Raw genomic sequence first — 115,343 nt, 5'->3', positions numbered from 1 at the left:
AGCAGGTTGCAGGCGCGACGGCCAAGGTCACATGTTGACCGGCAATGCGCAGTTGCTGATACCCCACAGGTGCCACGGCGGGCAGATGGGCTGTATCCGTCAGCGTTGCAGTGACGGTGGTGCCGTCTTCGAGGTTTAACACGAAAGGTGTTTTTGGCGCGAACCATGTCGACAAATCCAGCAGGCTGCCATGATCCAGCGTCAGCAGCGGCGGGACCGCGCTTGGCGTACTGGACTTGTGCAGGCGTTGCAGGCTGATGCAAATATCCTCGGCACTTTCGGCGGGGTAGCCCAGGCCGTCGAGTACCTTGCGTAGCGCCTCAGGGCTGACAGTTTGCAGCCGCCCGTTGGCATCGATCCAATCCACAGACAGCCCGGCCCGGGCAGCCAAAATATGCAGTTGCTCATTACTCATCCTGTTCCTCCAAAACATCAGTCGTTATCAGGCTGACAATGGCCGTGTAGGGGTTGAGGGTTCCCCGCCGGGAAAGTTCGGCCGCCCCAGGCAGGGTTTCATACAAAAGAGTGTCCCGATGAACTGCGGCCAGCTTGACCGGGCGCTCGCCGAGGTTTAGGTCGATGCGCAAGACACTGCCGTCACCCATACGCCAGCGAGCCGTAAGGGCTCCTTCGTCCAGCACGTGAGTGTCCAGCGCCTGCGCACCTGACAGGCGTGGAATGATTTCGCGATGGCGAATGCTCAACAATTGTTGGTATAGCGCTAGCCAGCGTTGATGATCAATGCCTTTGTCCGTGTTCAGGTGCATTGTCTCGTAGGCGGGGCGCGATGCCTCGAACGTGCTGTGGGCATTTGGGTCGGGGATGCACTCACGCTGCTCTTCATCGGCAAATGCCGGGAAGTCGGCAAACTCGGCGCGACGGCCCTCACGCACGGCATCGGCCAACTCGTCATGGTGGCTGGTGAAAAAAAGGAAGGGTTCACTTGCGGCCCATTCATCGCCCATGAACATCAACGGAATCATGGGCGAGAGCAGGAGCAATACCGTGGCGGCCCGCAATGCGGGACCGGCGCTCAGTTGCGGCAGACGCTCGCCGAAGGCACGGTTGCCAACCTGATCGTGATTCTGCAGGAACAGCACGAAGGCGCTAGGGGGTAAATGCCCACTGGAGTGCCCTCTGCTATTGCCGTGGCGATTACTCTCGCCCTGGTAAACGAAGCCCTGGCTCAAGCAGCGGGCCAGCTTTTGGGTAGGTTCATGGGCGAAGTCGGCGTAGTAGGCATCGCTTTCTCCTGTCAGCAGAACGTGTAAGGCGTTATGACCGTCATCGTTCCACTGCGCATCGAAGGCTTGTTCCAGCAAGCTGGCTTCGTTGAATTCATTTTCCAGTGTCAACCAGACCTGTCGGGACGGGGCAATCTGCTCGCGAACTCGTCGGGCGAAGTCCTGTAGGAAGGTGGGATCATTGATTGCGTGTGCCGCGTCCAGACGCAGACCATCGAAGCGATAGTCGAGTAACCACATCAAGGCGTTATCAATGAAAAAGTCGCGCACTTCCTCGCGGAGGAAGTCGATGGCTGGGCCCCAAGGGGTTTTCACATCATCGCGGAAAAAGCCTTTGGCATACTGGCCCAGGTAATTGCCATCCGGCCCGAAGTGGTTGTAGACCACGTCGAGTATCACCATCAGGCCATAACCGTGCGCGGCGTCGATCAAGTGTTTGAGCTGGTCGGGTTTGCCGTAGGTCGATTGCGGTGCATAAGGCAACACACCGTCGTAGCCCCAGTTACGCCCGCCAGGAAACTGTGCCAGGGGCATCAACTCAATCGCGGTAACACCCAGTGCCGCCAAACGGGGTAAATGTTTTTCGACTTCGGCGTAGCCACCCAGTACCCCCACGTGCAGTTCATAAATAACAGCTTCCCGCCACGGCCGTCCTAGCCAATCAGTGTGCAACCAGCAATAGGCCAAAGGATCGACGACAACGCTGGCGGAATGCACATCGGACACCTGGGCACGGGAAGCTGGATCAGGGACTTTCATTTCTCCATCGATGTTGTAGTAATAGCGACTGCCCGCAGAGCAGCGAGTCTCCAACACAAACCAGCCATTGTCCTGCGGCAACATGGTCAGCGACTGCCCGCTTTCGAACTCGACACTGACGTAATAGGCATCCGGTGCCCAGAGGGCAAACCGGGTGTGTTCAGGGTCCAGTAATACGGCGCCGTGGCGCCAGTTTTTATCCGTGCGCAGAGGCATCCGTTAACCCCTTTAATAGTGAACAGAAGCACCTACATTTTTTTTCAGCAGGTCTTGGTACAGATCGGCGTAAGGCTCCACGGCCTTATGCCAATTGAACGGAGCGGCCATGGCGCGGCAACGCATGGCATTGAGCAGCTCAGGATTGGCGAAGACCTTGATCGCCCGCGTCAGCGCTTCGGCGTAGCTTTCCACAGTCGATTCTTCGAACAGAAAACCAGTCACGCCATCTTCAATGGTGTCGGCCAACCCCCCTGTTTTACGGGCCACCGGCAAGGAGCCAAAACGCTGGGCGTACATCTGGCTCAAGCCACAAGGCTCATAACGCGAAGGCATCAGCAAGAAATCGCTGCCGGCAAACATGCGTCGGGCATCCGTTTCGTTGAACCCGATGCGCACCCCGATCTGGCCCGGGAAACGCAGGGCCAGTGCGCGCATGGCGTCCTCTTCCTCCGGTTCGCCGCGACCGATGATCGCAATTTGCCCGCCTTGATTGACGATATGCTCGGCAACACCGATGGTCAGGTCCAGGCCTTTCTGGAAGACCAGGCGCGATACCACAGCGAACAAAGGACCCGTGGAAGGCTCAAGCTCGAACAACTCACGTACATGGTCGGCGTTGATTTCCTTGCGCTGCCATTCGTTTGGGGCAAACCGGCAAATCAAGTGTTCATCGGTTTCCGAATCCCAACTGGCGTCGATGCCATTTGGAATCCCGCTGAGCAGTCCTTGCCTGGCCTTGCTTTGCAGAAAGCCTTCCAGACCACAGCCAAAGGCCGGCGTGGTGATTTCCTTGGCGTAAGTCGCACTCACGGTGGTAATGTGGCTGGCATAAGCCATGCCTGCCTTGATGAATGAGAGCTTGCCGTAGAACTCCATGCCGTCGGCGCCCAACGCCTGGTCAGGAATACCCAGTTCGCGGCTGGAGCCGGTGCTGACCGTGCCTTGATACGCCAGGTTGTGGATGGTGAAGATGCTCGGTGTGGCCTGACCCCGCCAGCGCATATACGCCGGCGCCAATCCGGCAGGCCAATCGTGGGCATGCACCAGTTCCGGGCACCACTGGGTTTTTACCGCGCCGGCGGCGAAGTCGGCTGCGGCCAGGCCGAGGCGGGCAAAGCGGATATGGTTGTCAGGCCAGTCACGGCCGTTGTTATCACCGTATGGCGTGCCTTCACGTTCGTACAGTTCGGGGCAGATCAGCACATAAATGACCAGACCGTCTTTCATGTCCATGCGCCCGATCTTGCACGGTGGCAGGGCTGCATGACCGCCCAGCTCGCTGATGACATGGATCGGGTTACCACTGTTGAGCACTTGCGGGTAGCCGGGAATCAGCACGCGTACATCGTGCAGGTGGCGCATGGCTCGCGGCAGTGCGGCAGACACATCGCCCAAACCTCCGGTTTTCACCAGATCAGCCAACTCTGAGGTCACGAACAGAACTTTTCTTCTGTGGGTCAGGGTAATACTTGGCTGTGAAGTCGGCAGTTGCAGCAGTGGAACGCTAGTCGAAGCGAAGACCGGCAGATGGGTCAGCTCGCTGGCCGGCTGGTTAAAACTCTCTCCCTTCTGGGTTTTGGCAGCGGCGCTAATCATCTTTTTCTCCCATTCAATTCAGTGTTGGTGCAGCACTTGAGTTGTTATGGGCCATGTCCTATGGCCGGGCACACAAGCACTACGCAAGATCGGTACCTATTTACCGGTTGCGTGGTAGTAGGACGGGTGGTAATGCCCAAACTCGGGTTACGCCAATAGCTTAGGCTCTCTTTAATGATGACCCCATGGCAGAGGGCAAAGTTTCGACTTTTTTTTACGCAGGTGTCTGGATTGCGGATCAGCGGCATTTGATTAACCACTCAAAGTGGCAGATAACAACGCATTTAACCGTCGAATCGCGCTTTTATGGGGCACGCAAACGTACAAAATCGACGCCATACCGTCCGTCTGATTGTTCGACAATCTATCCACGCGGTTCGGTTTCCAGACAAAATCACTCGATTTCAAGGACATTTAACCCAGGAAAATAGAAGTGCCTGCGCCATTTCTCGGTGCGCCGTGGGTGCTTATTGGGGCGGATATGGTTTGTTTTTTGAGCGCGGAAGATTATTTCGCTCGTGACTCAGGTCGAGCCGGCAAGGAAATGAGCGTGTATGGGGAATATAGAATTGCCTGCCGGATTGGCAGGCCTTTGGACAGTATTACTGCTGGACCACTTTAGGTACGATCGACGCAGGGGGATTGCCCCGCATCAGGCTGAAATCGTTCAAGCCTTTTAGGGGGCGCCGATGAGCCGAGGGCGCTCTTTGAAATCGAAACTGACCAGGCTTTTAGTGCCGTACAACTCATCGAAGCTCTGACCTGCCAGGTGAGTATCAAACCAGCGCTTCAATCGGGTGGTGCGTGGCTTACGGCGAGCCTGCAAAGTGATGTCATTTGCAGGCTTGCAGACCGTGAGTGGGTCCAGCCAGCAGAGGCTGAGACTCTTGCAGCAGCAAGATCAAATGGGCGACTTTATTCTGCAGTTGATCGCGTTCATCTTTCAGCTGCTTGAGCTCATCACGACGGATGCTGACATACAGGGTCTGGGGTGGACGTGCTGCTAGTAATGTACCCATTGCTCACCTCGCAAATGGTGTGTTTCAACAACGTTAGCGGGAGGGGGGCGGTAATCATCCAAGCCTTAGCCACCTTTGCCAACCACTCTCGCTGCCGATTCTGATTTCTTTTTCGCAAGAATGGAACTTTTTTATTTTTTATTGTCATGAGTGTTTCCTGATCGCGGAAGCGCGCGTTATCAGGCAGGCTCATCCCGACACCCCAGCCTGTTGCGAACTATGTCCGAGCCCTCTGGACTAACCTTTTATGTACTGCCGGGTTATCAGGTGAGGCATTCCCTTTTCTTTGCATTAAGGAGCACCACCACATGCAACTTGGAATTATTGGACTGGGCCGCATGGGCGGCAATATTGCTAGACGGTTGATGCTCAAGGGCCATTCAACCGTGGTTTACGACTGGGATGAAGCCTCCCGCACCACCCTTGCCAAAGAAGGCGCTACCGCTGTTGCAGATATTGCCGCGCTGGTGGCCGCTCTGGAGAAACCGCGCGCAGTGTGGGTCATGCTGCCAGCCGGCGAGCCGACGGAAGAGACCATCGACGTCCTCAGCCAACTGCTCGAAGCGGGTGATGTGATTATTGATGGCGGTAACACGTTCTATAAAGACGATATTCGCCGGGCCCAGGCCCTCACGCAAAAGCATTTGCACTATATCGACGTGGGTACGTCCGGCGGCGTCTGGGGCCTCGATCGTGGTTACTGCATGATGATCGGCGGCGACAGTGCGGTGGTCCAACGTCTCGATCCATTATTCGACAGCCTCGCCCCTGGCTATGGCTCGGTGGCGCGGACCAAAGGCCGCGACGCTCCCGATGATCGGGCTGAACGTGGCTACATTCACGCCGGCCCCGCAGGCTCCGGGCATTTTGTGAAGATGATTCACAATGGCATCGAGTACGGGATGATGCAGGCGTTTGCCGAAGGTTTTGACATTCTCAAAACGAAAGGCTCCGACAACCTTGCGCCTGAACAGCGCTTTGATCTGAATGTGGCTGATATCGCCGAAGTCTGGCGCCGCGGCAGCGTTGTATCCTCCTGGTTGCTGGACCTGACCGCCGATGCGCTGGTTAGCGATCCGCAACTCGAGGCCTATTCCGGTTCAGTGGCTGATAGCGGCGAAGGACGCTGGACCATTGATGCGGCCATGGAGCAGTCGGTGCCTGTGCCCGTATTGTCCGGCGCGCTGTTTGCACGTTTCCGCTCACGCCAGCAGAGTACCTATGGTGACAAACTGCTTTCTGCCATGCGCTTTGGTTTTGGCGGACATAAAGAAGGACCAAAATAATGGGGCTGCTGCACTCCAAGTCAAAACAAAAGCCTGAGGTTGCACCACCTACGACCTTGTTTCTGTTGGGCGCTCACGGTGATCTTGTCAAGCGTTTATTGATGCCCGCGCTCTACAATTTGAGCCGGGACGGGTTGCTGGGCAGTGGCATTCACATCGTCGGCGTGGACCACAACGCAATCAGTGACATCGACTTCGCCAAAAAACTCGAAGACTTTATCCGCCAGGAAGCATCGGGCAAGGTCGCCGAGGGTGGGGCTGAGCCACTGGACCCGGAACTGTGGCGTCAACTCGCCTCGCGGATCAGCTACGTGCAGGGAGACTTCCTCGACGACTCCACCTATAGCGATATGGCCGAGAAGATCAAAGACACTAACACAGGGAATGCGGTGTTCTACCTGGCCACGGCACCCCGTTTTTTCAGCGAAGTCGCCAAGCGCCTGGGCTCGTCCGGGTTGCTGGAGGAGCCCGATGGTTATTTCAGGCGTGTGGTGATTGAAAAGCCATTTGGCTCCGATCTGCGTAGCGCTGAATCCCTGAACGCCTGCCTGCTCAAGGTCATGACGGAAAAACAGATTTATCGAATCGATCACTACCTTGGCAAGGAAACGGTGCAGAACATTCTGGTCAGCCGTTTCTCCAACGGCTTATTCGAAGCCTTCTGGAATAACCACTACATCGACCACGTACAGATCACCGCTGCGGAAACCGTAGGCGTGGAAACCCGGGGCAGTTTTTACGAACATACCGGGGCGCTGCGGGACATGGTGCCCAATCACTTGTTCCAACTGTTGGCGATGATCGCCATGGAGCCACCGGCCGCCTTTGGTGCTGACGCGGTGCGTGGGGAAAAGGCCAAGGTCATCGGTGCGATTCGCCCATGGTCCGAGGAGGAGGCATTGGCTAACTCGGTGCGCGGTCAGTACACCGAAAGCACGATCGGCGACAAAAGCATTGCTGGCTACCGGGAAGAGCCCAACGTGGCAGCTGACAGCACTACGGAAACCTTTGTTGCCTTAAAAGTCATGATCGACAATTGGCGCTGGGTTGGCGTGCCATTCTATCTGCGTACAGGCAAACGCATGAGCGTCCGCGACACCGAAATAGCCATCTGCTTCAAGCCGGCGCCTTACGCACAATTTCGCGACACCGACATCGAAAGGCTCAAACCCAATTATCTGAAAATCCAGATTCAGCCTAACGAAGGCATGGGTTTCGATTTACTGGCGAAACGCCCGGGTCCGACGCTAGAACTGGAAAGCATCCGGCTTGGCTTTGCCTACAAGGATTTCTTCGAAATGCTGCCCTCCACAGGTTATGAAACGCTGATCTTTGATTGCCTTGCGGGGGATCAAACCTTGTTCCAGCGCGCCGACAACATTGAAAATGGCTGGCGTGCGGTGCAGCCGTTTCTGGATGCATGGAGCAAAAACAGCAACGTCGAGCTGTACAAGGCCGGTGAGGATGGGCCCTCTGGTGCCGATGACTTGTTGACCCGCGACGGACGTGAATGGCACAGCATCGGATGAACAGTCAACGACGACCCCTCATCCAGTTTGTGTTGTGCGATATCGACGGCACCTTGTTGCGCCCCGATCACAGTTTGAGCCCGGCAAATATCGAGGCCATCGGGCAATTACGAGCGGCTGGTATCCAGTTCACCCTGGCCAGCAGCCGTCCGCCCAGGGCGATGCGTCAGCAGGTTGAAGCATTGGGTATCGATCTGCCGACCGTGGCGTTCAACGGAGGTTTGATTACCCACCCCGATGGCCGTGTGATGTCGGCCCACCGCATTCCGCAGGCGGCAGCTATCGCCAGCCTGGCAATGTTTGCCGATCACGCGTGTGCAGTTTGGGTATTCGCCGACGATGAGTGGTTATTGCTCGATCCGAATGGCGCTTACGTTGATCACGAACGTCGTACGCTGGGCTACGACCCAATCCTCGTGCCCAGTTTCGAACCCTACCTGGACCGGATAGACAAAATCGTCGCCGCCAGTGCCGATCACGCGTTACTCAAACGTCTCGAAGCACAAGTGAATCCACACATCGCCGGGCTCGCGCTGGCCTCGCGCTCACAAGTGTATTACCTGGATGTCAACGCCGTGGCGGCGAACAAAGGCGCGGCGCTGGTGACATTGGCTGAGTATGTGGGTGTATCGCTGGCACACACGGCCGCCATCGGAGACGGGGGCAACGATGTCGCGATGTTTCATAAGGCGGGACTGTCGATTGCCATGGGCCAGGGCGAGGAAAGCGTGCGCAGCCAAGCTGACTACGTCACCGGCAGCAACCTGGAGGACGGCGTGGCGACGGCAATCAAACGCTACATTCTGCCAGCCTGAATTTTTGGATACCTACTATGGCCGCACTGATTGAAGACTATGCATTGCTCGGCAATTGCAGGACTGCTGCGCTAGTCACAAAGGACGGTTCGCTGGACTGGCTGTGCTTCCCTCGATTCGATGCGCCAGCCTGTTTCGCCGCTTTGCTGGGTGATAGCGATAACGGCCGCTGGAAAATCAGCCCGAAAGATCCGATCAAGCACACCGAAAGGCACTACCGCGAGGGTACGTTGATTCTCGAAACCTTGTTCGAGACCGACACCGGGCGCGCCATGCTGATCGACTTCATGCCCACGGAAACCGCCAGCAGCGTGGTACGCATCGTGGTGGGACTGGAAGGGTGCGTGGGGTTCGAGCTGGACCTGTCCATACGTTTTGATTACGGCAGCAGTGTGCCGTGGGTTGAAATGCGCGATCCGCATACCCTGACGGCTGTTGCCGGGCCTGAAATGTTGGTGCTGCGCACGCCGACAGCATTGCATGCGCTGGATCACCGCACTGGCAGCGACTTTCTGGTCGAGGCTGGACAGCGCAAGGTGTTCGTCCTCAGTCATCAAGCGTCGAATCATCCAGTCCATACCGTTATCGACGGCGAAAAAGCGCTGAAAACAACTGAGCAATTCTGGCGGAAGTTTTCTGATCGATGCCCGGAGGTCGGCCAGTGGTCAGCTCAGGTCAAGCGTTCGCTGATCACCCTCAAAGCACTCACGTATGAGCCTACCGGCGGCATCGTCGCGGCGGTGACAACGTCACTGCCAGAGCAGTTGGGCGGAGAACGGAATTGGGATTACCGTTATTGCTGGCTGCGAGACGCAACAATGACCCTCCTGGCATTCATGAACCTGGGTTATTACGAAGAGGCCAGCGCATGGCGGGAATGGCTGTTGCGCTCCGTGGCCGGCAATCCGGAACAGATACAGATTATGTACGGCCTGGGCGGCGAACGGCGTCTGCCGGAATACGAGCTGCCTTGGCTCGGAGGCTACGAAAACTCACGTCCGGTGCGAATCGGCAACGCTGCGGCGACGCAAATGCAACTGGATGTGTATGGCGAGGTCGCCGATGCCATGACTCAGGCCAGTAAAGGTGGTTTGCCAAGGCCGCCACGAAGCACGGCCATCATCAAGGTGATCATGCCGTTTCTGGAAAATGTCTGGCACCTGCCTGACAAGGGCATATGGGAAATTCGTTCTGAGCCAAGGCACTTCACCCATTCCAAGGTCATGGCCTGGGTTGCCTTCGACCGCAACGCGCACTTCGCTGCCCAAGTGGCTGAAACCGAAGAGGACCACGCATTGGCGCGCCATTGCCGTGCGGTTGCCGATGAAATTCATGCGGACGTGTGCCTCAATGGCTTCGATCCGCAACTGGGCAGTTTTGTACAGACCTATGGTTCGACAGCGCTGGATGCCAGCCTGTTGCAGATCGCCTTGACCGGATTTTTGCCGGCAAATGACCCTCGGGTAATCGGCACCGTTGCCGCGATAGAAAAGGCCCTGATGCAAGAGGGGCTGCTGCTGCGCTACGACAGTGATCGGACGCAGGATGGGGTCTCCGGTAGCGAGGGGACCTTCCTGGTGTGTTCGTTCTGGCTTGCCGATGTATATGTGCTGCTGGGCCGTCATGCTGAGGCCCGCGCGTTGTTTGATCGATTGTGCGGCTTGTGCAATGACGTTGGGTTGCTGGCTGAGCAATATGACGTCTTGGGGAAGCGCATGCTCGGCAACTTCCCTCAGGCGTTCAGTCACATCGGCATTATCAACACGGCGCTGAACCTGCACCGCACGGCGTGCCCGGCCAAGGCACGAGCCAGCGGTTGTGCTGCTACAACCAATAGCTGACCGCGTACCAACCCAAAAGGCCCATGACCACGGTGTAGGGCAGGGCCATCCAGACCATGCGCCCGTAGGACAGGCGTATCAGGGGGGCAATCGCCGAAGTCAGCAGAAACAAAAACGCTGCCTGACCATTCGGTGTGGCAACGCTGGGCAGGTTGGTCCCGGTGTTGATTGCAATAGCCAGTGCCTCGAAGTGTTCACGGCTCATGTGCCCGGAAATAAACGCCTGCTTCACTTCGGTGATGTAAATGGTGGCAACGAACACGTTATCGCTGATAGCCGACAGCAGGCCATTGGCAATGAATAGCATGCCTGGCTGTTGCTCGGGCGGCAGGCTCAGCACCCAGTGGATCAGCGGCGTGAACAGTTGCTGATCGTGAATCATCGCGACGACAGCAAAGAACGTGACGAGCAGGGCAGTGAAGGGCATTGCATCCTTGAATGCCTCGCCGATGCGGCTGTCTTCGGTGATCCCGGTAAACGCAGTGATCAGCACAATTACCAGCAGGCCGATCAGTCCCACTTCGGCGATATGGAACGCCAGCCCGCCAATCAGAATCAGCGCTGACAGCCCCTGCACGATCAAGGCTGCGCGTTGGTCGTTGGTTCGTTCGGCATTATCTTGAGCTGCGTAGTCAGCCAGCACCTTGCGCACGCTGACGGGCAACAAGGCGCCGTAGCCGAACCAGCCCAGTTTTTCCAGCAACACACAGGTCACGAGTCCGGCCACCAACACTGGCAGTGAAACAGGTGCGACATACAGGAAAAACTGGCTGAAATTCCAGCCCATTTCATGCCCGATCAATAGATTCTGTGGCTCGCCAACCAGGGTGCAGACACCGCCGAGTGCCGTACCGACTGCGCCGTGCATTAACAAACTGCGCAGGAACGAGCGGAATTGGTCCAAGTCGGCATGGTGATCGGTGTGCAGGCTCTGATCATCGTTGAATGCAATCGGTTCGCGTGGATTGTTGCCCGAGGCGACCCGGTGATAGACCGAATAGAAGCCAACCCCAGCGCTGATGATGACTGCCGTCACGGTCAGCGCATCCAGAAATGCCGAGAGAAACGCTGACAAGAAGCAAAACATCAACGCGAGGATGCTTTTCGAGCGCACACCGAGCAAGAGACGGGAAAATAGGAACAACAACAGGTCTTTCATGAAGTAGATGCCTGCGACCATGAACATCAACAGCAGGATCACCGGGAAATTGTGCAGCAGTTCGTCATACAGTGCCTGCGGGCTGGTCATCTTCATCAGCAAGGCTTCGATCATCAATAACCCGCCGGGCAGCAGCGGGTAACACTTGAGCGCCATCGCCAAGGTGAAAATAAACTCACCCACCAGAAGCCATCCTGCTGCAACCGGGCCAGCCACCCACAGTAACAGTGGGTTGACGACCAAAAACAGCAGCAGACAAAGCTTGTACCAGCGCGGTGAATGTCCGAGAAAATTGTGCGCGAAGGCGCTGGCCAAAGAGCGGAGCATGGAAAGTCCTTGAGGTAAGACGTGCCGGCAAAGTGCCGTATGCGATGGTCAAGATCAAGCGCGGGGTTTAGTTACAGTCTTTCGGGGGCGGCGCGCTTTACCCGGCCTTGCGAAAGGTAAAGTTGATACGCTGTTCACCCAGCAGCGGATGCTCAGCGTGTTTGAGTGGCAAGACGCCATGGTAGCGCAGTCGGTCTTCTCCGCCCCACACCACCACGTCGCCATGAAACAGCGGGACGCGTTGGGCTTTGTCGCTACGCGCCATGCCGCCAAACAAGAACATGGCCGGGATGCCCAAGGACACCGAGACGACCGGCCACTCATAGTCGAGTTCGTTTTTGTCCTGATGCAAGGACATTTTTGCCCCAGGTGCATAGCGGTTGATCAGGCAGACATCGGGCACGAAGCCTGCAAATCCGGTCTTGCTCGCCGCCGCCTGGGCCAGTTGCATGAACACATCAGGCAAGCCTGGCCATGGGTTGCCGGAGCCTGGATCGATTGGGGTATAGCGGTAGCCGCTGCGGTCAGTGACCCAGCCGAGACTGCCGCAATTGCTCAAGGCCGCCGACATAGTGAAACCACCAGGGGTGACCATATGCCTGAAAGGGGCCTCGCTGAGAACACGCTCCAGCGCAGGCAATAGGTGTTCGCCCCGCGACAGAGCGAATCCCCTGAGGACAAACGAGCGCGGGCCGATGTGTTCAATGCAGGGCGCCGGCAGAGTGTCATCGGCGAACAAGTCAAGGGTGGCAGGCACCGAACGCTCACGTCGAATCATGGGAAGTCTCTGCTGATTCGTCTGTGTGCCCGTCGCTCAAGCGCGACTCAGATCGCCTTACTGACTTTGACGTCGGTCACTTTATCGTCGCTGCCGTTGTGCATTTTTTCGAGAGTCGCCTTAGCTTCCTCGGAGGAGGCTGATTGCAGCTGAGCAAACTCAAACCGGCGTTCGCCGTTGAGTTTGTAGCTGATAGCGTATTTGGTGGTAGCGGTGGGAGTGCTCACAAGGGATTCCTTTTCTGACACGATTCAAGCGTTATCAGCTCAGCCGGGTTGCCGAACGACGAACAATCTTGATGGTGTGAGTGAACGACGGCTTGCGGCCACCGCCCGTATCGACTTTTCGCCCCGCGGTATCAATGGTGATGTTCCAGAAACCGGTGCTGGGTGCCACAATCTTCGCCGGGAATCTGTCGAAAGCACCGCCGTGGTAAGTGTGGCGGCCGCCGTTCTTGAAACTGCGGAAATTCGCGTCATTCATCAAGCGGATATTGCAGAGCTGGGAACACTCAATGACGACGATGTCGTCTTCGTTGAGATGCTCGCGCTGGTGTACAAATTTCATGGTGTCTCCGAAAAAGGCTTTTTCTGCAAAATCAAAACGATAGCATGAGCGCGCAGGCATTTAATCGCCGATACCCATTTTATTACGTTAATACTCGATAAAAAGTGCCTAAACCCGGATCTAATCGTTCTCAGGCTTGTCGTAGGATTCTAACTGGAGGGATTGTATGAAATTGGCAGTAGTTTTTTTGGCTCTCGCGATGACCGGCTGCGCGACTCTTGAAGAGATTGAGCATACCCCACCTACCATGAGCGTAATTTCCGGCAAGAGCCCGAAAGCCTATGCCGATTGCTTGGTGGGTAAGCTAGCCAATAGCCGCAAGCCGCCGTTGATCGAGGCAAACAATGATGGCTTGCGCGTCATCATTGCGCAAAAATTCAGCTCGGACCCCGCAGCAGTGGTGATGATCGAAAACCGTTCCAGTGGCAGCTCAATCAAGGTCTACGAACGTATCGCGAACATGCCGCTGCGGCCCATGGATGTCCAGAAAGCCGCCACAGATTGCATCTCCGGCTGAAGCCGGAAGCAGGTCTGACGGGGTGGAGAGTTTCGATTGTTTGAGGGATGTATGAAGCGAGAGTTGGTGACGCTGCGGCATGCAGAAGGGAATATTTCGACCACTCACATCATTCAGAATCCGGCCACTGCGGGGGAGTGGATCGTATTTTTCAAGACAAGCGCGGGCACAAGCTTTTTTCTGGTAGATGATGACGACGAAGTCGAGTCTTTCTACCAGTTGGACGAGTTGGTGGTAACCATCCGCGGGCTGGGTATCAAGTTTGCGGAAATTCACCTGTAAAAGCCCTGTCAGTTCAAAAAAACAGTCGACGGGGCATTTTCTGGTGGACGTGAAGTCAGTGCTACTTACAGGTCACGATTACGTTGCGGCTTTTGTAGTTGCCTACCTCGACGCCTAGCGTTTTGTCGCTTTCTTTAGGTTGCGCCGTCCCATTAGTCGCAACAATGTTGTAGCCCGTGCCTGCGCAGGAGGCGTCCGCTTTCTCGTAGCAACTGCTCCAAGACATGGCTTCTCCTGAGCAGTCGATGCTCAGGCCCTGCTGGCCGTTGTTCAAGTAGGTATTAGACGCGGTCGCACAGCCGGTGAGCCCCAGTAAAGCGATAACTGCTAAAAGTTTGTTCATGGTTTCATGCTTCGTGATGAGCGCTATCGGGGAGTGTCTGCCATTTTTTCGACCGACTGATGGCGTAATAGTTGCACGCGAATCATGCGAGATTTACGTCCCGCACACATCGGCATCGCGACCATCGACGATCAGGGTTTAGGGTTGGAGCGGCGGCGCGGGGCTTTGGGTTGGTCTTGCAGGACTGCGGCGACTTCGATGGCTGCGCTTTCCGAGGCGAACGGACCCGCAATAGCTTCGCCAAGGGCATCAGACACCCACCATTGGCCGTCCTGCAATTTGTTGATCAGGTATCCATTAACGCTTTTCACTTCCGACATCATCAATCTCTTTGGATGTTCCAGGCCGTGCATGATAAAGCGCATGTCCACACGCTGCACTTTATTCCCGCACAACCAAGCGGGGTCAACTACGCTTGAGCGAGTCACGGCGCACCGTGTTCAAGGTGTAGGGGCCTTGGCTCAAGTGATTGAATGTGCGCCGTCCGGCAGACAGATTTCGATCATATATGTGATTTGAAGCGTGGACCAACAGTCTTTGAAGCGTGCAATATCTACGATGTTGCGGAACTATATGTGCTGAAATTCCTCTACCAAAGCAGCGGACGGCCAGTGACGGGGCATTGTAAGGTTGTCGCCGCCTGATTAGACTGCGCCGCAAACAGCCACAGCCTTTTTTATTAGGGACTTATATGATCAAGAAATGCTTGTTCCCAGCAGCCGGTTACGGCACTCGCTTTCTGCCAGCGACAAAAGCCATGCCCAAGGAAATGCTGCCGGTGGTCAACAAGCCACTGATCCAATACGGCGTGGAAGAAGCACTTGATGCAGGTCTGAATGAAATCTCCATCGTCACGGGTCGTGGCAAACGAGCTCTGGAAGACCACTTTGACATCAGCTATGAGCTGGAAAACCAGATCAAGGGTACCGACAAGGAAAAATACCTGGTCGGTATTCGTCGCCTGATCGACGAATGCAGCTTCTCCTACACGCGCCAGACCGAAATGAAAGGCCTGGGCCACGCAATCCTCAGTGGTCGCCCTTTGATCGGCAACGAAGCGTTTGCTGTCGTACTGGCCGATGACCTGTGTGTGAACCTTGAAGGTGAGGGCGTTCTGGCTCAGATGGTCAAGCTGCATAAGCACTATGGCTGCTCGATCATTGCGATTCAGGAAGTCGATCCACAGGAAACCAACAAGTATGGTGTGATCGCTGGTGATGAAATCAAGGACGGTCTCTACCGCGTCACTAACATGGTAGAAAAGCCGGCTCCTGAGGACGCACCGTCCAATCTCGCGATTATCGGCCGCTATATCCTGACCCCTGACATCTTCAAATTGATCGAAGAGACTCCGCCGGGCAAAGGCGGTGAAATCCAGATCACCGACGCCCTGATGAAACAGGCCGAGCAAGGCAACGTGCTGGCCTACAAGTTCAAGGGCAAGCGTTTTGACTGCGGTGGCGCTGAAGGCTACATCGAAGCGACCAACTTCTGCTTCGAGCACTTCTACAAGAAGGGCAGCTAAGCATCTGAGTTTCTTTCAGGCTTGCTTATAGGACAAAGCCACCTTCGGGTGGCTTTGTCGTTTCTGGCCAACAGCGCTGACCGACAATGCCGAAGCGGTTATGCTGTTGGCCTGCTAAGGAGACAGCAATGGCCTACGACTTCGACCTTTTTGTGATTGGTGCCGGTTCCGGCGGTGTACGAGCGGCACGTTTTGCCGCCGGTTTTGGTGCGCGCGTAGCGGTTGCGGAAAGCCGATACCTGGGTGGTACCTGTGTCAACGTGGGTTGTGTGCCGAAAAAATTGCTGGTCTACGGCGCTCACTATTCTGAAGATTTTGAGCAAGCCAAAGGCTTTGGCTGGTCGGTCGGTGAGGCCAGGTTCGATTGGCCGACCTTGATTGCCAACAAAGACCGTGAAATCCACCGCCTTAATGACATCTATCGCAACCTGCTGGTTAACAGTGGCGTGACTCTGCTTGAGGGGCACGCCAAGCTGCGCGATCCGCATCAGGTTGAAATCGGCGGTCAGATTTACAGCGCCGAACACATTTTGATCGCGACCGGCGGCTGGCCACAGGTCCCGGAATTCCCTGGAAGCGAACTCGCGATTACCTCCCAGGAGGCTTTTTTCCTCAAACAACTGCCCAAACGTATCGTAGTGGTTGGCGGTGGCTATATCGCTGTGGAATTCGCGTCGATCTTCAACGGTCTTGGCGCTGAGGTCACTCAGCTGTATCGCGGCGAATTATTCCTGCGCGGTTTCGATGGTGCTGTTCGGACGCATCTGCAGCAAGAACTGACCAAGCGCGGCATTGATCTGCAATTCAATTCCGATATCGCGCGAATCGACAAACAAGACGACGGTAGTTTGCAGTTGTCGCTCAAGGACGGTCGTCAATTGACCGCCGACTGCGTGTTTTACGCCACCGGGCGGCGGCCGATGCTGGATAATCTGGGGCTGGAAAATACCCGGATCAAGCTCGACAAGGCTGGCTATATCGAAGTCGACGAGCGCTATCAAAGCAGCGAACCGTCGATTCTGGCGATTGGCGACGTCATCGGTGGGGTGCAGCTGACGCCAGTCGCGCTGGCCGAAGGCATGGCGGTTGCTCGGCGCCTGTTTAAGCCTGAGCAGTATCGTCCGGTTGACTACACTCATATTCCAACGGCGGTTTTCAGTCTGCCGAACATTGGTACCGTGGGCCTGAGCGAGGAAGATGCCAGGAAAGCAGGGCACGAGGTTCAGATTTTTGAAAGCCGTTTCCGCCCAATGAAGCTGTCGCTCACCGACAATCAGGAGCGCACGCTGATGAAGCTGGTGGTCGACGTCAAAACGGATAAGGTGCTCGGTTGCCACATGGTCGGGCCAGATGCCGGCGAAATCATCCAGGGCTTGGCCATCGCGTTGAAAGCCGGCGCCACCAAACAGATATTCGATGAAACCATTGGTGTACACCCGACGGCAGCCGAGGAATTTGTCACGTTGCGTACGCCCGTCGCCAGCTAAGCTGGTTAAATATCGCCAGTCATCACTCGAGCTGCAGGATGAGGATTGAGCCATGCAGAAGAAATTTTCAGGACGTGGGTCAGTTTCTTGAGTAGCCACAACCTTTGGGGCGCTGTGCCCTGGAGCGAGGAGGCGCGGTTAGCTGCGCTTGCTCACTTCAACATCCTCGACACGTTACCAGAGCAGGCATTCGACGATATTGCCTGTCTCGCGGCCCAACTGTGCGAGGTGCCGATGGCGCAGATCAATCTGATCGATGCCGGGCGCCAGTGGCCAAAGGCTCAGGCCGGGCTGGCGTTGCCGGAGGTGCTCTTCGCAGATTCCATTTGCGTTCAGACGATTCGTCAGCCCGGCGTGATGATGGTCGCCGATCTGCGAGTGGATCCACGTTTCGCCGATAACCCTCTGGTCGCCAATGCCCCAAACCTGCGTTTTTATGCCGGGACCGCGCTACTCACCGCTGAAGGGCTGCCGCTGGGTACGCTCTGTGTCTACGATGTAGAGCCTCGACATCTTTCCGAGTCGAAGCTTGCCGCTCTGGTCGCCTTGGCACGACAGGTGGTCAGCCAGTTGGAGTTGCGTCGGGCTTTGTACGATCAGCAGGAAGCGCTGCGTGATCTCAATGAGGGTCTGGAGCGGCGGGTGGCAGAGCGCACCCTGGAAATGCTTCGGATCAACGAATTGCTTCAAGTCGAAATGAGAGAGCGTGAAAACGCTGAAGAGGCGTTGCGCCATGCACAAAAAATGGACGCTATCGGGCAACTGACTGGCGGTATTGCCCACGACTTCAACAACATGCTGACGGGCGTACTTGGCGCGCTTGAGTTGATTCAGCGACGCGTCGCCGCCGGGCGCGTAGGGGAAATCGGTCGCTATATTGATGCGGCGATGACCTCGGCCAACCGTGCGGCCTCGTTGACGCACCGACTACTGGCGTTTGCCCGGCGTCAGTCGCTGAACCCGAAGGCGGTGGACGTGAATCGGATGGTGATCTCCATGGAGGAGTTGCTGCGGCGCACGCTTGGCGAAAGTATCGTATTGCGCACTGACCTTCAGGCTCGCTTGTGGCAAGCCAATACCGACGAACATCAGTTGGAAAACGCCTTGTTGAACCTGGTGATCAATGCCCGCGACGCGATGCCTGGCGGTGGACAGCTGACGATCAGAACAGCCGTCGCGCGCATCGATATCCAGCAGGACACGCTGGCGCCCGGTGAGTACGTGCTGCTGAGCGTTGAGGACAGCGGTAGCGGAATGTCGGCCGAGGTGCTCGGTCGTGCCTTCGATCCCTTTTTTACCACCAAGCCGATCGGGCAGGGCACCGGGCTAGGGTTGTCCATGGTTTACGGGTTCATCAAGCAAACCGGTGGTCATGTGCACATCGACAGCGCCGAGGGGCAGGGTGCGCGTATTCATTTGTATTTGCCTTGCCATCTGGAGCGGGGTGAGCGGCATATCGCCGAACACGAAAACCCGAGCCCGCCGCGGGCGCTAAAGGGCGAGCGAGTACTGGTGGTCGAGGGCGAGGTGGCAGTGCGCACGCTGGTGATCGATGAATTGCGTGAGCTAGGTTACGCGACGCTTGAGGCTGGCGACGGTGAAGCCGCACTCATTGTGTTGCAAGGCCAGGAGCGTGTTGATCTGCTGGTCAGTGATGTCGTGCTGCCAGGGCTTGACGGGCAACAACTGGCAGACACTGCCCGACAGCATCGTCCTGATCTGAGTGTGTTGTTCATGACGGGTTATGCGAGTAGTGCTGAAATGTGCGCGGGGTTTCTTGATCAAGGCATGGATATGTTGATCAAACCATTCAGCATCGATGAGCTGGCACTCAAAGTGCGCAAAATGATCGAGCGCGCACGACCTTGAGCGCGAGGGCCTGAGTGTTGATTACAGTTGCGGTGTTGGTGTTTCGGACACTTCGTTGATAGCTGAATGAGATGTGCGCAGGTTTTCCAGGGCTAACTCAGCCTTGATCAACTCGAGCTGAAGTGTTTGGTTTGACTGTTGTTGCTCGGTCAGAACCTGTTTTAGCAGATCACTTTCGCTCTGTGCTGCACTCAGGCGTTCTTGCAGTAATGCGCATTGGGTGTGCGTGTGTTGGTACTGCTCGCTCAGACGTGCCGATTGGTTCGTCGCCTTATTCAATTGCTCTTGCCGCGCGCTCAGCTCGCGCAGGGTGCTGCGGGTTTCGGCCAGCAAGCGCTCATTGTCACGGTTCAGTTGGGTGATCTCATCCTGGCGCATCATCGCGCTTTGTTGTGCCTGACGCAGCTCCATCTGCACCTGTTGCAACTGCCCCTCGTGACGACGCTGTTCCTGCTCACGCTGTTCCTTGACTGAGTTGCGATAGTGCTCAAGAGCGTCACGCGCATGCAGGTGTTTTTCCTCCAGCGACCGTATTTGTCCCTCCTTGTCCTGCACGCGAAGCTCAAGATCCTGATGGGCTTGAAAGAGGCGGGCGGTAGTTGTTTGCTCGGTATGCAGCAACTGGCGAGTGGCGTCCAGCGCTGCGTTTTGTACGCGAAGATCATCGCTTTGGGCGGTGAACTGGATTTGTAGCTCGCTCAGCTGGTGCTGTGCTGCCATCAATTCCTGTCGCAGTTCATCCTGTTTAGCTGTAAAGGCGTTTTGCGCCTGGTCGACAAGCGCTTGCGCCTGTTCCTGTAATCGCTGCGCCAGTCGACTCACCAGCTCAGTCAACTCGTCCCCGATCTCGGCCTGTGGCGCATTGCTGCGGGCATCAGTTTCGTCCAATTCCTTCAAATAACGGTGAATGGTCGTCTTCGAGCCGGTGTTACCCATTTCGATACGTACTGCGTCGATGCTCGGGTGCTCGCCGCGGGCAAGCAGCGCGGTGCGTGCCATTTGAACGACTGCCTTGTTTACACCGCCGCGTGCCATGTCGAACTCCTACGATTTCGTACTGTGGTATGTACACTGTAATTACATACTATATGAATGTTAATTATGCTGCTGTATTTCTAAAAATACACATGGGATATTAAGGTATTATCCAATCCGATCCGCAAAAAACGCGTTTCAACCGCGCTTTTCAGTACACAAACGGAATCTCCAACCATGAATGATCTCGATCGCTACTTATCAGCTGCGATCCGTGACAACACGCGGCGCAGCTACCGGGCGGCCATCGAGCATTTCGAAGTGACGTGGGGCGGGTTTCTGCCCGCGACCAGCGACAGCGTGGCGCGCTACCTGGTGGCGTATGCCGGCGTGCTGTCGATCAACACGCTGAAGTTGCGCTTGTCTGCATTGGCGCAATGGCACAACAGCCAAGGATTTGTAGACCCGACCAAAGCGCCCGTCGTACGAAAGGTGTTCAAGGGTATTCGCGCCCTGCATCCCGCTCAGGAGAAACAGGCTGAGCCACTGCAACTGCAACAGCTGGAACACGTGGTGGCGTGGCTCGATCAAGAAGCCGTACAGGCGCTGGCCGATAACAATCAGCCTGAGCTTTTGCGTTGTCGTCGCGATGCGGCGCTGATCCTGCTGGGATTCTGGCGAGGTTTTCGCAGCGACGAACTGTGTCGCCTGGACATCGAACATGTTCAAGCCGTCGCGGGCTCGGGGATCAGTCTGTACCTGCCACGCAGCAAAAGTGATCGGGACAATCTGGGCAAAACCTACCAGACTCCGGCACTTCAGCGTTTATGCCCGGTACAGGCCTACATCGAGTGGATCAATTGCGCAGCTCTGGTGCGCGGCCCGGTATTCAGAGCCATTGATCGCTGGGGCAATCTGGGCGAAGAGGGCTTGCACGCCAACAGCATCATTCCGTTGCTGCGTCAGGCGTTGGAGCGTGCGGGCATTCCCGCCGAGCAGTACACCAGTCACTCATTACGCCGGGGTTTTGCCACGTGGGCGCACCGCAGCGGTTGGGACCTGAAGTCGCTGATGAGCTATGTCGGCTGGAAAGACATGAAGTCGGCTTTGCGCTACATCGAAGCCACGCCATTCATGTCAATGAGTGGCGGCGCAGAGGCTCCAGTGATTTCTTCTATTAATAAACATCTCTTATAGTGAAAACCAATCAGCGACATGAGGTTTGCCAATGAGCCCATGCAGCCGGTTGTGCGTAAGATCCGTCTCATAGATTTTTCCAACCACCAGGAGATTCATCGATGCCTATCATCAACAGCCAAGTCAAGCCATTCAAAGCCACTGCGTTCGCCAACAACGCATTCGTCGACGTCTCTGAAGCCGACCTGAAAGGCAAATGGTCTGTCGTATTCTTCTACCCAGCTGACTTCACCTTCGTTTGCCCTACCGAACTGGGCGATCTGGCTGATAACTATGCTGAGTTCAAGAAACTGGGCGTTGAAATCTACGGCGTGTCGACTGACACCCATTTCGCTCACAAAGCTTGGCATGACACTTCCGAGGTGATCAGCAAAGTCCAGTTCCCATTGATCGGCGACCCGACTCACGTGATCTCGCGTAACTTTGATGTGCTGATCGAAGAAGCAGGTCTGGCTGACCGTGGCACCTTCGTGATCAACCCTGAAGGTCAGATCAAAATCGTTGAACTCAACGATGGTGGCGTAGGCCGTGATGCTTCCGAGCTGCTGCGCAAGGTCAAAGCTGCTCAGTACGTTGCTGCTCACCCAGGCGAAGTTTGCCCTGCCAAATGGAAAGAAGGCGAAGCCACTCTGGCCCCGTCTCTTGATCTGGTCGGCAAGATCTAAGTCGACATGCATCGGCTGGGGGCCATGAGCTCTTAAGCACGTAATCCGCATCGCCCCCAAAAACGCCCGGGCGACCATCGCCTGGGCGTTGTTTTTTCTAGCGTACAAAAAAAGGAAATCGCCCTCATGTTGGACGCCACTCTTAAAGCCCAGCTGAAGTCATACCTGGAGCGGGTTACCCTGCCGTTCGAGATCGTTGCATCCCTTGATGACGGCGCGAAATCCGAAGAAATGCTCGCGCTGCTCAAAGACGTCGTCAGTCTGACGCCGCACATCACCTTGCTCGACAGCGGGACTGATGCGCGCACGCCGTCGTTCTCGTTGAACCGCCCGGGAGCCGATATCAGCCTGCGCTTTGCCGGCATCCCAATGGGCCACGAATTCACCTCGCTGGTGTTGGCGCTGTTGCAAGTTGGCGGCCATCCGTCCAAAGCCAGCGCAGACGTTATCGAACAGATTCGCTCGCTCAAGGGCGAATTCAATTTTGAAACCTATTTTTCCCAGTCTTGCCAGAACTGCCCGGACGTCGTTCAAGCCTTGAACTTGATGGCCGTACTCAACCCTGGCATCCGTCACGTCGCCATCGACGGTGCATTGTTCCAGGCTGAAGTCACTGACCGGCAGATCATGTCCGTGCCGAGCGTTTACCTGAACGGTGAATTGTTTGGTCAGGGTCGCATGGGGCTGGAGGAAATTCTGGCCAAGATCGACACAAGCGCAGGTGATAGGCAAGCTGAAAAGCTCAATGCCAAAGACGCCTTTGATGTGCTGATAGTCGGTGGTGGCCCTGCCGGTGCGGCGGCTGCGGTCTACGCGGCACGCAAAGGTATTCGGACCGGTGTTGCGGCTGAGCGTTTTGGCGGTCAGGTGCTTGATACCATGGCCATCGAGAACTTCATCTCTGTTCAGCACACCGAGGGCCCTAAACTGGCCGTTGCGCTGGAAGAGCACGTCAAGCAATACGACGTCGACATTATGAACCTGCAGCGCGCGGATCAGCTGATTCCGGGCAAGGCCGGAGCGTTGCACGAAGTGAAGTTCGCCAGCGGCGCCTCGCTCAAATCCAGGACCGTTATTCTCGCGACTGGCGCAAGGTGGCGCGAAATGAACGTCCCCGGCGAGCAGCAATACCGCAACCGTGGCGTGGCGTACTGCCCACACTGCGATGGCCCGCTGTTCAAGGGTAAACGTGTCGCCGTGATTGGTGGTGGCAACTCGGGTGTAGAAGCAGCTATCGACCTGGCGGGTGTCGTCAGTCATGTCACCTTGCTGGAGTTTGATGTCCAGCTGCGCGCCGACGCAGTGTTGCAGCGCAAGCTCAACAGCCTGCCGAACGTCACGGTGATCACCAGCGCGCAGACCACGGAAGTGACGGGCGACGGCCAAAAGGTCAACGGCTTGCTCTACAAAAATCGCCAATCCGGCGAAACATTGACCATCGAGCTAGAAGGGATCTTCGTCCAGATCGGCTTGCTGCCTAACACTGACTGGCTCAAAGGCACCCTCGAGTTGTCACCGCGCGGCGAGATCGTTGTTGATTCACGTGGCGAAACCTCTATTCCCGGGATTTTCGCCGCCGGTGACGTCACCACCGCGCCCTACAAGCAGATCATCATCGCGCTGGGCGAAGGTGCCAAAGCATCGTTGAGTGCGTTCGATCACTTGATCCGTACTTCTGCACCGGAGTGATTCAGGCGCTTGCGATTAAGGAGCCTCCTGCATGCAGGGGGCTTTTTGATAACAATCGTACTTAGAGGTCAGAGCGGCGTCGGCTGAATGATTTCGACCCAATAGCCATCCGGGTCTTTGATGAAGGCCAGGCTGTTCATGCGGCCATCGGCCAGGCGCTTCTGAAACGGGACGCCCAGGCTTTCGAAGCGTTCGCACGCCACGTGAACATCCGGGACGGAGAGGCAGATATGGCCAAAACCGCGCGGGTCGGTGTTGCCGTTGTGGTAGGTGAAGGCCGTGTCGTTCTCGGTACCGTGGTTGTGAGTCAGCTCCAGAATCCCGGGAATGGATTTCATCCACTGGTTGCGAGCGGCTTCACCTGCAGGGATCTGGGCTTTATCCACCAGCGCAAGGAAATACAGGCTGAATTCGGCTTCAGGGAAATCACGTTTTTCAACCAGGCTGAAGCCTAATACGCGAGTGTAGAAATCCAGGGAAGCCGTAATGTCCTTGACCCGCAGCATGGTGTGGTTGAACACAAAGCCCAGTGTCGCGACATCCGGGGTGGCGGTGACGCCGGTAAAGGTGTTCAGTTCGTGCAAGCTCATGGGTATCTCCCGTTAAAAAATCTGTAATCGCCAAATGATACGGGGCAGGGCAGTCGGTGCCAAACCCGGGCGGTGATAAAAAGACGGCAAAGCCTTGTCCGTTGGCGGTGACAGGCTCAAACTTTCCGGCTCATTGTCCTGGTAGTACCGATCATGATTTACCTGCAACGCAGATCATCCTTGATAAGCCTGTGCCTGCTGCTCGGTCTGAGCGGTGTGCATGCGGCCGATGTGATGATCACCTGGCCGAGCGGTTGGGAAGTAGAGCCTTTGCCCCCAGTCGCTGATGCGGCAGCTCAGCCGTCAGTGCAGATGAGACAACGCGCAGTGAAGAATGATCAGAATGGCGACCCGATCATGGTCATGGAGTTGACTCAATCGCGGCTTCAGCCGGGGCATGATGTCAACGTGCAGAGCGTATTGCTGGAAATGCGCAAATCAGTCCAGATCGACTTTGCCCGTGGTGGATTTCAGAGCGTTTGCAGCAAGATCCATAAAAGCACCCTGAGTGATCTTCCGGCGCTGGAAACCACCTGCACCATCACTCAGAACGGCGGGCACGTCATGACTCAGACCCTGGTCGCGGCCGCAAGCCACGACATGGCCTGGTCACTTTCCTACGCGGGCTCTGCCGATGGCTACGTCGCGAGCAAGGAGGAGGTGCAACGCATTAGGGACAGCCTGCACTTGGTGGTTGCGCCGTAAACGTAAAGGCGCGAGCCATCGCTGGCGCCAAATAACAGACAAAAAGAAACCCGCCGAAGCGGGTATTGGGGCGCTAATCCTTTAGCAGTGCTCATCCTGTAAGAATCGATGTGAAAAATGTGTGAAGTGAAAAGTCAGCCCGACTAGTGAGCGCGATGGTGCCGGGCGAGTGCGACTCCCACAATCGGGGTTGAGCTTCTCGGTGCATCGCAGGGCTGACCATTATTAGATGCGCGCAGATGCAGTATCGAATGGCCACTACATGAACTCTCTTCAAGTAAACTGTCTGTTATTATTTTGTTACATTGCCGACTTCTGCGACGAAAGAGAACAGTCAAGTCGAGACCTGAAGGAAAAGTCTGAAATACCTGTATGAATAGGCATCTGTATGAATATGTACCTGATTGAACTACTAGCGACACTCTTCGTGACTATTTTCCTGTCGGAAAGCTGAACCAGTGACTCATTGCCATAGCGGTGAAGTTGACAGGCAATAAAAAGCCCTGCACGGCAGGGCTTTTTAAGTTCGATGATTTGGATCAAGTGCGAAGCCATGAATCTACGGTATCGACACCGTATTGCTCTTTCCAGGCTTTCAGACCACGGTGATTACCACCTTTTGTTTCAATCAACTCACCTGTGTGCGGGTTCTGATAAACCTTCACGACACGTGCCCTGCGGCGTTTTGGACCTGTAGGCGCGACCTGAGACGACGAGCTGTTGGGGTCGAGGATGGCGACGATGTCGCGCAGGCTCTTGCCGTAGCTGCTCATCAAGCCCTGAAGCTTCTGTTCGAATTCGATCTCCTTCTTTAGTCCAGCGTCATTCTTCAAGGACTCCAGCTGTGCCAGCTGTTCTTGAAGGGCTTTTTCTGCTGCGCGAAACTCGGCGAGTCTAGACAAATATGTTACTCCGACAGTGTAGTTGGCTGTTCCCAGCCCGACAAAGCTATAAGCAAGAGCTTCTGGCCGACGCTTTCGTTCAATTCTCTACCACAACCCCTGAGCGAGTTCCTTCTGTGAAGAAACTAACGGCTTGCGGTCAGTCGCGCCCAAGTGAAAAAGGGTAGTTGATAACCCGTTGCGGGTAAATAATGCACTTTTTTTTCGAGTTAGAAAATAGTCTTTATGCAAATGATTATAGTGAGCGCGGAATTTCACTTTGCCGACGCCCTAATTCTTTGTGGTATCAGATGAAGGACCGTGTAAGTAATTTCCGATATTAGCCGCGCGTCGGAAAACCAGGAGCATTGGCTTCCGGCGCGTATATCAGAGCACTAGAGGCCCTGTTGAAGCGCAGGGTCATCCGGGTTCTGCTGCTCCAGTTCTGCAAGCAATACCTGAACCTTTTGTAGTTGCCCACTTTCTTGCCAGTAACGAATCAGCAGGACCCGTGCGGCACGATTGGCGGGGTGACGCTGGACGATTTCTTCGAGCTGCTTCTGTGCCGCCTCCAGTTGATCGAGGTCGTGCAAGGCAACGGCCAGGTCATAGCGGTAGCCATTATTTTCCGGCTCAAGCTCCAGCGCTTTTGCCAACGCAAGCAGGGCGTATTCGCTTTGCCCGTGGTGCAGCAGCCATATACCCAATACGTGTTGCAGCGTCGCGGATTTGGGGTTGCGCTCTAGCTGTTGACCCAGCAGCTGCCGAGCCTTGTCAACCTGGCCCTGCTTATCGAATGCGGCAATCTGGGCCAGTCCGGCTTGCAGGTTATTCGGGTCCAGCACGATCGACTGTTCCAGCGCCTTCATGGCCGGAATCTGATCACCGCTGTGCAGATAAAGGGTGGCCAGTTGCAGTTGGCTCTGACTGGTCGGCGGCTGGTCAGCGAGGATGTGCTCATACTCTTCAACGACCTGCTCCAACGGGCCAAAGTACAGTCCCAACTCGTCGGGTGTCAGTCCCAGCAGGGCTTTCGCCGCACTGAAGCGTGTGGCCTGGTCGGTTTCATCGAGCAGAGGCCCCAGCAACACACTGCGCTGACTGCCGGAAACCAGCTTGACGATGGCATCAATCGCCGCCTGTCGGACCGTTAGCGCGCTGTGGTGTAAATCACCATTTGCCAGTTTCAATGCCTGTGGGCTCGGGTAGTTAGGCAACTCTACCAGCAAGTTGACGCGGCGGATGTCAGACAGGTCGGTACGTGACAACTGTTGATAAAGTACCCGAGCGGCTCCCGGCTTACCGTTGTGCGCTTGTTCCAGGGCTTGGGAGTAACCGTGCGGGGTAGCAAAGGTCGGCGGAGTGGAAGGAGGGCTGCGAAACAACAGGAAACCCGCGCCAAAAACTATGATTGATAGCGTGATCGTGTAACCGAGGCGCCACTGACGGCCGGTTTTTGGCTCAGTGGAGGAACCTTTAAAAGGCGGTTTTGGCATACCTGTATCCAGACCATGACGGCTTGCAGCTTCACGGAGTGACTGTCAGCTGTCAAATGACAATCATCCAGACATCCCCGACAGCGTGTTCGGAGGGAGCACAAAAAGCCCCGCGACCGTAAGGAGGCGGGGCTGAAAGGTTAACCGATGAAGTCCATCACTAGAGGAGTTACGGGCATCAGGCCTGTGGCTGCCAGCCACCACCCAACGCCTTGTAAATGGCAACAATTCCCCGATACATCTCGACCTCGGCCTGAGCCTGAGAATCTTCGGCGGCCAATCGCTCACGCTCGGCGTCGAGTAGCACAAGGAAGTCCACTGTGCCTTCGCGGTACTGAATAGACGCCAAGTCAGCAGCGGAACGACTCGCTTCGCTTTGACGCAACAGCGAGATCAGCCGTTGTTGCCGCTTACCATAGTCACTGAAGGCATTTTCCGACTCTTCCAGGGCCAGCAGCACCTGCTGTTCATAGGTGGCCAACGCGCCGTCGGCTTGAGCATCGGCGCCACGAATCCGTGCGCGCACGCTGCCGAGGTCAAACGCGGCCCAGGTAATGCTTGGGCCAAGCGCCCAGGCTTGCGCGGCTGATGAGCCGAGTTGCGAACCGCGTGCGGCGGTGAAGCCCAGGAACCCACTGAGGCTGACGCGTGGGAACAGGTCTGCAGTCGCGACACCGATGCGCGCCGTCGCAGCCGCCAGTTGGCGCTCGGCACTGCGCACGTCGGGACGATGGCGCAGCAGCTCAGTCGGATCGCCGATGGGCAAGGCTTTGGCGATGGCCGGCAATTTAGCCGGGCTCAGGTCGATGGTCAGGGCCTCTGGACGCTCGCCCAACAACGTGGCGATGCGATTGCGCTGGCGCACTTGTTCTGCTTGCAGTTGCGGCACAGTGGCCTCGACGGCCGCCAGTCGTGCATCGGACCGCACTACGTCGAGCTCATTGCCCACACCGGCTTCACGCAGGTTCACGGTAATGGTGCGCGAGTCCTCTTGGTTCTTCAGGTTGGCCCGAGCAATGCCTTCGCGCAGTTGTGCGCCGCGCAGTTGCCCGTAAGCATCGACCAACTCGGCGGTCATGGTGACCTGAAGTTGGTAAAGATTGGCTTCGGCCACCTCCTGATCGGCGGTGCTGGCTTCCAGTTCACGCTGGATCCGTCCGAACAGGTCGAGCTCCCAGGCCATGTCCAGTCCCAGGTCATAGCGCTCGGTGTTGACTCGTTGGGTCGTGGTCCCCGGTTGCTGACCTTTGCCCAGATCGCTGCTGACGCGGCTGGTGATCACCGGCATGGCATCGTTGCTGATGTCGTCGCGAATCGCACGGGCTGCGCGCAAACGGGCAAAGGCGACGCGCAATTCACGGTTGCCGGTCAATGACTGAGCCACTAGCTGGTTGAGAATCGGGTCATCGAACTGCTGCCACCAGACGGTTTCAAGGTGACTGCGGTCGTAGTGACCTTGTGCCGCTGATTCGACCTTGGCCGGTGCGGTGTCCGGGGTTTTATAGTCCGGGCCGACGGCGCAGGCCGCGAGGGCAAGGACCAGAAGGCTCGGGAGAAAGAGTTTTACGCTCATTGTTGCGCCTCCAGCGTCAGGGCCTTGTCAGCGTTGCGAGCCTGCTTGCGTCCCACATAGTTACGGATCAATACGTAGAACACCGGTGTCAGCAGCAGGCCGAAGAAGGTCACCCCGAGCATCCCGGAGAACACCGCCACGCCCATGGCATGACGCATCTCTGCACCGGCACCGCTGGACAAGACCAGAGGCACAACACCCATGATGAACGCGAAGGAGGTCATCAGGATTGGACGCAGACGCAGACGGCACGCTTCGAGTACCGCAGCCAGCGGGGTCATACCTTCATCTTGTTTGTCTTTGGCAAACTCGACGATCAGGATCGCGTTCTTACACGCCAGGCCCACCAATACGATCAAGCCAATCTGGGTGAAAATGTTGTTGTCGCTACCGGCAATGATCACCCCGACGATGGCTGACAGCAGCGTCATCGGTACGATCAGAATCACCGCCAGAGGCAGGCTCCAGCTTTCATACAGCGCGGCCAACACCAGGAACGCCAGCAGCACACAGAGCGGAAACACCAACAGTGCCGTGTTGCCGGACAAAATCTGCTGATACGTCAGGTCAGTCCACTCGTAGGTCATGCCGTTGGGCAATTCTTCCTTGAGCAGTTTTTCAACGGCGCTCTGCGCTTGCCCGGAGCTGTAGCCGGGCGCGGCTGCACCGTTGATTTCAGCCGTGATGAAGCCGTTATAGTGCATGACGCGATCAGGCCCTGAGGTATCGCTGACCTTGATGAACGTCGCCAGGGGGATCATTTCGCCCACGTTGTTGCGCACTTTCAGTTGACCGATCTGCTCAGCCTCCAGACGGAATTGTTGTTCAGCCTGAACGTTGACTTGATAGGTACGGCCAAAACGGTTGAAGTCGTTGGCATACAACGAACCCAGATAGACTTGCAGGGTGTCGAAGATGTCCGAGATAGCTACACCGTGGGTTTTAGCCTTTTCACGGTCGATAGCGGCATCGACCTGTGGCACGTTGACCGTGTAGCTGGTGAATAACCCGGCCAGTTCAGGCACGCTATGGCTTTTGTTGATGATGTTCTGGGTTTCTTTGTACAGCTCTTCGTAACCCAGGTTGCCACGGTCTTCGATTTGCAGGCGGAAGCCGCCAATAGTGCCGAGACCCTGTACCGGTGGTGGCGGGAAAATCGCCATGTAGGCTTCCTGGATCACTCCGAACTTACCGTTCAAGGCACCGGCAATCGCGCCCGCCGATTCGCTCTTGTCCTTGCGCTCGTCGAATGGCTTCAAGGTCACGAAGACGATGCCCGCGTTAGGGCTGTTGGTGAAGCCGTTGATCGACAGGCCAGGGAAGGCGACCGCACTTTCTACACCAGGCTGTTTGAGCGCGATGTCAGACATGCGTTTGATCACATCTTCGGTACGGTCCAGGCTTGACGCATCCGGCAGTTGAGCAAAGGCCACCAGATACTGTTTGTCTTGTGCAGGCACGAAACCGGTCGGCGTGTTGGCGAAGCCGAACCAGGTCATCACGATCAAACCCGCGTAGACAAACAAGGCGATGCCGCTGCCACGGATAACCCGGCCTACGGTTCCGACATAGCCACGGCTGGCTTTGTCGAAGAATCTGTTGAACGGCCGGAACAACCAGACACCGAACAATTTATCGAGAACTCTGGAAAAGGCATCCTTCGGCGCATCGTGGCTTCTAAGTAACACGGCGGCCAGGGCTGGCGACAAGGTCAAGGAGTTGAACGCGGAGATCACTGTAGAGATCGCAATCGTCAGGGCGAACTGTTTATAGAACTGCCCGGTCAACCCGGAGATGAATCCCGCCGGGATGAACACTGCGCACAACACCAGCGCGGTGGCGATGATCGGTCCGGTGACTTCACGCATGGCGCGTTTGGTCGCTTCGACCGGCGTCAGTCCCAGCTCGATATTACGTTCGACGTTCTCCACCACGACGATGGCATCGTCCACCACGATACCAATGGCCAGTACCAATCCGAACAGCGACAGCGCATTGAGCGAGAAACCGAACATGTGCATCACGGCAAAGGTGCCGATCAGTGAGACCGGAACAGCCACCAATGGAATGATCGAGGCGCGCCAGGTCTGCAGGAACAGGATCACCACGAGCACGACCAGGATCAGTGCTTCGAACAGCGTGTGGACCACTGCTTCGATGGAGCCGCGGACGAAGATCGTCGGGTCATAGACAATCGAGAAGTCCATGCCTTCCGGGAAGTTCTTCTTCAGTTCGGCCATTTTGGCGCGAACTTCGTTGGAGATATCGATGGCATTGGAGCCGGGGCGCTGGAAGATCGGGATAGCCACCGCAGGCTGGTTATTCAGCAGAGAACGTAATGCATACTGGCTGGAGCCAAGCTCGATCCGCGCAATGTCCTTGAGGCGAGTGATTTCCCCTCCGGCGCCGGAGCGGATAATGATGTTTTCGAACTCTTCCTCACTGACCAGGCGACCCTGAGTATTCACCGACATCTGGAAGCTGGTGGCACCCGGCGCTGGTGGCGAACCAAGGGACCCGGCAGCGACCTGACGGTTCTGTTCACGTATCGCAGCCACGACGTCGGTCGCGGTCAGGTTGCGTGAAGCGACCTTGTTCGGATCAAGCCAGACACGTAGCGAATAGTCGCCCATACCAAACAGTTGGACATCACCGACACCGCCCAGACGCGCCAATTCATCCTTGATATTGAGCAAGGCATAGTTGGACAGGTAGAGCATGTCGTAGCGTTTGTCCGGCGAGGTTAAGTGCACGACCATGGTCAGGTCGGGGGATGCCTTGTCCACGGTGATACCAATGCGCGTCACTTCTTCGGGCAGTTTGGGGGTGGTCCGGGTCACACGGTTTTGCACCTGCACCTGAGCGTTGTCCAGGTCAGTACCCAGGGCGAAGGTGATGGTCAGGGTGATTTTGCCGTCAGCGGTGGACTGCGAGGACATGTAAAGCATGTTCTCGACGCCGGTGATCGCCTGTTCCAGCGGTGCAGCCACGGTTTCACCGATGACCTTAGGGTTGGCACCCGGGAAGTTTGCACGCACCACGACGGTGGGGGGCACGACTTCCGGGTATTCACTGATCGGCAGCTGGAACAGTGAAATCGCGCCTGCGATCAGGATCAGCAGTGATAACACCGCTGCAAAGATCGGCCGCGTAATAAAGAATTGAGAGAAGTTCATTATGGTTATCCCTTAACCGCGCGGCGAAGCAGTGCTGGCAAGTTTGGCCGCAAGCTTGGGCTCGACGGGCTTCAAGTTGCTGGCTTCGAGTGCTTGACGTTGCTTGTGCAGGGCGGCTAGGGTTTCGGCGCTGGCCATCATGGCTGTTTCAGGGTCTACCGCTTGCCCCGGGCGAACCCGTTGCAGGCCCTTGACCACGATGGTGTCGTCTTTGCTCAGGCCGCTGCGCACAATGCGTAAACCTTCGAGTTTCGGACCGAGTTCCACGCTGCGGTAGGCCGGTTTATTGTCGGCGCCCATGACCAGCACGAATTTCTTGCCAAGATCAGTGCCGACTGCTTCGTCATTGATTAGCACGGCAGAGTAAGTACCGCTGCCTACCAGCTTGAGACGGGCGTACAAGCCCGGAGTGAATTGGCCGTCGGTGTTATCGAAAACCGCACGGCCTCGGATGGTCCCGGTTTTCGGGTTGACCTGATTGTCGACGAAATTCATCTGGCCCTGATGCGGGTTGTCGCTTTCGTTCGACAGACCGAGGAATACCGGCGTGCTTTGGCCGCGCTGGCCTTTGCGAGCAAGCTCGGTGTATTTCAGATAAACCCGCTCATCGGCATCGAAATACGCGTAAACCTTATCGGTGGACACCACGCTGGTCAGCGGCGTGACATCCGCAGTCACAATGTTGCCAGCGGTGATTTCGGCGCGGCTGACGCGGCCACTGATCGGCGAAGTTACGCGGGTAAAGCTCAGGTTCAACCGAGCCAGATCGAGTTGCGCCTGGATGGCATCGGCGCCGGCTTTCGCTTCTTGGGCGGCGCTGTTGCGCGAGTCGGCGAGTTCGGCGGAAATAGCATTGCTGGTCAGCAGGCGTTGGCCACGCTGGGCTTCATTGCCACTGCGTGTCAAATTGGCGCGAGCTTGTTGCAGTTGGGCTTCGAGGCGACGAACTTCAGCCTGGAAAGGACGAGGATCGATCTGGAATAGCAGGTCGCCTTTCTTGACCAACGCACCTTCAGTGAAAGCAACTTGATCAATCTGGCCAGAAACCCGTGGGCGGATTTCAACGGTTTCCGGCGCCTCAAGGCGCCCGGTGAATTCATCCCATTCATTGACGGGCTGTTCCAGTACCTTGGCCACGGTGACTTTTGCAGCTGCCGGAGCCACAGTCGCAGCGGGATCGCGACCACAGGCGCTGATCACGACCAAGGCCAGGGCCGCAAGAGGGTAGCGCACGTATTTGAATGACTGTGCCATGGGAATAATCCGTCAAATTGTTAAGTTGGCGGATTTTGTTCTGGCGGGTTGTATTGCACGAATCGAATGGGTTGAAGGTCAGTATCATTCAGAATGATATAGACCCGTCGATGAGGCTCTAGTTCAGGCTATCAGGGTCACCAAAGAACATCTGAATACGCGAACGCAGCCATCGTTCCCCTGGGTCATTGTCCTGGGAGCCACGCCACGCCATGTGCAGCTCAAAGCTACGCGTTTCAATCGGTACCTCTTCAGCGCGTACGCCGCCGGCGGCGGCCAGTACATCAGCGGCATAGTCCGGAACGGTCGCCACGATATCGGTACCGGCCAGCAGCGAGGCCAAGCCATTGAACTGTGGCACGGCCAGCACAACATGACGCTTGCGCCCGATTTTTTCCAGGTACTCGTCGATAAATCCGCTTAAATCACCCGAGAACGAGACCAGGGCATGAGGCCGTGTGCAGAAGTCATCCAGGCTGAGTGGGCCTGGTACCGTGTCCGCGCGCAACAACTTGGCCCGGCTAAGGCGCAGCACTTTTCGTTTGGCATTGGCGGGCAGATCCATGGTGTAGCTGACGCCAATGGAGATTTCGCCAGAAGCGAGCATCGCGGGCATCAGGATGTAGTTGACCCGTCGTACCACCAGCACAATGCCTGGGGCCTCGGAGCGCAGACGCTTGAGCAACGAAGGCAAGAGTGCGAACTCCGCGTCGTCGGACAAGCCGATGCGGAATACGGCTGTGCTGGTTGCAGGGTCGAATTCTGCCGCACGACTGACGGCCGTGGAGATCGAGTCGAGCGCGGGGGAGAGCAGCGCGAAAATGTCCACCGCGCGGGCAGTTGGTTCCATGCTGCGTCCGGTGCGCACGAACAAAGGATCATCGAACAGCCCGCGCAGACGTGAGAGCGCCGCACTGATCGCGGGTTGGCCCAGAAACAGTTTTTCTGCCGCACGAGTAACGCTCCGCTCATGCATCAATGTCTCGAAGACAATAAGGAGATTGAGGTCAACGCGACGCAGGTCATTGCGATTCATGAAAGATGATCTCGGGCCATTTGTCGATGCGAGAGGCCATGCCAGCACTCAGGTGTGCGGCCTATCCGCTCAAACACAGTGGCTCGGATAGGCAAACGCGACGTGAATAGTACGAGGAATCAGTAGCGTTCTGCAGTGATAAATTCAACGCCGGTACATTAATCATCAAAATCATAGTGGATCGCGATATAAAGCGGCTGCAAGACGCAAGAAGGCGTTACACCGGGCATTATCGGGTGCCCCGCGAAAGCACTTGTTCGGTCGACGTGTACGGGTGGGTTGCAATGTCGCGATTAGGTGCGAACAATGCCCCCATAAAAGCTGATTTTTTTGTTTTCTGCAGCCAGATTTGCGCCACACCGGCGCAGCAGAATCAATGACATGCATGTCGACTATTAATAGCCACTGATAGTGTTCCCGGTAAAGCCCGGATAAAGTTCATGGCATTAAAGGTTCATAAGGCGAGGTTCGAAATGTCCCGCACGATCCGTTTTCATCAGTTTGGTCCAGCCGAGGTCCTCAAGCTTGAGGAGCACCCTGCTGCGCTGCCAGCACCCGGTGAGGTGCAAGTGCGCGTAGAAGCGATTGGTATCAGCTGGTATGACGTGCTCTGGCGGCAAAATCTGGCGCCATCGCACGCTCGGCTGCCCGCCGGCATGGGTCATGAAATGGCCGGTGTGGTGTCGGCAGTAGGCGAAGGGGTTGATGATTTGGCCGTGGGTGACAAGGTCGCCAGTTTTCCTGCGGTCAGTCCCAATGAATACCCGGTGTATGGCGAATTGATTGTGCTGCCACGCCTGGCCTTGACCCGTTATCCGGATGTGCTGAGCCCGATTGAAGCATGCGTTCATTACACGCCACTGCTGATGGCTTACTTTGCGTACGTCGACCTGGCACACATCAAGCCAGGGCAGACCGCGCTGGTAACCGACGCCAGTCACTGTGCCGGTCCGGCATTCGTGCAATTGGGTAAAGCCCTGGGCGCAAAGGTCATTGCTGCGACCAAATCTGCTGAACAGCGTGATTACCTGCTGTCGCTGGGCGCAGACAAAGTCATCGTCACGGAGGAACAGGACCTGTTGATGTCCGTCAACAAGTACACCGACAACCGGGGTGCCGATGTGGTGCTCGATGGTTTGGGGGGGCCGCAGATGTCGATCCTCGGCGATGTTCTGGCTCCGCGTGGCAGCTTGGTACTTTACGGTTTACAGGGCGGGAATCAGACGCCATTCCCGGCGTGTGCAGCGTTCCAGAAAAACATTCAGTTCTTTGTACATTGCCTGGGCAACTTCACCGGCAAGCCGGAGCTGGGCATCACTCAGGACGAAGCCGCCGTGCAGCGGGCGTTGCGTGACATCAACCAGCTCACGGCTGATCGGGTTTTGCTGCCGCAGCCTACGCGGGTATTTCCCTTTGCCGAGGTTGTTCAGGCTCATCGTTACATGGACGGTTGTCCCATCGGCGGTCGTGCCGTGCTGCACATCGAACAGGTTTAAATACGGACGTTTATCAACGCCACTGTGCGGGCGCCTCTCAGAGAGTGGTTGCCCTTAAGCGTTCGAACGCGTCACTGGGTAAAAATTGAAGTCTTCCCGTGACGCAAGAGGGTTTTTTTGTTGTACCTGCTGCACACCCGGTAACGAAGTAACTTCTTGTATCACTGTGCCGTACGTTTAATGCGCTACAACCCATCGTTATAAAATATATACACGCCGTTTAGTGTCGTTTAAATAACGCGCGTCAATCCTGCAACTGTAGATTCGACCTACAATGCACGCGTACTCAGTGGGCTCGGTAATTGCCGGTACATCACTGAAGTATTAAACACGTGTGTTTGTTATTTAGTCGCGTTTGTCAGCCTCTGAACTGCGCTGCTTTTTACTGCGTATCTGTACCTTGCAAACACCTTGGAGACATTGATAATACGTCGGTAATTATTGCTCAGGGAATGAGTCATGGTCGAACAACAATATTTTTCCAGCCCTTCATCGAATCAACGGCCTCAGGCCGACAGCTGGGCGGGCGTGCTTATCAGTCCACTCCGAGGGGCTGCCGATGTGGTTATTCGTCTGTCAGGTGCCGCGCTATGAGTTCTATCCATGAGCAGGCAATGAATTATGTTTACCAACAAGTATTGCAGCGCGTACTCAGTTACTTCACCCGCGCCGAGCGAACAGCGCTTCAGTTACTGATCCAGCGTTTGATCGTGGCGGCCGGGGGAATTGAACGCATCGGAAGTTTCAAAGTAATGATCGCGTTCGGCGGCGGTAAAGACAGCGCCTACACCGTTGCTTTTATGCGGGCTGCGCAATTGAGTATCGCGGGCAGGTCGCCAGCTACCTTCAACTTGCGAGTCGCCACCCTGCGCCACGCAGGTATAACGTCGGCCGTGATGGGTAATATCCATCGCAGTTATTCGGCGTTGTTTCTCTATGACGACCCGCGCGTAGAAGTGTTGATGGTCGATCAACAACAGATTCGACCCTTTCGCGTGGACTTGCCGTTTTCCACGGCGGGGCGTGAGTGCAACCGCTCGGACATGTTATTGACGGGGCATATGACCGCGGGTGACGCTCGTGCGACGTTCTGCAATAGCTGTTACTTGGGGCTGGGCGATTTTTTTGCGCGCGCGGCGTGTTGGGGTACGGGTATCGATGCGTTAGTCAGCGGAGACTCACGCAAAGAGCAAAAGCAATACGCGGCATGGGTCATGCGCCTTGCCGAAGGCTTGGAGGTCCCTGCCTCGGACTGGAGAAATCAGAGTTTCAATGGTGTGCTCAAGACGCTGAACAGTGTCGGTCATGCTTACTATCGCGAGCTGTATGAAGAAGGCGCCGAGCCTGCGGGTCGCCTCGTGGCGTACCCTAATAAATCCGTTGTCCCTGCATTCATTACTATCTTCGATCTGGTCAGTTGCAAAGCGGATGATCATTGGCCTTTGCTGACCGATTTCCTGGGATTCCAGTTCGATGACCTTGCGTTCAGCTTCAGCGAATCCGATTGCGCCAATCCAATGCTGATGGCGCATATGCGTGGCTTGCAGGCTCACTATGTACGCGGTCGTAGCTACCAAGAAGGGATTGCCGAATACCTGGAGGTTGCAAAGGGGTTGATGTGCAAGAAGCAAATGCCCGAGCGCTTGATTGAACAGGCCATGGCGGCCTATGACGGCAATCAAAACATCGAAGGACGCCGTGCACTTGCATCGGCGCACGCACAGGAGGCATTCGGCCTGAATGACGCGCAGTTGGTGTGCCTGTTGTTCGCCCCGTTCGTGGATTCAGGTCGCGCCCTGGAAGCATTCCTGCGCCGTTGTCATCCGGGAATGCTGGTCGCGTTGCCTGACTTGCACAAAGCGTTAATGGGCCTGCAAGTCCCAGAGCAAGTCCTGCAATGGCTGATCGATATCAGTGGGTTGAGCAAAGTCGGCTTGCAAAGCCTTTACCGTAAAAAAAGGGTGGATTTCGGCGATCAGACATCGCTGATCGCCAGGGTCCGCGCCAGTGACCCCGATAAGCGCAGCATTGTGACGGTCGACCCGAAAACGGGCGAGGCCACGGCCGAAATAGTATCTGGGCGCTAAGCGTGATCCTCATGCCGGCAGCGACTCCCGGAGATTGACAGGCGGAAGTTGCTGCGGGCCCGCGCATGTTCTCTGGGGCGGCGATTACGCATAGACGGGGTACAGCTTATGAAAAACAGCGCTTCCAACTTTGCTTATCAGGCCGTGTATTGCTACCTCAACCAGCTGATTGGTGAGGTTAACAGCGGTTCCACGACCAAATTACCGTCATTGCGCGACCTGGCCAAGCGTTTGAAGGTGTCCATATCGACCGTTCAGTACGCCTATTGCTTGCTGGAAAAAGAGGGCCGGATCCGCTCCGTACCCAAATCTGGCTATTTTGCGTTGCCCTGTCTGATGCCATGTCCCAATGGACAACATGACGAAGACCTCCTGGAAAAGCTTTACGCCAATGCTCGTCGTCCGGGTATGTTCGTGCTCAGCGATGATGAGCCGACGATGCTGTCATCGCTCGAAAATCCATTGCTGATGCTCGAACGCGAACTGATTCGTCATTACCCGCGTCAGCTCAACCTGCAGTTCCAGCCCTTTGGGGTACTGGAGTTACGCACGGCGCTGGCCGCACGTTACACCTCCTGTGCGCAGCATTGCTGGCATCCAGACAATGTCTATGTCGGGGCGGATTTGCGTGGGGTGCTGAAAATAGTCCTTGATGCACTGGGGCTTCGGGGCGGTACGGTGCTGGTGGAGTCGCCTTGCTCCTGGACTATCTTGCGCTTACTGCAATCGTTCGATATCCGCGTGATCGAGATGCCACTAGACAATAGCGGTTGCGTGGACCTGCCTTGGTTCGACCAAACAATGCTTCAGGAGGACATTGGTCTGGCGGTCCTGCCGTCAGTGCCTTGTTCGACACAAGGCAGCTTGATGCAATTGGAAAACCGTCAACAGCTCGCCCGTCGACTGAACCTGAATGGCATTTGGGTTCTGGAAAACGACAGCCTCGGCGAACTCTGCTTCGAGCCGCCGGTGGGCCGATTGCGTGACTGGATCAACCCCGAGCGCTTGTTAGTGTTTTCCGCCTTCGACAAGATCATCGGACCTGAAGCACCTTATGGGTATTTGCTGTGCAAGCATTTCAGTGCTGAGTTGCAACGGCACTTTCTGGTGCGCTCCTTCTGCCTGCCACCCATTCGCCAAAAAGCCATTGCGCGGCTTTACAGCTCTGGACGCATCGATCAACACATCACCGGACTGCGGCGCCTGTTGGAGGATCGCATGCTGACCCTGGCCAGCCTGCTGCATGAGCGTGCGGGGGCCAGCTTGCGTTTTAACCTGCCCGGAGGCGGTGCTGCCATTTGGGCCGAATGCGTTCGGCCGGTGAACATGCGCCGCGTGTTTGACCGCCTGCTCAAGCGGCGGATTTTTATCGCGCCCGGTGAAATATTCAGCCTGCAGGGCTTGCATCAGCAAAACCTGCGGATCAGCTTCGCCTTCGATTGGAATCAGGACATTGGCACGGCGCTCAACACGCTGGACGACCTGTTGCGTCAGGAGAGGCTGTAGTCCCATAGCCGTCCGTGCCCGGCCACTGATCCAATTGTATTTGCCAGCGCCGGGCCATAGCTGGTATCTGTATGCCCATCCAGTACCGGTGCTAAAACGGCTTTTCCTCTCCAGTGACACTCGATCCTATCCATGACGCCAACGTTGATGACTCCAGCTATGGGGTGGCCGTGCGTGCCTTGTGCGAATTCACGGCCAAGGCGGGCGACCTCGATTTGCGTTTCACCCCGACGCCTACGGCACTGGAAGGCATGGCCGGACACCGCACGGTGGTTGCCCGACGCGGCGAGGCCTATCAAGCCGAAGTCCCACTCAGCGGTGACTACCTGCAACTCAAGGTTCGGGGCAGGGCGGACGGTTACGATCCGGTACTTAACCAACTTGAAGAAGTAAAAACCTACCGAGGCGACTTGAGTGCGATGCCGGCGAACCACCGGCAATTGCACTGGGCGCAAGCAAAAATCTATGGCTGGCTGCTCTGTCAGCAGATGAAGCTGGGCGAAGTCACGCTGGCGTTGGTCTATTTCAATATCGTCAGCGAGCAGGAAACGTTGTTTCGCGAACGCTATACGGCAAACGCGCTTCACGTTTTTTTCAACGAGCAATGTGCGATTTTTCTGCGCTGGGCCCAGCAGGACCTGGCTCACACCCATGCCCGCAATCAGGCCTTGGGCGCGCTGGCGTTCCCTCATCCGAGTTTTCGCACAGGCCAGCGAACGCTGGCAGAGTCGGTTTATAAAGCGGTCAGCACCGGCTGTTGTCTGATGGCTCAAGCGCCGACGGGTATCGGCAAAACGGTGGGCACACTGTTTCCAATGCTCAAGGCCGTCCCTGGGCAAAAACTCGACAAAGTGTTCTTCCTCACGGCCAAGACCCCAGGGCGCAAGCTGGCACTGGACGCCTTGAGTGTCATTCGCCGCAGCGCACCGGATCTGGCCCTGCGCGTGCTGGAAATGGTGGCCCGGGAAAAAGCCTGCGAACACCCTGACAAAGCGTGCAACGGCGACTCCTGCCCTCTGGCCAAGGGCTTCTATGATCGTTTACCGGCAGCACGCAACGCCGCAATGGACAAACCATGGCTCGATCAAGCCGGCGTGCGTGAAGTCGCCCGTCAACATCAGGTTTGCCCGTATTACTTGAGCCAGGAACTGGCGCGCTGGGCCGACGTGGTGATCGCTGATTACAACTATTACTTCGATCTCAGCGCCTTGCTGTTCGGCCTCAGCCAGTTCAACCAGTGGCGCGTGGCGGTGTTGGTGGACGAGGCGCACAACATGGTCGAGCGCACGCGGCAGATGTATAGCGCCAGCCTAGACCAGCAGAACCTGAACACCCTTCGCGACGGTGCACCTGAGGCGCTGAAGAAGTCCCTGCAACGGCTCAACCGCGAATGGAATGCGTTGCACAAGGATCAGGTGCTCGATTATCAAGCCTATCCCGTGACACCTGCGCGGTTTTTGCAAAGCTTGAATGTGTGTGTGACCGCGATTGGCGACTATTTCAATGAGCATCCCCACGCCGTCGATGGCGCATTGCAGAGCTTCTACTTTGAAGCGATCCAGTTCGCGCGGATCGCCGAGTTGTTTGATGAACATTTTGTGTTCGATATCAACAAGCGCGAACGGGGTGGAAAGCGCAGCCTGTCGCGGTTGAGCCTGCGCAACGTGGTGCCAGCCGGCTTCGTCCGCCCACGTCTGACGGCAGCGTGCAGCACCGTACTGTTTTCCGCGACCTTGAATCCCCGCCGTTACTACGCTGATCTGCTCGGTCTGCCAGGTAATACCGCGTGGGTCGATATCGAGTCGCCGTTCTCCCGGGAACAGCTGGACGTGCGCATCATCAGTCAGATATCTACCCGATTCACCCATCGACAGGCATCACTGGCACCTATCGTCGAATTGATGGCCTCGCAATTTCAGGCGCAACCCGGCAATTACTTGGCCTTCTTCAGCAGTTTCGACTATCTACAACAGGTCGCTGAGCTGCTGCATCAGCTGCATCCACAGGTTCCGTTGTGGCAGCAATCACGCGGCATGACTGAAAGCGAGCGGCAGGCGTTTCTCGATCAGTTCACCTTGAGCAGCCAGGGCATCGGATTTGCCGTGTTGGGTGGGGCTTTTGGCGAAGGCATCGACTTGCCGGGCGCTCGATTGATCGGTGCGTTTATCGCCACCCTGGGCCTGGCTCAATTGAATCCAGTGAATGAGCAGCTCAAACAACGAATGGCTGCGCTGTTCGGCGCCGGATACGACTACACCTATCTATATCCCGGCGTACAAAAAGTCGTACAAGCTGCGGGCCGGGTCATTCGAGGTCAGGATGATCGTGGGGTAGTGATGCTGATCGACGACCGTTTCGCCGAGCGCAAGGTGCAAAATTTGCTACCTGCCTGGTGGCAGCTGTAAAACGTTCAAGGCCTGACGGATAGATAGCTTAGCGTAGCGGTCAAACTGCCAGTAAACTGCCGCCTCATAGCTCCCCTGCATCTGTCGGGGTGTTGCACACAGAACTTGTTCTTTTTTGTCTTCTTCCCTCCATGGAGGTTTCGTATGAGTCTCAGTCCATTTGCTGGCAAACCAGCGCCAGCAGAACTCTTGGTTGATCTTCCGCGACTGGTAACGGCCTATTACACCGGCCAACCTGACGCATCGGTTTCCACCCAGCGCGTTTCGTTTGGCACGTCGGGTCACCGTGGCAGTTCTTTTGAGCTGAGCTTCAACGAATGGCATGTTCTGGCCATCAGTCAGGCTATCTGCCTGTACCGTCAGGTCAATGGCATTGACGGTCCGTTGTTCCTCGGCGCAGATACCCATGCCTTGTCGACACCGGCCAGTGTCACCGCGCTGGAAGTACTGGCGGCTAACGGCGTGCAGGTCATGATCGCCGAAAATGACGAATACACACCCACGCCGGCGATTTCCCACGCCATTATTTGCTACAACCGAGGCCGCACTTCCGGCCTGGCCGACGGTATCGTTATCACCCCGTCGCACAACCCGCCGGAAAGTGGTGGCTTTAAATATAACCCGCCCAATGGTGGCCCGGCAGATACCCACATCACCAAATGGATCGAGGCAAAAGCTAACGAGCTGTTGGCTGAGAAGGTGCTGGGCGTCACTCGTATGACCTATGAAAGGGCCTTGCGTGCAGACACCACCCACCGCCATGACTACCTCAATACGTATGTCGCTGACTTGAAAAACGTCATCGACATGGATGCTATTCGCGGCGCAAATCTACGTCTGGGCGTTGACCCGCTGGGCGGAGCCGGGGTGCATTACTGGTCGGCGATCGGCGAGCATTACGGTCTGAACCTGGAAGTGGTCAATCAGCACGTCGACCCGACGTTCCGCTTCATGTGCGTGGATTGGGACGGTCGCATTCGGATGGACCCGTCTTCAAACTTCGCCATGCAGGGGTTGATCGGCCTTAAGGATCGCTTTCAAGTCGCATTCGCTTGCGACCCGGATCACGACCGTCACGGCATCGTCACCCCAACGGGTGGGCTGCTGGCACCGAACAATTATCTGGCGGTGTCCATCGATTACCTGTTTCAGAACCGTCCCCATTGGCGTGCCGATGCCGCCATTGGTAAAACCGTGGTCAGCAGCGGCATGATTGATCGCGTGGCCAAACGCCTGGGCCGACGCCTGTATGAAGTGCCAGTGGGCTTCAAATGGTTCGCCGATGGCCTGTTCGATGGCTCCCTGGGTTTTGGAGGCGAAGAAAGTGCTGGCGCCTCATTCCTGCGTCGGGACGGCAGTGTCTGGACCACCGACAAGGACGGCCTGATCCCGGCATTGCTCGCCGCCGAGATCACCGCCCGTAAAGGCCGCGACCCTAGCGAAATCTATCAGGACCTGACCCGGGAACTGGGCGAACCGTTCTCCACTCGCGTGGAAGCCAAGGCTAACCCTGAGCAAAAAGCGCTGCTGAGCAAGTTGTCGCCCGATCAGGTTAAATCCACAGAGTTGGCCGGTGAAACGATCCAGAGCATTCTCAGCCATGCACCAGGCAACGATCAGGCCATTGGCGGCTTGAAGGTCATGACCGAGAACGGCTGGTTCGCAGCACGTCCTTCGGGCACGGAAGACATTTACAAGATCTACGCTGAGAGCTTTATCGGTGAAGACCACCTCAAGCGTCTGGTGGCAGAAGCGCAGGTGTTGGTAGATGCGGCCATCGCACCGAGATGATTGGCAATTTATAAAGGAGGAGAGGGCGAGAGGAGGGTAGATCATGGCTGCCGCGCGGCGTTCTCAACATACGAATCAAAGGTCGATGTTCGAAGCGCGGTATAGACACCCCGGTCTCAAAGCGGCTATCACAACTGAGTAATTTCGAAGAAGTACCCGATTTTTTGACTTCTGGCTTCCCAAACGTAGCGGATGTGTTTGCCCTGCACCGGTATGGATACCGCTGGAGGGCGGAAAGCGGCTATGCACTCATGCCCATTGGCGCGAACGCTGTTGTACAGGAGCCCCCATGATTTCTCCTCACGGAGCTTTTTGGCAAATGCTTGTGCGGGGCTATAGTTGGCAGGATCAGGGTCATGCAGGTGAGCAAAGCCTGCGCGAATATCGTGCATCGGCTTGACGACCTTGTTCACGTAGGTGCGCATGGTCAGCTCGACATCCGGTTCATTGGTCGCAGCGAGGAATCGTTCCTGGTGGAAGCTGGTCTCGGCGATGGCTGCTCTTTGGCTGCTGGCCGCGTAGTAGATACCGAACGTTCCATCGGTGAACCGACTGATCTTTCCAATATGCGTGAACGCGGCCATAACAGGCGTTGAACCGTGTCCGGATACTCGGTCTTCAGGGGCTACCCGGCTGATAAGGCCCACTTCCTCGGCCAGTCGGTCATTGGTCAGAGACTCCAGTGCATACGACATTTGCAGCTCAGCAGGATCCAGGATGTCTTCGAAGAGGGTGATCGGCGGGAACGAACTGCTGATCACACGGTAAGCACTGTCCCACACGGGTATCTCCAACTTCTCAGCCATTATCCGCGGACCCCATCCAGATAACGGCGAACATCTGCAATATCGACCACACGACCGGCCAGCATGTATTTCAGCGCCGTCTGACCGTTGAAGGGGGCAGCCGTGTTCGGACTGTTGACCCAGGCATACACGCGGTCGCGGTTATTGCTGAATATGATGCTGAGCGCCTTGTGAATGCCCATCAGGTAAGAGATGCGCTCCAGCGTATCGTGCGGCAGCCGCACGCTTGGAATGCGTCGGTATTTGTAAAAGGTCGTGGTGCTGATCGACCCCAGCAATGCACGCTGCTGATCGACTGAGCAGTTCCAGTGTTCCATGAGACCGAAAAAAACTTCAGCGCGACCCGCCCGGCCTCTGGGCTGTCAATGTCATGTGTAGCGCTATGGGCGTGGCTTGCCGTGACCATGAGGACTCTCCTGAGAGATAAATTACTAATCCCAGTGTATTACGCATACGAAAATAAACAAGCCATGTGTACGCATGCGTAAGCTATTGGCGGGCGACTGGATTGAATCAGTTAGCCAGATCACCCTCAAGGAGCATCTCAACGACTTCATCGTCCGCTGGGCGCAGAGATGCCAGATGATCGGATTGGAGCTTTAAGACCTTTCCACGTGTCATTTTCCAACGTGGTACTGGTGCCATATCCCAAAAGAGCTATCTCCTTATGGATAGTTCCCTTGTCGTCCGCTTGTAATACCGTTGGCGTCACTGTCAGTGACTCCCCGCAGGCTGGAGAGTGGCTGACCATAGTGCATGACCAGCGCCCGAGCACGGACCATGCTCCAGTAGTACGATTTAACGCCCCTGCGAGTACAGCTACCGTGCATGTCGCTCGGGAGGCGGCCGGGTGCAGATATACCCTGACAGTCACGCTCAGTCGGACATCGTTTTCTGTTTCTCACCGTGGCGCGCTAACAGGACCTGCCCATCCCAATCTGAATCTGCGGCTCCTTCGCTCCGGGGGATAAGTCGCCCTCCGTCAAGAGCGGCGGCTAGCGTGTTGCGCGGTGCATTCACATCGGACTGTGTCGACGTCAACGTGATGAGGGATAGTGGATGATAGAAACGCTCCTCCACAACTGAACCCATCCAGAGCGGTACGGTACGCCCGTTCGTGAGTTCGAAATCGACGACCCACATTCGAAGCACGAGGCGTGAACGGGTAAGTGCTCCATCACTATTTGGTCGAACGAGCGTCAGGCTGGGGAGGCGGCCACTCGCGAAAAGTGGAATAACCGGAAGGCCTGTTGGGTCGGCTGGGGCGGTAAGCCAGTTCAGGGCATCCACCGGTGTCCAGTCCGCCGAATTAAGCCATCCGTTGCGCTGCAGGGCATCTTGCAAATCCTTCAGGCCTCCGGCCCACTGGAACGTCAGCGGCTCATTCGTCTCGCCAGTGAGATCGATACGCCGTGCCGGCAGTTGCTGCCAACCCGACGCCCACCAATCGGTGGCAGCCATATACGGAGTTCCCACCTTGACGGCGTAGCGGTCGCTGTCGGTCGCATGACTGTTATAGATATTGAGTCCTCCGGTAAGAATCAGAGCTGAACATCCGGCCGCGAGTAGGCTTCTTGGCTCAAGGCGCCTGGCTTGGCGTCGCAGGTAGGACAGTCCGAGCAGCGCGAGCCACGCGGATCCGAATGCCAGTCCCCCGAGCACGTCGGAAAGCCAATGCGCACCAAGGTAGAGGCGTGAGAATGCAATCAGAAACACCAGGGTTGCCGCGCCGAGAGCAACCACGAGACCCCATGCCGGGCGGACCTCGCGCGCGATGAGAAATGCGAGGAAACCGTAGAGCACGACATTGACCGTGCTATGGCCACTGGGGAAGGAAAATGTGCTCCATCCAGAGTAGAGAAGCTCACCGGGTCGAGTTCGATGCAGCGCAACTTTTATGACAGTGTTAAGAACCGAAGCGCCGGCAATCGCAACCAGCCAATAGGCTGCTGTACGCCAGGCGCGTTGCCACATCAGCCACAGCAACACAACAATCGTGACCGCTATCACAACCTTGGTGTCTCCGAGCTCTGTAACAGCGATCATCACCGCATCGCCTGGCACTGTACGAAGATCCTGAAGAGCGTGGTATATCGCGCTGTCTGCGAGCAGCAAGGGGTCACCGGTGATAAGAGCCAGGCTGCTCCGACGAGAAATACAGCCGACAACGCGAGAGTCCGTGCTTCGGGTCGTGAAGGATCAAGTAAATGGGTGAGACTGCGGCTCAGTCGGGTGTCGTGAGTGCCAGCCCAGCGCTGCAGCCGCCCTAGTGCGTCGATGAAGAAAGGGACGCCGCGACGCACCGTAAAACGTACGATATGCAGGAGCGCCCAGCCCATTGCGAGTAGAACGACCAGCAGGATCGAGAGCGGCTTTGCGGCTGCACCGAGAATACTGAACGTTGCACCGAGGAGCACACCGGACAGAATATGCGACGGAGCCCAAGCGAGCGCCGAGGCAACATTGACGGCATAGAACCGACTGACCGCCATTCCCATCATGCCTGCGAGGAGTGGAATGAAGGCGCGGACGCCCGGAACGAAGCGCGCTAGAAACACACTTTTGGCGCCGTGACGCGTAAAAAATGCCTCGCTGCGTTCAATCAGTTCAGGATGCCGGTTCAACGGCCAGAAACCAAGAATCTCGCGCTGGTATCGATGCCCGAGCCAGAAGGAAAGACCATCGCCTGCTATGGCGCCTAAACTGGCGGCGACCAGCAATGGCCAGAGCAATAACACGCCACTCGGCACCAAGGCACTGAGCGCAAGGATCACGGCTGTGCCTGGAACGACGGCACCGATAATAGGGACTGATTCGGAAAGCGCCAGAAGAAACACCGCCAGGTAGGCGACATGCGGATGCGCCGTCAGGAACTCGATGACCGATGAGACCAAGGACGTCATCATTCTTAGGCTGCCTGTAGAATGCCGGTGATGAAGCAACCAAGGTGCATATCTTCCCGATTGGCTGCGCAACCATTATGAAGCCGGTACCACGGCAGCGAAACTCCACGGCGAGTTTTTAAAGCGTACAACATGCAGGGGCAACGTTGGTAAAACCAATACATTGAGTGCAGTTGAGGTCACTAAGCCATCCAGGCACCGGTTCCGACGCAGATCACATTCGCCAGAGGCAATCACCGGAAGGCTACGCTTCAGGATTGCCTCGTCGCTCAGCGATTCTCATCGTCCCACTCCACCGGATGAGTCAACAGATAGCTGCTCACGGCGGCACCTACAGTCGGAAAAAACGCGTGCTCGCCAAGCCGTGCGAACAGCCCGAATCGCTTGAGCTTGTCCTTGACCGGGTCTTTCATTTCAGCAACGCACAACTCGATTTCAGCAGCGTGCAGGGTTTCGATCAATTCCGCCAGCATGTCGGCAGACGTCACGTCCACACTGGTGACCGGTTCCGCCGCAACGACCAGCCAACACACGGGAGTAGGGGAGGCAGCCACCGCATCCAGTACTCGATCCTGGAACAGCTCGGCATTGGCGAAAAACAAGGGGGCGTCCCAGCGAAACAGAACCAGCCCTGGGATCAGGCGTGCGCCTGGATAGCGCTTGAGGTCATGGTAGCCCTGAACGCCCTTGACGCGTCCAAGAACCGCTGAATACGGACGCCAGCCATCCCACAGGAATTCGATGACGGCAATCACGATCGCAAGGCCGATGCCCTGAATCGCGCCGAACACGGCCACGCCAACCGTACAGACAATTGACAGCCAGAACTCCCAGCGCTGGATGCGATAAATTCGCTGCAGGTCGCTGATCTCGATCAAGCCAATGGCCGATGCAATCACCACAGCAGCCAATGCGCTGGTGGGTAGATGCTGCAGCATGTCTGGCGCCATCACCAGCAGCAAGGCCACGGCAAGCGCGCCGACGACGCCGGTCAGCTGGGATCTCGCCCCTGCCGCCTCGGCCACAGGCGTACGTGACGAACTGCTGGAGATGGGAAGGCCCTGAAAGAGTCCTGCGGCCAGGTTCGCGATGCCAAGCCCCACCATTTCCTGGTTCGGGTCGACATAGGTGCGGGTCCGCGCCGCATAGACACGCGAGAGTACGCTGGTGTCGGCGAACGAAATGAGGGCGACGGCGCAACCGCCGATCAGGACGGGGACGATATCGGTGGTTTTGATCCAGGGGATGGCGAACGCAGGCAGGCCTTGCGGAAGGGAGCCAAGGGTCAGCACGCCAGCGCGCGCGTCAAGGCCCAGCACGCCAACGACAACGGTCGCCCCTGCCACGGCGATCAGAATGCCAGGCAGGCGCTGGTTGCCCTTGAGCAGCAGGATTACTGCCAGTGTGACCGCACCGACCATGAACGTGGTCCAGTTGGTCTTTCCCTCCACCACCTCTGTGGCGATGGCCCACAGGTTTCTCAGCGGGCCGTCGGTTTCGATCGAAAAGCCAAAGAGTTTGGGCAGTTGGCTGATCAATACGGTCAGGGCTATTCCGTTCATATACCCGTAGCGGATTGGTTTGGAAAGAAGCTCGGTGACGAAGCCAAGACGCGCTACCCCGGCCAGGATGCATACCGTTCCCGACACGATTGCCATCATCCCCGCAAGGACGACCGCACGCTGTGGGTCGCCGCCGGAGAGTGGCAGGATGACGGCGAGGATGACTGCAACCAATGAGGAGTCTGGGCCCAGCACGAGTATCCGACTAGGCCCGAACAACGCGTAAGCGAGTAGCGGGACGATGGTCGCGTACAGGCCATAGATGCCGGGGAGGCCTGAAGCTTGCGCGTAGGCGATGCCGACAGGCACCAGCATTGTGGTCAGCACCAGTCCGGCCATGATGTCGTGCCGCAACCAGGCTATTTGGTATCCGCGCAGCGTGTTGAGCCCCGGGATCCAGCGACCCCAACCGGCCTGATCGCCCGCCTTCACTCGCAGTGCAATCCGCCCCGATTCCGGGAGGGGGGGCGAAGAATTAGAATCGCTCATAAAGCCGTGGCCCCCCAGGTGAGCAGCACTGATGCGTTGAAGTAAGGGCAATCGCGCTTTGAATTGCTGAAAAAAGCATAGCTGCTCGCGCAGCGTACGCTTCAAAGGCTTCGGTGAACATCTTGCGCGGGCAATGGAGGTCAAGCGTTGAATCGAGTTGTTTTCGATCAGCGCGACGCTCGCGATGGACGCATAACATTAAGCGTTGAAATCAGAAAGGTGTGTTGCCCGAACGGTTAAGTAGAGCCTCTGACTTGTTGCTTTTTGAGTGGTTTAAAGGGGCAGGAATCAGACCATCAATTGAGTTCAAGCTGTCCGCTAAAGGCGGCCCGCCACCGCATTGGCTATGCTTCGTCGAGATATCACACCTCGACGATTTTCCACATGGCTGGGGGGCGCAAAAGCGTCAGTAGTGCCAGTCGCAAATGCGGCAAAGGAGCACTCGAAATGACATCTAGAACAGGTCGATCCAAAGGCAAAGAGGTCAGCAGTGCCGCTGAAGCACCAGCCACTGACGCTGCACAAAAAAAGGCGACAAAGAAGGTACAGAAAAGCGACGCCGGTAAAGCCACTCCAAAGAAAACCTCATCTGCTCGCGCTTCCGGAGCGGCTCAGGGGCGCGTGTTGAATGTCAGGCCTGACGGGCTGGACTTCCGAGACAGCATGTATGTCCCCACCTTGGTGGAGGTTCCGATACGAAGGGAACTCAGCGACTACCAGAAGGCAGGTGTACCGATTCTGGACCAAGGGCGTGAGGGCGCCTGTACCGGATACGGTCTTGCGACAGTTGCGCACTATCTCTTTCGTACCCGTAAGTACCAATCTGACCAGACTCAGGTGAGCCCACAGATGTTCTACGACCTGGCCCGTCGCTACGATGAGTGGGCCGGTGTGGACTACGAAGGTTCAAGTTGCCGTGGCGCAATGAAGGGTTGGTACAAGCACGGCGTTTGTACGGCAGCGCAATGGCAGTCCAAAAGCAAGGTGCCGGCGCTGACCGAAAAACTTGCGCAAGAGGCGGCATTACGTCCGTTGGGCGCATATTTCCGTGTCAATCATACGGATATCGTGGCCATGCACGCTGCAATCGCCGAGGTCGGCGTGTTGTATGCCAGCGCCACTGTACATGCCGGATGGAGCGAGGTCAGTGCTGACGGCTATATCCAGCCGTCATCGGATATCCTCGGTGGCCATGCCTTCGCGATCGTGGCGTATGACCAGGACGGCTTCTGGGTTCAGAACTCCTGGGGGGAGGCTTGGGGCCTCGGAGGGTTCGGTCGCGTGCGTTATGACGACTGGCTCACTAACGGGTTGGATGTCTGGGTAGCGCGGCTTGGCGCCCCCATCAACGTGACAGCGGTGGCGCGTATTGCCAGCCCGACAATCGGTACTGCGGCGGTGTCTTCCAGTGAGACGCTCAGGGAAATTCGGCCGCATGTCATCAGCATCGGCAATGATGGCGCGCTCGACCCTCGCGGCGACATTGGCACCACGCTCGGCAGTGTGCGCGAAATTCTCGACGTGGACTTTCCACGAATCACCGAGAAGTGGAACAAAAAGCGCATCGTCGTCTATGCCCACGGCGGGCTCGTCAGCCAGGCCAGCGCGATTGAAACGGTCGCGGGCTATCGACAGACCCTGCTTGATGCAGAGTGCTATCCACTGGCATTTATCTGGAAAACCGACTATTGGACCACCCTGAGCAACATGCTGGCTGACGCAGCCCGGCGCCGGCGCCCCGAAGGCGTCCTGGACGCAACAAAGGACTTCATGCTCGATCGTTTGGACGATGCTCTGGAACCCATTGCGCGCCTGCTGACTGGCAAATCCGAGTGGGATGAAATGAAGAAAAACGCGCTGCTTGCCACCGTTAGTGCCGAGGGTGGTGCACGGGTGGTAGCCGAGGGGCTCGCGGTGCTTGCGAAACAGGGCGTAGACATCCATCTGGTGGGACACAGTGCCGGGAGCATTTTCCTCGCGCCGCTGGTGCAATACCTAGTGTCAAAGGGTGCCATGAATAGTGGTCCGATGGCAGGTAGCAAGGTGGACGGACTTGGAGCAACGGTTGCCAGTTGTCACCTGTGGGCGCCAGCCTGCACTGTGAAGCTGTTCCAAGAGACGTACCTGGAACCCATCCGTGATAAGCGCATTGGGCAGTTCGGCCTGTTTACCCTGACGGACCAGGCCGAACGCGATGACAATTGCGCGCATGTCTACAACAAGTCTCTCCTCTACCTGGTGTCCGATGCCTTCGAGGATCAGGTCCGCATCCCACTCATTCGTCCCGATGGTGAGCCGATTTTGGGCATGGAGAGCTTCATTCGAAGCGATCCGGCACTCAGCGGGCTGTTCCAGTCGGGAGCAAACGCTGATTGGGTGCGTGCGCCCAATGACCTGCCAAAGGGTAATCAAAGTGCCTCCCAGGCGCGGCATCATGGCGACTTCGACAATGATGAGGCCACCGTCCGGGCCACGCTGGCTCGCATACTGGGTCAGCGCCAAACGCCCCAGTCCATGGCTATTCCGCAATCAACTTCCGAGCTGGCGCAGCGCCGGCGGCAGGTGGACCGGGCCAGCACAATCGGACGCCGGTAGCTGTCCACAGGCCTCTTGTGCCAGCGCGATTTCAAGGTGTTGAGTCTGAGGATACGTCTGGGCGCGCTTCCACACATCAATCAACTCTTTGGCAGGGATGCCTCACTCCAGATGCGTTGAGTGCAGTGCGGAACCAATACTCACGCATCTGCATTTCAGGCCAGAGTGTTAAAAAATGTTATTTTAAAAAATAACTTCACATAATCAGATCATTGATAGATTATCTGACCAGCCTTTACGACAACCTGAAAACAAGACAAAACAGGATTGCCTCGATGTTCGACAAGGACCCTATTCACGCGTTGAGCGACAGCATCGCGGGCAACGCTTACGCCCTCAATGCCCTGAATAATCTCTATAACGTGGCCTGCCGTCTGCGCCTTACTGGCGCGGAATAAGCCGCTGTTTCCCTTTGGAGTACCCCATGAATAACAAAAATGTCGGTGTGGTTGGTTTGGGCGCGATGGGCCTGGGCATTGCTCGTTCGTTGTTGCGTAGCGGTTTCAATGTGCATGCCTGTGATGTGCGCGCTTCAGTGACGGAGCAGTTTGCCAGCGAGGGCGGCGTAGCCTGCTCTTCGCCATCTCACATGGCCGCTGAGTGTGACGTGATCATTACCGTTGTGGTGAACGCTGACCAGACCGAGGCAGTATTGTTTGGAGAAGGAGGGGCCGTGGCCGCGCTGCGTCCTGGCAGTCTGGTGATCGGCTGTGCCACCGTGGCGCCGACCTATGCCGTGGATTTGGGACAGCGCCTGACTGAGAAGGGCCTGCTGTATCTGGATGCACCGATCTCCGGTGGGGCGGCCAAGGCTGCTGCGGGTGAGATGACCATGATGACCTCGGGCCCGGCGGATGCCTATGCCAAGGCCGAAGCGATTCTTCAGGGCATGGCCGGCAAAGTCTATCGCCTGGGTGACGTTCATGGTTTGGGCTCGAAGGTCAAGATCATCAACCAGCTCCTTGCCGGGGTGCATATCGCGGCCTCTGCCGAAGCCATGGCGTTGGGCTTGCGTGAAGGGGTCGATGCCGACGCACTTTACGAAGTGATCACCCACAGCGCTGGCAACTCCTGGATGTTCGAAAACCGCGTGCCGCACATTCTCAAGGCCGACTACACGCCGTTGTCGGCGGTGGATATTTTCGTCAAGGACCTGGGCCTGGTGCTGGATACCGCGCGGGCCAGCAAATTCCCGCTGCCGCTGTCGGCCACTGCTCACCAGATGTTCATGCAGGCTTCCAGTGCGGGCTTTGGTCGTGAGGACGACTCGGCGGTGATCAAGATATTCCCGGGTATCGAGCTGCCGACAGCCAAGCCTGAGCCTGTTTGAGGAATGCACCATGAACACATTCACTGCACGGCCATTGCTGGGCTGTATCGCCGACGACTTCACGGGTGCCACGGACCTTGCCAACATGCTGGTACGCGGCGGTATGCGCACCGTACAAAGCATCGGTATTCCGAGTGCTGACGTCACTACCGGGCTAGACGCCGATGCGATCGTCATTGCCCTGAAATCACGCACCATTCCCGTCTCCGAAGCGGTCGAGCAATCCCTTGCGGCGCTGGCGTGGTTACGTGAGCAAGGCTGCGAGCAGATTTTCTTCAAGTACTGCTCGACGTTCGACTCCACCGCAGCCGGCAATATCGGCCAAGTCAGCGAAGCGCTGCTGGCCGCGCTGGACAGTGACTTTACCCTGGCCTGTCCGGCGTTCCCGGAAAATGGTCGGACCGTTTTTCGCGGTCATTTGTTTGTACAGGATCAGTTGCTCAGCGAGTCCGGCATGCAGCATCACCCGTTGACGCCGATGACCGATGCCAATCTGGTTCGGGTTCTGCAATCGCAGACCGGCCTGAATGTCGGCCTGTTGCGCTACGACACTGTCTCTCAAGGGGTCGACCAGGTCCGTGCGCGCATCGCCGAATTGCGGGCCCAAGGTATCGGCATGGCAATCGCCGATGCCTTGTCGGATAAGGATTTGTACACCCTGGGTGCCGCCTGCGCCGATCTGCCGTTGTTGACTGGCGGTTCGGGATTGGCGTTGGGCTTGCCCGAGAACTTCCGCCGCGCCGGCAAACTGCGTGACTTTGACGCCTCGAAGCTGCCGGCGGTGTTGGGCGGTGAAGTGGTATTGGCCGGTAGCGCCTCCGTGGCCACCAATGGTCAAGTGGCAGCCTGGCTCGAAGCCGGTCGGCCAGCCCTGCGGATTGACCCATTGGCTTTGGCAGCTGGCGAACCCGTAGTGTCCCAGGCATTGGCCTTCGCCCGGAACAACGAACAGACGGTATTGATCTACGCCACCAGTTCGCCGGAAGAGGTCAAAGTGGTGCAGCACCAACTGGGTGTCGAGCAGTCTGGCAGTCTGGTTGAGAACAGTTTCGGTGAAATTGCGCAGGGTTTGCGCCAGAGTGGCGTGCGCCGCTTTGTGATCGCAGGGGGAGAAACCTCGGGTGCCGTGGTTCAGGCGCTGGGTGTGCAGTTGCTGCAGATAGGCGCGCAGATTGATCCGGGTGTGCCGGCGACTGTCAGCAACACGGATGAACCACTGGCCCTGGCACTCAAATCGGGCAACTTCGGCAGCCGGGATTTCTTCAGCAAAGCCTTGACGCAACTGGCGGGAGGCGCGCAATGAGCAAGGAAAACGCATTGCGCGAAGAAATCTGCGAGGTTGGCCGTAGCCTTTATCAGCGCGGTTACACCGTCGGCAGCGCAGGCAATATCAGCGCCCGCCTGGAGGATGGCTGGTTGATAACGCCGACGGATGCCTGTCTTGGGCGCCTCGATCCAGCGACCATCGCCAAGGTCAATCTGGCTGGCGAATGGGTGTCCGGAGACAAACCTTCAAAGACTCTCGCGCTGCATCGCCAGGTCTACGACCGCAACCCGGGCGTCGGTGGCGTGGTGCATACCCACTCCACTCATTTGGTGGCGTTGACGCTGGCGGGTGTCTGGCATCCAGACGACATTTTGCCGCCCTTGACGCCATATCAGGTCATGAAAGTCGGGCACATCCCCTTGATTGGCTACCAGCGACCGGGCTCGCCGAAAGTCGCAGAGCAGGTCGCGCAGTTGGCCAATAGCGTTCGTGGCGTAATGCTCGAAAGGCTGGGTCCTGTGCTCTGGGAGAGTTCGGTATCCCGCGCAAGCTATGCCCTGGAAGAGCTTGAGGAAACTGCCCGGCTCTGGTTGATGAGCAATCCCAAGCCTGATCCGCTGGACCGGGCTGCGCTGGATGAGCTGCGAGAGATTTTTGGTGTGCACTGGTAGAACGCAGATTTAACACGGTAGATCGATAAAGCAGGCCCTGTCCCGGGGACTCGCAACGAGCCTCGAGGGCTCCGGCTGGCCTGACAAAACAATAACAATAGGAAATCCAAGCATGACTAACCTTCACTGCGGCATTTTCAGATTCAGTGGCAGAACCGTTTCGTTCACCCGGCGTGGGGGGCTTCTGAAATGAGCCCGCTATTCCTGATGATGACCGCCGGACTAGGGATAGCGCTGTTGTTATTCCTTGTGCTCAAGTACAAGTTCCAACCCTTCGTGGCGTTGATGCTGGTGAGCATTCTGGTGGCGTTGGTGGCCGGAGTGAAGCCGGCCGATCTGGTCGCTACCATCGAAGGCGGTATGGGCAAGACCCTGGGCCATATCGCGATCATCATTGCCTTGGGCGCGATGATTGGGCGGATCATTGAGCTTTCCGGCGGTGCCGAGGCGTTGGCCAAGACCCTGATCACGCGCTTCGGTAATCGACGTACGCCCCTGGCGCTGACGGTTGCCGGGTTTATGGTCGGGGTGCCGGTGTTCTTTGAAGTCGGCGTAATCATCTTGATGCCACTGGCCTATGGCGTTGCCCGCACTGCGCGTAAACCGCTGCTGGTGTTTGCGCTGCCGATGTGTGCGGCCTTGCTGACCGTCCATGCCTTCCTGCCGCCACATCCAGGCGCAGTTGCCGCTGCCAGCCAGTTGGGCGCCGATTTGGGTCGGGTGCTGATGTTCGGCCTGCCAATGACTGCGCTGCTGTGCTACATCGGTTATCGCGTAGCGGGGCGCATGACCCGTCGGGTGTACCCAATGACCGATGATATTCGTGCCGAAGTGTATGGTCCGCATGTCACCAACGAGGATCTGGCTGCTTGGTCCAATGGCAACGGCAAGAGCATTGAACGCGCCGCTGTGGCCGCGTCCCACATGGGCCTTGAAGAATCCACCAACAGCATTGTTTCCAAACTGCCACCAGCTCCACCACCAGGTTTCGGTTTGATTGTCAGTCTGATCTTGCTGCCGATTATTTTGATTTTGCTGGGTACGCTATCGACTTCGTTGCTCCCGCCCGAGTCGACCCTGCGCGGGATCATGACTGTGCTTGGCGCGCCGCTGGTGGCGCTGCTGCTGGACACTTTGTTGTGTGCCTGGCTGCTGGGATCGCGTCGTGGCTGGAGCCGCACTCAGGTGTCCGACGTGATCGGCTCGGCGTTGCCCGGTGTAGCGATGGTGATCTTGATTGCCGGTGCTGGCGGTGTATTCGGCAAGGTGCTGGTGGATACCGGCATCGGCGCAGTGGTCTCCGATATGTTACGCACCACCGGTCTGCCGGTGCTCGCTCTGGGCTTTCTACTGACCATGCTGTTGCGCGCGGTCCAGGGGTCGACCACGGTGGCCCTGGTGACCACTGCTGGTATCATCAGCCCACTGATTGCGACCCTCAATCTGACCCCGAACCACATGGCTCTGCTGTGCCTGGCCATGGGCGGTGGCGGGTTGGCAATGTCCCATATCAATGATGCCGGCTACTGGATTTTCACCAAACTGGCTGGGTTGAGTGTGGCCGACGGCCTGCGTACCTGGACCGTATTGACCACATTGCTCGGTACGCTGGGTTTCTGCATTACCTTGCTGATCTGGCCTTTTGTCTAACCCTCTATCCAAGGAGCTACCATGCCTCGTTTTGCTGCCAACCTCAGTATGCTCTACCCGGAACATGAGTTTCTGGATCGCTTCGCCGCTGCAGCCTCCGATGGTTTCGAAGCGGTGGAGTATCTGTTTCCCTACGATTACAGCGCTCAGGAACTCAAGCAGCGCTTGAGCGACAACGGCCTGGTGCAGGCGCTGTTTAATGCGCCGCCCGGCGATTGGGGGGCCGGCGAGCGGGGCACGGTGTCGTTGCCGGGCCGTGAAAGCGAATTTCGCAGTGGTTTTGATCGGGCGCTGGAATACGCCGCGGTGCTGGGTAACTCACGAATTCATGTCATGGCTGGCCTGCTGCCCTCCGAGAATGACCGGGCTCGGCATCACGCCATTTACCTGGAAAACCTGGCCTACGCGACCGCCCAGGCGGTCAAAGTCGGGGTCACGGTGTTGCTGGAGCCCATTAACACCCGAGACATGCCACGCTTTTTCCTTAACCGACAGGATCAGGCGCAAGCCATCTGCAAGGAAGTGGGCGCCAGTAACCTGAAGGTTCAGTTCGACTGTTACCACTGCCAGATTGTCGAAGGCGATTTGGCCAGCAAATTGCGACGGGATTTTAACGGTATTGGCCATATCCAGATCGCGGGCGTGCCGGACCGGCACGAGCCGGATCTGGGAGAGGTTAACTATCCCTATCTGTTCGAGTTGATCGATAAGTTGGGCTATGACGGTTGGGTAGGGTGCGAATACAGGCCGCGCGGCAACACGTCAGTCGGTTTGCAGTGGCTGCGGGACTGGAACGCTCGCTAACGCGCAAAGCCTTACACGCTGTCATCAGAAGGCAGCAGCAGTTCAACCCCCTGTTTGCGGATGCTGTCGGCTGCGGCAGGGGTCAGCGCGTCGTCACTGATGACAATGTCGAACTGCTCGATCCCGGCAATTTTGTACATGCTGAACGTGCCGTACTTCGAGCTGCTGGCCACCAGCACCACTTGCGAGGCCGATTGCATCGCGACTTGCTTGACCTCTACCTTCAGCGCCGAAGGCGTTGTGAGGCCGCGACGAAGATCCCACGAACTGGTCGATATGAAGGCGATATCGGTGACGATCTGGCGCAACGTGGCCACCGCCAAACCGCCTACGCATGAATGGTTGGAATGATCCAGCTGTCCGCCGGTATGAATGACGGTGACTTGGAGCGCATCCATCAACGCCAGGACAATCCCGAAGTCGTTGGTCACCACGGTCATGCCGGACAGCGCCTTGATAAAAGGTACGATTTCCAGAGTGCTGGTTCCGGCATCCAAGTAAATCGTCATGTCGGGGTGCAGTAACCGTGCGGCCAGTTTTGCCATCGCCTGCTTCTGCGGCAATTCGACGACCGCTTTGAGTTGATGGCTAGGCTCGCTGTGCAACTGGCTGGCGATCCGCACGCCACCCGTGACCGAGTAAGCACGTCCTTCCTGTTCGAGCAGCGCGATATCGCGGCGTATGGTCATGTGCGAACAGTCGAACATTTCCATCAATTGATGAACACTCAGCACCTGATGCTTGCGTAACTGCCGTAGCATGAGCTCACGGCGCTGCTCAGGGATCATCGGTGCGCCGCTTTCGGCGGCGATGTCCTTTTGACTAGACATTCGAGCTCCAGAATGAAGAAAACCGCAGAAAAGAAGCGCGGAGCAAATATAGTAGCGAATCTACAGGCAAGGAACGACACGTTTGACTTTCCGAGCGAATGCGCCGGGATGCCAGTCATTTAATGGGCTTTGAATAACTTACCGCCATCTGTCTTCGCCCGACAGTCTTCACTGGCGTGGGACGCTCTAAGGTAGAAGCATGAAGCACATCGTCACCGTTTTATCAGCGCTTGCTATCGCTGTCGGCCTCCTTGGTTGTATCAGCGCCCCGATCGCAATGACGCCACAGACTGAGCAGCGTTTGCACGCACAAGCCCCTGTCCGTTTTTTGCTGACCTTTGATGACGGGCCAAGTGCGTCCAGTTTTTTTAATCCGACGCTCTCCGTTCTCGACGATCTTGCCCACAATCCAGTGCAGCCGGGCATCAAGGCAGTATTTTTTGTGCAGACCCGTGCGGCACGGGCGGGCGGCAGTGAATTGGGCCGAAAAATCATGCACCGTGAATATGACGAAGGTCACGTGCTGGGCTTCCATACCGCTACGCCGGGGCATACCAATCATCGTTCTCTCAGCCCGGAAGAGCTGGAACAGTCGCTAACGGAAGGCAGTGCAGACATCGCTGCGATCACCGGTGCACCACCCGTGTTGGTGCGCCCGCCATTCTGGAACTACGATAAGCGCACCTTCGCCGCTTACCAGCAGCATGGCATGCATGTGTTGCTGACCGATCTGAGCGCGAATGACGGCAAGATATGGGGCTACAATTTCAGCCTGCGCAGACGGTCCAGCATGCTGAGGCAGTTGTCCGAAGTACGCGAGCGGATTGCAGCAGGTGAGTTGCCAGCGGTCGATGGCGCTATTCCGGTGGTAGTGACGTTTCACGACCTCAATCGCTACACCGCTCGGCACGCGCAGGAATACCTGCAGATACTGATCGACAGTGCGCGCGAGACGGGTCTGACAACCGCAGCCAAGCCTTTTTACGATGATCGATCAGCGTTGCAGCATGCCGTCATGGCGCGCACCGTCAGGGACAGTTCTGAGCCTGTTCAGTTGCCTGGGTTCTGGAGCTGGTTTTGGGACAGTAATTCGCATTAGTTTCAGGGTGTTATGACGGTTGAAAAACGTCACACGCGTGATTGGCGCTTCACGCGGGAGATAACTGCTTTTTCAGCTGGCTGTCGAGAGCCAGCGGGAGCAGGGTATGGAATTATTTTCTGCCAGCGATTGACATGCTATTCGAACAAGTCCAGAATTGCGTCCATTCCTGATTTGGGAATGTAAAAAAACCTATAGATTTCAAAGGGTTGGAAGCTAGATTAGATTCAAGTTTTCAGCTCATGTGTGTATGCGTTCAATGTCAGCTGTATCGACGTTGTACGTTTGGGGCCGAGTAGCAAAATGGTTATGCTGCGGATTGCAAATCCGCCTACGCCGGTTCGATTCCGACCTCGGCCTCCATCATAAACAAGCTCCGTAGATCCATGATTTACGGAGCTTTTTTATTGGTTTCGCGCGCAATGTTTTGTCGCATTGACGGGACCAGTAAACTTGCTTCACCGGGTAGGGATGTATATATTCCCTGCACATCGCGCTACCGCCCGAATGGCGAAATTGGTAGACGCAAGGGACTTAAAATCCCTCGTTCGTAAGGACGTGCCGGTTCGACCCCGGCTTCGGGCACCATTTAAAATCAAGGGCTTACACGCGATATCGCATGTAGGCCCTTGTTTGTTTCTGGTCCGCAATTCACCTAGATATCCGATCACGCTTCAAGTGAGGAGCTTCTTGAGCCATATTGAGCCGCTGGATTTATTGGCTCAGGCAATCAGAACGTGAAACCGGGGGAGAGGTTGATGTCATCCATAAAAAGTCCAACTGCCATTATGGCGGCTGACGCTTCGAAACGGGCCAAGCCGAGCAGCTACCCTGAACCGTTCGCCTCGCTTATGTCGGGCAGGATCAAACATCCGCTGGGCGATATTTTCGGCATCAAGAACTTTGGTGTAAACCTGACTCGACTGTCACCGGGCGCGGTATCCGCGCTGCATCATTGCCATTCCCGGCAGGACGAGTTCATCTACGTCCTTGAGGGCGAACCCACGCTATTCACCCATGAGGGTGAAACCAGGCTGCGACCCGGTATGGTGGCCGGGTTTGCGGCAGGCGTGACGCCGCACCATCTTGAGAATCGCACTGAGTCCGACTGTGTGATTCTGGAGGTGGGGGATCGCGCATCAGGCGACACAGTGAGTTATCCCGATGATGATCTTGAGGTGGCGCTGCAAGCGGACGGCCAGTGGCTGTTTAATCATAAGGATGGCAGCCCCTACTAAATCATCGCCCTGCCAATGCTTTCGCCAAAAATGGCGCTGTCTTGCTCGGTTTAACATGGGCAACGGTCTCAGGTGTGTCATGAGCCACCAGCATGCCGACTTGGTCGCCCCCGGGCCAGCGTGCTGACCAGTCGTCGTTTCTGGTTAATCTCAAGCATTCTAATCTCCGATTTTTTTTGAGAAACTTTATGGGTCAATAACACAATGGTGGCCAGGCCAATGAATGAGATAGGCTTCAGGATCAGGCAAGAACGCAAACGGTTAGGGTATTCGCAACGGGAAATGGGGCTTCTGGGCGGCGTTGCTGTAAACGCGCAAGGCAAGTATGAAAGCGGCGAGCGTGTGCCTAAGGCCGATTATCTGGTCGCCTTGGCGAACGTGGGTGTCGATGTCTTGTATGTTCTGACTAACAAGCGCAACACAGGTGTCATTGTCGATAACACCTTGAACACAGTAGCGTACGCCGCGCCGCCTGACGCATTGTTCGTCGAGGTTCAGCACGCGGTTCGTCATTTCCTATTAAAAATTGAAGAGTTGTCGACCACCTACCAGGTCAACGGCAACGCCACTCAACCCTACTTGTGCGCTACGCCAACACCGCTACCGACTTGATCTGTGCCCATAGATGTTGGCCCGGGTACAGGCGCATTTGATCGCGGGAGTAACGGGTAATCCGCGCGAGCAATGGTGTGCCGGCCGCGTCGAGCCGAACCAGCACATGCGCCCTGTTGTCGGCAGCAATTTCGCTGATCACGGTAACAGGCAATCGGTTGAGAATGCTGCTTTGCTCATCGGGTTGCAGGTTCAGGCTCACGTCCCTGGCTTGCACCTTAAAACGCAGGGTCTTGCCGACCGACAGGGGTGAATGCGCGACACGAACTATCAGGTCGCTGCCAGGCAGGTGCAACGTCAGCAACTGATAGTTGGGGTCATAAGCGCTGACGATGCCTTCGACCACTACGCCGGCATCGTCGCCTGTCGCCATCGGCAGGTCGAGGCGCGCCAAGGTTTCACCGATGGGACCGCTGGCCAAGGCTTTGCCCTCGCTTAACACGACTATGTGATCGGACAGCCGTGCAACTTCGTCCTGAGAGTGGCTGACATAGAGCATGGGGATTTCCAGCTCATCGTGAAGGCGCTCCAGGTACGGCAGGATTTCGCTCTTGCGTTGGGTGTCCAGCGCCGCCAGAGGTTCGTCGAGTAATAACAAGCGTGGGCTGGTCAGCAGGGCGCGAGCGATACCGACACGTTGTCGCTCGCCGCCGGACAGGTTGTCGGTGTGGCGCTCGAGCAGATGATCGATACCCAGCAATGTGCTGGCTTGATCCAGTTGTACCTTGCGCTGACTGCTCGCAACACGCCGCAGTCCGAATTCCAGGTTGCCCCTCACCGACAGATGCGGGAAGAGACTGGCCTCCTGAAACACATACCCCAGCGCACGTTTATGTGGCGGGAGGAAAATGCCTCGGGCGTTGTCCTGCCAGACTTCACCATTAATCTGAATGAAGCCCTGTCGCGCTTTCTCCAGCCCGGCGATACAGCGCAAGCAGGTGGTTTTTCCTGAGCCGGAGTGGCCATACAGCGCCGTCACACCATGGCCCGGCAATGCGAGGTCGACATCCAGATCAAAACCGGGATAGGCCACTTGCAGGCGCACCTGTATCTGCGAGGTCATCGGCTCAACTCCAGCTTGCTTTGGTTTTGCCGCTTGAGTACAGCGCCAGTAGAACCAGGAAAGAAAATACCAACATCACCCCGGCCAGCCAATGCGCTTGCAGGTATTCCATTGACTCGACGTGGTCGTAGATCTGCACGGAAACCACGCGGGTTTTTTCCGGGATATTGCCACCGATCATCAGTACCACGCCAAACTCGCCCACGGTATGGGCAAAACCGAGAATGGCGCCCGTTATAAAGCCGGGGCGGGCCAGTGGCAACATCACACTGAAGAAGGTGTCCCATGGGCCGGCGCGCAGGGTGGCTGCGACCTCCAGCGGTCGCTTGCCAATGGCGGCGAAGGCATTTTGCAGTGGCTGTACGACAAAGGGCATCGAGTAGATGACGGAGCCGATCACCAGACCGGGGAAGCTGAAGGTCAGCGTTCCAAGGCCGATACTCTGGGTGAAGTGACCGACCATGCCGTTAGGCCCCATCGCCAGCAGCAGGTAAAAGCCAATGACCGTTGGCGGCAGCACCAGCGGCAGAGCGACCACTGCAGCCACCGGGCCCTTGAGCCACGAACGGGTGTGCGCCAGCCATAAAGCGATGGGCGTACCGATAAGGAGCAGGATGACCGTGGTCAATGACGCCAGTTTCAGCGTCAGCCAGATGGCCGCGATATCGTCGCTGTTCAGTGGCATTAAAACTGATAACCGAACGACTTGATCACTGCGGCCGCTTTTGGCCCTTTCAGGTATTCAAACAGCGCCTTGGCTGCAGCGTTGTCCTTGCCTTTGTTAAGGATGACGGCGTCTTGTTTGATTGGGTCATGCAGATTGGCCGGTACGATCCACGCCGAACCACGGGTGATCTGACCGTCCTTGTAGATCTGCGACAAAGCAACGAAACCCAGTTCAGCATTACCGGTAGAGACAAACTGATACGCCTGAGTAATGTTCTGGCCAGTTACGATTTTGTCTTTGGTTGCGTCGGTGAGGTTGAGCTTGCTGAGCACTTGGGTCGCGGCAAGGCCGTAAGGTGCTGTTTTAGCATCGGCAATGGATAAATGCTGATACTGGTTGGCCTTGAGAACGGCGCCTTTATCGTCGACATAGTCTTCTTTGGCAGACCATAAGGCCAAGGTGCCGACAGCGTAGGTGAAGCGAGAGCCTGGGACAGTATCGCCTTCTTTTTCCAGCTTGGCCGGGGTGGCATCATCGGCAGAGAGGAGCACTTCGAACGGCGCGCCATTTTTTATCTGGCTATAGAACTGGCCTGTCGCACCGTAGGCAGCAATCAGTTTATGCCCCGTGTCTTTCTCGAAATCCTTGGCGATGGCCTGGATCGGTGCGGTGAAGTTGGCAGCAACGGCCACGTGTACTTCGTCGGCGAACGCTGCGCTCATGGTCAGCAGGGTACTGACAGCCGTCAGGGATTTGAGGATTACGCCAAGGTGTCCAGTGCGCATAAAGGCTTCCATAGTCTTTGTGGGTGGGGCGGGTGACTGCCTGACACCTGCCGCTATATAGCAGAGTATATAGCGGCTGATCATCTCAGCGCCTGGTCAATTGTTCCAGCGCTTGAGTGGCCAGTAGACGGGTCAATACGTCTGCCGACAATTCATGTTTCAGCCCGACCGCCTGACCGGCCCAGAGGTTCATGAAGTCGCCACTGCCTTGCGGTTCGGACTTGGCGCGCAGGGGCATCAGCGCGCCGCCGGCCAGGGGGAAAGCGGGTGCGACATCACTGATCGGGCCCAGTTCGCGCATGATCCGGTTGACGATGCCCCGTGCTGGCCTGCCGGTGAAAATGTTGGTCAGTGCCGTCTGGCTTCCTTTGGCGCTACGCAGGGCCTGGTAGTGCGGTTTCGTCACCTTGGCTTCCGGGCAGAAGAGATAGGCGGTGCCCAGTTGGACAGCCGATGCCCCCAGCGCGAATGCCGCGACAATGCCGCGCGCATCGCCAATACCTCCTGCAGCAATCACCGGCACGCCGACGGCGTCTACTACCTGCGGCACCAACGCCAGGGTGCCGACCTGGGTGTCGAGGTCCTTACTGAGAAACATCCCTCGATGACCTCCGGCTTCGTAGCCCATGGCGATGATAGCGTCACAGCCGTTTTGCTCCAGCCAGACAGCCTCCTCGACGGTGGTGGCAGAAGAAATGATCTTGGCTCCGGTCGCCTTGACCCGATCCAGCAACGCTTGCTCTGGCAGACCGAAATGAAAACTGATGATCTCGGGTTTCAACGCTTCAATCAGCGCGCAACTGGCGTCATCGAAGGGCGCACGTGCGGACACCGGTGTGGGCGCTTCGAAGTCAGCGCCCAGCTCGGTGTAATAGTCTTTGAGCGTGTTTTTCCAGCGAGCCTCTCGGGCTGGGTCGACAGCGGGTGGTTGGTGGCAAAAGAAATTGAGGTTCAATGGAACGTTGGTATTTTGGCGGATCAATGCCACTTCTTCGCGTATCTGATCCAGAGTCAGCGCGGCGCAGGGCAGGGATGCCAGCCCCCCGGCGTTGGCGACGGCAATCGCCATGGCTGAGCCACTTGCCCCGGCCATAGGCGCTTGAAGGATGGGGAGTGTCACCCCGAAGAGATCAAGAATACGGCTATCAGGCCAAGTGCTCATGGTGGTTTCCTCCGAAATAGAACGACAGGCAGGCCGCTATTGAACGGGCAGGGGGCACCCTTTGCAACTGAGGTGTTTGGAATGAGCTACTTTTGGCAGTGAGGTGCTGCACCCTGGCCCGACAGATCGGTGGCGAACCGCGCCTTGGCGATCCTCCACACCAGGATCAAACGACCTCGCCAGCTGGAAGGGAAACCGGCCTGTATGTGCTTGAGTCGCTCGCCTTCGGACTGTCCGCGTAGCTCGTTGGAGATCAGCCAAAAGGAAGGCTCTAATTGCTTTATGGCTTTGCCTCGCGTTCCAGCAGTTGTCGTTTACGTTCCACTCCCCAGCGATAACCTGAAAGATTGCCGTCGCTGCGCACCACCCTATGACAGGGGATAGCGACGGCCAGCCAGTTAGCGCCGCAGGCCTGTGCAACGGCGCGAAAAGAGGTGGGTGCGCCAATCCGTTGAGCAATCTCGGCGTAACTGGCTGTGCTACCCACCGGAATTTCCCTGAGTGCCTTCCACACCCGTTCTTGAAACGCCGTACCGCGCAGGTCCAGTGGCAAATCAAGGCCGATGGCAGGCATTTCAATAAATCCAACGACCTTTGCAATTAGTTGCTCGAAATCGGCATCGCCACCCATCAGGTTGGCGTTGCTAAATTTGTCCTGCAGATTACGCACCAAGGTGTTCGGGTCATCACCCAGCAGAATGGCGCATACCCCGCGTTCGCTTTGCGCTACCAGAATCGAGCCCAGCGAGCATTCCCCAACCGCGAAGCGAATGTCGTTATTCACGCCGCCTGCGCGATAGTCGCTGGGTTTCATGCCAAGCATCGTGTCCGAGGCCTCGTAAAAGCGGCTGTTTGAATTGAAACCTGCCTCGTAAAAAGCGTTGGTGATCGATCCCGGGCGGCTCAAGTGCTCGCGCATTTTTCGTGCGCGATGGGCCCGTGCATACCCGTTGGGCGTCAGGCCGGTGATGGCCTTGAAGACCCGATGGAAGTGATAGGGACTCAAACCGACGTTGTCTGCCAGTTGATTCAGGCTGGGCAGGCGATCGGCCTGTTCGATTTGTCGGCAGGCCTCTGCTACCAGGATTACATGCTGCGCGAAGACGCTGGTCTGATCCGCTGCGGCCCGTTTGCTCGGGCGATAACCTGCGGCTTCTGCGTCTGTGGCATTGGCGAAAAACTCGACGTTCTCTGGCCGTGGCAGGCGCGACGAACTGCTTGCCCGACAGTACACGCCGGTGGTTTTCACCGCGTAAACGAATTGGTTGTCCGCCGTCGCATCCCTTGCCAACACCGCAGCCCAGCGGGGATCGTTTTCCGTGATCTGCTTATCCTGCTGTGATGTGCGTGGATTGACCGTACTCATGCGTGTGTACTCATCGTGAAGGCGATTACTGACAAGGTTATCGCGCAGGCAGGCAGGCGGCACTCCGAAGCTTGCGCTTGAACTCCCTGCTGACAGCCGTCAAACATTCAGCATTGGCGGCAATGTGCCCAATAAGGAAACAGCTGCAACGGCTGCTATGCCGAACAGGCATTCGAGGGCCACACTGGTGCGCAACAGGTTGAGCCGATCACTGTTGCTATTGAGCAGTAATCTATTGGTCAGTGCTAATAGCAGCATGCACAGCACGAGACACACCTTGATCATCAGGATCAGCCCAAACCCGGAAAATGCTGGCTCGGGCCAAACGGCGCCGCTCATTACCCTGACATTGATTAGCCCAGTGGTAATGATTGCAGCCACGAGACCATAACCGATGCCGCTGAAGCGCCGAAGCAAGTGCTGAGCGTTTCCGGCAGACGGTTGCGCCAGCAGCAATGACAGCAACAATATCCCTCCTAGCCAGGCGCCGACGCAGCATAGGTGAATCATCTGATTGAGAATCATCAGTCCACCGCTCAGGCCGTCGAACATCGCACCGTGCCCGACCGGTGCCAGTGTCGCCAATAGCAACGTACTCAGTGCCAGCCGCAGGTTGGGTGAAGAAAACCGTCGCGAGGCAAGGCTTATCAATAGCAGCGCGCTGAAGAGCAGATGCCCGCTCCAGACCTGACCGAAAAATGTATTGCGGAGCACCAGCATCAGGGTTGGCGGATCAAGTCCATCCTGCCAGCTACCTGCCATGCTGCCGGCAATGAGCACAAGCCACAGCAGGCTGCTGGCCAATGCCACTGACGTCAGCGAGCGAAGCACCCATGTGAGCTTCGCGTCCAGCGTGGCTGTTGCTGCTTCAATCAGCAACGGTTTGAATAGCCATGTCCGAAACAGGCAGATACCGAACAGCAACAACACCACGGCAAAGTGCGCGAATCGGCACAGGATCAGTGCACTCGACATTGGGTTACGGGCTTACTTTGAAGGAGTATTCGCCCTCGCTTTTATGAGTGTCGACCGACACAGCGTGCCATTCCACCTTGTATTCGCCGGCAGCGATGGGCGTGGCAGGGGTGATAATCAAAACTTTCTTATTGTCGGGGTCAGTCGCAACGGTATTAACGATTACCGTTTTACCGCCGTTCGTGGTGAGGCTGACTTTGGTGAACTTGTCCTCGACACCCTCGGAGAAATTCAGGCGCAGGTCCTTGGGTGCTGTGGTGGTGCTGTCGGCAGCCGGCTCTTCACTTTTCAGGTTGGCGTGGGCAAAGACGAAGGTGGCGCTAGCGACGGAGATAAGCAGGGCGAACGATGTCAGGACTTTCTTGAAAAGCGGGGCAAACATTAAAAATACCTTTTTCAGAGGGCTGGATCGTTAAGCAATGCGTGCTAATAAAACAGAAACGGGCGAACGACTCCAGACAAGAAATCCATGCAGACCTCGTCGCGGCCATCAGGCGATGGCGCTAGACCGCTAGCCGAGCACACGCGTGCGGATGAATTTATTCATCAGTCTTACAGGTTTTTTCGCCCGGCCGGCAGCATGCGGCGCAACGTCGAATCTTTCAGCAGATAGTGATGCCCAAGGGCGATGCAGGCATGCAGGCCGGAAAGGATAATGATGGCCCAGGCCACCGTCCCATGCAGGTCACCCAGCGTGCTGCTCAGCGCATGATCGATGATGAATGGAGCGGGCACCGAGAACAGGCCGAAAAAGCTGAAGGGTTCGTCTTGCGCCCAACGGAACCCAAAGCCCAGTACGACTTGTGCCAGCAACAACGCATAAAGGCCAAGGTGCGCGAGCGTCGCCAGCAGGTGAGTTGTTCTGGACGTGATCACGGGTAGACGATTGCCGCCGAACAAGCGCCAGGCAATCCGCGCGACGATCAGCACCGCCAGCGCAATCCCTAGTGAGATATGCACCGATTGCAGGCCTTTGCGCAGGGGCGTGCCTTTCTCAAGGATGTCCCATACCTGTACGCTGGCGAACAAAAAAATCACCAAGGCTACCGTTAGCCAGTGGAAAGAACGGGTCAGTCGGTCATAGCGTTCAGCATTTGGAGTGGTATGCATGGTCAGCTCTCTGTAGTGATACGTACTTAACGTCCGAGGGTGAAGATTTATTTGAAGACTATATAGGTAATTTGTGATCAACCCGAATCGCATCCGCAGGCCCACGAATGGTTATTCCAGGACTATAATTTTTGGCGTGGGCCGGCGTTGTCCATGAGCCCATTGCCCAGTCGTGAGGTAAACCTATGAACATCGGGATGATTGGCGCTGCGACCGTGGGGGAAACGCTCGCGGCAGCGTTCATTCAAGCAGGGCATGACGTGGTGCTCAGTAATCGCCGAGGTCCTGGGAGTCTGGCGTCATTGATTCATAAGCTGGGATCCAAGGCAAAGGCGGGCACTCTGGAGCAGGCCGCTGCGTGCCCAATCGTCGTGCTGGCGATTCCCTGGTTCAACGTGGCAAGTGCCTTGCCGGCGCTGCCGAAGTGGGAAGGGCGCGTGCTGATCGATGCGACCAATACCTTTCTCCACTACTTTCCGGATTTCAGGGTTGCGGACCTGGGCGAAGACAGTGGCAGCGAAATTGTCGCCCGTCTCGCGCCGGACGCTAAAGTGATCAAGGCGTTCAATACGTTACCCATAGCGGGCTTTTTCCTTGATGCGCCGGCTGGTTACAGGCGCGTGGCGTTTCTGGCAGGTGACGATGCCCAGGCCAAGGCGTTGGTCAACGGGCTGATCGAGTCCATAGGGTTGGCGCCCATGGACCTTGGTGCACTCGCCAGTGGCGGCCGATTGATGCAACTGGGTGGAATATTCAACGGAGTCGAGTTATTAAAAGCCCGCGACCGATAATGGAAGTGCGTGCCAGGCTCCGGTTTTCAGGCATTAAGTAACGAAAGAATTTCCTTTTTCTTCAATTGGTTAGCAACAGACGTTGTGGTGTAGAGTGGTATTTTCCAGTCACTCAAGACAGGTTGTCCATGTCGCTGCCCGAGGTTCAGAATCCGTTGGCGCTTTACTTGGCGCGTCTGGCACCATCGAGCCAATTGACGATGAAATATGTGCTGCAGGATGCAGCGGATCGTCTGGGTTTCGTCGAGATGGACATCCACGAGGTGCCGTGGCATCAATTGCAGCCAGGCCATGTCATCGCCCTGGTCGCTGCGCTTCGCGAAGACGGCTATGCGCCCAATACCTCGTCGTTATACGTCAATGCCATTCGCGGCGTGACCAACGAAGCCTGGCGACAAAGCCTGATCAGCCATGAGCACTTGCTCAAGATGCGCTCGGTCAAACCCATGGCGGGGACGCGTCTGAGCAAGGGCAAAAATATTCGACGAACGCTGATTCGGGAACTTATGGACGTGTGTGCCGCCGACCCTCGTCCGCAAGGACGACGCGATGCAGCGATCATTGCCATTCTGTACGGATCAGGGATGCGAAAGTCCGAGTCGGTGAACCTGGACCTGGCGCAGATCGACTTTGCCGAACGCAGCCTGCAGGTCACGGGCAAGGGCAACAAACAACTGATCAAATACGCGCCGACCTGGGCATTCACAGTTCTCAATGATTGGCTGGAACTGCGCCGCTCATGCTTACCCGAAGGTCAGAGCGACGATGCCTTCCTGTTCAACCGCATCCGCCGTGGCAGCCACATCACCCGTGACCGGATCACCAAACATGCGATCTACTTCATTGCCAAGCAGCGCGGTCGGCAGATTGGCATGGACATCATGCCCCATGACTTTCGCCGCTCATTCATCACGCGAGTGATCGAAGAGCACGATCTGTCGATTGCGCAAAAACTGGCGCATCACACCAACATCTCGACCACCGCCAGCTATGACATGCGCGGCGAAAATGAGCGACGTCGGGCGATTGATCGGTTTGATCTTTAACCTCGGCAGCGTATCAGGTGCTTTGCAGGCCCAGGGGTATTGGGACCACATCGGATGAACGTGCCTTTGATGGCGGCGTGTATTGTGAGTCACTCTGTTTCATGACCGTCCGTAACCCCGCATGAGCGTCTGCTCAGGCTTCGCTACTCTTAAAATATGGACCGCTGGAACTGCTGAATGCACGTCAGGCGGCATGAGCGCCAGAAGCAAAAGTCTGGCGACGAGGACGCACGTTGAAAAGAGGAATGAATGATGAAGATGCTACTGACGGTCGAATTTCCTCATGAACCCTTCAATTCCCTCGTCAGAGCGGGGAAGGTGGGCGAGATTATTGGACGTATCCTGGAAAGCATCCATCCGGAGGTCCCCCCGGTGTCAGGCTAGTTGTCGCCTGAGCTGATTTATCAAAACGATAGATCGGGGGCGCCAAAGAGAGCTGTAATGTCGAGCTATTCACCTGAGCGTAAAGCGGCCCTTATCAACAAATTGCTGCCGCCTCAAAACATGTCCGTGGCCGAGTTGTCGCGTCAAGAAGGCATCTCTCAAGCCACCCTGTATGCTTGGCGAACCAAGCTCAAAGCAGGAGGCGCAGTGGTGCCCGGAGATAAAAGCAGTGCCGATAACTGGTCGGCTGAAGCCAAGTTCGCAGCGGTGTTGCACACGGCCACGTTGAGCGAGATCGAGCTTAGCGAATACTGTCGCAGCAAGGGTTTGTACCCCGAGCAAATCGGCGCTTGGCGACAGGCCTGCATCAGTGGCCAGCTAACAGCCCAGGCACAGCGCCAGGCCGAGCGAGAACAGGCGCGCGCCGACAAAAAACGCATCGCCGAGTTGGAGCGTGAACTGCGGCGCAAGGACAAGGCGCTCGCAGAAACCGCCGCGATTCTGGTGCTGCGAAAAAAGATGAATGCCTTCTGGGGAAACGACAGCGAGGACGTCTGACCTCGCTGCCAGAACGGCAACAACTCGTTGAACGTTTTAACCAAGCCGTTGCTTCTGGTGCACGCAAAACTATTGCCAGCGCGGAGATCGGGCTGTCGCTGCGCAGCCTGCAACGCTGGGCGCTGACGCCTGTGATGCAGGCCGACGTGCGCACCACCACGTCACGTCCGCGACCACTTAATGCCCTGAGTGAACAGGAGCGTTGCGCTATTTTAGAGGTCTGCAACAGTCCGCCATTCGTCAGCCTGCCGCCCAGCCAGATCGTCCCGATACTGGCCGATCAAGGTCGTTATCTGGCCTCAGAGGCAACCTTTTACCGCGTCCTGAAGGAAGCTGATCAGCAGCACCGACGTGGCCGCAGCCATGCACCGCACAAGCATGCTGCGCCGACAACTCACAGCGCAACCACAGCCAATAAGGTCTGGTCTTGGGACATCACCTACTTGCCATCGCCAGTGCGTGGGAAGTACTACTATCTGTATTTGATCGAGGACATCTACAGCCGAAAGGCCGTGGGCTGGGAAGTTTACGAGCAAGAAAGTGGCGAGCTGGCGGCCGAACTGATGCAGCGCACCGTGCTCACCGAACGCTGCGCCGGACGGCCCCTAGTGCTGCACTCGGACAACGGTGCACCGATGAAATCGGTGACGTTGCTGAGCAAACTGTACGAACTCGGCATCACCCCGTCACGCGGACGACCACGGGTGAGTAACGATAATCCCTACTCAGAATCGCTGTTTAGAACCCTGAAATATTGCCCGCAATGGCCTCCTGGTGGTTTTGCAGATTTGGACGCGGCACGCAGCTGGGTGCGCGATTTTATCCGCTGGTACAACCACCAACACCGCCACAGCCGCATCCGCTTCGTGACCCCGGCGCAGCGTCATCGAGGAGATGATCAAGAGATCTTGGCCAAGCGTCATGCCCTGTATCAGCAAGCTCGTAATCAACATCCACATCGCTGGTCAGGTGCGACACGCAATTGGCAGCCCATCGGCGCGGTCACACTCAATCCGGAAAGGGAGTTACCGACACTGAAAATAGCCGCATAAAACACAGCTGACGCGACAACTACCTTGCAAAACGCCGGGTCGCTTATTTTACTGAGCAAGATGGAATGCGTGGCGGGATTTTTCTGGTCAACGTAAAAGACCCGTCCGACGTCCCCGGGTTTGCGGAACCCTTTTTTCTCAACTTCCAGGCTGACTGCAAGTTCCGCATCGCGATGAGCCCGCAGGACTTGCAAAAGTCTGGTCTGGAGGCGCTCGGGAAAACGTGGGCGTGAGGAACGGTCGGTGGGGTCGGTAACGTACGAACCCGATCCGGCCAAGTGCCCCGCAATTACGCATCTGCGAAAGCTTTATGTCAGGCACTGAACATCGCTATATGAGCGACTGTTCAGCTTCACTAATGTTGGCGTCTGCGATGTCCACTCGCATTTAAGGGCAACCCACGGTGAGGGGTTATACGGCCGTATTGTTCAATTATTACGTCAACGGATAATGACTATCACATGATCGGGGTTAAATAGCGGCCCGCAAAAATGTTAAAAGTTTGAGGGAAGGGGCAACCCCCTGAACCGAGAAGATAAAAATAGGGCTAAAAAGCCTGTTATTACCGGACGTGCAACTCCGGTCTCACTGTGTTAGCTGACCTGCCATCGCTCAATCCACTGTTTCATCCTTCGCCTGAACCCAGGGGAAACTCTATTGCTCAGGTATTGGATGACGGCGGACTTTATTTTGAATCAGGGGAAAATGAATGATGTGTGTGAAGTGGAATCTCGTGACCCTTGCGGTCTCGCTCGGGGTCAGTCAGTTAGTATCGGCCGCGCCGGTGACGGATCAGGCCGATGCCAAGGGATTTATTGAAGACAGCAGTCTCAATGTCCACCTCAAAAACTACTACTTCGACCACGATGGTAAGGATGGCGGTGCAACCAATAAGGACTGGACCCAAGGTGTACTGGCTAACTACAGTTCGGGGTTCACTCAGGGGACGGTTGGGTTTGGGGTAGAGGTGTTTGGTAATTGGGCCATCAAACTTGATGGTTCGGCGGACACTAATGGCACGGGCAACTTACCGGTGCGCCATGATGGATCCCTGGAAGATGAATACGGCACGGTGGGGGGCGCACTGAAAGTCCGGATTTCCAAGACCGAACTTCTTTGGGGCACCCTGCAGCCGACAGCACCTGTTTTCGCCGCGGGTGGCTCACGCTTGTTTCCGCAGACGGGCACCGGCTTCAATGTGCTGAGCAGCGAAATTGCTGGCCTTGATCTGGATGCCGGGCACTTCACCGGCGGGAACGGTCCGGTCACCACCAATGGCAGCCACGAACTGTTTGCCGCCTACGCTAACGTCGCTGCCGACAGCATTGATTATGTCGGTGGCAAATACGCGGTTTCGGACAGCCTGACCTTTAGCCTGTACGGCTCGGAACTCAAGGATATCTGGCGTCAGTACTACGGGAACGCCAACTATACGTTGCCGATCTCGGAGCTACAGTCAGTGAACTTTGATTTCAACATCTACCGTACCAATGACGAAGGACAGGCCAACGCCGGTAGCATTGACAACACTACCTGGTCGCTGGGCGCGGCTTACTCGTTCCTGAGCGCGCATACCGTCTCACTTTCCTATCAAAAAGTACGTGGCGATACTCCGTTCGACTACGTCTCGTTCGGTCAAAACGGACCTGGCGACACGTCGGACTCGATTAGCCTGGCCAACTCGATTCAGTATTCAGACTTCAACGGTCCGGGGGAAAAATCCTGGCAGGCGCGCTATGACCTGAACATGCTGACCTATGGGGTTCCGGGCCTGAGTTTCATGGTTCGTTATGCTCACGGTGACAACATCGACGGCACACACATGGCGGCTGATAGCCATTATCGTACTTACAATGGCACCGGTTATGGCGCAGACGGTAAACACCATGAAACCAACCTTGAAGCCAAATACGTTGTTCAGACCGGTCCGGCTAAAAACCTGTCCCTACGGATGCGTCAGGCGTGGCATCGTGGTAATGCCGATCAAGCCGAGGGTAACGTTAACGAGTTTCGTTTGATCGCCGATTACCCGATCTCGATCTTCTAAACCGTCAATCACGACAGCGAGGCTCGACGCTGCAATAGGCGAGCCGAGTTTTGCTCGACGGGGCTCATAGAGAGAGGCAGCCGTTTGCCGGTGACGGCAACGCGCTGCCTTTTTTGCCTTTAGATGTTCAGTACTGCCAGGGTTCCGAGCGCTAAACAGCGGTATTCAGGAGGAATTTTCTATCTGGCACGTGCCTTGCTGTATCTGATCCAAAAATGCATTCCAAAAAATGCGCCACTTCACGGGAGTCGTTGAAATGAGCACTATCACTGGTTTGGGCAGGTACGACCTTTCGATCCCAATACCAAGCGCTGTATCGACCACGTCCAACTCAGACAGCTTTCTGAGTCTTTTAGATTCTACGGTTCAAACGGAAAAGGTCGGCAGCAGCGCCTCGTCCAGTGCCAGTGCCTCTAGCCAGCAGCAAGATGAAGACCGCCAAGAAGCCTTCGCGAAAATGATGGTCAGTCTGCAAAACGCTAACTCGCTGGTGGCAACGCACACGGCATCTGACAACAGTAGCTCCGGTGTTGGACAGGTGGGTGCCAGTTCGCTGAACGCTTCAGTCGACGCAACAGCAGGGTCGTCCGCGACTAAAAGCGCGCTGGATGAATTCAAGGATTACATGGCCCTGACGCCGGCACAGAAGATGCGTTACAGCACCTTGAAAGGCATGGGACTCACCGAGGCTGATCTTAAGGCCATGCCTCCTGCAGAGCAGGCCAAGGTTGAGGCCAAAATAGCGGAAGTGCTCAAGAAACAGACTGAAATGCAGGCCAGCGCAAGCACCGGCACAGACTTCAGTTCGGGTTCAAGCGCCAGCGCTGGAAATCAGGGACAGTCGCTGGTGAACGCCGCGCTATTGAATATGACCCAGTCCCTCGATCAGGAAAAATCCAGGCTCGGTTTATCCTGAATCAGGTTTAAGGCTACAAAGCTTTGCACCTGATCTTTCAGGGGCAAAGCCTGATCTTCTGTCCTTCATTCATCGGTGAGCTACTTAGCGGTTTTAAGCCAGAAACTGCTCGGTCGACACCACTCTCGCGTAACCAAAGCCCAATGCGGACATGAACGCTGCATGCACATGGGCCGCGGGCACCGTCAGGCCGTTGAACTCCACGTCGCAGGAAGCGCAGGCATCATGGATTACCGTGGCTTTATAGCCAAGGTCGGCGGCGGCGCGGGTGATAGCGTCGATACACAGGTGGCTCATGCTGCCGACAATGACCAGGTCCTCGATGGCATGGCGTTCAAGCACTGTCGCAAGATTGGTTTCGAGAAACGAATTGACGTGGTGCTTGAGTATCACCTGCTCATCAGGCAGATTTTGCACCTTGGGATGCAGGTGCGCGCCTTCAGAACCAGGGGCAAAGAACGGTGCATCGTCACTGGTGAATTCGTGACGGATATACACCACCAAATCGCCCGCAGAACGGGCAGCGGCAATAATCCTCGCTGCATTGTCGGCGGCGGCGTCAACGCCACTCAGTGGCCACTTTCCTCCAGGGAAGTAGTCATTTTGAATATCGACTACGATAAGCGCTTGTTTGGACATGGGATGTTCCTCAATAGTGTGGCCTGTGTTCCGTGGGGTGAAGTATTGGCTCTGCAGCGCTGGCTGAGGATTGGCCGGAACGACAATATCGAGGGGTAAACTGACAATGGCGGGGCAAATCAATGTGGCCGAGATCGGCTTGCTGGTCTATCCAGGTGCGCAGATGGCTGCGGTGCATGGCCTGACCGACCTGTTCTCCGTGGCCAATCGCATCGTCCGTGAGCAGCCCATGGCCAATGTGCCGCTGCTGCGAATTTCTCATTGGAGCGCTACAGTGCCCGGGGCTCCCCTCGAGAGGATCTTCGACAGCCAGCCGGAACTTACCAGCCGACCCGTTGCAGTGCTGATCCCGCCGTCTCTGGACACACTGCCTTCGGCTGAGTGGTTGCAGACGCTGGCGGCCTGGATCACCCGGCAGCACAGCGCCGGGGCGGTTATTGGTTCAGTGTGCCTGGGTGTATTTGTACTGGCCGAAACCGGTCTGCTTACAGGCCGTACAGTCACCACCCACTGGACTCAAGCCAAAACCCTGGGCGAACGGTTTCCTCTGCTCAAGGTGGATGTCGAGAAGCCGATGATCGATGATGGCGACCTCATTACCACGGCGGGTCTGATGGCGTGGGCCGAACTGGGGTTGAGGGTGGTAGAGCGATTGTTGGGGCCGAGCATTGCCTCAGCTACGGCGCGCTTTCTAATGGTCGAGCACAGCGACAGCGCGAAGTGCGGTGGCAATTTTGCACCTATTCTTGGTCACGGTGATGCAGCAGTACTCAAGGTCCAGCACTGGTTACAAGCCAGCGGCGCAGTGGAGGTTTCACTGAGCACGATGGCCGCCGAGGCAGGCCTGGAGGCGCGAACATTCTTACGGCGTTTTCGCGCGGCGACGGGGCTCAAGCCCACGCAATACTGCCAGCACCTGCGGGTTGGAAAAGCTCGCGAAATGCTCGAATTCACCAACCGCACCGTCGACCACATCGCCTGGACCGTGGGATATCAGGATCCAGGCGCCTTTCGCCAGACCTTCAAGAAAATTACCGGGTTTTCGCCGAGGGATTATCGGGGACGCTTTGGTGTTGGCACGGCTGTCGGTAATGGTTGACTAGCAACGGCAACTCCCGCATGGCGCCTGTGCGCTGTTTAGCAAAGCTCAGTGATGAACGCGCCATGAAAGTGATATGTGGAGCGTGACTTGTCTGGAGCGGTCTGTTTCCATGCCAGACACCTCTCTATCTCCCTCCTGGAACCCAGCTCCACATGCCTGTCGTCAGTCGGTTCACCTCTTTTTTCGACCAGGCCCGACGCGCCTTGGAGCTGGTATGGAGCACGTCGAGAGGCTTGTTCCTGGGCCTTGTAGTGGCAACGCTGGTGGCCGGTGTTCTTCCTGCTCTGGCCGCATGGCTGGGGCAGCGGATTGTCGATGCGGTGGTCGCTGCCATGCAGTTGCATGCGGACCTCGGCAGCGCTCCGTTGTGGCCGGTATTGCGTTACGTGCTACTCGAAGCCGGAGTGCTCGCGTTACTCGCTGGCGCTCAACGTGCACTCTCGGTTCAGCAGTCGCTGTTGAGAGTACAGCTGGGGCAGAAGGTCAACACGTTGATCCTGGAAAAAGCACAGACGCTGTCGCTTATCCAGTTCGAGAATTCGGAGTTTTACGACAAGCTCGTTCGCGTACGCCGCGAGGCCTCCACGCGCCCCCTGGCATTGGTAACCAAGTCCCTTGGGCTGATTCAGAACCTGATCTCGCTCATCAGTTTTGCGGTGTTGCTGGTGCATTTTTCGCCTTGGGCGCTGGTGATCCTGGTGCTCGGCGCGTTGCCGGTGTTCTTCGCCGAAGCACATTTCTCCGGTGACGCGTTTCGCTTGTTCACCCGCCGTGCCCCCGAGAGCCGACAACAAGGCTACATCGAAGCACTGCTGTCTCAGGAAGCGCATATAAAAGAGGTCAAGTTGTTCGGCTTTGCGCCTCTTCTGCTGCAACGTTACAGAGACACGTTTGACCGGCTCTACGCCGAAGACCGTCGGCTGACCCTGCGGCGCGATGGCTGGGGTTTCCTCCTCGGACTGCTTGGTACCAGTGCGTTTTACCTGGCTTACGCCTGGGTGGTGGTCGATACGGTCAATGGCCGCATCAGCCTCGGACAAATGACGATGTATCTGGTGTTGTTCAAACAGGGGCAGACGGCGGTCAGCAGCAGCCTCAGTGCCATCAGTGGTCTTTATGAAGATGGCCTGTACCTGACCAATCTGTATGAGTATCTGGCTCAGCCGGTTGTTGTCGAAACCGGTACCCTCACTCAAGGCATCCTCCCGGGGGATGGCTTGCGTTGCGAGGGCGTCAGCTTTCGTTATCCAGATTCCAGTCGTGTCACGCTTGAGAATATCAATCTCCACCTTGCACCGGGACGTAGCGTGGCGCTGGTGGGTGAAAACGGCTCGGGCAAGACCACGTTGATCAAGCTGCTGACCCGTCTGTACCGGCCTGATGAGGGACGCATTCTGCTGGATGGCAGTGATCTTCAGGACTGGAACGAGGATGCGCTGCGCAGGCGTATCGGTGTCATTTTTCAGGACTACATCCGCTACCAGTTTCCTGTGGGCGATAACCTTGGGGTGGGTGATATTGAGGCGTTCAGTGATGAAACCCGATGGCGCGAAGCGGCAGCCCAGGGCATGGCAGCAGAATTCATTGAGCGTCTCGATCATGGCTATGCCACCCAGCTAGGTCGGTGGTTCGCGGGAGGGCAGGAACTGTCGGGAGGGCAATGGCAAAAGATCGCGTTGTCCCGAGCCTACATGCGCCGCAACGCCGATATTCTTATCCTCGACGAGCCTACGTCAGCCCTGGACGCGGCTGCAGAAGCCGCCGTGTTTGAACACTTCCGTGAGTACGCCAAGGGCCGTATGACGCTGCTGATTTCTCACCGTTTTTCCAGCGTGCGCAATGCGGATCACATCGTTGTATTGGATCAGGGCAGGGTGCTTGAGCGTGGCGATCACGCCAGCCTGATCGCCGCTGGCGGGCGCTATGCACACTTGTTCGACCTGCAAGCGCGTGGTTACCGGTAACGTAGGCTATTGTTCAAATACGCGCTAACTCTTGTACAAAATCATATTAACGTATAGGTTTTGTATAGGATTTGACTGCCCATGTGTCGACACCGACCACTGTCAGGTCCTTATGACCCTGATGCTGTGTCTGTGGAGATAGACCATGTTGAACAAACTCGTACTGCTGCTGTTCTGCCTCTGCCTGGGAAGCTGCAGCGATATCGATGTGAACCGCTATAGCCAGGAAACCCCAAAACTTGAACTGCGCGATTTTTTCTCGGGGCGGGTAGACGCGTGGGGCATGTTCCAGAAGCGTTCGGGAGAGGTGATAAAACGGTTTCACGCCGTTATCAACAGCCACTCCGAGGGCGACCGGTTCATAATGCATGAAGACTTCACCTACAGCGACGGGACCAAGCAGACCCGGGTGTGGACACTGCACCCGGACGGTCCTGGACGGTGGCGCGGTACCGCAGGCGATGTTGTCGGCGAGGCAATCGGAGAGGTGGCTGGCAATGCACTGCATTGGCGGTACGTGCTGAGCTTGCCCGTGGACGGTAAGGTCTATCAGGTCAACTTCGATGACTGGATGTACTTGCTTGATGACGACACGATGGCCAATCGTTCCTCAATGACCAAGTTCGGCTTTGAACTGGGTCAGGTGACGTTATTTTTCCGTAAGCAAGCCAGCTGATGCCGGGGTTGAGTCGCGTGCCTTTCAACTGATAACAATCGTTCACGCGCGTGACTTCCATCAGGACCGCGCTCTTTGCAATCGTTTAGCCGTTTGACAGGAAACGGATAGCGATCTGCATGAATCGGATATCTCCAGTTTTTTCCCGGCCATAGACTCACTCCGTCAAATAAAAACAACGGAGGCTCTGGCCATGTCCATAAGCGTCGAGTATCTCAATTCCTTGCTTGAAGAAAACCGAGAAAAGGGTGTTTACCGCTGCAAGCGGGAAATGTTCACCGATACTCGCTTGTTCGATCTCGAGATGAAGCACATTTTCGAGGGCAACTGGTTGTACCTCGCTCATGAGAGCCAGATTCCGAACAAAAACGACTACATCACCCTGGAAATGGGTCGCCAGCCTGTTTTCATTGCCCGCAACAAAGACGGCGCGCTCAATGCATTTCTCAATGCATGCAGCCATCGCGGCGCTATGCTCTGCCGACACAAACGTGGCAACAAGGCGTCCTATACCTGTCCGTTCCACGGCTGGACTTTCAACAACTCCGGCAAGTTGCTCAAAGTCAAAGATCCGACCGATGCCGGCTACCCGTCGAGCTTTAACTGCGAAGGCTCTCACGACCTGACCAAAGTGGCGCGTTTCGAGTCCTATCGCGGATTCCTGTTCGGTAGCCTGAACCCTGATGTGGTCCCGCTGGTGGAGCATCTGGGTGAGTCGGCGAAGATCATCGACATGATCGTCGATCAGTCTCCGGACGGCCTGGAAGTGCTGCGCGGCTCCTCCAGCTATATCTATGAAGGCAACTGGAAGCTCACCGCCGAGAACGGCGCCGACGGTTATCACGTCAGCTCCGTGCACTGGAACTACGCGGCCACTCAGAATCAGCGCAAGGAACGCCAGGCTGGCGACAGCAATCCGACCATGAGCGCCGGTGGCTGGGCTAAGCGTGGCGGTGGTTTCTATTCCTTCGACAAGGGCCACATGTTGCTATGGACCCGTTGGGCTAATCCCGAGGATCGGCCTCTGTACGAGCGCCGCGATGAGCTGGCCCAGGACTTCGGCCAGGCCCGCGCAGACTGGATGATCGGTAACTCGCGCAACCTGTGCCTGTACCCCAACGTGTACCTGATGGACCAGTTCAGCTCGCAGATTCGCATCGCCCGGCCGATCTCGGTGGATCGCACTGAAATCACCATTTATTGCATCGCGCCCAAAGGCGAGAGCGACGAAGCGCGTGCGCGCCGGATTCGTCAGTACGAGGACTTCTTCAACGTCAGTGGCATGGCCACCCCGGATGATCTGGAAGAGTTTCGCTCCTGCCAGATGGGCTATCAGGGCAGTACCACAGCCTGGAACGACATGTCCCGTGGTGCCGAACACTGGGTCGAAGGCGCGGATGAAGCGGCCAAAGAAATTGATCTGCACCCATTGCTTAGCGGCGTGCGCACCGAGGACGAGGGGCTGTTCGTGCTGCAACACAAGTACTGGCAGGAAACCATGCTCAAGGCATTGGCAGCCGAGCAGTCGCAATTGATCTGCGTGGAGGGCGGGCAATGAGCCTTTCTTACGACGCAGTACGCGACTTCCTCTACCGCGAAGCGCGCTATCTGGATGACAAGGATTGGGATAACTGGCTGGAACTGTATGCCGCGAATGCGACGTTCTGGATGCCATCCTGGGACGATGACGACGAACTGACCGAAGACCCGCAAAAGGAAATCTCGCTGATCTGGTACGGCAGCCGCGAAGGGTTGGAGGACCGTGTTTTCCGGATCAAGACCGAGCGCTCCAGCGCCAGCATCCCGGATACCCGCACCTCTCACAACCTGAGCAATCTCGAGATCCTCGAACAAGGCGATGGCCTGTGCAAGGTGCGCTTCAACTGGCACACCCTGAGCTTTCGCTACAAGACCGTGGACAGCTATTTCGGTACCAGCTTCTACACCCTCGATGTGCGCGGCGACCAGCCTCTGATCAAGGCTAAAAAAGTCGTCCTGAAAAACGACTACGTCCGTCAGGTCATCGACATCTATCACCTGTGAACGAGCGGTCTGTCGCCATTGGGCTTGCACCCGACGCTTCAGCCCCTGGTCCAGCGAGGAACACCATGAGCCACAAAATTGCACTCAATTTCGAAGACGGCGTTACCCGTTTCATTGACGCCAACCCCAGTGAAACCGTCGCCGACGCTGCGTACCGGCAGGGGATCAATATTCCTCTGGACTGCCGCGACGGTGCTTGCGGTACCTGCAAGTGCTTCGCTGAATCCGGCGAGTACGACCTCGGCCAGGAATACATCGAAGATGCGCTCAGCGAAGAGGAAGCGGATCAGGGGTATGTGCTGACCTGTCAGATGCGCGCTCAAAGCGACTGTGTGGTGCGTGTGCCGGCATCTTCAGATGTTTGCAAAACACAGCAGGCGACTTACCAGGCGGCAATCAGCGAAGTCCGTCAGCTCTCTGACAGCACGATTTCGCTGTCTATTCAGGGCGAAGCCCTGAACCACCTGACCTTTCTGCCGGGCCAGTACGTCAACCTGCAAGTGCCGGGCAGTGAGCAGACCCGAGCCTATTCATTCAGCTCGCTGCAGAAAGACGGTCGCGTCAGCTTTTTGATCCGAAACGTGCCAGGCGGCTTGATGAGCAGCTTCCTTACGGAGCTGGCCAAGGTCGGTGACAGCATGAACCTGGCCGGTCCTCTGGGCAGTTTCTATCTGCGCACCATCAAACGCCCACTGCTGTTGCTGGCGGGCGGCACCGGGCTGGCGCCATTCACTGCGATGCTGGATACGATTGTGCAGAAGGGGAGCGAGCATCCATTGCACCTGATCTACGGCGTTACCAACGATTTCGATCTGGTGGAAATGGATCGCCTGAACGACTTCGCTGCGCGGATCCCGAACTTCACCTTCAGCGCCTGTGTGGCCAACCCCGCCAGCAGTCATCCGCACAAAGGCTACGTGACCCAGCACATCGCGCCCACGCACCTCAACGGCGGCGACGTCGATATCTACCTGTGTGGTCCGCCACCGATGGTCGAGGCGGTCAGCCAATACATTCGCGAACAGGGTATCGAGCCAGCGAACTTCTACTACGAGAAGTTCGCCGCCAGCGCCGCTTAACTGCCACTGACTGACGTGTATTTTCGAGGTTGCCATGAGCATGAGATTTAAAAATAAAGTCGCCCTGGTCACCGGGGCAGCGCAGGGTATTGGACGCCGCGTCGCCGAGCGTTTGCTCGAGGAAGGCGCGCAGGTGGTGGCGGTTGACCGTTCCGAACTGGTCAGGGAACTGCAAGGCGAGGCGCTGCTGGCGCTGACCGCTGACCTTGAACAGTACGCCGACTGCCAGCGAGTGATGGCTGCTGCTGTGGAGCGTTTTGGACGGCTGGACGTGCTGGTCAATAACGTCGGCGGCACCATTTGGGCCAAGCCATTCGAACATTACAAAGAAAGCGAGATCGAGGCCGAAGTACGCCGCTCGCTGTTTCCCACGCTGTGGTGCTGTCACGCCGCGTTGCCATACATGGTGGAGCAGGGCAGCGGCGCCATCGTCAACGTCTCATCGATCGCCACTCGCGGGATCAATCGAGCGCCTTACGGTGCAGCCAAGGGTGGTGTCAATGCACTCACCGCCTGCCTGGCGTTTGAGAACGCCGAGCGCGGCATCCGGGTCAACGCCACGGCGCCTGGTGGTACCGAAGCACCTCCGCGGCGTATTCCGCGCAACACCGCCGAGCAGAGCGAGCAGGAGAAGGTCTGGTATCAGCAAATCGTCGACCAGACTGTCGATAGCAGCCTGATGAAGCGCTACGGCAGCCTCGAAGAACAGGTCGGTGCAATCCTGTTCCTGGCCTCCGATGAAGCCTCCTACATCACCGGCATGACCCTGCCCGTAGGCGGCGGTGACCTCGGCTGAACCCCTGTCTCACAGCGCTAATGCACCACCAACAAGTAACCTGATAACAACATTAAGAGGTACATCTCCATGACCGTGAAAATTTCCCAGACCCCTGAGGTCCAGGCATTCTTTAAGGACGTCAGCGGGCTCGGCAACGACCAGGGCAGCCCTCGCTTGAAGCAACTGATGTTCCGCGTCCTCAATGAGGTAGCGAAGATTGTCGAGGATATGGAGGTGGGCGAAGACGAGTTCTGGACCCTGGTGGATTACCTCAACCGCCTGGGCGGTCGCAACGAAGCCGGGCTGCTGGTGGCCGGTTTGGGCATTGAGCATTTTCTTGACCTGCTGCAAGACGCGAAAGACGCGCAGGAAGGCCTCGTGGGCGGTACGCCGCGCACCATTGAAGGCCCGCTCTATGTCGCCGGCGCACCGCTGTATGACAGCGAGACGCGGATGGACGACGGCAGTGAGGACGAGGTCGCCACGCCGATGTTCCTTCAGGGTGTGGTGCGCGACGCCAATGGCCAGCCAGTCGCCGGCGCCGTTGTCGACCTCTGGCACGCCAACACTCAGGGTAACTACTCGTACTTCGATCAGAGCCAGAGCGAGTACAACCTCCGTCGACGTATCGTCACCGATGCCGAAGGCCGCTACCGCGCGCGCAGCATTGTGCCGTCAGGCTATGGTTGCAACCCCCAGGGTCCGACCCAGGAATGCCTCGACCAGCTTGGCCGTCACGGTCAACGTCCGGCGCATATTCATTTTTTCATCTCGGCACCGGGCCATCGTCACTTGACCACGCAGATCAACCTGTCTGGCGATAAGTACCTGTGGGACGACTTCGCTTACGCCACCCGTGATGGTCTGGTGGGTGAAATCCGTTTCGTCGAGGATCGCGCTGCGGCGAACGACCGAGGGGTGACGGGGTCATTCGCCGAGCTGGACTTCGACTTCCAGCTGCAAAAGGCAGCCAGCACCGATGCTGAACAACGCAGCCACCGCCCGCGCGCATTACAGGACTGAGGTGAAGGGCGCCGAGCTTCTCTCTCGGGAAGGTCAGATCGAGCTTGGCAGGTGTTCAGATCAATCAGGCTGTCCTGATTGATCTGAGGTGCAAACGTTCCAGAACGCGGTTGAAGGTGCCATTATCACCCGAGTAATTTTCTGGAGAGGTTTACATGAGTAACTACCAGCCTGGCATTCTTGCCAAGCCCGTGCCATTACAGGCGCGCCATTTGTTTTTTGCCCTTGAGTCCGTAGACGCCCTGCCAGCTGCGCTCAAAGAACTGGCGCAGCTGGCAGACGGCAAAAAAATGGTTGTCGGCTTTGGTGAGTCGCTTGTGCATGCGATAGGGGGTCAAGTTGAGGGCTTGCGTGTGTTCCCGGCATTGAGTGGCGTCGGGGTGGACAACCCCTCGACCCAGCACGCACTTTGGTGCTGGCTGCACGGTGAGGACCGGGGTGAATTGCTGCATCGCAGCCGCGCATTAGAGGCCGCATTGGCACCGGCCCTGCGCCTGGTGCAGATGACCGAAGCGTTCCGCTACAAGACCGGTCATGACCTGACCGGCTATGAAGATGGCACCGAAAACCCGGTAGACGAAGCGGCCATAGGGGCGGCGGTAGTAAACAATGACATCCCGGGGCTGCAAGGGGGTAGCTTCGCCGCCATCCAGCAGTGGCAGCACGACCTGGATGGTTTCGCCGCCATGCCGCAGGGGGAGCAAGACCACATCATGGGCCGCCGAAAAAGCGATAACGAAGAGCTGGAAGAGGCTCCGAAATCAGCACATGTAAAGCGCACCGCCCAAGAAAGTTTCACCCCTGAAGCCTTCGTTGTGCGTCGCTCTATGCCTTGGTCAGACGGCCTGCAGGCCGGTTTGGTATTCCTTGCCTTTGGTCACTCCCTCGACGCTTTCGAAGCCCAATTGCGACGCATGAGCGGACTAGATGACGGCATTGTTGACGCCCTCTATCGCTTTAGCCGCCCCCTTACCGGCGGCTACTACTGGTGTCCGCCGCTGAAGGATGATTGCCTTGATCTGAGTGCGCTCAGGGCATGATAGCCGCAGGTCAAGAATGTGACGTTGCCGCTGCTGATAGCTGCTGCAACGTCACACTGGATAAACACCCGTGAGCTTGCCCGCCATCAACTCAACTATGTGCTGATGGCGGGGCAACTCACGTTCAGAACAGCTCAGCGACATATTTGAACGGGTAATCGATCGTCTGGTAGTCGCCAATTTTGCGCTTGGGTAGTTTGACCTTTGGCTGCTTGACCTCCTTATAGGGGATTTGTGTCAGCAAGTGAGTGAGCACGTTTAGACGAACACTTTTCTTGTCTTCCGAGCGGGCGACGAACCAGGGCGCCCATGGGGTGTCGGTGGCGACGAACATCTCGTCGCGTGCTCGTGTGTAGTCGTCCCAGCGGTTATAAGAGAGGACGTCCATGGGGGACAGTTTCCATACCTTGCGGCCATCTGTAATACGGTCTTTGAGGCGACGCTCCTGCTCTTGCGGACTGACTTCCAGCCAGTACTTGAGCAGGATGATTCCCGAGTGGATCAGTTGATTCTCGAACATGGGTGCCAGCTCTAAAAAATTAAGCACCTGGCTTTCATCGCAGAAACCCATGACCCGTTCGACACCCGCGCGGTTGTACCAGCTGCGGTCGAAGATCACCACTTCTCCGGCTGCGGGAAAGTGCGGCATGTAGCGCTGCAAGTACATCTGGCTTTTTTCCCGCTCGGTCGGCGCCGGCAATGCCACCACGCGAAAAATTCGCGGGCTGACACGCTCGGTCAGCGCCTTGATGGTGCCGCCCTTACCAGCACCGTCGCGACCTTCGAACACCACCACTACCTTGGCGCCGTTCGCCACCACCCATTGTTGCAACTTGACCAGCTCGATGTGCAGGGTCCTCAGTTGTGTTTCGTAGCCCTTGCGACTGAGCTTTTTTACCGGGTGTGTGTCTGGATCAAACAATGTCTGGTCATGTTTTTTCATCGGAGTTACCTAGCCTCCAGTTAGCTTGAAGAGGGCCTTGCCCCTCTCAGATCAGAAGGTATTGCTCGGAAAATGCTTTCCCGCAGTCGAATCAATGCTCACGGTGGACCAGCCGCGCAACCCACGGGTTGGCGCTCAACCCGTGCAGAAGAACACTGAGTAACACCGTGCAAATGGCGGTAGCGATCAGCGTATTACTCGCCAATAGAGGGTAGTCCATTATCATGACGGCAAAGACGATGGTCGCCAGGCCACGTGGGCCGAACCAGGCCATGAATAGGCGGGTTTCGATGTCGAAGCAGGCCCCCAGGAGGCTGATGAGCACGGGTAGCATGCGCACCACGGTCAAACTGAGCAGCGCGTAAAGCCAGATATCCAGGGTTAGGCTGCTCCAGGCTTTGGGGATGACCAATGCGCCAAACACGGCCCAAGTGATGACCGATAGCAGGCTGGCAAATTCTTCGCTGGCTTGAAGCAGCTGATGCTTTTGCTCCTTAAACAGGTAACCCGCGAGCAGCCCCCCGACGAAGGCGGCAATAAAGCCACTGCCGCCCAATGTTTGCGCAGTGGCAAAGCACAGAACGGCGAGGCCGGGGAGGGTAAGTTGTGACCACACGGGCATCTGCCACTGGTGCTTCCAGGAGAGCCGCTGCAACTGCCAGGCGACCATGGTCAGGGCGATCCCGGACAGCGCGCCAATGCCCAGTTCCTCGACAAGCAGCTTCGCCGCCAGAGAGAGAGGGGCCTGAGTCTGTTCTTCGACCAATAACGCCAGGAACATCAATAGCACCGGCACGCAGATCCCGTCATTCAAGCCGCTCTCTACGTTCAACCCTTCACGCACGGGAGCGGCAACCTTGGGGTTGCACACAACCGCCTTGCCCAGCGCTGCGTCGGTAGGCGCCAACAGGGTTGCCAGAATGGCCAACTCTATCAGCGGCACCTGAGGGAATAGCCAGATACCCACCAGCCACCCACACAAGATGGTCAGGGGAAGGCCTATCAGCAGCAAGCGTAACGGAAGCCCTTCATGGGCCCGCAGGACTTTGAGGTTAGCGTTGGCTGCATCACTGAACAGAACAATCGCCAGGGTCAACTCGGCCAAGGCTTTGAGGCCTTCCCGGCCAATCCGGAGTTGCAGAATGTCTAGCACAGCAGGCCCGAGAATGAGACCTGCGAGCATAAACATCAGTGGACCATTGAGCAGGCTCGACTCGAACCGCCCAGCGAAAATGCTGTAGATCAAGAGGAAGGCCGTGAGCAGAGCGAGGTTCTGGTACATGGGGCCTGCCTGTCTGAAGGACGGTAGTTCCATTATGGTCGGCACCTGACTATCCGCAAATCGGTTGCAGAACTTCCTGCCGGTGCCGGTGACAGGCTCTCAAACAGGCTACATTTATAATTGCAAATATGTGGTGGCTGCGCGAACACGTGAAAGGGTGCTCGACTATCTGGGCTGACAGATAGCCACGGCATCGCTGCTGACGAAGTTGCAGGGGGCGGGGGAGTGAGTGTTTCGCGCTCCTCTTGCGGGTCGTAAATGCTCATACCGGTACCGGCAGGCGGTATGAGCACTTGTTGTAGGGCAAACAGCGAAACCAGCTGCGTACCATTGTGACTCCATGGAGATCAAACCACCGAATGTGGTGAGTCTTGGCCTGGAGTGTCTGATGAATCGACAAGACCTTGAACCGAACGACCCGCAACAAGACTCCAATACCCAGATGGTCTCTCGGCATTCGAGGGGCAGTTTTCGTCAGTGGGTACCGGAGTGGATTCGCAACTACCGGCAGGGCTGGTTCAAAGGCGATGCCATTGCCGGCCTGACGACGGCGGCGGTGGTCATACCAAAAGCACTGGCTTACGCCACTATTGCCGGACTCCCGGTACAAGTCGGGCTCTATACGGTGTTGGTGCCGATGGCGATTTATGCCTTACTCGGCTCTTCGCGCCCGCTCAGCGTGAGTACAACCACGACAATCGCCATCCTCGCAGGTTCTGCACTGGGTCAGATCAGCCCGACGGGCGACCCTGTTGTATTGATAGTGGGATCCGCCACATTGGCAGTGCTGGTAGGCGCTTTCCTTGTCCTGGCGGGGGTATTGCGCCTTGGATTTATAGCCAACTTCATCTCCGAGCCCGTGCTGGTTGGATTCAAGGCCGGCATTGGCATCGTCATCGTGCTTGACCAAGCGCCCAAGTTGTTAGGCATCCACATTGAAAAGGGCAACTTCCTCCATAACCTGATCGCCACGTTTTGGGGTATACCGCACGCTTCGCTGCCCACCGTTGCGTTGGGTATCTTGATGGTGCTGATCCTGGTCGCGATGAAGCGTTTCACCCCAAGCGCGCCCGCGCCACTGGTCGCGGTGGCCATCGGGATTGCAGGGGTGAGCCTGCTTGGCCTGGACCGCTTCGGCATTTCGTTAGTCGGCAATGTTCCAACCGGATTACCTGCCTTGACGTTGCCAGGATGGGAGTGGGTGACTCCTCTCTGGCCAGCAGCCATAGGGATCGCGCTGATGAGCTTTACCGAGACCATCGCTGCCGGACGTGCCTTCGCCCGAAGTGACGAGCCCACGCCTCAGCCCAATCGGGAACTAATCGCGATGGGCATAGCGAACATAGGCGGAGCCTTCCTGGGGGGCATGACGGCGGGTGGAGGAACCACGCAGACCGCGGTAAACCGGCTGGCGGGGGCTCATACGCAACTGGCAGGGTTGATTACAGCGGCGCTGGCACTGGGAACGTGCCTGCTGCTGGCGCCTTTCATTAGCCTGATGCCGAATGCCACGCTGGCGGCCGTGGTGATTGTCTATTCGGTGGGCCTTATCGAAGCCTCAGAGTTTCGCGACATTCTGGCGGTCCGCCGAACAGAGTTTATCTGGGCGCTCGCCGCCATGTTGGGGGTCATGCTGCTAGGAACATTGAAGGGCATTGTCGTTGCGATCATCGTGTCGCTCGTCGCCTTGGCCTATCAGGTTTCAGACCCCCCAGTTTATGCCTTGGTCCGAAAACCAGGCACCAACGTTTTCCGCCCGAAATCCGATGAGCATCCCGAGGATGAAAGCTTCGCCGGATTGCTGCTGGTGCGCTCAGAAGGCCGGATTTTCTTCGTGAATGCCCAGCGGGTTGGCCATAAGTTGCTGGCGTTGATTGCTGAGTCCAAACCGCGGGTCATTGCTCTCGACCTTAGCGGCGTGTTCGATTTGGAATACACCGCCCTGAAAATGCTGACCGAGGCCGAAAACCGAATGCGTGAACAGGGTGTAATGCTGTGGCTGGTGGGCATGAACCCAGGCGTGTTTGCCATGGTAAGAAATTCGCCGCTGGGGCGCTCGCTGGGCCCCACGCGAATGTTCTTCAATCTGGAGCAGGCTGTTGCGCATTTTCAGGTATAGCCGGCGTTAACAGGGATTCGAAGGTTTCGAACATCGTTAACGCCTGGCCCGGAGGTGAGCCTCATGCACGACATCAAAGAAGAGAAGCGGGCGCGCGTGCTCGATCCGATCGATCGTGTCTCGGAGGTGATCTTCGGTCTGCTGATGGCGATGACTTTTATCGGCTCGCTTAGCGTGGCAACGGCTGGCCAGGAGACGGTGCGCACGATGATGGTCACGGCACTCGGTTGCAATCTTGCCTGGGGCCTCGCGGATGCCGTCATGTACCTCGTACGCACGGTCACCGATCGCACGCGCAATCGGACGCTTTTCTTACGCCTGTGCAAAGAAACGAATGCAGCATCAGGGCAGGCACTCATTGCTGGAGCACTGCCTCCTCGTATCGCGGCGGCGGCGGGCAACGAGGGCCTTGAAATGATTCGTCGTCGGATGCTCGAGTTTTCGGACGCACCCATACCTCCACGTCTTCGCCTGGACGACTTCAAGGGTGCATTCGGCATTTTCCTTCTGGTGACCCTGGCAACATTTCCTGTGGTAGTGCCGTTCATGCTGCTTCATCAAGTGGCGGTTGCGATACGCGTGTCCAACATGGTCGCACTCGGGATGCTGTTTCTAGCCGGCTGGGCTCTTGCGCGATACGCGGGCGGAAGCCGCTGGCGCGGAGGTACGGTAATGGCGATCACCGGTACATTACTGATGTTGGCGATCATGGCGCTGGGAGGGTGATTCCATCAGCGCCAGTACGGAGGGCGTATAGCCGGACTGATCTTGGACTCACACATAAACTGCTCGGCCAGGACGACTCTTAAAGCCCGTCTTTCGCCAGGTTATCCAAGTTAATCGGTTCGCCGGGTTTGATGCCCAGTTTGTCGCGAATATCTTCGAACATCGCATCGTATTCGGCGTGGCTGCGCATGATAGGACTTTCGTTAGGGGGCAGACCGTGCTTGACCGCGACCTTGGCCAGCAGACTGGCAAAGTTGGAGGCGGTATCGCGGTGCATGTCGAACTCATCAACGAACTCTCGGCCCGACACCTGTCCGACCATTTTGAAGTGCATCAACGTGCCTTCCTTTGGGTCATGACGAACCTCGTAGAAAACGTCGATGTTGAATTTTGGTATGCCTGGCATTCCAGGAATACTGGCGCGATTGAGATGGCCTGGCGTGAACATACGATGACCCTGTTTAGTCTGACACTGTGAGTCCTGCTCATGCCCGCTGAATCAGACGACATGTTTCATGTGGGCTACACGGGAGGAGCTTACCGTGGATATAGACCTGCTGCTCCAGCACGTACACATCTCTGGATGTTCTCAAGCAAGACTAGCGGGCGCTGGACAGACTGCAAGGCGAGTAACGGAATCCAGCGGTAGCCCGTGACGACATGGGCACGGGCTGTATCGAAGGTTTAGTGGGCGCTTCTGCCCGCTAGCCAACGAATCTGTCAGTAGCGTTCCAGCCAGTGGGCATAAGGTGCCGGGAGCGTCCAGGACGCACGGTCAATGCCCAGTTCACGGGCGGCAAAATAGGTCCAGTGTGGGTTGGCCAGATGTGCGCGACCGACCATCACCAGGTCCAGTTGACCGTCCTTGAGCACTTTCTCTGCAATCGCCGGGGTGCCGAAGCCCCAAGCCGAAGAGACCGGAATGTCGGCTTCGCGACGCACGCGCTCGGCAATCGGGCCCATGAACGACGGCGCCCAGGGAATGTTGGTTTCAGGAATGGTGAAACCAATGCTGACGCTAAGCATATCCAGGCCGGCGGCTTTGAAGCGTCGGGTCAGCTCGATGGACTCCACCAGGGTTTGCTCGTCCCGACCGTCGTATTCGAGCACGCCGAAACGCGCGGTCAACGGCAGGTTTTCCGGCCAGACTTCGCGCACGGCTGCCAGTGTTTCCAGAAGGAAACGGCTACGGTTGTCAAAACTGCCACCGTAGGCGTCTTGACGATGATTTGAATGCTCGGAAAAGAAAGTCTGCGCCAGATAACCGTGAGCGAAGTGAAGTTCCAGCCATTCGAAGCCGGCTTCACGAGCGCGACGGGCGGCAGCGACAAAATCGTCACGCACACGAGCAATATCGTCCAGGGTCATGGCCTTGGGCTTTTTCGGCAGGTTGGCGCCGAACGCGATGGCGGACGGCGCGATGGTCTGCCAGCCACGGGTATCATCGTCAGCAATATGATCATCGCCTTCCCATGGACGGTTGGCGCTGGCTTTGCGCCCGGCGTGGGCGATCTGGATGCCCGGCACCGAGCCTGCGGCCTTGATGGCCTGAACCACCGGTACAAACGCCTGTGCCAGCTCGTCGCTCCAGATCCCCGTGCAGCCTGGAGTAATGCGTCCTTCGGGAGCAACAGCGGTTGCTTCTACAATCACCAAACCGGCGCCGCCGCGCGCGATAGAGGCCAAGTGAACTTGATGCCATTCGTTGATCAAACCATCAATTGCCGAGTACTGGCACATGGGCGGGACCGCAATCCGGTTGCGCAGCGTGACATCCTTGAGTTTGAACGGTTGGAACAGCGCAGACATGGTCATACCTCTTAGCGAAGGAATATTCCGTAGTTCGATAGTATTCGAACAATAGCTCATGGGTAAACCCCTGTGTATGATTCACCCATGCGCGCATTCAAACATCCACCTGCCAGCGACTTTGTCCTCGAACGAGTGCTCTATGCCTTGAGCGATCCGGTTCGCCTGGAAATCGTCCGTCATCTTGGCCGTGTCGCCGAAGCGAGTTGCGGCGAGCTGGATGGCGGCAGGCCAAAGTCGAGCATGTCTCATCATTTTCGGGTGCTGCGCGATGCCGGTCTTGTTCACACTCAGAACGTCGGTACCCTGCACATGAACTCATTGCGCAGTGCTGACTTGAACAGTCGGTTTCCCGGGCTGATGACGGCAATCCTGACTCAACAGGATTGAGTTCATCCAGCCCCAAGAGGCAGTGAACGCACCGAGGATCTCACTTCGCGAGCCGCTGACGGATTGCCTGCAATTCCTTCTGACGGTTAGCATCCGTATTGGGGTAAGTCATATTGAGCCCCACGAGGGTATCGAGAATAATTTGCGAGACAAATAGCCTGGCGTTTTTCTTGTCATCCGCAGGAACGACATACCAAGGGGCATTGGTTGTGCTCGTGGCACTGATGCATTTTTCATAGGCACTCATGTAATCCTTCCAGAATTCCCGCTCCTCAATATCAGCGAGGCTGAATTTCCAGTTTTTTTCCGGCTCATCGATGCGTTCAAGGAAGCGTTTACGCTGTTCTTCTTTCGATAGATGGAGAAAAAACTTGATGATGCGAGTTCCGTTACTGAAAAGGTGCCGCTCCAACTCTGTGATCGAGCGATACCGGTCGTGCCAAATCGTCGTTTCATCGAGATTGGTTTCCGAAAGGCCTTCGCTGCTGAGGATTTCTGGATGTACACGCGTTATCAGCACCTCTTCATAGTAGGATCGGTTGAAAATGCCGATCCGCCCGCGCTCTGGCAGATCGCGGGTGGTGCGCCAAAGGAAGTCATGTTGCAACTCAGCCGCGCTGGGATGTTTGAAACTGAATACCTGACAGCCTTGCGGGTTGACACCTGACATCACGTGTTTGATGGCACCATCTTTTCCTGCGGTATCCATCGCCTGAAAGATCAGTAGCACGGCATAGCGATTAGACGCATAGAGCAGCTGTTGCAACGCACTCAATTGCGCAACGTGCTGACCCAAAAGTTGGCGATATTGCTCCGTCGTTTTATACACAGGCTTCACGTTCGTAGGCCATTTGCGAAGGCTGACCAATTCACCTTCCCGTACGTTAAAGTCTTTTGAATGTATTTTCATCTTGATCTTCCAGGGGGACATCGCTCCTCATAGCGTGTAGTGCCCCCTCTGTGGCCATCTTGACCATTATCAAGTTATGGCAAGACAAAACCGTCGCCGTCGATGATCATCTGTTAGTCATGACAGCACTCTCAATGCGGAGGAATGGAGTACAGGCGTACTTCAGTGTCTCCGACTTTCAACTCTGTCACCTTCGTCCAGTCGCTAGGTATGGAAGAAAAATCATCCGGTGGCTCGCTGTTGCTGATCAACCACACACGTGTCGAGTCGCCGGGTAACGCTTCAAGACTGTCCAGGTAAATTTTATCGGAATCCTGATCGACCAGCGTACCGAACCCGTAGCTGTTTGGTCGCCCCGAAGTACCATTGGCTAGTTTCGGTGTGTAGAGCAGTGGCTCAGACCCCGTCTTGTTGTAGTAGACATAACTGAAATACCAGAATAAATCGCTGACAACGATGCGGTCATTGGCAGCATAGTGCTCATTTACATAGCTAACCAGCTTGTCGAACTGTTCATCATCCACTTGGTAGTCGTTACTCAACCCGACCAGTTCTACCCCCAAGATACCCATGAGCATAGCGATTGCCACGTAACGGAAATGACGCTCAATTTGATCGATGGCGATTGCCAGAATCATGGGTAAACCCAGGGCAGAGAACATCAGATAACGCTCGACCAACAGTGGTGTTATCCACGAGATCAGAAACACAACCACCAAAGGTAGAAAGGTATAGGTCACCAATAAAACATGAAATTTATAGGGGCCTCGATCACGCAGGGCAACAGCACCGGCGACCAACGCCACCGCGAGTGGAAGTGAAAAATAGAGGGGCCATTTCAGGCTTAAACCGTCCGTAAGGATCAAATACTGCCAGATAGTTGAGGGCAGAGAATAACGTGTAACCGGCAGTATCCAGCCGACGTCGCCACCCACCTTGAGTTGTTCAAGGTGCTGCAACTGGTCAATCAGGCCAGGAATCCAGGGGGCATATAGCAAGGCAATGAGACCGTTGGCGATCCACCATGCAGGGCGAGTGATGAGGCGGGGCTTTTCACCGCGCATAAAAAACAGGTAGGCCCAGTGTGAAAGTACACAAAGGCCCGTGAAGTAATGGGTGTAAAAACTGGCTGCCATTAACAGAGAATAAATGACGAGGTATCGATGACGGTCTGGATTTTTCACCCAATAGACGAGTGCTATGGTTGCGCCCATCAGCCAGAACCCCATGAGGGAGTACATCCGGACTTCCTGGCTATAACGCACTGCAATGGGCAGTAAGGCTAATAAAACGCCGGCCAGGATCGCCGCTCGCCGTGTTGCGATCAATTGAACCAGCCAGACACCAAGGGCTACCGTCAGAATGCCCGGTACGACGCTCATGGACCTGACCGAGAAGATACCGTTCCCGAATACCTCTATCCATAGGTGCAGGAGGAAGTAATAAAGAGGTGGATGTACATCGTGAGCGCTGTGAAACCAGATCAGCGCTGGTGAGTACTGGCTCATGAGCAAACTGGAGCCTTCATCGCACCAGATGGCTGATGCGGTTGAACCATAGACGCGCACCAGCGCCGCCAGTATCAGAATAGGTAACAACCAAAGCTCGCGAGCCCAGAAGGCAGTGCGTTCAATTTTCTGTGCAGCGCCAGGGTCGAGAACCCTGTCTATAAAATGATTTTTTTGAAATTTCATACTTTCTCCCGCGCCATGCAACCCCTGGCACGAAGCAATTTTCGATTGTTGGCGATCGTACGTGGATGCCGACCATTTCAGGAAAGTTCCCGACTATCTGAGTGATGGGAGGAGGGTAAGCACTAACCTTGATCTCGAACTTTTTTTTGATTCAGGATATCGACGTGGCTGACAGCCATATCGCTCGTATAAGCTTTGCGCGTAATGTATCCAATCACGTCATGTTTTTACATCGGTGTCTCGTTAAAGAAGACGGCCACCACCACTACGCATCGGGCGACTCGTGAAAGTCCGGTACTTGTTGATTGACATGAGGCAACCATGAGCACAGGTTTTCCATCGGCCCCCAGTTTCGTCAGCCAACGTGAACAGTTTCTGGCTGCGGCCAAGGCGGCGGGTGCAAGCCTGACCGAATACCGCCATCCATTGACCGGGCCCTCCGGCGAACCGCTGAGTACCGACGTTGCCGTGCTTGGAGATCCACATGCGAAACGGCTGCTGATTGCGCTCTGCGGCACGCACGGTATTGAAGGTTTCTATGGCTCGGACTGCCAGATCAAATGGCTGCAAGCGCTCACCGATAGAACCTTGCCCGACGATGTGGCAGTAGTGATGATCCACTTGATCAATCCCTGGGGCACGGCCTGGATGCGCCGTGTCAACGAAGACAATATCGACCTCAACCGCAACTATCTGAATTTCACACAAGCGCTGCCGGATAATCAACGGTACGAGGCGCTACACGAGATCTATACCTGCACCCAACTGCAGGGGCCTAAGCGGGAGAGGGCAGACGCCCTGCTCAACGAGCGAATTAGTGAAGAGGGCTGGTCAGCGGTAATGTCGATTGTCGAGGCCGGTCAGTACGTACATCACGACGGTCTTTTCTATGGCGGCAAGGCACCTGGCTGGTCGAACAAAACCCTGCACAAGATCATACAAGAGCACTTCACTCACGCCCAAGTTGCCATGTGCTTTGACCTGCATACCGGCGCTGGAGACTACGGCCATCCCATGCTGATGACGATTGCTCAGTCTTCCTACCCGGCGCTGCACGATGCCCAGGCGGTATACGGCCCATGGCTGTATACCCTGCTCACTGGAGCTGAAAGCAAAAGTGATACAGGGGTGGCAGCCACAGCAACCGGTTACACCTCGCAGGCCATGATTGATGCATTGCCGCAGGTGCACTTAATGCCGTTCGTTATCGAATGTGGCACTTATCCGGGAGAGCAGGTCCACACTGTTTTGCGTAACGATCAGTGGTTGCACCTGCACGGAGACCTCACTGATCAGGTCGCCAGGAAAATCAAGCTGGAGTTGCTCGAGCAGTTCTACCCCGCTGACAGTGACTGGCAAGAGGTTGTCTGGCTATGCACCCGACAAATCTGGGAACGGGCATTGGCGGTACTGCCACGGATACAAGCTCCAACTCATCAGTAACCGCTCGGCCTATCGCGGCCGCAACGGCCCATCCCTGGGGCTGCGAAATAAGATAAATGCCTTATGGGGAAACGACAGCGAGGACGTTTGGCCTCACTGCATTGAGTTTCGTCAATAAAAGGCGCAACGCCACAAGAGAAAGTGTCTGGATCAAGCGTCCGGAGGCTGCTGAATATGATTTCAGCGATGGGTGTGCTTCGCGTTGCAGACTTAAACGGCGCAATTTCCGACGGAGCTTGTAAATGGCCAGCATCTGGCTAGGCTTCAGCCAGGGTTATGTCACTTGACAGCCTCTTTCCAGAGGGAATTGAAATGTATCTGAAGGACGGCGAAGCAGGCGGGAAGAAGGCGGTGGTATGGTCGTTTTTTTTCGGGTCACCGTTTTTTTTCAGACACCTTAGACGACCGGGAACCCTGTTAGGGGCACTATTGTTGTTGGTGCTCTGTCAGTCGGCCCAGGCCCTGCCTTCCTTTGCACGCCAAACAGGGCAAAGCTGCGTTGCCTGCCATGCGGGAGGGCAATTTCCTGAACTGACACCTTATGGGCGCCTGTTCAAGCTGACGGGTTACACCAACGGCGTACAAACCAACCCCTTGGCCGCCATGATCGTCGGCGACTTCACTTCAACGCGCAACAACAGCGACGGTGCGGGCAGCTCGATTTCCGCCAAAGACAAACAATTCATCATTGATTACGGAAGTGTGTTCCTGGGCGGAAAGATCACTGACGTCATTGGCGGCTTTGCCCAATTCACTTACAGCTCATATGACCATCAGGATGCCTCGGGTAATTGGGTAAGTCACCTAGGCTCGGACAACTTTGACCTGCGTTATGCGGACCGCCAAGTGGACGCCTCACGTGATGTCATCTGGGGTGTCACATTGAATAACAACCCCACAGTTCAGGATGTCTGGAACAGCACGCCTGCCTGGGGCTATCCGTATGTCAGTTCAGCCTTGGGCGCCTTTGGCGGGGTCCCGGCCTCGACGCTGATTGAAGGGGGGTTGGCTCAACAGGTGGCGGGTATCGGTGCCTATGTTTATTTGAACAAGTCGTTGTATCTGGAGCTGACCTCCTACCAGACAGCCAAAAATACGTGGGCCTTTCTAAGTTTGGGTAACAAGAAGGGCGACACCTACCATCCGTTGACGTACATGGATGGCTCAAGCCCTTATGCGAGGCTGGCCTATACCTACGAGTGGGGGCCCCAAAACGTGATGGTGGGCGCCTTTGCAATGAATGCCAAAATTCTTCCCATGGATGACTCCAATAATCCGATCTACGGCCAGGGCAGCACCGAATACCGGGATGTAGGCTTTGATGCCCAGTACCAGTACCTCCTTGATCCCCACGCTTTTACTGCACAGATACGGTATGTAAAGGAAGAAATAAGAGATGACACCCAGACGCTCTACGATGGACCGGCTTCCCTTCGATCATTCAAGTTGAAGGGCAGTTATGTGTACCGTGCCAAATATGGTGCGAGCCTGTCTTATAGCAATGTCAATGGCAGTTCGGATGCGACGGCGTACCCGAACAGTGCCAATTTTTCACCCGATACACAGATGTGGACGCCCGAGGTTTTCTGGTTACCGATGCAGAACCTGAGGGTCGGACTTCAATATAACTATTTCACCCGTTATTTGGGCGCAACGAATAACTATGACGGCAATGGTCGTGATGCCAGCGAAAACAACACCACTTATCTTTATATGTGGTACGCACTTTGATCTGTTGGGCGCAGGGGCGTAGACCATGGAGGCAACGGGCATGAAGGGTACTTTCAAACGACCACTTTCTTTTCTTGCCCTCTGCGTGATTACGCTCACGGGCTGCACAGGTACGAACGGGGAGACAGCGCAACAAACGTCGCCCATGTCCGGCATCGCCATGGCGGACAAGGTGTGCTCCATGTGCCATGGGCTGACGGGGGAATCCATCTCGCCGATGTTTCCCAAGTTGGCCGGTCAGCAAAAGGAGTACCTGAAGTTGCAGCTGACTGACTTCAAGGGCCATGCACGCAGCGATGAAACCGGGACTCAGTACATGTGGGGATTTACCCATTTGACAGAGACTCAGATCAGCGAACTGGCAGACTATTTTTCAAGTCAGAGTCCTATGAAGGCTGATGCTGATACGGCTGATGCACGCGGCGAATTAATCTTTCGCAAGGGCTTGCCTGAGTCTGGCGTCGCTCAGTGCAGTTCCTGCCACGGTGCTGACGGGCAGGGCAATGGTCAGTTTCCGCGCCTGGCGGGTCAGCACGCCTACTATATGATTCGCCAGATCAAGGTTTTCCAACAGACCGACCAGCGCCCCCGTGGCGCCCTGATGAAGCAGGTCACGCACTCACTGTCTGATGCAGATGCTGAATCTGTCGCTCATTACATTGCAACACTCGGGGCAAAAAAATAACGGCCTTTGCGGCACCTGTGATGATGTGCCGGTGCTGGTTACTCTGGTCGGTATTGCACTCTGGTTGAGACGCCGCTGGTTCGATGATTCAAACAACGATGCAGTTGCTCAGGACAACGAACCACAAGCCACGCAGTGGGGCAAAGTTTCTCGACAAGCCATGACAGATATAAAGCCTGCCCACTCAACGGCTCAGCATGCTGAGTCGTTGAGTGGGCAGGCTTGTAAATCACCTCTAAGGTTTTTAATCAATCGACTGCCAGTCGTGCCGTCAGACTGTCGATAAAAATCATCTCGGCGCGACTCATTTTCTGGTCTCGATTCCATAACAGGTGGATATCTACATCTGCGATGCCGTCGTGAGGCGGCAAACGCCACAGCAGACCGTTCTTCTCATCGTCAGCGACAACATGGACCGGCAGGCAGCCAAGGCCGAAGCCGGCGATCACAAGACGTCGCACTTCTTCCAGGCTTGGCGATGATGCAACGATGCGTCCGCTGAAACCTTGCTGGTCGCGAAAGATGGTCAGCGGCGAAAGCATCCCGCCAATCTGGTCGCTCGTGAAACTGACAAAATTTTCCGATTGCAGGTCGCCTTCTGCCAAACCTGCACGGCCAAACAGGGCGTGGTGTCGACCACAAAAAAACGCATAGCGCTGGCGCAGGAACAAATGTTGTTCGAGGCGAGGCTGCGGCCGGCGATTGAGACTCAAGCCCAGAGTTGCGGTTTTCTCCAGCAGCGCGCTGACGATGTCGGAGCTGCGCATGACTTCTATGTCTAGATCTACCCTCGGGTGCTGTCGATGGAATGCGGCCAAGAAGTCATCGAAACGTTCCGAGAAAATCCGGCTGATCATCAGCAGCCGCACCTTGCCTATTACCTCGTCACCCGGCTTTTGCAGGGCATTGCTCATCTGCGAGACCTGGCCGTACATCTCACCTGCAATGGCGAAGATCTCTTCACCGGCTTCGGTGAGAACAAAGCGTGGACCGCGTCGGGCGATGAGCTGGCAATCAAGTTGTTCCTCCAGCCGTTTGAGCGCCTGGCTGATGGCAGGCTGGGTCAAATGCAGACGGGCTGCGGCGCGGCTGATGCTCAGCTCCTGACCAATGACTCGAAAGGTGCGCAGCAGGTTCCAGTCCAGACGATCGTTGAGCAGTGGATGCACATTCCGGCGGAGCTTGGGGTTATCGGTATCTGGCATGACGGCGCTCAATAATAAACAGAATTTATAATTGAAATAATAAATAGAAAATTGACTAATCATAGCCCCAAGACGATAAATCACTTCAATCAAGCGCCATAAGAGCGCATGTGCGACACGCTTTCTCCTGCCAAAAAAACAAACCAAAAGGAGCCTGACCCATGAAGCCTTCCGCTTCGCCACAGCCGCGCCGTGCTGCGGCAGCCGCATTCATCGGCACCATGATTGAGTGGTACGACTTTTACATTTACGCCACCGCGGCAGCTCTGGTATTCGGCCAACTGTTCTTTCCTTCCGAAGACAAGCTTTTCAGTACCATGGCCGCGTTCGGCACCTTCGCCGTGGGTTTCTTCGCCCGTCCACTGGGTGGGGTGGTCTTCGGTCATATCGGTGATCGCATCGGTCGCAAGAAGTCTCTGATCATCACCTTGGTCATGATGGGCGTGGTGACGGTGTGCATCGGTCTGCTGCCGACTTATACGCAGGTTGGCGTTGCAGCACCGGTCCTGCTTATCCTGCTGCGTGTGGTCCAGGGCATCGCAGTCGGAGGTGAGTGGGGCGGCGCAGTGTTGATGGCTGGCGAGCATGCGCCCAAAGGTCGTCGCAATTTTTTCGCGTCGTTCGCTCAGCTAGGCAGCCCAGCGGGCCTGATTCTGTCGCTGCTGGCGTTCGGCGCGGTCACCCGGTTGTCTGAGGAAGACTTGATGAGCTGGGGCTGGCGCTTGCCGTTCCTCGCCAGCGCACTGCTGCTCGTGGTGGGGTTGGTGATACGTCTCGGTGTCAGTGAGTCTCCTGAATTCCTCGAGGATAGAGCTCGCGCAGACAGGGCTCGTGCCGTCTCTAACCGCAAGGAGCAGGCGCCGGTTCTAGAGGTGCTTAAAACCTCTTGGAGACCACTGCTACTGTGCATTGGCGCTAACACGCTGGGCATTGCAGGCGTGTACTTCACCAATACCTTCATGATTGCCTACACCACCCAACAGCTCAACTTGCCGCGTTCGTTGATTCTCGAATGCCTGTTCGTGGTAGCGATCATCCAGTTCTGCATTCAGCCTTTAGCGGCGTGGGTGGCCGAGAAGGTGGGCGCGACCCGTTTCTTGTGTGCCATGTGCCTGTTAGCGATGGCTTCGCCGTATCCGATGTTCATGTTGGTGAGCAGCGGCCAGGCGCCGCTGATCATCTTCGGTATTGCCCTGGCGGTAGTGTGCATGGCTTCGTTCTACGCAGTGATCGCTGGTTACGTCAGTGGTCTGTTCGAAACTCGAGTGCGTTACACGGCTATCTCCCTGGCCTATCAAGTGTGTGGCGCTCTGGCTGGCGGGTTGACGCCATTGATAGGCACCTGGCTTGCCCATGAGTACCTCGGCCAGTGGTGGCCTATGGCAGTGTTCTACAGTTCGATCGCAGGCGTATCTCTGTTCTGCGTGCTGGCACTTTCCCGCCGTCATGCCCATGCACATCGCCTTGAAATGGCTCATAGCGCCTGACACCGTTGGAGAATCTGTATGTTGAAAATCAACGGCGAGCGCCTATGGGCCAGCCTTATGGCCATGGCCGAAATTGGCGCAACGGCGCGGGGCGGGAGTTGCCGTCTGGCCCTGAGTGGCGAAGACAAGGTCGGTCGTGAACTATTCAGCGGTTGGTGCCTGGATGCAGGGCTGACCCTGAGTATTGACGGTATTGGCAACCTGTTTGCCCGACGTGCCGGTACTGACCCGCAGGCGGCTCCGGTAATGATGGGTAGCCATCTGGATACTCAGCCCGAAGGTGGGCGCTTCGATGGTGTCTATGGCGTGTTGGCTGGGTTGGAAGTGGTGCGGCGCCTGGATGATTTAGGGATTAAGACCCGAAAACCGCTTGAAATCGCGGTCTGGACCAATGAAGAGGGCGCACGTTTTACTCCCGCCATGCTCGGTTCTGCGGTGTTCACCGGAACGCTGGCGCTGGAAAAAGCGCTGAGCATCGAGGACAACGACGGTGTGACGGTAGCGCAGGCACTCAAGCGTACTGGCTATGACGGTCAGCGTGCGCTAGGCGGGACGGTGGACGCGTATTTTGAAGCTCACATCGAGCAGGGGCCAATCCTTGAAGACAACGCAAAAAGTATTGGCGTTGTGAGCGGCGGCCAGGCCATACGCTGGCTAGACGTATGCGTTGAGGGCATGGCGGCTCATGCGGGCACCACGCCGATGCCATTGCGCAAGGATGCCTTGTATGGCGCGGCGCAGATGATTCAGGCGCTGGAAGCGTTGGCCGGTGATTTCGCGCCCGAGGGGCTGACCACGGTCGGCCAGTTGAACATTGCAAAGTCGTCGCGCAATACCATCCCCGGGATGGTGAACTTCACGGTCGACCTTCGTCATCATCGCGATGCCGCCATTGAGGTGATGGAGCAACAGGTCCGTTCGCGCCTGCAAGACATTGCCGCCAAGCGCGGCTTGTCTCTTAGTGTCAATCCGCACTGGATCAGCCCAGCCACGCCATTCGATGCCGATTGCGTGGCCGCCGTGCAACAAGCCGTGGACGCTTTGGGCTATGCCCAGCAGCCTATCGTCAGTGGTGCCGGCCATGATGCCATTCACCTTGCGCGGTTCTGCCCGACGGCAATGATCTTTATTCCTTGCGTCGGCGGTTTGAGTCACAACGAAGCAGAAGATGTGTTGCCCGAAGATGTGCGTCGGGGTACTGACGTATTGCTCAACGCAGTACTGACCCGTGCTGGTCAGGTTGAATAAGGAAAGAGTCCGATGCGTAGTTTTTTTCACCCCGAACAACTTCTCCATTATCCGCGCAGCTATTACTCCCGTGGTCAGATGCGTACGCCTCAGGAAGTACCTGAGCGTGCTTGCAATCTGCTAAAAGCGGCACAGGCGCTGGGTTTCGATATTCAACAGCCGCAAGATTACGGCCTTGATCCATTATTGGCCGTCCACGGAGGCCATTACCTGGCTTTCTTGCAAGAGGCTCATCAACGCTGGAAAGAAGTGCCGGAAGATTGGGGCGAAGAGGTGATGTCTAATATCTTCGTTCGCGAACCCAATGCGTTGCGGGGGATTCTCGCCCAGGCTGCGCGTTACCTGGCCGATGGGAGTTGCCCGATCGGTGAGTTAACCTGGCGTTCGGCGTACTGGTCAGCGCAAAGCGCGGTAGCTGCGGCGAAGACCTTGCTCGAAGGTGCACCTGCCGCCTATGCGCTATGCCGCCCGCCGGGACATCACGCCCGAGCTGAGGCCGCCGGCGGTTTTTGTTATCTGAACAACGCGGCGATTGCTGCCCAGGCGTTGCGTGACGGTTTCCAGCGTGTGGCTGTGATGGATACCGACATGCATCACGGTCAGGGCATACAGGAAATCTTCTATGATCGTGACGACGTTTTGTATGTGTCGATTCATGGCGACCCGACCAATTTCTATCCCGGCGTAGCAGGCTTTTCAGATGAGCGTGGGGTTGCGGCTGGTGAGGGTTACAACCTCAATCTTCCGATGGCCCATGGGGCCAGCGAAGCGGATTTCTTCGGTAAGTTGGAGCTGGCACTGGCCGCGGTAAAAGCGTTTTCCGCCGACGCACTGGTGTTGTCATTGGGTTTCGACATTTATGAGCTGGACCCACAAAGCAAAGTGGCGGTCACTCGTGAAGGCTTTGCCCGTTTAGGCGAGTGCGTGCGTGACCTCGGTGTGCCATGCGTGATTGTGCAGGAAGGCGGTTATCACTTAGAAACACTGGAGAGCAACGCTAGAGCGTTTTTCGATAGCCCTGAGGCATGGCTGGGCTAGTTCCGAGAACTGCAGATTTCACGTAGCAACGTAAAAAAAGCATTTCCAACTCGCAGTGAGTGGTGAGAGCCAAGCCCTGCGAAAGTCAGGAACGGCAACGACTGAGTAGTCGGTGCTATTGCCCGGTCCGCAAAGCCGCTTACTTACTATAAGCGAGCGGCTTTTTTACATGCGAAGAACTCCCTCAGGGATCGCTGGCGACCTAGCGGCTAGCGTTGAACCAGCGTTGGGTATCCTCAAGCGAGCGGGCAAAACGCTCGAGGATCAAACGGATCTCGGATTCGCTGGAAATCAGCGGAGGGCAGAAGGCAATAGCATCGCCCATATTGCGAGTTATCATGCCGTGTTCCTGAGCGCGACCGGCCAGGTAGCGACCGAGCTTGCCTGTTACCTCGAATGGGGCTTTGCTTGCACGGTCGGCGACCAGCTCCACAGCGGCGATCAGACCTTGCCCACGCACTTCGCCCACCAACGGGTGATCGGCTAATTGGTTCAGCCCGTCCTGGAGGATCTTGCCCATGGCGGCGGCATGCTGCACCAGATTGTCTTCTTCAATGATCTTGATGTTTTCCAGTGCTACGGCGGCAGCGACCGGATGGCCTCCGGCGGTAAAACCGTGGCCCAGGGTGCCCAGGGCATGGCTCTGGTCTGCGATGCCTTGATACAACTCGTCATTGATCAGAATCGCCGAGATCGGCTGATAGGACGAGGAAAGCTGCTTTGACAGCACCATAACGTCCGGGCGAATACCGAAGGTCTCGCTGCCGAACATGTTGCCGGTACGGCCGAAGCCACAAATCACTTCGTCCGCAACAACCAGTACGTCGTACTTGCGGCAGACCGCCTGAATTTTATCCCAGTAGGTGCGCGGCGGAACAATCACTCCCCCCGCGCCCATCAGCGGTTCGCCGTAAAAAGCGGCGATAGTTTCCGGCCCTTCGCGAAGAATCAGATTTTCCAGCTCTGCGGCGAGGCGATCGGCGAACTGCTCCTGGCTCTCGCCGGCCAGCGCATGGCGATAGTGATGCGGGTTGCCTACATGGTAGAACCCTGGCAGCGGCACATCGAAGCCGCGCTGGTTGGCTGGCAGACCAGTAAGGCTGGCGCTGACGATGGTGATGCCGTGGTAACCATTGATGCGACTGATGAATTTCTTTTTGGCCGGTTTGCCCAAGGCGTTATTGCGATACCAGATCATTTTGACCACGGTGTCGTTGGCTTCGGAGCCTGAGTTGGTAAAAAACACCTTGCTCATCGGCACCGGCGCCAGCTCGATCAGTTTGTCTGCCAGTTCGATGCTGGGGGCGTGCGCCTTGTGGCCGAACAGGTGGTAGAAGGGCAGCTTGCGTAGTTGACTCTCTGCGGCCTTGATCAAGCGTTCGTTACTGAAACCCAGGGCTGCGCTCCACAGGCCGGACATGGCCTCAATGTAGGGTTTTCCCTGGTCGTCATAGACATAGATGCCCTCGCCACGCTCGATGATGAGCGGGCCGACTTCCTCGTGCACACGAGCATCGGTGTAGGGGTGAAGTTGGTGTTGTACGTCTTTTTCGGCAAGTGACAATTTATTATTGTTCATTGATTAGCACTCATGGGTACAGGAAAAAGTTTCGATGACACGATGGTGTCTCGGCGGCGCCCATCTTTGGCACCCAGCCTCAGGTTGCAGTGGATGCAGCCCGAACGGAGTTGTACGGTTTGACGAAACTGACGCCGGTGCTTGCTAACTGCTCGCGGACCTTGTCGACAATGTACGCACCGATCGGGATGGCCGACGTCGCTGCGGGCGATGGGGCGTTGCAAACGCTAACGCTACGGGCGGTGTTGATGAACAGGAAGTCGTCGATCAGCTTTCCGTCCAGCGAGACAGCCTGGGCGCGCACACCGGCCGGGTAGGCGGTGAGGTCGCTCTTGGCTATGGTGGGGCAATACTTCTGAACCTCTTTCAGGTAACCACCCTTGAACAGCGAGTTTTTCATCTCGATCAGGCCGGGGCGCAGGTTCTTCATCAGCACTTTGAGAATGCCCGGAGTGGTCAGGGTTTCGAACATATCGGACAGCGAGATATCGGTTTTGCGATAGCCTTCACGCTTCATCGCCAACACGGCGTTGGGGCCGACAGTGACGGTGCCGTCGATCATGCGGGTCAGGTGCACGCCGAGGAATGGCATGGACGGATCCGGGATCGGGTAGATCAAGTGGTTGACGATCTGGTTGTGTTGCTTGGGCAGCAAGTAGTACTCGCCACGGAACGGGCAGATGATGAAGTTCGGCTTGATCCCCAGCATGCGCACGACGCGGTCGGCCATCAGGCCCGAGCAGGTGATCAGGAAACGCCCGTGATGCTCCTGATCGCCGGTGCGCACCACCACTTCATCGGGACGCTCGTCGATGGCAACCACTTCGCTGTTGTAGCGGATTTCGCCACCGGCGGCTTCGAATTCACGGCCCATGGCCACGGTGACTTGTGCGTAGTTCACGATGCCGCTGGACGGCACGAAGATACCGCCCAGACCGACGATGTTCGGCTCGCGCTCACGCAGTTCGGAGGCCGATAACCACTCACGCTTGAGGCCATTGGCTTCGGTACGGTCCCACAACGCGCTCATACGCTGCATTTCTAGCTCGTTGGTGGCCACCAGCAGCTTGCCGCACTCGTCGTAACGGATACTGTGCTTGTCGCAGAAGGCCTTGGTCGCCTTGTTACCTTCCAGGCAGAAACGTGCCTTCAGGCTGCCGGGTGTGTAGTAAACACCGGCATGGATCACGCCACTGTTATGGCCAGTCTGGTGCTTGGCCGGGCCGGACTCTTTTTCCAGCAGGAGGATCTTTGCATCCGGGTAAACCTGGGTCAGTTGCATGGCCGTGGACATGCCCACAATGCCGCCACCGATGATAATGAAGTCGTACGCAGCCATTAGCTTGCACCCACCTGAATTACGTTTTGATTTGAGGCATGACGAGGACCGCACGTGGTGGCCCTCGTCATTTCAGCTGTTGGCAAACCTTACTGGCCGCGCTGGTACATGGTTTTTTGGTAGCTGATGTAGCCACGCTGGCGCATCAGCTCACGACGCAGGCCCGGGTGGGCGGTGAAGCGGTCACGGCCGTGCAGCCAGAACATGTTGTTGACCAAGACGAAGCTACCGACCGGCACCGGTACCGATACCTTCTTCTGGCTGCCTTCCAGGGACTCGCTCATGGCGGTCAGCCAGATGCCTTCCTCGAAGTCCTTGGGCTGCACGAACTGGTCGATGTAACGCATGGTCGGGCGGCCTTCAGCGTCGTTGTCGAACACCGCATGGAACACGTCTTCACGCACGTTCTTGCTCGGTGGCGCGGTGAAGCGCATTTCACGGCGGGCCAGCGGGTGCGTGCAGTAGTGGCTCAGGTCTTCCCAGTCGTCCAGGTGCAGCAGCAGGGTATTGCCGCCTTCCATGTTCTGCTCGTCGATCTTCATCATAAGCACGTAGTCGGTGCGCTCTTGGACAAATGTGCCGTCGTTATGCAACTCCATCACACGGTGTGGCTGGCGCAGATAGCTGTCGGAATTGTCGGTGTTGACCACTGCGAAGCGCGCGTAGAACTGGCCGCTCATGGCATCAAAGTTGGAGCGACCAATCAGATGCGCCACTGCCGAAGAGAACTTGACCATGTCATCGGCCTGGGTCACGTCGCACAGGCCTTCAGGGGTGATCAGCATGCCGCCGGTGGCGCGATCCAGGATGGTGTTGATCAGAACCGGGCGCAGAGTACCTTCGCACAGATCGTCAAGGATCTGACCGACACGAAAGCGCAGGAACGACTTGTACTCCAGTGCCTGTACCGGCCACTCGGCAACAGCACTAACGAACGCGTCGACGGTTTCCTTGGCGAAGGTCAGCTCAAGAAGGCGAGGTGACTGCTTGGAAGGGGCGAGGGTGAAGCCCTTGCTTTCCGACGGCAGCGGCATCACAAGGTCCTGAATCTGAGTAAAGGCGTTCATGGCGGCTCCTGGCAAAGTGGGGTGAAAATCGCTTTCCCGTGTTGATCTGGGTCAAGCAGGAATGAAAATATCGCCATTAACATAAAATGTCTACGTTTTTAAAAAGAAGAGACAAAATACTTCATTGTCTAATATTTTTCGGTCAGTAGATGTTTAGGTATGATGGAGACTTTGACGAGTTGAGGAGCAGTACCTTGGATAGCCTCACCCCCAGGCAGAACTCTGTATTCAGCGGGTATGAGCGGCTTAAGCGGGACATCATCCGTGGAGTCTTCAAGCCTGGAGAGAAGCTCCTTATGAGCGGGCTGAAGGAACGTTATGACCTTGGTGTAGGCCCACTGCGAGAAGCTTTGTCACAACTGGTGGCTGAACACCTAGTGGTGGTAATCAGCCAGAAAGGTTACCGCGTAGCGCCCATGTCGCTGCAGGAAATGCAGGACATCTATGATGCCCGCGCCAACCTGGAAGCCATGATTGTCGGCCTGGCCATCGAACGCGGCGACGACGCCTGGGAGGCTCAGATACTCGCGCAGTCCCATACGCTATCTAAGGTAATGGACGTGAAAACCCGCGAGCAGGTGCTCGACGTCTGGGATGAGCGGCACAAGACTTTCCACAGTGCCATTGCGGCTGGCTGCGGCTCCAAGCATTTACTCCAGGCGCGTACCTACCTGTTTGACCAAGCCGAGCGCTACCGCCACCTGTGGCTGACACAAACGGTTTTTTCTGACGAAGCCCTGAAGCTCAAGCGCGAGGAACATGCCGCGCTGGTCGAAGCCATCCTCGCCCGCGATACCGTTCGTGCAACAGCAATGATGCGCAACCACCTGATGACTCCAGTGCCAATCATCGTCGAGGTTATGCAGCGCGGCGGTCTGGGCAAGGCTGCCGCTGCTCTTTGAGCTTGGCGCTCAGCGAGTCGGGCAGCATTTGGCGGTGGCGGGTTCTAAACACGAGGACCCTTTGGCAGCACTTGATTTGGACTACCAAGGCTAGAGTACTACATTAAATGCGAAAGGAACGCTCAAACAATGTAGGAACCTTTTCAGCTCATGCGCATGCTGAGTGCAGCATATTTCATTAGAGGAGGGCGCTCACAATTGAGCGCGTGGACAACCGTGGGGTGATAGTTTTATGCCGTCTGAATAATAGCTCATCTAAATGGTAATTTAGTTTAGTTATAATTGTCCGTTATTAATGGAGGAGGGTAGCTCATTAAATGAACTAGGGTTCGTTCATCCCTGGTCGCTATCTTTCAAGCATGTGCGGTATCTTTCAAGGCCGCATGGATGCACGTGTAATTGGTAACAAGCCACGTATTCCGAGGCTTTCAGGCGTTTTTCACCTACTTAATATCTGGAGCAATGAATCATGGATTTTGAGCCTTTGCCAAGCACCTGGGTTATTGAAGAGGCTCGTGCTTTTCTGAGGGCTGCGCAGATCCTCGAGCAAAGGGCCTTAGATGGTGATATGAATCTCTCTTGGCCTGCCGTTATGAACTCGGCGCTAGCTTCGGAGCTACTTCTTAAGTCGTTCCTTGTAGAGGCTGACCCTCGTTTTCCAAGGACTGAATATGATCCTGAGGGGCATTTGCGTTTGATCGCCGGCTTGCCTGGAAACAGGCATGGCTTGATTGATCTGTACAACGCGATCCCCATGGAGCTGGCCAACCAGCTACGTGAAACCTCAGAGCGATTGGCTCCAGGCGTTCCACTGGAAAAATGGATCACGGCTTGTTCGAAGCTGTTCGTCGGCACTCGATATCCATATGAAGCCAATTCGGTTCAAGCCGTTGACCTTGATGTGCTGAAGCTCGCGCCGCATTTGGACCGGGTGCTGGAGGAAATGACGCGTCAACCAGTCAGCACCCGGTTGTGAGGGCTTTGATTTTCGCGTCCGCGAAAACGCCGGCAGGAGGCAGTGCCTGCCTTCAAATCTGACCACCAGAGCCCCCCAGCCCCGTATAGGACGGTTCGCATAATGTATATTATGTTAAACGATGTGCTATGTTAGATATGTTCATGAGCAGCTGTCTGTTTCCACTAACCTACGTACTCGATTCCACAAACCCCCGAAATCCCTATAAATCAACACCCTCACGACCCGCTCCTCAACCATTTCCTCATCTCCCGTTTCACGAACCTGCGAAGCCCGATCGAATCCTCACCACTCGCGCAACCCATACTCGAAATGAGTTAATGCTCACCACTCCAGTCATCATCACCAACTCTAGGATCGTCACCAAAACAGTGACCGTCACTAACTTAGTTATCACTACAAGTCACTGATCAGGTCGAACACTACCGAACTTAATTCACGCTATAAATACCTCACCAATACAGATTATCGTCTTCAAGCTAATCTGAACTAATCCAAAACCCTCAACGAGATTGTAGCTCGTGGGAGCGCTTATGCCCGCACCGTTCACTCCATTCCCCATCTTTGCGCCGTACGAAGATTGGAAGCCCGTTGGCTCAACTGATGTTCCGGAAAACCTAGCCGTTCGACGTAGGCTCGGCAACGTCGATCCAGCATGCCAGGCGTACCTGAGCATCCTGTACTGCTCGCTTTTCCTGGAATATTCCTCTCACTGGTGGGCCCCAGGTTGGGCCAAGCCTCTCTATACTCAGACCTGCCGATACCTCGAGCAGATGCTGAACTGGAGCTTCAAAACCGGCATTTCACTACTGGACTGGGAAACGCCCGACTTCCTGAAATTTCTCGAATTTCTGTGTTATCCGCCGATTGCCTGGTGTGCAACTTCGTCAAACCAGAAATACATGTGGTCAACGGGACAGGCCTTCCAAAATCGACCTATCAATGACCACTGGAATCTCTTTTACCGACATATTGATAGTACAGGCGGTGCGAAGCCAAGCCGTCGGGATTTGCGCCGCTGCGCCAAGGTCGTGAAGGATTTTTTCGCTTTCTATATTTCTGAAAACTCCTCATCCGGCGGCCCTGCAACGGATGCCAGAAGCAATGCCAGCAGCGATGCCTCAGGCACCCAGCCAAGACCCAATCCTGCGCAGGACATCCCAAATGATGTCCTTAAAACCTTGGCTGTGAGCCGGCCTTTGATCATCCTCGAGCCCCATGAGCTGGATTGGGCATTCCAACAAATCGTGGACGGCGCCGTTCGGGTATTACGACCGGAGCAGATCCTGTTCTACATGGCGATTGCCCGTTTCACCCGCATAAGAATCTCCCACGTCCAGTCTTTGAGCCAGTTTCAAAAGAACTCAGATGGTGGCTGGGTTTTCGACAACGGTTTGCTGCCGACGACAATGATGGAGCTTTCCCAAGAGTTCTCGGCTCATCTGGAGCGTTACCTCGAATGGTACGCAATTGACCCCGACGAACCGTTGCCACCAGCGCCTGCATTTCCTACCAATGATGGAAGCCTGAGCTACGTGCCGGATGCTCTCCATCAACACATAGTGGAATTTGGTAAACGACTTGCGGATGCGGCTTGCGCTTGTACAGACGCGGCAATCGCGAAGGTCGAAAGCAAGTTCAGACAAATGACGTTTACAACGATTCGAAGATCCTCGAGCTTTACCTGGAAGACCTACGGGCCCATGCACCTATCTCAGCGTCGTCGTAAGAATGCCCAACGTGTCAGGTAGAATGCTTGGGAAATTTTCACGAGGGATCGACAGATACGGCTGCGCAGTCCTTTTAGGGCGTGGCTCTACGAGCTCGGCTGTCGTGAATCAAGTCTCCCGCGAGGCGGTAGTCTTGACCCTGCGGGCTCCCATCCTCACGCCTGCGCGCTCCGCTTGCCTGAGGCACAGGACGATGGGCAGTGAGCGCATCACATATCCTGGAGCTGGTGATGTGGTGGGCCCTCGCCCTCCCCCTGGCGTTTCGCGCTTCATGATTCTAAGCACGTGAAGGCTGCGGGCATAGCTTGTACAGGAGAAGCATCAAGGCTTTATAGAAATGTGTTCCTGGCTACCGGATGAGATGCAGACCTGGTCAGTCGGAAGCGCGCGGCTTGAGCGGCCAATTCGCCGAGCGATCACCGGCAGCTGTGGGTAGTGAATCAATCCTCCTAGGATTGCCGAGCTCCCAGAGCCTGACGTCTATAACGCTGTCCCCCTGGATCACCAAGGCACGATCCATCGCTGGGCCATCGAACCGGAGTTCTACGCGTTGACCTACCAAGGCTTTGAGTGCGTCCGACCTATACAGCCTGTTGCGAAACCACACACCCTGAGAAGTGACTGTTCGGATGATGTCCATTTTGTTCCCTTGAGATGATCGTTGTCTTGCCAGAGCATTAGTAACTAGTGGCCTGAGCGGTTAATCCATTAATTTATTTTTTATCACGCTCAGCTTCGCCTTATGTACCGAGCTAATGATGGCCTCAGCCGTTTTATTCCACTTGAACGGCTTGGCTGAGTGCTCATTGTGAACCTCGATAAATTGCCGGATAGCCGCCTTCAGGTCGGCGACGCTGGTGAAGGCGGCCCGGTACAACGCTCGTCTTTCCAGCTGCGCAAACCAGCCTTCCACGGCGTTTAGCCAAGACGCGCTGGTCGGTGTGAAGTGCAATTTGAAACGCGGATGCTTTTCCAGCCACTGCTTGATTGCCGCAGTTTTTTGGGTCGAACTGTTATCCAGAATCACATGCAGATCCAGTCCGGCTGGCGTGCTGCGGTCAATCTGTTGCAGAAAAGCCAGAAACTCCCTGGCTCGATGGCGCTGGGTAATCCGTCCGATTACTTGGCCGGTCATGATGTCGAAAATGCATGGTCACAACCGGCTAGGTTCGCAGCCCTCGTTAGTTAGTATACGAAGTGTACTAACGACCTGGAATGTGCCGGAAAGCGTATTGCCGAAACGCCAGTCTTCCAGGCTGAAGCTGCCGTTGTCCGCGACAGCGCCGTTGTTCGGACGGGGCATCTTGGCATCCACCACGCATTATTCGTGACATCGAGCAGGACTTACCTGCCCTCACCTTCCTCTTAATACCTGCCACGCCTGCCATCTGGGATTGGCAGATCACTGGATAGAACGCGCCGGGTATCGATCAGTTAGCTCGCCGGAAGGTTATCTCAGCTTGGCGGCGTATTTTCGACGGCTCGACGGACTCCAGTTCCGCATATGCGACTTCGCCATGGTGCCGACATCCAAGTCGATTTTTCTGACAAGCCGATGGTTGGTATTTTGAACGTGAAAGAGCTCCTCACAGATATGTATGCCGATTACAGTGAGCGCGCGCTGGCTTTCATTGATAAATACCGGGTTCCTCTAGTGCTTTCGACTACCCCGGGCTAGAAGTTCTAGCGCGTCGTTGCGAAACTGAAGCGGCATCCCTTTCGGCCTGCCTTGCAGTATTCCGGCTCGCTGTCGAAAATGTTAGGTATCACAAAATGCGCTTCGGCTAGACCAACCATTAAATGGGGGCTTGCCCCCAGCCTTGCCCTGTGACTTGGGGTAGCAGCTAGGCCGGCCAATGGGGGGATTCGTCAACGCCGATCCTCAGACCACACTCACAGCCTGGCAGCACGCAGTGCTAAGAAAACCAGACTACCTATCACCGGGATGGAACCAACAGTGCTCAGTACCTACGTCAAAGGCGACCTTTTCGAGGAACAGGTTTTCCAGTTTCTGAGTCGCGAGATCGATGAAGGTCGCTTCTTTTGCAAGCCTGAGCATTGCCGGATATCCAGGAAGAAACGCTACTACTCTCGCGATCGAGAGGACGACATCGTTTTCGACATCGCCATAGAAATTTTCCTCCCTGGCCAACCTAAGCCGTCAATGATCGTTCTTGTCGAATGCAAAAATTATGCGGGCACCGTTCCCGTTGGCGATATCGAGGAGTTCAGCTCCAAGATCCGGCAGGTGACTGGATTCAACGCAAAAGGGGTCTTCGTATCGGCAAGCGCCTTTCAGTCCGGCACTTTGAACATCGCCAGGAATCAGGGATTCGGCGTTATTCGGTATTTCCCAGACGAAGGCTTTCAATGGGAGCTGGCCCGGGCCCTGCTCACTGGCGTGAGCAACGCCTCATCGAGAAAGCGCGCTGAAATTGAGTACGCTCTGACCCACACTGCCTTCAGACCCACTCTTTCGGGCGCTTATGCTGTTACCCCTGGAGGGTACACCAACGCTTGGGACGGTATCTGGTCAGGCCTTGATCTCGCCGGCGGCCTGGATCCAGCCATCTTGAAAATCATTCGCGCGCCTCGCCCGCCACTCCTCAGGATCACCTATATACCCAGGCACCGGATAGAAGACTTATCGGGACATATCTTGCGGTCTGCGGGTTATACACGTGGCGCAGTCGATCTTGACGCTGTGGTCGCCGGCGCTACCAGATCAGGCACCTTGACCGTGACCTATGCCGCTGGGCCCAGTTCCGTATTAGGGAGCATTACCTTCGCCCCCTGCGAGATAAAGATCTTCTCTGCAGATAAAACAGCACATATGACCCGATTCACGCTTGCCCACGAGTTGGGGCACCATTATCTCGATCACGGGCGTTATATTGCTCGTGAGAGCCTGCGCCCTAGCGACATCGATCACAGTGAACACATCGCAATCCCTAAAAGTGAATTGCAGCGCCTTGAATGGCAGGCGAACACATTTGCGTCCTACCTGCTTATGCCCAAGGGGCAATTCCTCGAAGCCTTTTCCCTTCTGGTCGAGCATCACGGTATCCGCAACCGGGGATATGGTGCCCTTTTTCTCGACGACCAGTGTGATAATGTCAGGAATTATCATCTGGTGCTCCATGCATTGAGCCAATATTTTCAAGTGTCAAAAAGCGCAGTAGCCATTCGTTTACGCGGTTTAGGGATGTTGGTCGAAGCATGATTCACCTTGCT

The 115,343-nt window shown here is 56.5% G+C and carries 98 protein-coding genes, 2 tRNA genes and 3 pseudogenes (1 of these 103 cut by a window edge); 58 read left to right on the top strand and 45 right to left on the bottom strand.

Going from position 1 to position 115,343, the window contains the following annotated elements; translation table 11 throughout:
- The 4 genes from malQ to RGU44_RS07260 all read right to left on the bottom strand — a co-directional run.
- On the bottom strand, positions 1-415 hold the 5' end (the start) of the coding sequence (gene malQ, locus RGU44_RS07275; protein WP_322216463.1) for a 4-alpha-glucanotransferase. The gene continues 1,664 nt to the left of window position 1, outside the view; only the first 415 of its 2,079 coding nucleotides appear in the window; its start codon is at positions 413-415; its stop codon lies off the left edge, out of view.
- Positions 408-2,219: a malto-oligosyltrehalose trehalohydrolase gene (treZ, locus tag RGU44_RS07270; RefSeq protein ID WP_322216461.1), complete on the bottom strand. Its 1,812-nt coding sequence runs from the start codon at positions 2,217-2,219 to the stop codon at positions 408-410. The genes malQ and treZ overlap by 8 nt, the downstream gene beginning before the upstream one ends.
- 12 nt (positions 2,220-2,231) lie before the next feature.
- Positions 2,232-3,818 (bottom strand): glycogen synthase GlgA, encoded by a 1,587-nt coding sequence (glgA, locus tag RGU44_RS07265; protein ID WP_322179200.1) that lies wholly within the window; start codon positions 3,816-3,818, stop codon positions 2,232-2,234.
- 833 nt (positions 3,819-4,651) lie between these two features.
- Positions 4,652-4,837, bottom strand: coding sequence for a DUF6026 family protein (locus tag RGU44_RS07260; RefSeq protein WP_322179201.1), 186 nt, complete (start codon positions 4,835-4,837; stop codon positions 4,652-4,654).
- 290 nt (positions 4,838-5,127) lie between these two features.
- On the opposite strand from RGU44_RS07260, the gene gnd reads away from it, so the two are divergent.
- From gnd to RGU44_RS07240, 4 genes are read left to right on the top strand one after another with little or no spacing between them, the layout of a single operon-like run.
- Entirely contained in the window at positions 5,128-6,123 is a 996-nt protein-coding gene (gnd, locus tag RGU44_RS07255; RefSeq protein ID WP_322217786.1) for a phosphogluconate dehydrogenase (NAD(+)-dependent, decarboxylating), read from the top strand.
- Positions 6,123-7,652 carry a glucose-6-phosphate dehydrogenase gene (gene zwf, locus RGU44_RS07250; RefSeq protein WP_322216459.1) on the top strand — a complete coding sequence of 510 codons (1,530 nt, stop codon included), beginning with the start codon at positions 6,123-6,125 and terminating at the stop codon, positions 7,650-7,652. Before gnd ends, zwf begins: the two co-directional genes overlap by 1 nt.
- On the top strand, positions 7,649-8,467 hold the full coding sequence (locus tag RGU44_RS07245; RefSeq protein ID WP_322179204.1) for an HAD family hydrolase: 819 nt from the start codon (positions 7,649-7,651) through the stop codon (positions 8,465-8,467). The genes zwf and RGU44_RS07245 overlap by 4 nt, the downstream gene beginning before the upstream one ends.
- 17 nt (positions 8,468-8,484) lie before the next feature.
- A complete protein-coding gene (locus RGU44_RS07240) occupies positions 8,485-10,308 on the top strand; it encodes a glycoside hydrolase family 15 protein (RefSeq protein ID WP_322216457.1) in 1,824 nt (607 codons plus the stop codon).
- Here the strand turns inward: RGU44_RS07240 and nhaB are convergent.
- The 4 genes from nhaB to RGU44_RS07220 all read right to left on the bottom strand — a co-directional run bounded on the left by nhaB (position 10,292) and on the right by RGU44_RS07220 (position 13,139).
- On the bottom strand, positions 10,292-11,794 hold the full coding sequence (gene nhaB, locus RGU44_RS07235; protein WP_322216454.1) for a sodium/proton antiporter NhaB: 1,503 nt from the start codon (positions 11,792-11,794) through the stop codon (positions 10,292-10,294). The two genes, RGU44_RS07240 and nhaB, sit on opposite strands and share 17 nt — an antisense overlap.
- A gap of 97 nt (positions 11,795-11,891) precedes the next feature.
- The gene (gene alkB, locus RGU44_RS07230) at positions 11,892-12,572 is read right to left on the bottom strand and encodes a DNA oxidative demethylase AlkB (RefSeq protein ID WP_322179207.1); all 681 of its coding nucleotides are present in this window, start codon (positions 12,570-12,572) and stop codon (positions 11,892-11,894) included.
- A 47-nt stretch (positions 12,573-12,619) separates the two neighbouring features.
- The gene (locus RGU44_RS07225; RefSeq protein WP_322216453.1) at positions 12,620-12,799 is read right to left on the bottom strand and encodes a hypothetical protein; all 180 of its coding nucleotides are present in this window, start codon (positions 12,797-12,799) and stop codon (positions 12,620-12,622) included.
- A 34-nt stretch (positions 12,800-12,833) separates the two neighbouring features.
- Positions 12,834-13,139, bottom strand: coding sequence for a DUF1883 domain-containing protein (locus RGU44_RS07220; protein WP_322179209.1), 306 nt, complete (start codon positions 13,137-13,139; stop codon positions 12,834-12,836).
- Between the two features lie 166 nt (positions 13,140-13,305).
- On the opposite strand from RGU44_RS07220, the gene RGU44_RS07215 reads away from it, so the two are divergent.
- Together RGU44_RS07215 and RGU44_RS07210 are read left to right on the top strand one after the other, a co-directional pair.
- A complete protein-coding gene (locus RGU44_RS07215) occupies positions 13,306-13,656 on the top strand; it encodes a hypothetical protein (RefSeq protein WP_322179210.1) in 351 nt (116 codons plus the stop codon).
- A 51-nt stretch (positions 13,657-13,707) separates the two neighbouring features.
- Positions 13,708-13,938 carry a hypothetical protein gene (locus RGU44_RS07210; protein ID WP_322179211.1) on the top strand — a complete coding sequence of 77 codons (231 nt, stop codon included), beginning with the start codon at positions 13,708-13,710 and terminating at the stop codon, positions 13,936-13,938.
- 61 nt (positions 13,939-13,999) lie between these two features.
- On the opposite strand, the gene RGU44_RS07205 is transcribed toward RGU44_RS07210, so the two are convergent.
- Together RGU44_RS07205 and RGU44_RS07200 are read right to left on the bottom strand one after the other, a co-directional pair.
- Positions 14,000-14,281 (bottom strand): hypothetical protein, encoded by a 282-nt coding sequence (locus RGU44_RS07205; RefSeq protein ID WP_322216451.1) that lies wholly within the window; start codon positions 14,279-14,281, stop codon positions 14,000-14,002.
- A gap of 131 nt (positions 14,282-14,412) precedes the next feature.
- Positions 14,413-14,601: a hypothetical protein gene (locus tag RGU44_RS07200; RefSeq protein WP_322179213.1), complete on the bottom strand. Its 189-nt coding sequence runs from the start codon at positions 14,599-14,601 to the stop codon at positions 14,413-14,415.
- A gap of 371 nt (positions 14,602-14,972) precedes the next feature.
- Here RGU44_RS07200 and galU point away from each other — a divergent pair, with 371 nt between their 5' ends.
- The 3 genes and pseudogenes from galU to RGU44_RS07185 all read left to right on the top strand — a co-directional run.
- Positions 14,973-15,806 (top strand): UTP--glucose-1-phosphate uridylyltransferase GalU, encoded by an 834-nt coding sequence (gene galU, locus RGU44_RS07195; protein WP_219059733.1) that lies wholly within the window; start codon positions 14,973-14,975, stop codon positions 15,804-15,806.
- 128 nt (positions 15,807-15,934) lie between these two features.
- Positions 15,935-17,293, top strand: a complete 1,359-nt coding sequence (gene gorA, locus RGU44_RS07190) for a glutathione-disulfide reductase (RefSeq protein WP_322179214.1) — start codon at positions 15,935-15,937, stop codon at positions 17,291-17,293.
- Between the two features lie 600 nt (positions 17,294-17,893).
- A pseudogene (locus RGU44_RS07185) lies at positions 17,894-19,162 on the top strand (ATP-binding protein); the annotation flags it as partial.
- A 21-nt stretch (positions 19,163-19,183) separates the two neighbouring features.
- Here the strand turns inward: RGU44_RS07185 and RGU44_RS07180 are convergent.
- The gene (locus RGU44_RS07180) at positions 19,184-20,197 is read right to left on the bottom strand and encodes a DNA-binding protein (protein WP_322179216.1); all 1,014 of its coding nucleotides are present in this window, start codon (positions 20,195-20,197) and stop codon (positions 19,184-19,186) included.
- 177 nt (positions 20,198-20,374) lie between these two features.
- On the opposite strand from RGU44_RS07180, the gene RGU44_RS07175 reads away from it, so the two are divergent.
- The 3 genes from RGU44_RS07175 to ahpF all read left to right on the top strand — a co-directional run bounded on the left by RGU44_RS07175 (position 20,375) and on the right by ahpF (position 23,688).
- Positions 20,375-21,334: a site-specific integrase gene (locus RGU44_RS07175; protein WP_322216449.1), complete on the top strand. Its 960-nt coding sequence runs from the start codon at positions 20,375-20,377 to the stop codon at positions 21,332-21,334.
- 101 nt (positions 21,335-21,435) lie between these two features.
- Positions 21,436-21,999 (top strand): alkyl hydroperoxide reductase subunit C, encoded by a 564-nt coding sequence (gene ahpC, locus RGU44_RS07170; protein WP_219059729.1) that lies wholly within the window; start codon positions 21,436-21,438, stop codon positions 21,997-21,999.
- A gap of 126 nt (positions 22,000-22,125) precedes the next feature.
- Entirely contained in the window at positions 22,126-23,688 is a 1,563-nt protein-coding gene (gene ahpF / locus RGU44_RS07165; protein WP_322179218.1) for an alkyl hydroperoxide reductase subunit F, read from the top strand.
- Between the two features lie 68 nt (positions 23,689-23,756).
- Here ahpF and gloA read toward each other — a convergent pair whose 3' ends face one another.
- On the bottom strand, positions 23,757-24,278 hold the full coding sequence (gene gloA / locus RGU44_RS07160) for a lactoylglutathione lyase (protein ID WP_322216448.1): 522 nt from the start codon (positions 24,276-24,278) through the stop codon (positions 23,757-23,759).
- A 153-nt stretch (positions 24,279-24,431) separates the two neighbouring features.
- Between gloA and RGU44_RS07155 the strand changes: the two genes are divergently transcribed.
- Positions 24,432-24,983, top strand: a complete 552-nt coding sequence (locus tag RGU44_RS07155) for a DUF4946 domain-containing protein (RefSeq protein ID WP_322179220.1) — start codon at positions 24,432-24,434, stop codon at positions 24,981-24,983.
- A gap of 539 nt (positions 24,984-25,522) precedes the next feature.
- On the opposite strand, the gene RGU44_RS07150 is transcribed toward RGU44_RS07155, so the two are convergent.
- From RGU44_RS07150 to RGU44_RS07125, 6 genes are all read right to left on the bottom strand, one after another.
- Entirely contained in the window at positions 25,523-25,885 is a 363-nt protein-coding gene (locus RGU44_RS07150) for a histone-like nucleoid-structuring protein, MvaT/MvaU family (protein ID WP_322179221.1), read from the bottom strand.
- A gap of 374 nt (positions 25,886-26,259) precedes the next feature.
- Positions 26,260-27,360, bottom strand: coding sequence for a tetratricopeptide repeat protein (locus RGU44_RS07145; protein WP_322179222.1), 1,101 nt, complete (start codon positions 27,358-27,360; stop codon positions 26,260-26,262).
- A gap of 178 nt (positions 27,361-27,538) precedes the next feature.
- Positions 27,539-28,933: a TolC family protein gene (locus RGU44_RS07140; RefSeq protein WP_322179223.1), complete on the bottom strand. Its 1,395-nt coding sequence runs from the start codon at positions 28,931-28,933 to the stop codon at positions 27,539-27,541.
- Positions 28,930-32,109: an efflux RND transporter permease subunit gene (locus RGU44_RS07135; protein WP_322216447.1), complete on the bottom strand. Its 3,180-nt coding sequence runs from the start codon at positions 32,107-32,109 to the stop codon at positions 28,930-28,932. The genes RGU44_RS07140 and RGU44_RS07135 overlap by 4 nt, the downstream gene beginning before the upstream one ends.
- A 12-nt stretch (positions 32,110-32,121) precedes the next feature.
- A complete protein-coding gene (mexE, locus tag RGU44_RS07130) occupies positions 32,122-33,363 on the bottom strand; it encodes a multidrug efflux RND transporter periplasmic adaptor subunit MexE (protein WP_322179225.1) in 1,242 nt (413 codons plus the stop codon).
- 118 nt (positions 33,364-33,481) lie between these two features.
- On the bottom strand, positions 33,482-34,399 hold the full coding sequence (locus RGU44_RS07125; protein WP_322179226.1) for a LysR family transcriptional regulator: 918 nt from the start codon (positions 34,397-34,399) through the stop codon (positions 33,482-33,484).
- A gap of 473 nt (positions 34,400-34,872) precedes the next feature.
- Between RGU44_RS07125 and RGU44_RS07120 the strand changes: the two genes are divergently transcribed.
- From RGU44_RS07120 to pgm, 5 genes are all read left to right on the top strand, one after another.
- Complete coding sequence (locus tag RGU44_RS07120; protein ID WP_322216446.1) at positions 34,873-35,895, top strand: zinc-dependent alcohol dehydrogenase family protein; 1,023 nt, start codon at positions 34,873-34,875, stop codon at positions 35,893-35,895.
- A 590-nt stretch (positions 35,896-36,485) separates the two neighbouring features.
- Entirely contained in the window at positions 36,486-37,982 is a 1,497-nt protein-coding gene (locus RGU44_RS07115; RefSeq protein ID WP_322179228.1) for a hypothetical protein, read from the top strand.
- A gap of 108 nt (positions 37,983-38,090) precedes the next feature.
- Positions 38,091-39,488: a PLP-dependent aminotransferase family protein gene (locus RGU44_RS07110; protein ID WP_322216444.1), complete on the top strand. Its 1,398-nt coding sequence runs from the start codon at positions 38,091-38,093 to the stop codon at positions 39,486-39,488.
- Between the two features lie 113 nt (positions 39,489-39,601).
- A complete protein-coding gene (locus RGU44_RS07105; RefSeq protein WP_322216443.1) occupies positions 39,602-41,893 on the top strand; it encodes an ATP-dependent DNA helicase in 2,292 nt (763 codons plus the stop codon).
- A gap of 144 nt (positions 41,894-42,037) precedes the next feature.
- Positions 42,038-43,684 carry a phosphoglucomutase (alpha-D-glucose-1,6-bisphosphate-dependent) gene (pgm, locus tag RGU44_RS07100; RefSeq protein ID WP_322216441.1) on the top strand — a complete coding sequence of 549 codons (1,647 nt, stop codon included), beginning with the start codon at positions 42,038-42,040 and terminating at the stop codon, positions 43,682-43,684.
- Positions 43,685-43,812: 128 nt separating this feature from the next.
- Here pgm and RGU44_RS07095 read toward each other — a convergent pair whose 3' ends face one another.
- The 5 genes and pseudogenes from RGU44_RS07095 to RGU44_RS07075 form a co-directional block, all read right to left on the bottom strand.
- A complete protein-coding gene (locus tag RGU44_RS07095; protein ID WP_322179232.1) occupies positions 43,813-44,490 on the bottom strand; it encodes an RES family NAD+ phosphorylase in 678 nt (225 codons plus the stop codon).
- Positions 44,490-44,896 (bottom strand): annotated as a pseudogene (locus RGU44_RS07090) (MbcA/ParS/Xre antitoxin family protein). The gene RGU44_RS07095 and the pseudogene RGU44_RS07090 overlap by 1 nt, the downstream one beginning before the upstream one ends.
- Positions 44,897-45,366: 470 nt before the next feature.
- Entirely contained in the window at positions 45,367-46,536 is a 1,170-nt protein-coding gene (locus RGU44_RS07085) for a phosphatase PAP2 family protein (protein ID WP_322216439.1), read from the bottom strand.
- Positions 46,536-47,396: a DedA family protein gene (locus tag RGU44_RS07080; RefSeq protein WP_322216436.1), complete on the bottom strand. Its 861-nt coding sequence runs from the start codon at positions 47,394-47,396 to the stop codon at positions 46,536-46,538. The genes RGU44_RS07085 and RGU44_RS07080 overlap by 1 nt, the downstream gene beginning before the upstream one ends.
- Positions 47,397-47,662: 266 nt before the next feature.
- On the bottom strand, positions 47,663-49,444 hold the full coding sequence (locus tag RGU44_RS07075) for a SulP family inorganic anion transporter (RefSeq protein ID WP_322216434.1): 1,782 nt from the start codon (positions 49,442-49,444) through the stop codon (positions 47,663-47,665).
- A gap of 447 nt (positions 49,445-49,891) precedes the next feature.
- On the opposite strand from RGU44_RS07075, the gene RGU44_RS07070 reads away from it, so the two are divergent.
- The 7 genes from RGU44_RS07070 (at position 49,892) to otnI (ending at position 57,761) form a co-directional block, all read left to right on the top strand.
- Complete coding sequence (locus RGU44_RS07070; RefSeq protein WP_322216432.1) at positions 49,892-52,039, top strand: C1 family peptidase; 2,148 nt, start codon at positions 49,892-49,894, stop codon at positions 52,037-52,039.
- Positions 52,040-52,314: 275 nt separating this feature from the next.
- Positions 52,315-52,437 carry a hypothetical protein gene (locus tag RGU44_RS07065; RefSeq protein WP_322179237.1) on the top strand — a complete coding sequence of 41 codons (123 nt, stop codon included), beginning with the start codon at positions 52,315-52,317 and terminating at the stop codon, positions 52,435-52,437.
- 26 nt (positions 52,438-52,463) lie between these two features.
- Positions 52,464-53,369: an L-threonate dehydrogenase gene (gene ltnD / locus RGU44_RS07060; protein WP_322179238.1), complete on the top strand. Its 906-nt coding sequence runs from the start codon at positions 52,464-52,466 to the stop codon at positions 53,367-53,369.
- Positions 53,370-53,379: 10 nt separating this feature from the next.
- A complete protein-coding gene (otnK, locus tag RGU44_RS07055; RefSeq protein ID WP_322179239.1) occupies positions 53,380-54,672 on the top strand; it encodes a 3-oxo-tetronate kinase in 1,293 nt (430 codons plus the stop codon).
- A complete protein-coding gene (locus RGU44_RS07050; protein WP_322179240.1) occupies positions 54,669-55,307 on the top strand; it encodes an aldolase in 639 nt (212 codons plus the stop codon). The genes otnK and RGU44_RS07050 overlap by 4 nt, the downstream gene beginning before the upstream one ends.
- A gap of 189 nt (positions 55,308-55,496) precedes the next feature.
- Positions 55,497-56,957 carry an SLC13 family permease gene (locus RGU44_RS07045; protein ID WP_322179241.1) on the top strand — a complete coding sequence of 487 codons (1,461 nt, stop codon included), beginning with the start codon at positions 55,497-55,499 and terminating at the stop codon, positions 56,955-56,957.
- Between the two features lie 21 nt (positions 56,958-56,978).
- Positions 56,979-57,761: a 2-oxo-tetronate isomerase gene (gene otnI, locus RGU44_RS07040; RefSeq protein ID WP_322216429.1), complete on the top strand. Its 783-nt coding sequence runs from the start codon at positions 56,979-56,981 to the stop codon at positions 57,759-57,761.
- Positions 57,762-57,772: 11 nt separating this feature from the next.
- On the opposite strand, the gene RGU44_RS07035 is transcribed toward otnI, so the two are convergent.
- On the bottom strand, positions 57,773-58,591 hold the full coding sequence (locus tag RGU44_RS07035; RefSeq protein WP_322216427.1) for a DeoR/GlpR family DNA-binding transcription regulator: 819 nt from the start codon (positions 58,589-58,591) through the stop codon (positions 57,773-57,775).
- 199 nt (positions 58,592-58,790) lie between these two features.
- Between RGU44_RS07035 and RGU44_RS07030 the strand changes: the two genes are divergently transcribed.
- The 5 genes from RGU44_RS07030 (at position 58,791) to RGU44_RS07010 (ending at position 61,540) form a co-directional block, all read left to right on the top strand.
- The gene (locus RGU44_RS07030; RefSeq protein ID WP_322179244.1) at positions 58,791-59,690 is read left to right on the top strand and encodes a polysaccharide deacetylase family protein; all 900 of its coding nucleotides are present in this window, start codon (positions 58,791-58,793) and stop codon (positions 59,688-59,690) included.
- Positions 59,691-59,979: 289 nt separating this feature from the next.
- Positions 59,980-60,053: transfer RNA gene (locus RGU44_RS07025), tRNA-Cys, on the top strand.
- Positions 60,054-60,191: 138 nt separating this feature from the next.
- Positions 60,192-60,278 (top strand) — tRNA-Leu (locus RGU44_RS07020).
- Between the two features lie 170 nt (positions 60,279-60,448).
- Positions 60,449-60,928, top strand: a complete 480-nt coding sequence (locus RGU44_RS07015; protein WP_322179245.1) for a cupin domain-containing protein — start codon at positions 60,449-60,451, stop codon at positions 60,926-60,928.
- 219 nt (positions 60,929-61,147) lie between these two features.
- On the top strand, positions 61,148-61,540 hold the full coding sequence (locus RGU44_RS07010) for a helix-turn-helix transcriptional regulator (protein ID WP_322179246.1): 393 nt from the start codon (positions 61,148-61,150) through the stop codon (positions 61,538-61,540).
- Here RGU44_RS07010 and modC read toward each other — a convergent pair.
- The 8 genes from modC to RGU44_RS06970 all read right to left on the bottom strand — a co-directional run bounded on the left by modC (position 61,515) and on the right by RGU44_RS06970 (position 68,668).
- A complete protein-coding gene (modC, locus tag RGU44_RS07005; protein WP_322179247.1) occupies positions 61,515-62,603 on the bottom strand; it encodes a molybdenum ABC transporter ATP-binding protein in 1,089 nt (362 codons plus the stop codon). The two genes, RGU44_RS07010 and modC, sit on opposite strands and share 26 nt — an antisense overlap.
- A gap of 4 nt (positions 62,604-62,607) precedes the next feature.
- Entirely contained in the window at positions 62,608-63,288 is a 681-nt protein-coding gene (gene modB, locus RGU44_RS07000) for a molybdate ABC transporter permease subunit (RefSeq protein ID WP_322179248.1), read from the bottom strand.
- A complete protein-coding gene (modA, locus tag RGU44_RS06995) occupies positions 63,288-63,992 on the bottom strand; it encodes a molybdate ABC transporter substrate-binding protein (RefSeq protein WP_416194633.1) in 705 nt (234 codons plus the stop codon). Before modA ends, modB begins: the two co-directional genes overlap by 1 nt.
- Positions 63,993-64,140: 148 nt before the next feature.
- On the bottom strand, positions 64,141-65,217 hold the full coding sequence (locus RGU44_RS06990; protein WP_322216423.1) for a nitronate monooxygenase: 1,077 nt from the start codon (positions 65,215-65,217) through the stop codon (positions 64,141-64,143).
- A 280-nt stretch (positions 65,218-65,497) separates the two neighbouring features.
- On the bottom strand, positions 65,498-66,583 hold the full coding sequence (ada, locus tag RGU44_RS06985) for a bifunctional DNA-binding transcriptional regulator/O6-methylguanine-DNA methyltransferase Ada (protein WP_322216421.1): 1,086 nt from the start codon (positions 66,581-66,583) through the stop codon (positions 65,498-65,500).
- A gap of 99 nt (positions 66,584-66,682) precedes the next feature.
- A complete protein-coding gene (copD, locus tag RGU44_RS06980; protein WP_322179252.1) occupies positions 66,683-67,558 on the bottom strand; it encodes a copper homeostasis membrane protein CopD in 876 nt (291 codons plus the stop codon).
- A gap of 4 nt (positions 67,559-67,562) precedes the next feature.
- Positions 67,563-67,940 carry a copper homeostasis periplasmic binding protein CopC gene (gene copC, locus RGU44_RS06975; protein WP_322216418.1) on the bottom strand — a complete coding sequence of 126 codons (378 nt, stop codon included), beginning with the start codon at positions 67,938-67,940 and terminating at the stop codon, positions 67,563-67,565.
- A gap of 170 nt (positions 67,941-68,110) precedes the next feature.
- Positions 68,111-68,668, bottom strand: a complete 558-nt coding sequence (locus tag RGU44_RS06970; protein ID WP_322216416.1) for a cytochrome b — start codon at positions 68,666-68,668, stop codon at positions 68,111-68,113.
- Positions 68,669-68,853: 185 nt separating this feature from the next.
- Between RGU44_RS06970 and RGU44_RS06965 the strand changes: the two genes are divergently transcribed.
- From RGU44_RS06965 to RGU44_RS06940, 6 genes are all read left to right on the top strand, one after another.
- Positions 68,854-69,459: an NADPH-dependent F420 reductase gene (locus RGU44_RS06965; protein ID WP_322179255.1), complete on the top strand. Its 606-nt coding sequence runs from the start codon at positions 68,854-68,856 to the stop codon at positions 69,457-69,459.
- A 128-nt stretch (positions 69,460-69,587) separates the two neighbouring features.
- Complete coding sequence (locus tag RGU44_RS06960; RefSeq protein WP_219061829.1) at positions 69,588-70,505, top strand: site-specific integrase; 918 nt, start codon at positions 69,588-69,590, stop codon at positions 70,503-70,505.
- Positions 70,506-70,946: 441 nt separating this feature from the next.
- A protein-coding gene (locus RGU44_RS06955; RefSeq protein WP_250690811.1) for an IS3-like element ISPpu4 family transposase occupies positions 70,947-72,499 on the top strand; the annotation gives its coding sequence in 2 pieces (ribosomal slippage) (positions 70,947-71,409 and positions 71,409-72,499; 1,554 coding nt in all).
- Between the two features lie 65 nt (positions 72,500-72,564).
- Positions 72,565-72,732: a hypothetical protein gene (locus RGU44_RS06950; protein ID WP_322216414.1), complete on the top strand. Its 168-nt coding sequence runs from the start codon at positions 72,565-72,567 to the stop codon at positions 72,730-72,732.
- 476 nt (positions 72,733-73,208) lie between these two features.
- The gene (locus RGU44_RS06945) at positions 73,209-74,546 is read left to right on the top strand and encodes an OprD family porin (protein ID WP_322216411.1); all 1,338 of its coding nucleotides are present in this window, start codon (positions 73,209-73,211) and stop codon (positions 74,544-74,546) included.
- 256 nt (positions 74,547-74,802) lie between these two features.
- Positions 74,803-75,462 (top strand): hypothetical protein, encoded by a 660-nt coding sequence (locus RGU44_RS06940; protein ID WP_322179257.1) that lies wholly within the window; start codon positions 74,803-74,805, stop codon positions 75,460-75,462.
- Positions 75,463-75,555: 93 nt separating this feature from the next.
- Here RGU44_RS06940 and RGU44_RS06935 read toward each other — a convergent pair whose 3' ends face one another.
- Entirely contained in the window at positions 75,556-76,101 is a 546-nt protein-coding gene (locus RGU44_RS06935) for a cysteine hydrolase family protein (protein ID WP_322179258.1), read from the bottom strand.
- Positions 76,102-76,207: 106 nt separating this feature from the next.
- Here RGU44_RS06935 and RGU44_RS06930 point away from each other — a divergent pair, with 106 nt between their 5' ends.
- The 9 genes from RGU44_RS06930 to RGU44_RS06890 all read left to right on the top strand — a co-directional run bounded on the left by RGU44_RS06930 (position 76,208) and on the right by RGU44_RS06890 (position 85,806).
- Positions 76,208-77,200 (top strand): GlxA family transcriptional regulator, encoded by a 993-nt coding sequence (locus tag RGU44_RS06930; protein ID WP_322179259.1) that lies wholly within the window; start codon positions 76,208-76,210, stop codon positions 77,198-77,200.
- Between the two features lie 155 nt (positions 77,201-77,355).
- Positions 77,356-79,167 (top strand): ABC transporter ATP-binding protein, encoded by a 1,812-nt coding sequence (locus RGU44_RS06925; RefSeq protein ID WP_322179260.1) that lies wholly within the window; start codon positions 77,356-77,358, stop codon positions 79,165-79,167.
- 145 nt (positions 79,168-79,312) lie between these two features.
- Positions 79,313-79,843: a DUF3833 domain-containing protein gene (locus RGU44_RS06920; protein ID WP_322216408.1), complete on the top strand. Its 531-nt coding sequence runs from the start codon at positions 79,313-79,315 to the stop codon at positions 79,841-79,843.
- Positions 79,844-80,036: 193 nt separating this feature from the next.
- Positions 80,037-81,401 carry a benzoate 1,2-dioxygenase large subunit gene (benA, locus tag RGU44_RS06915; protein WP_322179262.1) on the top strand — a complete coding sequence of 455 codons (1,365 nt, stop codon included), beginning with the start codon at positions 80,037-80,039 and terminating at the stop codon, positions 81,399-81,401.
- Positions 81,398-81,886, top strand: coding sequence for a benzoate 1,2-dioxygenase small subunit (gene benB, locus RGU44_RS06910; protein ID WP_322179263.1), 489 nt, complete (start codon positions 81,398-81,400; stop codon positions 81,884-81,886). Before benA ends, benB begins: the two co-directional genes overlap by 4 nt.
- 65 nt (positions 81,887-81,951) lie before the next feature.
- Positions 81,952-82,965, top strand: coding sequence for a benzoate 1,2-dioxygenase electron transfer component BenC (benC, locus tag RGU44_RS06905; RefSeq protein WP_322216405.1), 1,014 nt, complete (start codon positions 81,952-81,954; stop codon positions 82,963-82,965).
- Positions 82,966-82,999: 34 nt separating this feature from the next.
- Positions 83,000-83,761, top strand: coding sequence for a 1,6-dihydroxycyclohexa-2,4-diene-1-carboxylate dehydrogenase (locus RGU44_RS06900; RefSeq protein WP_322216403.1), 762 nt, complete (start codon positions 83,000-83,002; stop codon positions 83,759-83,761).
- 69 nt (positions 83,762-83,830) lie between these two features.
- The gene (gene catA / locus RGU44_RS06895) at positions 83,831-84,766 is read left to right on the top strand and encodes a catechol 1,2-dioxygenase (RefSeq protein ID WP_322179266.1); all 936 of its coding nucleotides are present in this window, start codon (positions 83,831-83,833) and stop codon (positions 84,764-84,766) included.
- A 155-nt stretch (positions 84,767-84,921) separates the two neighbouring features.
- Positions 84,922-85,806, top strand: a complete 885-nt coding sequence (locus RGU44_RS06890; protein WP_322179267.1) for a Dyp-type peroxidase — start codon at positions 84,922-84,924, stop codon at positions 85,804-85,806.
- Between the two features lie 124 nt (positions 85,807-85,930).
- On the opposite strand, the gene ppk2 is transcribed toward RGU44_RS06890, so the two are convergent.
- Entirely contained in the window at positions 85,931-86,749 is an 819-nt protein-coding gene (ppk2, locus tag RGU44_RS06885) for a polyphosphate kinase 2 (protein WP_322216401.1), read from the bottom strand.
- Positions 86,750-86,840: 91 nt separating this feature from the next.
- The gene (locus RGU44_RS06880) at positions 86,841-88,031 is read right to left on the bottom strand and encodes a cation:proton antiporter (protein ID WP_322217785.1); all 1,191 of its coding nucleotides are present in this window, start codon (positions 88,029-88,031) and stop codon (positions 86,841-86,843) included.
- 442 nt (positions 88,032-88,473) lie between these two features.
- On the opposite strand from RGU44_RS06880, the gene RGU44_RS06875 reads away from it, so the two are divergent.
- Both RGU44_RS06875 and RGU44_RS06870 read left to right on the top strand, forming a co-directional pair.
- A complete protein-coding gene (locus tag RGU44_RS06875) occupies positions 88,474-90,150 on the top strand; it encodes a SulP family inorganic anion transporter (protein WP_322217784.1) in 1,677 nt (558 codons plus the stop codon).
- Positions 90,151-90,213: 63 nt separating this feature from the next.
- The gene (locus RGU44_RS06870) at positions 90,214-90,876 is read left to right on the top strand and encodes a VIT1/CCC1 transporter family protein (protein ID WP_322216399.1); all 663 of its coding nucleotides are present in this window, start codon (positions 90,214-90,216) and stop codon (positions 90,874-90,876) included.
- A 79-nt stretch (positions 90,877-90,955) separates the two neighbouring features.
- Here RGU44_RS06870 and RGU44_RS06865 read toward each other — a convergent pair whose 3' ends face one another.
- Together RGU44_RS06865 and RGU44_RS06860 are read right to left on the bottom strand one after the other, a co-directional pair.
- On the bottom strand, positions 90,956-91,324 hold the full coding sequence (locus RGU44_RS06865) for a DUF5064 family protein (protein ID WP_322179271.1): 369 nt from the start codon (positions 91,322-91,324) through the stop codon (positions 90,956-90,958).
- A 272-nt stretch (positions 91,325-91,596) separates the two neighbouring features.
- Positions 91,597-92,685 (bottom strand): NADH:flavin oxidoreductase/NADH oxidase, encoded by a 1,089-nt coding sequence (locus RGU44_RS06860; protein ID WP_322179272.1) that lies wholly within the window; start codon positions 92,683-92,685, stop codon positions 91,597-91,599.
- An 87-nt stretch (positions 92,686-92,772) separates the two neighbouring features.
- Here RGU44_RS06860 and RGU44_RS06855 point away from each other — a divergent pair, with 87 nt between their 5' ends.
- Positions 92,773-93,075: a helix-turn-helix domain-containing protein gene (locus RGU44_RS06855; protein WP_322179273.1), complete on the top strand. Its 303-nt coding sequence runs from the start codon at positions 92,773-92,775 to the stop codon at positions 93,073-93,075.
- A 40-nt stretch (positions 93,076-93,115) separates the two neighbouring features.
- Here RGU44_RS06855 and RGU44_RS06850 read toward each other — a convergent pair whose 3' ends face one another.
- On the bottom strand, positions 93,116-93,985 hold the full coding sequence (locus RGU44_RS06850; RefSeq protein WP_322216396.1) for an ADP-polyphosphate phosphotransferase: 870 nt from the start codon (positions 93,983-93,985) through the stop codon (positions 93,116-93,118).
- Between the two features lie 131 nt (positions 93,986-94,116).
- Positions 94,117-95,679 carry a glycosyltransferase family 39 protein gene (locus RGU44_RS06845; protein WP_322216394.1) on the bottom strand — a complete coding sequence of 521 codons (1,563 nt, stop codon included), beginning with the start codon at positions 95,677-95,679 and terminating at the stop codon, positions 94,117-94,119.
- A gap of 321 nt (positions 95,680-96,000) precedes the next feature.
- Between RGU44_RS06845 and RGU44_RS06840 the strand changes: the two genes are divergently transcribed.
- From RGU44_RS06840 to RGU44_RS06830, 3 genes are all read left to right on the top strand, one after another.
- Positions 96,001-97,122, top strand: coding sequence for a DUF2817 domain-containing protein (locus RGU44_RS06840; protein WP_322216390.1), 1,122 nt, complete (start codon positions 96,001-96,003; stop codon positions 97,120-97,122).
- Positions 97,123-97,434: 312 nt separating this feature from the next.
- The gene (locus RGU44_RS06835; RefSeq protein ID WP_322179277.1) at positions 97,435-98,853 is read left to right on the top strand and encodes a cytochrome C; all 1,419 of its coding nucleotides are present in this window, start codon (positions 97,435-97,437) and stop codon (positions 98,851-98,853) included.
- A gap of 40 nt (positions 98,854-98,893) precedes the next feature.
- A complete protein-coding gene (locus RGU44_RS06830; protein WP_322179278.1) occupies positions 98,894-99,538 on the top strand; it encodes a c-type cytochrome in 645 nt (214 codons plus the stop codon).
- Positions 99,539-99,786: 248 nt separating this feature from the next.
- Here the strand turns inward: RGU44_RS06830 and RGU44_RS06825 are convergent, their stop codons facing one another.
- On the bottom strand, positions 99,787-100,743 hold the full coding sequence (locus tag RGU44_RS06825; protein WP_322182685.1) for a LysR family transcriptional regulator: 957 nt from the start codon (positions 100,741-100,743) through the stop codon (positions 99,787-99,789).
- Positions 100,744-100,904: 161 nt separating this feature from the next.
- Here RGU44_RS06825 and RGU44_RS06820 point away from each other — a divergent pair, with 161 nt between their 5' ends.
- From RGU44_RS06820 to RGU44_RS06810, 3 genes are read left to right on the top strand one after another with little or no spacing between them, the layout of a single operon-like run.
- On the top strand, positions 100,905-102,230 hold the full coding sequence (locus RGU44_RS06820) for an MFS transporter (RefSeq protein WP_322179279.1): 1,326 nt from the start codon (positions 100,905-100,907) through the stop codon (positions 102,228-102,230).
- An 18-nt stretch (positions 102,231-102,248) separates the two neighbouring features.
- Entirely contained in the window at positions 102,249-103,478 is a 1,230-nt protein-coding gene (locus RGU44_RS06815) for a Zn-dependent hydrolase (RefSeq protein WP_322216387.1), read from the top strand.
- Between the two features lie 12 nt (positions 103,479-103,490).
- On the top strand, positions 103,491-104,516 hold the full coding sequence (locus tag RGU44_RS06810; protein WP_322179281.1) for a histone deacetylase family protein: 1,026 nt from the start codon (positions 103,491-103,493) through the stop codon (positions 104,514-104,516).
- A gap of 202 nt (positions 104,517-104,718) precedes the next feature.
- On the opposite strand, the gene RGU44_RS06805 is transcribed toward RGU44_RS06810, so the two are convergent.
- From RGU44_RS06805 to glaH, 3 genes are all read right to left on the bottom strand, one after another.
- Positions 104,719-106,095, bottom strand: a complete 1,377-nt coding sequence (locus RGU44_RS06805; RefSeq protein ID WP_322179282.1) for an aspartate aminotransferase family protein — start codon at positions 106,093-106,095, stop codon at positions 104,719-104,721.
- Positions 106,096-106,174: 79 nt separating this feature from the next.
- Positions 106,175-107,434 (bottom strand): L-2-hydroxyglutarate oxidase, encoded by a 1,260-nt coding sequence (gene lhgO, locus RGU44_RS06800; RefSeq protein WP_322216384.1) that lies wholly within the window; start codon positions 107,432-107,434, stop codon positions 106,175-106,177.
- Positions 107,435-107,523: 89 nt separating this feature from the next.
- The gene (glaH, locus tag RGU44_RS06795; RefSeq protein ID WP_322179284.1) at positions 107,524-108,501 is read right to left on the bottom strand and encodes a glutarate dioxygenase GlaH; all 978 of its coding nucleotides are present in this window, start codon (positions 108,499-108,501) and stop codon (positions 107,524-107,526) included.
- 194 nt (positions 108,502-108,695) lie between these two features.
- On the opposite strand from glaH, the gene csiR reads away from it, so the two are divergent.
- From csiR to RGU44_RS06780, 3 genes are all read left to right on the top strand, one after another.
- A complete protein-coding gene (csiR, locus tag RGU44_RS06790; protein WP_322179285.1) occupies positions 108,696-109,403 on the top strand; it encodes a DNA-binding transcriptional regulator CsiR in 708 nt (235 codons plus the stop codon).
- Between the two features lie 469 nt (positions 109,404-109,872).
- Positions 109,873-110,379 (top strand): hypothetical protein, encoded by a 507-nt coding sequence (locus RGU44_RS06785; RefSeq protein WP_322216382.1) that lies wholly within the window; start codon positions 109,873-109,875, stop codon positions 110,377-110,379.
- Positions 110,380-110,912: 533 nt separating this feature from the next.
- Complete coding sequence (locus RGU44_RS06780) at positions 110,913-112,130, top strand: hypothetical protein (protein ID WP_322216379.1); 1,218 nt, start codon at positions 110,913-110,915, stop codon at positions 112,128-112,130.
- 352 nt (positions 112,131-112,482) lie between these two features.
- On the opposite strand, the gene RGU44_RS06775 is transcribed toward RGU44_RS06780, so the two are convergent.
- Complete coding sequence (locus tag RGU44_RS06775; protein ID WP_322216377.1) at positions 112,483-112,749, bottom strand: Mu transposase C-terminal domain-containing protein; 267 nt, start codon at positions 112,747-112,749, stop codon at positions 112,483-112,485.
- Between the two features lie 60 nt (positions 112,750-112,809).
- Positions 112,810-113,253: pseudogene (locus RGU44_RS06770) on the bottom strand (IS630 family transposase); the annotation flags it as partial.
- 813 nt (positions 113,254-114,066) lie between these two features.
- Here RGU44_RS06770 and RGU44_RS06765 point away from each other — a divergent pair.
- Positions 114,067-115,332, top strand: a complete 1,266-nt coding sequence (locus RGU44_RS06765) for an ImmA/IrrE family metallo-endopeptidase (protein ID WP_322216375.1) — start codon at positions 114,067-114,069, stop codon at positions 115,330-115,332.
- Positions 115,333-115,343 lie beyond the last annotated feature (11 nt).

It is taken from the genome of Pseudomonas sp. 5C2, from assembly GCF_034314155.1.
Classification (GTDB): Bacteria; Pseudomonadota; Gammaproteobacteria; order Pseudomonadales; family Pseudomonadaceae; genus Aquipseudomonas.
Note: the sequence above shows the minus strand (reverse complement) of the source record. Positions and strands in the feature narration are given on the sequence as shown.

Excerpts from the sequence above, each read along its gene's own strand:
- treZ (WP_322216461.1), bottom strand. The coding sequence starts at position 2,219 with ATGCCTCTGCGCACGGATAAAAACTGGCGCCACGGCGCCGTATTACTG.
- glgA (WP_322179200.1), bottom strand. The coding sequence starts at position 3,818 with ATGATTAGCGCCGCTGCCAAAACCCAGAAGGGAGAGAGTTTTAACCAG.
- RGU44_RS07260 (WP_322179201.1), bottom strand. The coding sequence starts at position 4,837 with ATGGGTACATTACTAGCAGCACGTCCACCCCAGACCCTGTATGTCAGC.
- zwf (WP_322216459.1), top strand. The coding sequence starts at position 6,123 with ATGGGGCTGCTGCACTCCAAGTCAAAACAAAAGCCTGAGGTTGCACCA.
- RGU44_RS07245 (WP_322179204.1), top strand. The coding sequence starts at position 7,649 with ATGAACAGTCAACGACGACCCCTCATCCAGTTTGTGTTGTGCGATATC.
- RGU44_RS07240 (WP_322216457.1), top strand. The coding sequence starts at position 8,485 with ATGGCCGCACTGATTGAAGACTATGCATTGCTCGGCAATTGCAGGACT.
- nhaB (WP_322216454.1), bottom strand. The coding sequence starts at position 11,794 with ATGCTCCGCTCTTTGGCCAGCGCCTTCGCGCACAATTTTCTCGGACAT.
- alkB (WP_322179207.1), bottom strand. The coding sequence starts at position 12,572 with ATGATTCGACGTGAGCGTTCGGTGCCTGCCACCCTTGACTTGTTCGCC.
- RGU44_RS07220 (WP_322179209.1), bottom strand. The coding sequence starts at position 13,139 with ATGAAATTTGTACACCAGCGCGAGCATCTCAACGAAGACGACATCGTC.
- RGU44_RS07215 (WP_322179210.1), top strand. The coding sequence starts at position 13,306 with ATGAAATTGGCAGTAGTTTTTTTGGCTCTCGCGATGACCGGCTGCGCG.
- RGU44_RS07210 (WP_322179211.1), top strand. The coding sequence starts at position 13,708 with ATGAAGCGAGAGTTGGTGACGCTGCGGCATGCAGAAGGGAATATTTCG.
- RGU44_RS07205 (WP_322216451.1), bottom strand. The coding sequence starts at position 14,281 with ATGAACAAACTTTTAGCAGTTATCGCTTTACTGGGGCTCACCGGCTGT.
- RGU44_RS07200 (WP_322179213.1), bottom strand. The coding sequence starts at position 14,601 with ATGTCGGAAGTGAAAAGCGTTAATGGATACCTGATCAACAAATTGCAG.
- galU (WP_219059733.1), top strand. The coding sequence starts at position 14,973 with ATGATCAAGAAATGCTTGTTCCCAGCAGCCGGTTACGGCACTCGCTTT.
- gorA (WP_322179214.1), top strand. The coding sequence starts at position 15,935 with ATGGCCTACGACTTCGACCTTTTTGTGATTGGTGCCGGTTCCGGCGGT.
- RGU44_RS07180 (WP_322179216.1), bottom strand. The coding sequence starts at position 20,197 with ATGGCACGCGGCGGTGTAAACAAGGCAGTCGTTCAAATGGCACGCACC.
- RGU44_RS07175 (WP_322216449.1), top strand. The coding sequence starts at position 20,375 with ATGAATGATCTCGATCGCTACTTATCAGCTGCGATCCGTGACAACACG.
- ahpC (WP_219059729.1), top strand. The coding sequence starts at position 21,436 with ATGCCTATCATCAACAGCCAAGTCAAGCCATTCAAAGCCACTGCGTTC.
- ahpF (WP_322179218.1), top strand. The coding sequence starts at position 22,126 with ATGTTGGACGCCACTCTTAAAGCCCAGCTGAAGTCATACCTGGAGCGG.
- gloA (WP_322216448.1), bottom strand. The coding sequence starts at position 24,278 with ATGAGCTTGCACGAACTGAACACCTTTACCGGCGTCACCGCCACCCCG.
- RGU44_RS07155 (WP_322179220.1), top strand. The coding sequence starts at position 24,432 with ATGATTTACCTGCAACGCAGATCATCCTTGATAAGCCTGTGCCTGCTG.
- RGU44_RS07145 (WP_322179222.1), bottom strand. The coding sequence starts at position 27,360 with ATGCCAAAACCGCCTTTTAAAGGTTCCTCCACTGAGCCAAAAACCGGC.
- RGU44_RS07140 (WP_322179223.1), bottom strand. The coding sequence starts at position 28,933 with ATGAGCGTAAAACTCTTTCTCCCGAGCCTTCTGGTCCTTGCCCTCGCG.
- RGU44_RS07135 (WP_322216447.1), bottom strand. The coding sequence starts at position 32,109 with ATGAACTTCTCTCAATTCTTTATTACGCGGCCGATCTTTGCAGCGGTG.
- mexE (WP_322179225.1), bottom strand. The coding sequence starts at position 33,363 with ATGGCACAGTCATTCAAATACGTGCGCTACCCTCTTGCGGCCCTGGCC.
- RGU44_RS07125 (WP_322179226.1), bottom strand. The coding sequence starts at position 34,399 with ATGAATCGCAATGACCTGCGTCGCGTTGACCTCAATCTCCTTATTGTC.
- RGU44_RS07120 (WP_322216446.1), top strand. The coding sequence starts at position 34,873 with ATGTCCCGCACGATCCGTTTTCATCAGTTTGGTCCAGCCGAGGTCCTC.
- RGU44_RS07115 (WP_322179228.1), top strand. The coding sequence starts at position 36,486 with ATGAGTTCTATCCATGAGCAGGCAATGAATTATGTTTACCAACAAGTA.
- RGU44_RS07110 (WP_322216444.1), top strand. The coding sequence starts at position 38,091 with ATGAAAAACAGCGCTTCCAACTTTGCTTATCAGGCCGTGTATTGCTAC.
- pgm (WP_322216441.1), top strand. The coding sequence starts at position 42,038 with ATGAGTCTCAGTCCATTTGCTGGCAAACCAGCGCCAGCAGAACTCTTG.
- RGU44_RS07095 (WP_322179232.1), bottom strand. The coding sequence starts at position 44,490 with ATGGCTGAGAAGTTGGAGATACCCGTGTGGGACAGTGCTTACCGTGTG.
- RGU44_RS07085 (WP_322216439.1), bottom strand. The coding sequence starts at position 46,536 with ATGATCGCTGTTACAGAGCTCGGAGACACCAAGGTTGTGATAGCGGTC.
- RGU44_RS07080 (WP_322216436.1), bottom strand. The coding sequence starts at position 47,396 with ATGATGACGTCCTTGGTCTCATCGGTCATCGAGTTCCTGACGGCGCAT.
- RGU44_RS07075 (WP_322216434.1), bottom strand. The coding sequence starts at position 49,444 with ATGAGCGATTCTAATTCTTCGCCCCCCCTCCCGGAATCGGGGCGGATT.
- RGU44_RS07070 (WP_322216432.1), top strand. The coding sequence starts at position 49,892 with ATGACATCTAGAACAGGTCGATCCAAAGGCAAAGAGGTCAGCAGTGCC.
- RGU44_RS07065 (WP_322179237.1), top strand. The coding sequence starts at position 52,315 with ATGTTCGACAAGGACCCTATTCACGCGTTGAGCGACAGCATCGCGGGC.
- ltnD (WP_322179238.1), top strand. The coding sequence starts at position 52,464 with ATGAATAACAAAAATGTCGGTGTGGTTGGTTTGGGCGCGATGGGCCTG.
- otnK (WP_322179239.1), top strand. The coding sequence starts at position 53,380 with ATGAACACATTCACTGCACGGCCATTGCTGGGCTGTATCGCCGACGAC.
- RGU44_RS07050 (WP_322179240.1), top strand. The coding sequence starts at position 54,669 with ATGAGCAAGGAAAACGCATTGCGCGAAGAAATCTGCGAGGTTGGCCGT.
- RGU44_RS07045 (WP_322179241.1), top strand. The coding sequence starts at position 55,497 with ATGAGCCCGCTATTCCTGATGATGACCGCCGGACTAGGGATAGCGCTG.
- otnI (WP_322216429.1), top strand. The coding sequence starts at position 56,979 with ATGCCTCGTTTTGCTGCCAACCTCAGTATGCTCTACCCGGAACATGAG.
- RGU44_RS07035 (WP_322216427.1), bottom strand. The coding sequence starts at position 58,591 with ATGTCTAGTCAAAAGGACATCGCCGCCGAAAGCGGCGCACCGATGATC.
- RGU44_RS07030 (WP_322179244.1), top strand. The coding sequence starts at position 58,791 with ATGAAGCACATCGTCACCGTTTTATCAGCGCTTGCTATCGCTGTCGGC.
- RGU44_RS07015 (WP_322179245.1), top strand. The coding sequence starts at position 60,449 with ATGTCATCCATAAAAAGTCCAACTGCCATTATGGCGGCTGACGCTTCG.
- RGU44_RS07010 (WP_322179246.1), top strand. The coding sequence starts at position 61,148 with ATGAATGAGATAGGCTTCAGGATCAGGCAAGAACGCAAACGGTTAGGG.
- modC (WP_322179247.1), bottom strand. The coding sequence starts at position 62,603 with ATGACCTCGCAGATACAGGTGCGCCTGCAAGTGGCCTATCCCGGTTTT.
- modB (WP_322179248.1), bottom strand. The coding sequence starts at position 63,288 with ATGCCACTGAACAGCGACGATATCGCGGCCATCTGGCTGACGCTGAAA.
- modA (WP_416194633.1), bottom strand. The coding sequence starts at position 63,992 with ATGAGCGCAGCGTTCGCCGACGAAGTACACGTGGCCGTTGCTGCCAAC.
- RGU44_RS06990 (WP_322216423.1), bottom strand. The coding sequence starts at position 65,217 with ATGAGCACTTGGCCTGATAGCCGTATTCTTGATCTCTTCGGGGTGACA.
- ada (WP_322216421.1), bottom strand. The coding sequence starts at position 66,583 with ATGAGTACGGTCAATCCACGCACATCACAGCAGGATAAGCAGATCACG.
- copD (WP_322179252.1), bottom strand. The coding sequence starts at position 67,558 with ATGTCGAGTGCACTGATCCTGTGCCGATTCGCGCACTTTGCCGTGGTG.
- copC (WP_322216418.1), bottom strand. The coding sequence starts at position 67,940 with ATGTTTGCCCCGCTTTTCAAGAAAGTCCTGACATCGTTCGCCCTGCTT.
- RGU44_RS06970 (WP_322216416.1), bottom strand. The coding sequence starts at position 68,668 with ATGCATACCACTCCAAATGCTGAACGCTATGACCGACTGACCCGTTCT.
- RGU44_RS06965 (WP_322179255.1), top strand. The coding sequence starts at position 68,854 with ATGAACATCGGGATGATTGGCGCTGCGACCGTGGGGGAAACGCTCGCG.
- RGU44_RS06960 (WP_219061829.1), top strand. The coding sequence starts at position 69,588 with ATGTCGCTGCCCGAGGTTCAGAATCCGTTGGCGCTTTACTTGGCGCGT.
- RGU44_RS06950 (WP_322216414.1), top strand. The coding sequence starts at position 72,565 with ATGCGTGGCGGGATTTTTCTGGTCAACGTAAAAGACCCGTCCGACGTC.
- RGU44_RS06945 (WP_322216411.1), top strand. The coding sequence starts at position 73,209 with ATGATGTGTGTGAAGTGGAATCTCGTGACCCTTGCGGTCTCGCTCGGG.
- RGU44_RS06940 (WP_322179257.1), top strand. The coding sequence starts at position 74,803 with ATGAGCACTATCACTGGTTTGGGCAGGTACGACCTTTCGATCCCAATA.
- RGU44_RS06935 (WP_322179258.1), bottom strand. The coding sequence starts at position 76,101 with ATGTCCAAACAAGCGCTTATCGTAGTCGATATTCAAAATGACTACTTC.
- RGU44_RS06930 (WP_322179259.1), top strand. The coding sequence starts at position 76,208 with ATGGCGGGGCAAATCAATGTGGCCGAGATCGGCTTGCTGGTCTATCCA.
- RGU44_RS06925 (WP_322179260.1), top strand. The coding sequence starts at position 77,356 with ATGCCTGTCGTCAGTCGGTTCACCTCTTTTTTCGACCAGGCCCGACGC.
- RGU44_RS06920 (WP_322216408.1), top strand. The coding sequence starts at position 79,313 with ATGTTGAACAAACTCGTACTGCTGCTGTTCTGCCTCTGCCTGGGAAGC.
- benA (WP_322179262.1), top strand. The coding sequence starts at position 80,037 with ATGTCCATAAGCGTCGAGTATCTCAATTCCTTGCTTGAAGAAAACCGA.
- benB (WP_322179263.1), top strand. The coding sequence starts at position 81,398 with ATGAGCCTTTCTTACGACGCAGTACGCGACTTCCTCTACCGCGAAGCG.
- benC (WP_322216405.1), top strand. The coding sequence starts at position 81,952 with ATGAGCCACAAAATTGCACTCAATTTCGAAGACGGCGTTACCCGTTTC.
- RGU44_RS06900 (WP_322216403.1), top strand. The coding sequence starts at position 83,000 with ATGAGCATGAGATTTAAAAATAAAGTCGCCCTGGTCACCGGGGCAGCG.
- catA (WP_322179266.1), top strand. The coding sequence starts at position 83,831 with ATGACCGTGAAAATTTCCCAGACCCCTGAGGTCCAGGCATTCTTTAAG.
- RGU44_RS06890 (WP_322179267.1), top strand. The coding sequence starts at position 84,922 with ATGAGTAACTACCAGCCTGGCATTCTTGCCAAGCCCGTGCCATTACAG.
- ppk2 (WP_322216401.1), bottom strand. The coding sequence starts at position 86,749 with ATGAAAAAACATGACCAGACATTGTTTGATCCAGACACACACCCGGTA.
- RGU44_RS06880 (WP_322217785.1), bottom strand. The coding sequence starts at position 88,031 with ATGTACCAGAACCTCGCTCTGCTCACGGCCTTCCTCTTGATCTACAGC.
- RGU44_RS06875 (WP_322217784.1), top strand. The coding sequence starts at position 88,474 with ATGGTCTCTCGGCATTCGAGGGGCAGTTTTCGTCAGTGGGTACCGGAG.
- RGU44_RS06870 (WP_322216399.1), top strand. The coding sequence starts at position 90,214 with ATGCACGACATCAAAGAAGAGAAGCGGGCGCGCGTGCTCGATCCGATC.
- RGU44_RS06865 (WP_322179271.1), bottom strand. The coding sequence starts at position 91,324 with ATGTTCACGCCAGGCCATCTCAATCGCGCCAGTATTCCTGGAATGCCA.
- RGU44_RS06860 (WP_322179272.1), bottom strand. The coding sequence starts at position 92,685 with ATGTCTGCGCTGTTCCAACCGTTCAAACTCAAGGATGTCACGCTGCGC.
- RGU44_RS06855 (WP_322179273.1), top strand. The coding sequence starts at position 92,773 with ATGCGCGCATTCAAACATCCACCTGCCAGCGACTTTGTCCTCGAACGA.
- RGU44_RS06850 (WP_322216396.1), bottom strand. The coding sequence starts at position 93,985 with ATGAAAATACATTCAAAAGACTTTAACGTACGGGAAGGTGAATTGGTC.
- RGU44_RS06845 (WP_322216394.1), bottom strand. The coding sequence starts at position 95,679 with ATGAAATTTCAAAAAAATCATTTTATAGACAGGGTTCTCGACCCTGGC.
- RGU44_RS06840 (WP_322216390.1), top strand. The coding sequence starts at position 96,001 with ATGAGCACAGGTTTTCCATCGGCCCCCAGTTTCGTCAGCCAACGTGAA.
- RGU44_RS06835 (WP_322179277.1), top strand. The coding sequence starts at position 97,435 with ATGTATCTGAAGGACGGCGAAGCAGGCGGGAAGAAGGCGGTGGTATGG.
- RGU44_RS06830 (WP_322179278.1), top strand. The coding sequence starts at position 98,894 with ATGAAGGGTACTTTCAAACGACCACTTTCTTTTCTTGCCCTCTGCGTG.
- RGU44_RS06825 (WP_322182685.1), bottom strand. The coding sequence starts at position 100,743 with ATGCCAGATACCGATAACCCCAAGCTCCGCCGGAATGTGCATCCACTG.
- RGU44_RS06820 (WP_322179279.1), top strand. The coding sequence starts at position 100,905 with ATGAAGCCTTCCGCTTCGCCACAGCCGCGCCGTGCTGCGGCAGCCGCA.
- RGU44_RS06815 (WP_322216387.1), top strand. The coding sequence starts at position 102,249 with ATGTTGAAAATCAACGGCGAGCGCCTATGGGCCAGCCTTATGGCCATG.
- RGU44_RS06810 (WP_322179281.1), top strand. The coding sequence starts at position 103,491 with ATGCGTAGTTTTTTTCACCCCGAACAACTTCTCCATTATCCGCGCAGC.
- RGU44_RS06805 (WP_322179282.1), bottom strand. The coding sequence starts at position 106,095 with ATGAACAATAATAAATTGTCACTTGCCGAAAAAGACGTACAACACCAA.
- lhgO (WP_322216384.1), bottom strand. The coding sequence starts at position 107,434 with ATGGCTGCGTACGACTTCATTATCATCGGTGGCGGCATTGTGGGCATG.
- glaH (WP_322179284.1), bottom strand. The coding sequence starts at position 108,501 with ATGAACGCCTTTACTCAGATTCAGGACCTTGTGATGCCGCTGCCGTCG.
- RGU44_RS06785 (WP_322216382.1), top strand. The coding sequence starts at position 109,873 with ATGGATTTTGAGCCTTTGCCAAGCACCTGGGTTATTGAAGAGGCTCGT.
- RGU44_RS06780 (WP_322216379.1), top strand. The coding sequence starts at position 110,913 with ATGCCCGCACCGTTCACTCCATTCCCCATCTTTGCGCCGTACGAAGAT.
- RGU44_RS06775 (WP_322216377.1), bottom strand. The coding sequence starts at position 112,749 with ATGGACATCATCCGAACAGTCACTTCTCAGGGTGTGTGGTTTCGCAAC.